The following is a 113,002-nucleotide window of genomic DNA, read 5'->3' as shown; positions in this document are numbered from 1 at the left end:
ACAGGTTGATGTTGACGCCCTGGGCCTTGTCGATCGCGGCCTGCGAGTCCGTCAGACCGGTGACGGTGACGATGACGCCGTAGACCACGAAGAGCCCGCCGATGATGCGGCGCAGGTCGAAGATGCGGGCCGCGGTCGCCGACTTGGTCTCCAGTTCGGAGACCTCCCGCGCGACATCGCCCTCGGTGTAGTGGTGTTCGGGGTTCTCGGACATGTTCCCTCGATCCTCCCGCGTCAGAACGAGAACGGGATGTAGCAGACGGCGGCCAGCACGACCGCGCCCCAGCCCAGCAGCGCCGGCCTGCGGTACCAGGCGTCGTCACCGGGCGCCGGCGGCTCGGACATGCCGGGGGAGCGCGTGCCGTAGACCAGGCCCTGGAGCTCCTGGGCCGGCTTCGGCTTGGTGAACAGCGACACCGCCACCATCACGACCGCGCCGGCGACGAACCCCGCGATCGCCGAGACGAAGTTGGCGCCCTGGTCGGTGGGGATGGAGATGATCCCCTTCTTGTAGAGGACGAAGTAGTTGACCATCGCGGTGACGGTGCCCGCGAGCAGGCCCCAGAAGCCGGACTTGACCGACGCCCGCTTCCAGAACATGCCGATGATGAAGACGACGAACATCGGCACGTTGAAGAACGAGAACAGCGTCTGGAGGTAGGACATGATGTTCGAGAACGACGACGCGAGGAACGCCGTGCCCACCGACGCGCAGACACCGATCACGGTGATCCACCGGCCGAACCGGACGTAGTAGGCGTCCTCCCGCCCGCGCACCACGTACCTGGCCCAGATGTCGGTGGTGAACACGGTGTTGAAGGACGACACGTTGGCCGCCATGCCGGCCATGAACGCGGCGAGCAGACCGGTGACCGCGATGCCGAGCACGCCGTTGGGCAGCAGCTCCTGCATCAGGTAGGGGATGGCGTCGTTGTACTGCAGGCCCGAGCCGCTGGTGCCGATCTTGGGCACGAGCGCGGCGGCGACCAGGCCCGGGATCATCACCAGGAAGACGATGAAGATCTTCGGGTAGGCGGCGATCAGCGGGGTGCGCCGTCCGGCGGACAGGTTCTTCGCGGACAGGGCGCGCTGCACCTCGGCGAAGTTGGTGGTCCAGTAGCCGAAGGACAGCACGAAGCCGAGGCCGAGGACGATGGTCAGCCAGTTGGCGCCGAGCGGGTTGCCGCTGCCGATCCCGGTGCCGCCCCACGCGGTGGTGAAGTTGTGGCCGTGGGTCGCGCTGAGCTTGTCGGTCAGTCCGCCCCAGCCGCCGACCTTGCGCAGGCCGAGGATGGTGATCGGGATGAGCGCGGCCAGGATCACGAAGAACTGGAGCACCTCGTTGTAGATCGCCGAGGAGAGACCGCCCAGGGTGATGTACGCGAGGACGAAGGCGCCGGCGACCACGATGGCCACCCACTGCGGCCAGCCCAGCAGCGCCTCGACCACGATCGCGAGGGCGTAGAGGTTGACGCCGGCGATCAGGATCGCGGCGAAGGCGAACAGGATCGAACTGAGCAGATGGGCTGCCTTGTCGAAGCGCAGCAGCAGGAACTCGGGAACCGAGCGGACCTTGCTGCCGTAGTAGAAGGGCATCATCACCAGGCCCAGGAAGACCATGGCGGGGATGGCGCCGATCCAGTACCAGTGCACCGTGTAGGCGCCGTACTGGGCGCTGTTGGCGGCCATGCCGAGGATCTCGGTGGCCGCCAGGTTCGCCGAGATGAAGGCGAGGCCGGTGATCCAGGCGGGCAGCGAGCGTCCGGAGAGGAAGAAGTCCAGGCTGGTCTTCACCGACCGGCGGGCGGCGAAGCCGATCCCGAGCACGACGACGAAGTAGATGGCCAGGATCGTGTAGTCAAGCCAGTTGGTGGGGAGCCGTAGCCCGGCCGCCGCCAGATACGTATGCGCGTATGTGGGGGTTTCCATAAGAACTCGCTTCGTTGCGCGAACTGATCAGAGCGGAACCTACGCCCCTGTGTTTATAAAATGAACACTTCTGGTGATGATCTTTGTTTGATTGTGATGAACTGATTCTGTGTCGGGTTGTGGTCTGTTATGTTTGATTGTGTTGAGGGATGAGTGGGCTGACCAAGGAGTCCAGCGTGAAGAAGACCCCGACCCGGCTGGCCGACGGTCGCGAGCTGATCTACTACGACCTTCGGGACGACCGCGTGCGCGACGCGGTCGACCGACGCCCCCTGGACCGCACGGCCACCACCTCGGAGATCCGCCGCGATCCGCTGCTCGGCGACCATGTCGCCGTCGCCTCCCACCGGCAGGGCCGCACCTACCACCCGCCGGCCGACCAGTGCCCGCTGTGCCCGAGCAGGGGCGAGCGGCTCAGCGAGGTCCCGGACTCCTCCTACGACGTGGTCGTCTTCGAGAACCGCTTCCCCTCCCTCGCCGGTGACTCCGGGCGCTGCGAGGTCGTCTGCTTCACCTCCGACCACGACGCGTCCTTCGCCGATCTGCCCCCCGAGCAGGCGCGCCTGGTGCTGGACGCGTGGACCGACCGCACCGCGGAACTGTCCGGGCTGCCCTCCGTGGAGCAGGTGTTCTGCTTCGAGAACCGGGGCGCCGAGATCGGCGTGACCCTCGGCCACCCGCACGGACAGATCTACGCCTACCCCTTCACCACCCCCCGCACCGCGCTGATGCTCCGCTCGCTCGCCGCCCACCGGGAGGCGACCGGCGGGGAGAACCTGTTCGACGCCGTGCTCGCGCGGGAACTCGCCGGCGAGCGGGTCGTCCTGGACGGCGAGCACTGGGCCGCCTTCGTGCCGTACGCGGCGCACTGGCCCTACGAGGTGCACCTCTACCCCAAGCGCCGGGTCCCCGACCTGCTCGCGCTGGACGAGGCGGCGCGCGCCGAGTTCCCGCACGTCTACCTGGAGCTGCTGCGGCGCTTCGACCGCATCTTCGGCGAGGGGGAGCCGCCGACGCCGTACATCTCCGCCTGGCACCAGGCTCCGTTCGGCAAGCTGCCCGGCTTCGACGGGGTGACGCGGGACGACTTCGCGCTGCACCTCGAGCTTTTCACCATCCGCCGCACTTCCGGCAAGCTGAAGTTCCTCGCGGGTTCCGAGTCCGGCATGAGCGTGTTCATCAACGATGTGCCGCCGGAACGTGCGGCCGAGCGACTGCGAGAGGTAGCGACTTCATGAAGTACCTGGTGACGGGTGGCGCGGGTTACGTCGGCAGCGTGGTGGCCCGGCATCTGCTGGACGCCGGGCACGAGGTCACCGTCCTCGACAACCTCTCCACCGGCTTCCGCGCCGGGGTCCCGGCCGGCGCCGCCTTCGTCGAGGGCGACATCCGCGACGCCGCCAAGTGGCTCGACGCCTCCTATGACGGCGTGCTGCACTTCGCCGCGTCCTCCCAGGTCGGCGAGTCCGTGGTGAAGCCGGAGAAGTACTGGGACAACAACGTCGCCGGCAGCATGGCCCTGCTCGGCGCGATGCGCGAGGCGGGGGTGCGCACCCTGGTCTTCTCCTCCACGGCCGCCACCTACGGCGAGCCCGACCAGGTCCCGATCACCGAGACCGCCCCGACCCGGCCCACCAACCCCTACGGGGCCTCCAAGCTCGCCGTCGACCACATGATCACCAGCGAGGCGAACGCCCACGGCCTGGCGGCGGTCTCCCTGCGCTACTTCAACGTGGCCGGGGCCTACGGCGCCCACGGCGAGCGGCACGACCCCGAGTCGCACCTGATCCCGCTGGTCCTCCAGGTCGCCCAGGGCCGCCGCGACGCCATCTCGGTGTACGGCGACGACTACCCCACCCCCGACGGCACCTGCGTCCGCGACTACATCCACGTCGCGGACCTGGCCGAGGCCCATCTGCTGGCGCTGACGGCGGCCCGGCCGGGCGAGCACCTGATCTGCAACCTGGGCAACGGCAACGGCTTCTCGGTCCGCCAGGTCATCGAGACCGTCCGCGAGGTCACCGGACACCCGATCCCCGAGGTGATCGCCCCGCGCCGGGGCGGCGACCCGGCGGTCCTGGTCGCATCCGCGGACACCGCCCGCGAGAAACTGGGCTGGAACCCGACCCGCGCGGATCTCGCGGGCATCGTCGCGGACGCCTGGGAGTTCGCGCAGCACCTCTCGAAGGAGGACTAGTGGGGGCACAGCAGGTCGCCGAGCGCTTCACCGAGCTGTACGGGACGCGCCCGGAAGGGGTGTGGGCGGCGCCGGGCAGGGTCAACCTGATCGGCGAGCACACCGACTACAACGACGGCTTCGTCATGCCGTTCGCACTGCCGCACCAGGCGGTCGCGGCGGTCTCCCGCCGGGACGACGGCCTGCTGCGCCTGCACTCGGCGGACATGGAGGGCGGCGTCGCCGAACTGCGCCTGGACGCGCTCGCCCCCGGCACCGACACCGCCTGGACGGCGTACCCGGCCGGCGTCGTCTGGGCGCTGCGCGAGGCCGGCCACGAGCTGACCGGCGCGGACGTCCATCTGTCCTCGACCGTCCCCGCGGGCGCGGGCCTGTCCTCCTCCGCCGCCCTGGAGGTGGTCACCGCCCTCGCGCTGAACGATCTGCACGGGCTCGACCTGCCGCGCTGGCGGCTGGCCCGGCTGTGCCAGCGCGCGGAGAACGTCTACGTCGGCGCGCCGACCGGCATCATGGACCAGACCGCGTCCGCGTGCTGCGAGCAGGGCCACGCCCTCTTCCTCGACACCCGGGACCTGTCCCAGCGCCAGATCCCCTTCGACCTCGCGGCCGAGGGTCTGCGCCTGCTGGTGGTCGACACCCAGGTCAAGCACGCCCACAGCGGCGGCGAGTACGGCCGGCGCCGGGCCGGCTGCGAGAAGGGCGCGGCCCTGCTGGGCGTCGACGCCCTGCGCGACATCCCCTACGACGGCCTGGAGGCGGCGCTGGGCCGGCTGGGTGACGAGGAGGAGGTCCGCCGGCTGGTCCGGCACGTGGTGACGGAGAACCACCGGGTGGAACGCACGATCGCCCTGCTCCGATCCGGTGACACCCGCGCCATCGGGCCGGTCCTCACCGAGGGCCACGCCTCGCTGCGCGACGACTTCCGCGTCTCCTGCCCGGAGCTGGACCTGGTCGTGGACACCGCCCTCGCGCACGGCGCCCTGGGCGCCCGGATGACCGGCGGCGGCTTCGGCGGCTCGGCCGTCGTCCTCACCGAGTCCGCGGAGGTCCCCTCCCTGACCAAGGCCCTGGAAGAGGCGTTCACCGCCGCGGAGTTCACCTCCCCGCGGGTGTTCGAGGCGGTGCCGTCGGCGGGAGCGCGCCGGCTGCTGTGATGCCCGCCGCGGGGCGCGGGCCCGGGGCGACCGGCCCTCAGGTCAGGCGTTTGACCAGCGTGTACTCGGTGACGCCCGGCGGGTAGTCGGGGATCGCGCAGACCACCTCGTAGCCGTGCCTGCGGTAGAAGCCGGGGGCCTGGAAGTCCCAGGTCTCCAGGCGGGCGGCCGTGCAGCCGCGGTCGGTGGCGAGGTGCTCGGCCTGGGTGAGGAGGTGGGTGCCCAGGCCCGTGCCGCGGTGCCGGGCGTCGACCCAGAGGAGGGCGACGTGCAGCCAGGTGGTCCAGGTGTGGCCCACCAGCCCGCCCGCCAGATCGCCGGAGGGGTCCAGCGCCCAGATGTGGAGCGGGTACTCGCGTTCGGCGGGGGTGTTGCGCAGGGCCGCGAGGACCGGGGACGCCGCCGTGTTGGTGTCCCGCAGTCGGGCATGGAGCAGATCGCGTCGCGCCTTGTCGACTTCCGCCTCAATACGAAACATGCGGCACACCATAAACGCGCCCGACGGCCAGTTCTGTAAATCTCCTTCCGCTGCGTGCCGGTATCCGTACGCTGAGATACAGCGCCGGTGGGGGCCGGTGCCGTTCAGGGGGTTCAGTGGTTCGTATCCGAGTCCTGGTCGTGGACGACCACCGCATCTTCGCCGAGTCGCTCGCCGCCGCCCTGGCCGCCGAGCCCGACGTCGAGGTCTTCGCCGCCGGCAGCGGCCCGGCCGCGCTGCGCTGCCTGGAGCGGGCGGCCGCCGAGGGCCGCCGCTACGACGTGCTGCTCGTCGACGCCGACCTGGGCGGCCGGCCCCCCGTCGGGCGCCCCGCGGTGCCCGTGCGGGCGGCGGACGAGGACGGCATGGTCGACGGGATCTCCCTGGTCGCCGGGGTGCGCACCGCCCACCCCGGCGTACGCACCGTCGTCCTCGCGGAGAAGGACGACCCGCGCCGCGCCGCCCTCGCCCTCGGGGCCGGCGCCTCCGGCTGGGTCGCCAAGGACTGCTCGCTGTCCCGGCTGCTCGCGGTGATCCGGGGCGTGCTGCGCGGCGAGACGCATCTGCCGCCCGCGCTGCTGACCGGCGTCCTCAAGGAGCTGACCGCCGCCCGCAAGCACCGCAGCGAGAGCGAACGCCTGGTGGAGTCCCTCACCCCCAGGGAGCGGGAGGTGCTGCGGTGCATGGTCGCGGGGCTGGGCCGCAAGGCCGTCGCCGAGCGGCTGTACCTGTCCCCGCACACCGTGCGCACCCATATGCAGAACGTCCTCGGCAAGCTGGGCGTGCACTCCACGCTGGCCGCCGTCGCCCTGGCCCGCCGGGCCGGGGTGGGACCGGTGGACCTAACCGGGGATGTTGTCGAACGGGGCGGTCAGCTGGCGTAGCAGACCGGCCAGTTCCGCCCGCTGCGCCCGCGACAGCTCACCGAGGATGGCCCGCTCCTGCTCCAGCAGCCCCGCGAGCGACTCGTCCGCGCGGTCGCGGCCGGTGTCCGTCAGCCGCACCAGCACGCCCCGCCGGTCGCTCGGGTCGGGCAGCCGCTCGACCAGGCCCTTCTTCGCCAGCCGGTCGATCCGGTTGGTCATGGTGCCGGAGGTGACGAGGGTCTGGGTCAGCAGCTGGCCGGGGGAGAGCTGGTACGGCGTGCCCGCGCGCCGCAGCGCGGTCAGCACGTCGAACTCCCAGGGCTCCAGCTCGTGCTCGGCGAACGCGAGCCGGCGTGCGCGGTCCAGGTGCCGGGCGAGCCTGCTCACCCGGCTGAGCACTTCCAGCGGCTCCACGTCGAGGTCCGGGCGCTCCCGGCGCCACGCTGCGACCAGCCGATCGACCTCGTCCTCCATGAGATCAGTGTAGTGGTTGTGTCGACGTGAAGTCTCTTGGCATCGAGTTTCTTCTCATCAAGTATCTTGACATCGAGTTAAATCGGACGGGAAGGTGGAGCACATGACGACACCGATCTGGGACCCCGCGCAGTACCTCCGTCACGCCGGGCACCGCGCCCGCCCCTTCGCCGACCTCCTCGCCCGCGTCCCCGCCCTGCCCGCCGACCGGCCCCGCATCGCCGACCTCGGCTGCGGCCCCGGCAACGTCACCGCGACGCTCGCCGACCGCTGGCCCACCGCGCACATCACCGGCTACGACAACTCGCCCGAGATGCTGGACCGCGCCCACACCGAGCACGAGGGCTCCACCGCCGGCGGCGGCCGCCTGGACTTCGCCCGCGCCGACGCGCGGATGTGGACGCCCGAGGAGCCGTACGACCTGATCGTCAGCAACGCCACCCTCCAGTGGGTGCCGGGCCACCTCGACCGCTTCGCCGACTGGACCGCCGCGCTGCGGCCCGGCGCGGTCTTCGCCTTCCAGGTGCCGGACAACATCGACGCCCCGCTGCACGCCCTCATGCGCGAACTGGCCGGCACCCCCCGCTGGCGGGACCGCCTCGGCGGCCTGCTGCGCCGCACCGACTCCGTGCACACCCCGGACGCCTACCTGGACCGGCTCGCCCGCCTCGGCCTCGCCCCCGACGTCTGGCAGACCACCTACCTGCACGTCCTGGAGGGCGAGGACCCCGTCCTCGACTGGGTCAAGGGCACCGGCCTGCGGCCCGCGCTGACCGCCCTCGGCGACGACCCCGAGGCACGGGAGGCGTTCCTGACCGAGTACCGGGACCTGCTGCGCGCGGCCTACCCGAGCGCCCCCTACGGCACGGTGCTGCCCTTCCGCCGCCTGTTCGCCGTCGCCGTCAAGGAAGAGTGACGATGCTCGTCGCACTCGACCACGTACAGCCGGCGGCACCGCCCGGCTCGGCGTCCCCGGCCTGACCGAGGTCCCCGAGCCGCCCGCCCTCGCGGCCCGCGGCAGCTGCTGGTTCGAGCCCGGCACCGTCCGGATCCACCTCGGCGCCGACCCCGACTTCCGCCCCGCGACAAGGCCCACCCGGGCCTGCGGGTCCACGGCATCGACGCCTGGGCGGCCCGGCTCGCCGCCCATGGCACGCCCGTGACCTGGGACCACGGCCTCCCCGGCCACCGTCGCTGCTACGCGCGCGACCCCGTCGGCAACCACCTGGAGTTCCTCCGGCCGCGATGACCGGCCACCGGACGCACCCGACGGCGATCGCCCACGCCGCCGGCGTACCCGTACCGCGTCGCGGCCTACGCCTTGCGGTGGCCTATCAGCCGCGGCCGCTGCTCCAGCCCGTCCAGGCCGTGCCACGCCAGGTTCACCAGGTGCGCGGCCACCTCCGCCTTCTTCGGGCGGCGCACGTCCAGCCACCACTGGCCGGTCAGGGCGACCATGCCCACCAGCGCCTGCGCGTACAGCGGGGCCAGCTTCGGGTCGAAGCCGCGGGACTTGAACTCGCGGCCCAGGATGTCCTCCACCTGGGTGGCGATGTCGGAGATCAGCGACGCGAACGACCCGGTCGACTGCGGGATCGGCGAGTCCCGGACCAGGATGCGGAAACCGTCCGTGTACTCCTCGATGTAGTCGAGCAGCGCGAACGCCGCCTGCTCGCACAGCTCCCGCGGATGGCCCGCCGTCAGCGAACCGGTCACCATCTCCAGCAGCCGCCGCATCTCGCGGTCGACCACCACCGCGTACAGCCCCTCCTTGCCGCCGAAGTGCTCGTACACCACCGGCTTGGACACCCCGGCCTTCGCCGCGATCTCCTCCACCGACGTGCCCTCGAAACCCTTCGCCGCGAAGAGCGTGCGACCGATCTCCAGCAACTGCTGGCGGCGCTCGGCACCGGTCATACGAGTCCGGCGGGCCCGCCGCTGCTTGTCATTTCCTGGATTGCTGCTGGAATCGGTCGCCACGGCGTCAATCATGCCGCCTCGGCGGCCTGCCTCCGGCGCCGGGAGCCGCCATCCGCGTCGTTGCGACGCGAATCGATACGCGAGCGTGACGGCCAGCGCACGTCGTACGCCCAGCCCAGCCGCTCGAAGATCCGGATGAACCGGGCCGAGGAGTCGATCTGCCCGCGCATCACCCCGTGCCGCGCCGACGTCGGGTCCGCGTGGTGCAGGTTGTGCCAGGACTCACCGCACGACAGCACCGCGAGCCACCACACGTTGCCCGAACGGTCGCGCGACTTGAACGGCCGCCGGCCCACCGCGTGGCAGATCGAGTTGATCGACCAGGTCACATGGTGCAACAGCGCCACCCGGACGAGTGAACCCCAGAAGAACGCGGTGGCGGCGCCCTGCCAGGACATGGTCACCAGCCCGCCGATCAGCGCGGGCGCCAGCAGCGACACCGCCGTCCACAGCACGAACTGGCGGGAGATCGCCCGCAGCGCCGGGTCCTTGATCAGATCCGGCGCGTACTTCTCCTGCGGGGTCTGCTCCTCGTCGAACATCCAGCCGATGTGCGCCCACCACAGGCCCTTCACCAGCGCCGGAACCGTCTCGCCGTACTTCCACGGCGAGTGCGGGTCACCCTGCGCGTCGGAGAACTTGTGGTGCTTGCGGTGATCGGCCACCCAGCGCACCAGCGGGCCCTCGACCGCCAGCGATCCCATGATCGCCAGCGCGATCCGCAGCGGCCGCTTCGCCTTGAACGAACCGTGGGTGAAATACCGGTGGAAACCGATCGTGATGCCGTGGCACCCCAGGAAGTAGAAGAACACCAGCAGGCCCAGATCGAGCCAGCTCACCCCCCAGCCCCAGGCCAGCGGCACCGCGGCCACCAGCGCCAGGAACGGCAGGGTGATGAAGAGCAGCAGCGTGATCTGCTCGATCGAACGCTTCTTCTCACCGCCCAGCGTGGCGGAGGGAATCGGGTTCTCGGGGGCCTTCCGGGCCTCGTCGATCACATCGGAGTGTGAGGTCATGCGCGTCCCCTGTGGGGTCGAGGGTCGGGGGTGGATGCCGGGCCGCCGGAACCGGGCGTGCGGCACCGGCACGTCCCTACGGTTCCGTAACCTACGGCGACGTAAGTATGGCAGCGTGTCGAGCGGCGGCAAGAGCCCGAGCGTCTGCGCGTCCCCATCGACACCTATCCTTGGAATCGGTCGGACAGCGCGGTCCGCTGAAGTTTCCTTCCCGGACGCTCCGGCCCGTATGCGGCACCAGGCCGCGCGGCAGACGGCCGGGTACCTCCCCGAGACGCTTCAACACTGCAAGGAGCCGCACCTGTGAGCAGTGCCGACGACCAGACCACCACGACCGGCAGCGAGCTGCGCGCCGACATCCGCCGCCTGGGTGATCTCCTCGGAGAGACCCTCGTCCGGCAGGAAGGCCCCGAACTCCTCGAACTGGTCGAGAAGGTCCGCCGCCTCACCCGCGAGGACGGCGAGGCCGCCGCCGAGCTGCTGCGCGGCACCGAACTGGAGACCGCCGCCAAGCTCGTACGCGCCTTCTCCACCTACTTCCATCTCGCCAACGTCACCGAACAGGTGCACCGCGGCCGCGAACTGCGCGCCCGACGCGCCGCCGAGGGCGGCCTCATCGCCCGAACGGCCGACCGCCTCAAGGACGCCGACCCCGAACACCTGCGGACCACCGTCCAGAACCTCAACGTCCGGCCCGTCTTCACCGCACACCCCACCGAGGCCGCACGCCGTTCCGTCCTCAACAAGCTGCGGCGCATCGCCGCGCTCCTGGACACCCCCGTCCTGGACTCCGACCGCCGCCGCACCGACGTCCGCCTCGCCGAGAACATCGACCTGGTCTGGCAGACGGACGAACTGCGCGTCGTCCGGCCCGAACCCGCCGACGAGGCCCGCAACGCCATCTACTACCTCGACGAGCTGCACGCCGGCGCCGTCGGCGACGTCCTGGAGGACCTCACCGCGGAACTCGAACGCGTCGGCGTCCGCCTCCCCGACGACACCCGCCCCCTCAGCTTCGGCACCTGGATCGGCGGCGACCGCGACGGCAACCCCAACGTCACCCCCCAGGTCACCTGGGACGTCCTCATCCTCCAGCACGAACACGGCATCAACGACGCCCTGGAGATGATCGACGAGCTGCGCGGCCTGCTCTCCAACTCCATCCGCTACACCGGCGCCACCGAGGAACTCCTCGACTCCCTGCGCACCGACCTCGACCGGCTGCCCGAGATCAGCCCCCGCTACAAGCGCCTCAACGCCGAGGAGCCCTACCGCCTCAAGGCCACCTGCATCCGGCAGAAGCTGGAGAACACCAAGCAGCGCCTCGCCAAGGGCACCCCCCACGAGGACGGCCGCGACTACCTCGGCACCGGCGAACTCCTCGCCGACCTGCGGATCATCCAGGCCTCCCTGCGCCGGCACCGCGGCGGCCTCTTCGCCGACGGCCGCCTCGGCCGCACCATCCGCACCCTCGCCGCCTTCGGCCTCCAGCTCGCCACCATGGACGTCCGCGAACACGCCGACGCCCACCACCACGCCCTCGGCCAGCTCTTCGACCGGCTCGGCGAGGAATCCTGGCGCTACGCCGACATGCCGCGCGAGTACCGCACCAAGCTCCTCGCCAAGGAACTGCGCAGCCGCCGCCCCCTCGCCCCCACCCCGGCCCCCGTGGACGCCGCCGGCGCCAAGACCCTCGGCGTCTTCGAAACCGTCAAGAAGGCCCTCGACGTCTTCGGCCCCGAAGTCGTCGAGTCCTACATCATCTCCATGTGCCAGGGCGCCGACGACGTCTTCGCCGCCGCCGTCCTCGCCCGCGAGGCCGGCCTCGTCGACCTGCACGCCGGCTGGGCCAAGATCGGCATCGTCCCCCTCCTGGAGACCACCGAGGAACTGCGCGCCGCCGACACCATCCTGGAGGACATGCTCTCCGACCCGTCCTACCGGCGCCTGGTCGCGCTGCGCGGCGACGTCCAGGAGGTCATGCTCGGCTACTCCGACTCCTCCAAGTTCGGCGGCATCACCACCAGCCAGTGGGAGATCCACCGCGCCCAGCGCCGACTGCGCGACGTCGCCCACCGCTACGGCGTACGCCTGCGCCTCTTCCACGGCCGCGGCGGCACCGTCGGCCGCGGCGGCGGCCCCTCCCACGACGCCATCCTCGCCCAGCCCTGGGGCACCCTCGAAGGCGAGATCAAGGTCACCGAACAGGGCGAGGTCATCTCCGACAAGTACCTGATCCCCTCCCTCGCCCGGGAGAACCTGGAACTCACCGTCGCCGCCACCCTCCAGGCCTCCGCCCTGCACACCGCCCCCCGCCAGTCCGACGAGGCCCTCGCCCGCTGGGACGCCGCCATGGACGTCGTCTCCGACGCCGCCCACGCCGCCTACCGCAGGTTCGTCGAGGACCCCGACCTGCCGGCGTACTTCCTCGCCTCCACGCCGGTCGACCAGCTCGCCGACCTGCACCTCGGCTCACGGCCCTCCCGCCGCCCCGGCTCCGGCGTCTCCCTCGACGGCCTGCGCGCCATCCCCTGGGTGTTCGGCTGGACCCAGTCCCGCCAGATCGTCCCCGGCTGGTTCGGCGTCGGCTCCGGCCTCAAGGCCCTGCGCGAAGCCGGCCTGGACACCGTCCTCGCCGAGATGCACGAGCAGTGGCACTTCTTCCGCAACTTCATCTCCAACGTGGAGATGACCCTCGCCAAGACCGACCTCAGAATCGCCCGGCACTACGTCGACACCCTCGTGCCCGACCACCTCAAGCACGTCTTCGACACCATCCGCGCCGAACACGAACTCACCGTCCGCGAAGTCCTGCGCATCACCGGCGAGGACGACCTCCTCGACGCCCAGCCCGTCCTGAAGCAGACCTTCGCCATCCGCGACGCCTACCTCGACCCCATCTCCTACCTCCAGGTCGCCCTCCTCAAGCGCCAGCGCGACGAGGCCGCGACCGGCGGCGAACCCGACCCGCTGCTCGCCCGCGCCCTGCTCCTCACCGTCAACGGCGTGGCCGCCGGCCTGCGCAACACCGGCTGAACCAGCCCCCGAAAAAGAGGGTGCCCCGAGGCCTACGACCCCGGGGCACCCTCTTCGCGCATTCCTCACCGCACCGCGACGAACGCCGCCGTCAGCAGCCCGAGCCCCGACAGACCCAGCACCCACGCCACCCGCGACAGCCGCATCCCGCCCGCGACCACCACCGAGGCCAGCAACAGCGCCCCGCCGAGCGGCACCCACGCGTACAGGATCCCCGCCGGACCGGAACGCAGCGCCTGCGCCGTACCCGGCTTCAGCACCACGTCGTACGTCCGCCCCCTGCGCACCGCCACCGACTCCGGGATCTCCACCCGCGCCCGGGCCCGCGCCCCCGCCGACGTCGGCGTGAACGGCCCGCTGCACACGCCGTCCGCACAGGCCGCCACCTTCACCGTGCCGTGCTCCCGCCCCTTGGGCAGCAGCACGTGCTGCGCGCTCCCCCAGGAGCCCCACAGCCCCCCGAACACGATCAGCGCGGCGAGCGCGCCCATCGCCGCGACCCGCCCGAACCGCAACGCGGACACGGACGCCTGGACAGCGGAACGGGTGGCGATGGCAGGCATGGCCGGGATCATTGGCCATACCCGCACGACCGGTCAACTCGCCCTACCGCCAAGGCCGGACAAGTCCGGAGTTGTACGACGCCCGGCCCCCGCCCGGGAGTTGTCCGACCCCGCCCCGGCTCGGCGGCAAAACCGCCCCGCCCCCGCTCAGGAGTTGTACGCGCTCTGCGCCCGCTCCAAGCCCTCCGTCACCAGACACTCCACCGCGTCCGCCGCCCGGTCCACGAAGTAGTCCAGTTCCTTGCGCTCGGCCGAGGAGAAGTCCTTCAGCACGAAGTCCGCCACCTGCATCCGACCCGGCGGCCGGCCGATCCCGAACCGCACCCGGTGGTAGTCCGCGCCCATCGCCTTCGTCATCGACTTCAGACCGTTGTGCCCGTTGTCCCCGCCGCCCAGCTTCAGCCGCAGCGTCCCGTAGTCGATGTCCAACTCGTCGTGCACCGCGACGATGTTCGCCACCGGCACCTTGTAGAAGTCCTTCAGCGCGTTCACCGGGCCACCGGACAGATTCATGAAGGACATCGGCTTCGCCAGGATCACCCGGCGGTTCGCCGGCCCCGCCGGGCCGATCCGCCCCTCCAGCACCTGCGCCTGCGCCTTGCCCGCCCGCTTGAACTTCCCCCCGATCCGCTCCGCGAGCAGATCCGCCACCATGAAGCCGACGTTGTGCCGGTTCATGGCGTACTCCGGCCCGGGATTGCCGAGCCCGACGATCAACCAGGGGCCACTGGTCGGAGTGGTCACGTCCATGTCTCCTCGAATGCGCGACAGCCGCTGCCTCCCGAGGAAGCAGCGGCTGTGTACCGCTGTGGACAGCCGTGCTGTTACGGCCGACGGCACCGGGCACCTACCGACGAGGGCCCGGCTCCGTCACGGCGCAACCGCCGGTCCGGCTCAGGCCTCCGCGGCCTCTTCGCCCTCGGCGGCCTCTTCACCCGCGGTCTCCTCGGCCTGCGCCTGCAGGACCTGGAGCACGACCGCGTCCTCCTCGACGGCCAGGGAGACACCGCTCGGCAGCGTGATGTCCTTGGCGTGGATGGAGGCACCGGCCTCCAGACCCTCGACGGAGACGGTGACCGACTCCGGGATGTGGGTGGCCTCGGCCTCGACCGGCAGCGCGGACAGGACGTGCTCCAGCAGGTTGCCACCCGGGGCCAGCTCGCCCTCGGTGTGCACCGGGATCTCGACCGTGACCTTCTCGCCGCGCTTGACCAGCAGCAGGTCCACGTGCTCCAGGAAGCCCTTCAGCGGGTCGCGCTGCACGGCCTTCGGGATGGCCAGCTCGTTGGTCTTGCCGTCGATGTCCAGCGAGATCAGGACGTTCGGCGTACGCAGCGCCAGCAGCAGCTCGTGGCCCGGCAGGGTCAGGTGCAGCGGCTCGGTGCCGTGGCCGTACAGAACACCCGGAACCTTGTTCTCACGGCGGATGCGGCGGGCCGCACCCTTGCCGAACTCGGCGCGGGACTCGGCGGCGATCTTCACCTCGGACATGTGGATCACTCCTCGTAGTAACTCGGAACGGACGTGGTCACCCGGCCACGAACGGCCTGCTACGAAGAGCGCGTCGATAACGGACCGCCGTACACAGAAGTACGGCCTCCCTCGCCGAGCAACTCGTGCAGTTTACTCGGACCGGGAGGCCGTACCCAAAAGGATCTTCGGCTAGCCGGGACGGCCGACCTGAAGAAACCTCACTGCTCGTCGAAGAGGCTGGTCACCGAACCATCCTCGAACACCTCACGCACCGCGCTCGCGATCGTCGGAGCGATCGACAGCACCGTGATCTTGTCCAGATCCCGGCCCAGCTCCGCCGGCGTCGGCAGCGTGTTCGTGAACACGAACTCACTCACCCGCGAGTTCTTCAACCGGTCCGCCGCCGGACCCGACAGCACACCGTGCGTCGCCGTCACGATCACGTCCTCCGCACCGTGCGCGAACAACGCGTCGGCCGCCGCACAGATCGTGCCACCCGTGTCGATCATGTCGTCCACCAGGACACACACCCGGCCCTCGACCTCACCCACGACCTCGTGGACGGTCACCTGGTTCGCCACGTCCTTGTCACGACGCTTGTGCACGATCGCCAGCGGCGCACCCAACCGGTCACACCACCGGTCCGCCACCCGCACCCGGCCCGCGTCCGGCGAGACCACCGTCAGCTTGTTCCGGTCCACCTGCTCGCCCACGTAGTCCGCCAGCAGCGGCAGCGCGAAGAGGTGATCCACCGGACCGTCGAAGAAGCCCTGGATCTGGTCCGTGTGCAGATCCACGGTCAGAATCCGGTCGGCACCCGCCGTCTTCATCAGATCCGCGATCAGACGCGCCGAAATCGGTTCACGACCCCGGTGCTTCTTGTCCTGCCGCGCGTAACCGTAGAACGGCACGATCACCGTGATCGAACGAGCCGACGCACGCTTCAGCGCGTCGATCATGATCAGCTGCTCCATGATCCACTTGTTGATCGGAGCCGTGTGGCTCTGGATCAGGAAGCAGTCCGCACCACGAGCCGACTCCTGGTAACGGACGTAGATCTCACCGTTGGCGAAATCGAAGGCCTTCGTCGGGACGACCCCGACACCCAGCTGCTGGGCGACCTCCTCGGCAAGCTCGGGGTGGGCGCGGCCGGAGAAGAACATCATCTTCTTCTCGCCGGTCGTCTTGATCCCGGTCACAGCACTGTCTCCTCAGAGGTTGTCTCAGCCAGCTGGCTGCTCGAACGACCTCCCGTCCGAGCGTGAGAGGCCGAATCAGCTGGTAGGGGTGTGGGTGCACCTGCGCGGATGTGCACTTATCACGGTACGCCGAGTTTGGCGCACTCGTTTCCGGTCAGTCCTCGTTCCCGCCCTGCCGGGACGCCTCCTCGGCCGCCTTCGCCGCCGCACTCCCCGGCCGCTTCCGAGCCACCCAACCCTCGATATTCCGCTGCTGACCACGGGCCACGGCCAGCGAACCGGGCGGCACATCCTTCGTGATCACGGAACCCGCGGCCGTGTAGGCACCGTCCCCGACCGTGACAGGCGCCACAAACATGTTGTCCGAACCGGTCCGGCAATGCGACCCGATCGTCGTGTGGTGCTTGTCCTGACCGTCGTAGTTCACGAACACGCTCGCCGCACCGATGTTGGTGTACTCACCGATCGTCGCGTCACCCACGTACGACAGGTGCGGCACCTTCGTGCCCTCACCGATCCGCGCGTTCTTCGTCTCGACGTACGTCCCGATCTTGCCCTTCGCACCCAGCCGCGTCCCCGGCCGCAGATACGCGTACGGCCCCACACTCGCCCCGGCACCCAGCACGGCCCCGTCCGACACGGTGTTGTCCACCCGCGCCCCGGCACCCACCTTCGTGTCCTTCAGACGGCTGTTGGGCCCGACCTCCGCACCCTCCGCCAGATGCGTGGCACCGGTCAGCTGCGTACCCGGATGCACCACCGCGTCCCGCTCGAAGGTCACGGTCACGTCCACCCACGTGGTGGCCGGGTCCACGACGGTCACCCCGTCCAGCATCGCCCGCGTCAACAACCGGTCGTTGAGGATCCGGCGCGCCTCGGCCAGCTGCACCCGGTTGTTGATCCCCGCGATCTCCCGGTGATCACCGGCCACCGAGGCACCGACCCGGTGCCCGGCCTCGCGCAGGATCCCCAGCACGTCCGTCAGGTACTCCTCGCCCTGGCTGTTGTTCTTGCGCACCTTCGTCAGCGCGTCCGCCAGCAGCCGGCCGTCGAACGCGAACACCCCGCTGTTGATCTCCCGGATCGCCCGCTGGGCCTCGCTCGCGTCCTTGTGCTCCACGATCGCCGTCACCGCGCCCGACGCCTCGTCCCGCACGATCCGGCCGTACCCGGTCGCGTCCGGGACCTCGGCGGTCAGCACGGTCACGGCGTTGCCGTCGGCGTGGTGCGTCTCGGTGAGCCGCCGCAGGGTCTCGGCGGTCAGCAGCGGGGTGTCCCCGCAGACGACGACCACGGTCCCGGCGACGGCGCCCCCGAGCTCCTCGAGACCCATCCGCACGGCGTGTCCGGTGCCGTTCTGCTGCTCCTGCACGGCGGTACGGACGGCGGGGTCGATCTCCGTCAGATGCCCGGTGACCTGCTCACGGGCGTGGCCGACGACGACGACCAGGTTCTCGGGCTTCAACTCGCGGGCGGCGGCGAGCACATGGCCCACGAGGGAGCGGCCGCAGATCTGGTGCAGCACCTTGGGTGTGGCCGACTTCATACGGGTGCCCTCACCCGCTGCGAGAACGACGACGGCTGCCGGGCGGATGGCACTCACAGGGTTGCCCTTCGGCTCTGAATGGGTGGGGAACAGCCGCAGGATACCGGGGCGGGTTTCGGGGGGTATGAGTGCGGGCCCCGCCGAGAGGGGTCGGGGCCCGAACCAGGGTCTTGTGTGCTGTGGCTCCCCCGCAAGGATTCGAACCTTGTCCTGCTGGTACCAAAAACCAGTGTGCTGCCAGTTACACCACGGGGGACAGCGCTTCAGACCTTACCCGAGACGTACCTCGGCCTGGGTCACGATTCCTTCCCACCAGCCCTCGATTCGTTTGTACAGATGGGCGCTTCGGGCCACACAGACGACCAGGCACCCGTGATAGCCCTCCCCGGTGTTCTTGCGGACCGTCCTGGGGTTGTGTTTCTTCAGGGTCGGCCGCGCGAAGACGGACACGTCCACGCCGGCGACCGCGGCCCAGTGGCGATGGGCGGCCTCGATGTCCGCGGACTCGTGGACGAGCACCCGGAAGGTCAGCCGCGCACGGTCCACCCCGAGCAGGTCGAGCCAGGCCAGATAGGTCTTGATCACCCCGGCGTCGCTGTTGACGAAGATCGCGCGTTCCCGGCGGTCGTACGGCTTGCTCTTCGCGCCCTCCGCCCAGTAGAGCGCGATTCCGGCCATGAAGAGCTCGCGGTCGGTCAGCTCCCCGATCTCCCGCAGCGCGGATGCCTTGCTCTCCTCGCGCTTCTGCCGCTCGGCGGCCCGGTGCCGGGCGAGGCCGTCCCGCATCAGCGCGCGCTGTTCCTCCGGCGTGTAGCGGGGCTCCGGCCTGGGCAGATCCCGCACCCACAGCGACACCGAACTCCTGGAACAGCCCAGCTCGACCTGGATCCGGTCGTAGGTCCACCCCTGGAGTCGTAGTTCGCGGGCGCGCTCGCGGAGGTCGTCCTTGGCGTTGGGGCGTTTGGTCCAGGCGGGTGGGGGTTCGCCCTTGACCAGGCGGTTGAGGACGTCGTTGTTGAAGATCTTCAGCTGGTCGCGGATCTGCCGGAGGCTGTGACCCGCGCGGCGCAGGGCGATCGCCCGGTTCCGGAGGTCGTCGAAGTCGGCGGGTGTGCCGTGGGGGTGTGTCATAGGCACACCGTCCGGGTGGAATGTGGGATTCCGGGATCGAACGGATGGAGTTCACTAGTTCGAGGGATAGGGGGAGGTTTCGAGCGAGCCGGGTCGTGGGGTGTGGTGTGTGCAGGTAGGTGAAAGTCACCGGAAAAGCCCCGCTCCGCGCCCTTAGGCTGGACGCATGACCATGACGGGGGAAGAGCACTCCAGGGCGCTGACCGGCCCTTGGTGGTGGCCGCGGCGGCGCAGCGCGGTGTTCGACGGGGCGCTCGCCGTGGCGTCGGCCGCGGAGTGCGGTGCGGAGGGGCTGGGTTTCGCGCGGGACGCGGGGATCCCGGTCTGGGCGGGGGTCCTGTTCGGTGTGGCGGCCGGTGCCGTGCTGCTGGTGCGGCGCAGGTGGCCGGTCGTGGTGGTGCTGGTGGCGATCGCGGTGACTCCGGCGCAGATGGGTTTCCTGCTGGGGATCGTGGGTCTGTACACGCTGGCGGCGGCCGAGGTGCCGCGGCGGATCATCGGGGTGCTGGCGGGTATGTCGCTGGCGGGTACGGCGGTGGTGACGTTCGTCCGGGTCCGGCAGGACATGGCGCGCGGTGATCTGACCCTGGGTGACTGGTTCGTGCCGTTCGCGGCGGTGGCGACCTCGCTGGGGCTGACGGCTCCGCCGGTGTTGCTGGGGTTGTACGTGGGGGCGCGGCGCCGGTTGATGGAGAGTCTGCGGGAGCGGGCGGACAGTCTGGAGCGGGAGCTTCAGTTGCTCGCGGAGCGGGCGGAGGAGCGGGCCGAGTGGGCGCGCAACGAGGAGCGGACGCGGATCGCGCGGGAGATGCACGACGTGGTCGCGCACCGGGTGAGTCTGATGGTGGTGCATGCGGCGGCGTTGCAGGCGGTGGCGCGGAAGGATCCGGAGAAGGCGGTGCGCAACGCGGCGCTGGTGGGGGACATGGGCCGGCAGGCGTTGACGGAGCTGCGGGAGATGCTCGGGGTGCTGCGGGCGGGGGAGGACGGGGTCCGGCGGTCGGCGGGGGTGCCGTTGGCGGCGGTGGGTGAGGCGGCCGCGGCGGCGGCTTCGCGGGTGGTCGAGGAGGCGGCGGAGGGGCCGTGTCTGTCGGAGCTGGAGGAGTTGCTGGGGCAGTCGGCGGCGGCGGGGATGGTCGTGGATCTGTCGGTGGAGGGTGAGGTGCGGTCGTATGCGGCGGAGGTGGAGCAGACGGCGTACCGGGTGGTGCAGGAGGCGTTGACGAACGTGCACAAGCATGCGGCGGGGGCGAAGACGCATGTGCGGTTGGCGCATCGGGTGTCGGAGATCGCGATGCAGGTGGAGAACGAGCCGCCGCCGGAGCCGGGGTCGGCGTCGGCGGCGGGGTTGCCGTCGGGTGGCAATGGTCTGGTGGGGATGCGGGAGCGGGTGCTGGCGCTGGGTGGGGTGTTCGTGTCGGGGCCGACGGATGCGGGTGGTTTCCGGGTGTCGGCGGTGATTCCGGCGGTGTAGCGGTTTGGTGCGGGGGTCAGCCGGCGGTGAGGCGTACGGGTGTGATGCCGGTGATGAGGGTGGTCAGGGCGTGGTCGATGTCGGGGCCGATGTACCAGTCGCCGGTGTGGTCGAGGGCGTAGACGCGGCCTTGGGTGTCGATGGCGAGGACGGCGGCGGTGTCGGTTTCGGTGCCGAGGGGGCACAGTTCGGTGCCGAGGGCGCGGCCGAGGTCGCCGAGGGTGCGGGCGTGGTGGAGGCCCTGGAGGGGGTCGAGGTGGAGGGTGGCGGGGGCGATTTGGCGGCCGGGGCCGCCGGGGGTGATGTGCAGGTCGCCGAATTCGGCCCAGGCTTCGACGGCGGCGGGGAAGACGGTGTGCCGGTGTCCGGCGGGTGAGGTGTGGTCGCGCAGGGTGTCGGCCCAGATCTCGGCCTGTTTTATGTCCCAGCGTCCGGGTTCCCAGCCGGCCTTGCGCAGGCTGGCGTCGACGGGGACGGGGAAGCGCGTGGTGGAGGTGCGGTCCGGGTGCATCTGCCGTTCGTTCGTCGTGCGGGTGGGGTGGTGCGTGGGCGTCAGTTGGCGGTGGGGTCGACGATGCGGACGCCGAAGTGTGCGGTGAGGGCGGTGCAGGCGCGGCAGGGGGTGGCGAAGCTGCCGTGGAGCGGGTCGCCGTCCTCGCGTATGCGGCGGGCGGTGAGTTTGGCGTGTTTGAGGGCTTTGCGGGCTTCGCCGTTGGTCATGGGTCTGCGGGAGGCGCGTTTGCTGCGGCCGGCGTCGGCGGCGGTGAGGTGCCGGGAGATGAGGATGGTTTCGGCGCAGCGGCCGGTGAAGCGGTCGCGTTGGGCGCTGGGGAGGGTGTCGAGGAAGTCCTGGACGAGGGGGTGCAGGGTGGGGGGTTCCTCGCCGCGGGCGGCGGTGCCGGTGAGGGTGGTGCCGTGGACGGAGAGGGCGGCGGCGACGGTGGGCAGGATGCCGTCGCGGCGGTGCCGGAGGGTGGGGGCGGGTGGTGTCTCGGTGCCGCTCCAGTCGATGCGCGGGTCGCCGGCGCGCACGTCGGTACCTCCGGTCTGCAAGGCATTCATGTTGGCGTTTCCCTCCCCGGGTGTCCCCCGAAGGACACAGGGTGCCAAATGCCGTGGGTCGCGTGGAAGCTGGGGCGGTGCGACACGCCCGTGGGGGGTGGGGTTCGTCACGGTGGGGTGACGGCTGGTCACGGAGGTGGTCGGGGTGTGGGGGTGTGGGGTCGTGGAGGGCCGGTGACCGGGGTTCGGGTAGCGCTTAGGCTGTCGGCATCCGTGATGGACACCGCCGTTCAGGCCTAAGAGAACGCCTCAGGGGGCAACCGCCATGACGACAGGTCGGCTCGGGCTGGGGGCACCTCCCGGCCGCCAGGCGCCGGGAGGGGCCGTGCCGCCGAACGCGGCGTATGCCGGGCAGGTGGTGCACTTCCCGGATCCGGTGCGGGCGGCGCGTCATCCGGGGGGTGTGCGGGTGGACGAGCGGGGTTTTCCGGATTTCTCGCCGTATGCGCGGGTGGCGGTGGAGATCGCGGAGCCGCCGGAGGGTTTCGGTGTCGACGAGTTGCGGCTGACGGACTATGTGTCGGCGAACGCGGCGTTGGCGGCGGCGGGGCACGAGTTGTGGGACACGGTGCCGGATGTGGCGACGCCGCACGGTTGGACGTGGCATCACGTGGCGGGTTCGCGGCGGCTGGAGTTGGTTCCGGTCGAGGTGAAGGCGTTGCTGCGGCATCACGGTGGGGTGGCGACGGCTCCGGTGGATCACGGGAAGCGGGGGACGCGGCCGTTGCAGGAGACGCGGCCGGCGCATTTCGGTCTGCCGAAGTCGGGTGTGGCGGTGTCCGAGGCGCAGGTGCAGGGGGTCGAGGAGGATCTGGGGTACCGGTTGCCGGGTGCCTATCGTGATTTCCTGAAGGCGGCGGGTGGTTGTGCTCCGGTGGGTACGGCGCTGGACGCCGAGTTGGGGTTGTTGCTGGACCAGCCGTTCTTCACGGTGCGGGACGAGGCCGCGGTCAATGATCTGGTCTATGTGAACAAGTGTCTGCGTGACCATCTGACGAAGGACTACCTCGGGGTGGCGTTCGTGCAGGGCGGGTTGCTCGCGGTGAAGGTGAGGGGCGAGCGGCCGGGTTCGGTGTGGTTCTGCGCGTACGACGATGTGCGTGACGTCGATCCGTCGTGGCCGCCGGCCGAGCGGGTGGAGCGTCTGCTGCTGCCGTGCGGTGCGGATTTCGATGCCTTTCTGTCTCGTCTGGCGGGTAGTCCGCCGGAGTTGGAGACGGTGGCGAACCTGATGGTGGACGGTGGTTTCGCGCGTGTCGTCCCGGTGTCTTCCGGTGCGGCGGGGGAGTGAGTTTTCGGCGATGGTGACGTACGCGCAGGCGCAGGAGCGCGCCGAGGAGTGGATCAACGGGGACGTGCCCGTGTACCAGCATCGTGAGGTGCGGGTGCGGGAGTTCGAGCTGGGTTTCGTGGTGTGGGGTGAGGACCGGGCGGAGGGGCCGCGTTCGGACGCGGGGTCGCAGCGGTTGGTGATCGCCCGGGACAGCGGGGAGGCGACGTTGTGGCCCGCGTTGCCGGTGGGTGAGGTGATCCGCCGGTACGAGGAGGAGTACGGCGGTCCCGACGGTCCGCGGGACGCGGTGCCGGCGCCGGCACCGGCGCGGGTGGATCTGAATCAGACGTCGTTCCTGCTGACGCCTCCGGAGTGGTTGCAGGAGGCGGCGGACAAGCTGGGGATCGGGGAGCGGCGGCCGGAAGGGGCGGCGGCTTCGGATTCCGGTGACCGCGCCGGTTCGGGTGACTCCGGTGGTGCTGCCGACTCCGTTGGTTCTCCTGGGGGTTCGGCTCCGGCCGGGGTGCCGGTGCCGGAGGGGGCGACGCCTTGGGCGGGTACGGACACGAACGGGGGCGCGGGGGAGGACGACGACCGTTCGGTGCCGTTGCCCGCGACGGTGTTCGCGCCGCCGCTGGGCGATGCCGACGACGGTGCGCCGCGGCCGCCGGCCGTGGCGCCGGACGCGAAGACGGCGTTGATGGCGGGGGGCAGTCAATTGCCGCGTACGGCGCTGGCTCCGGCGCTCGACACCTCGAACGCGCCGGACGTGCAGGGCGGTTCGGGCGTGCCGGGCGTGCCGCGGGGGAACACGCCGTCTGCGCCGGGCGGTGTCCCGATGCCGCCGCCCGCGCCGGGTGGTCCGCAGGGTGTCGCGCCGACTCCGCCTCCGGTGGCGGGTGTTCCGCAGGGGAGCACGCCACCTCCGCCGCCCGCGCCGGGTGGTGTTCCGATGCCGCCGCCGGTGCCGGGCGGTCCGCAGGGCAGTGTTCCGCCTGCGCCGCCGGTGCCGGGTGCTCCGGTGTACGGCTATCCGGCGCCGGTGGCGCCCGGTGCCCCCGCGCCGGGGGGTGTGCCCGCGCCGGGTGCTCCGGTGTACGGCTATCCGCAGGGTCCCGGCACCCCGCCCGCGCCGGTTCCCGGGGTGCCCGGGGTGCCGCCGGGCAGTGCTCCGCCGCCGGCCGCGCCGCCGTACGGCTATCCGCAGGCGCCGGGCGCCCCGGACGCGCCTCGGCCGCCGGCCGGAGCGGGGGCCGCCGAGCGCCCGCTCGCGCCGAACGCCGGGGACATCGCGGACGCCGCGACGAGCAAGGCCGCGCCGCCGCCGAAGAAGGGGCGCGGTGGGGTGGGTGCGCCGCCTCCGCCGCCGGGTGCCCCGGGTACGCCGGGCGCGTCGTCGGGTGGGTATGTGCCGACGCGTCTGGTGCCCGCGCTCGGGCCCGAGGGGCAGGACGGCGCGGACGGGGCGCAGGAGCCGGGCGTGTCGGACGCGCCGGGTGCCGTCCCACCGCCGGCGACGCCCCCTGGTGACGTGCACTACGCGGCCACGATGCTGGCCGACCCCGCCGCGATGGGCCCCGGTGCCCCGAAGCCACCGGTGGCGCCGGGGATGCCGGGCGCGCCAGGTGCCTCCGGCGTGCCCGCGCCGCCCGGCGTGCCCGCGGCTCCGGGGACGCCTCCGGTGCCGGGTGCGCCGCGGCCCCCGTCGGCTCCCGGCATGCCCCCGGCTCCCGGGGCGCCGCAGCCTCCCGGTGCCGTGCACCACGCGGAGACCATGCTGGCCGCGCCTCCTCCGGGCGGTCCCGGTATGCCTCCGCCGCCCCCCGGACCCGGTGTGCCGGGCGTGCCGCCGGGGCCGTCCGGCGCGCCCGGTGTCCCCGGTCCGCCGCCGCCCGTGCCCGCCGCGCCGATGCCCCCGGGTGCCGTGCCGCCTCCGGGTGGCCGGCATCCGGGGCAGCCGCCGGCGTACGGGTATCCGCAGCCGCCCGCCGGGCAGCCGACGGTGGGCCCGGGCTACCAGGCGGTCCTGCGCTACCGGGCGCAGGACGGTTCGGAGCAGCAGCTGATCCGGCGTTCCGCGCCCGGTACGCCGCATCCGGAGTGGCAGATCTTCCACGAGCTGCGCTCGATGAACGTGCCGCCGGACCAGGTGCTGGAGCTGCACACGGAGCTGGAGTCGTGCGAGCTGCCGGGTGCCTACTGCGCGCGGATGATCCGGGAGCAGTGGCCGCAGGCGCGGATCACGAGCATCGCGCCGTACGGCACGGACCATGCGAGCCGTCAGGAGGGCATGCAGCAACTGCTGGCGCACCAGGGTGAGTTGCACCAGGTGGCGGACGGTCCCGCGCGCCCCGCGCCGGTGCGTGCGCCGTTGCCGCCGGTGCAGATGGCGCCCCCGGTGCCGCCGGAGGGTGTGGCGCAGGAGCTGGCGGCGGCGTTCGGGCCGGGCGTCTTCCGGTTCGAGCAGCAGGCGGTGTCCCGGCAGGGGGTGCCGCCGGTCGTGGCGCACACCCTGGTGGTGGCCGGACTGCCGTTGGACATGGGCCCGTTCTTCTGGGCGCAGGCGCAGCCGGGCCGGCCGGTGCCGACGCTGGCGGAGCTGGCGGCCGAGCGCGGGGTGCGGCCGGCCCCGGACGCGGGGTCGTACCTGGTGATGGGCACGGACTTCGGCAAGGCGCTCTGTGTGCAGTACGGGACGGCGAACATCGTGGCCGTGCCGGTGGAGGCGGGGCCGGGCGGTGCGCCGGTGCCGCCGCAGTTCGTGAACACCGGGCTGCCGGAGTTCGTGCGCTGTCTGGCGCTGCTGGGCCGGATGTGGCGGTTGCGCTACGGGCTGAACCAGGAGCAGGCGGGCCGCTGGACCGTGGACTTCCAGGCGCAGCTGGCCGCGCTCGACCCGGCGGCGCTCGGTTCGCCGGAGAGCTGGTGGTCGGTGCTGCTGGAGCAGATGTGGGACGGCCTGCTGTAGTGCGGGACCGTACGAGGACGCCGGTGGGCGTCGCCGGGGAGGGTGTGCGGGAGAACCGGTAGCCGCCGGAGGAGAGCCCCTGGGCCGGGCCGGGCGATGTCGCGCCCGTGACGTGGCTGCGGAGTGTCGCGTTATGAACACTTCCGTCGTATCCGTCACGATGTGCGCGAAGTCGTCCTGTCGGTCGGTCCGCCGGAGAGGGGTTCCCAGGGTGAGCAGCGCATGGATGCCGCCGGGCGGCTTCGCGACCGTCCGGGGGCGTGGTTACCGCCCCGACCAGGTCGACGCGTACCTGGAGGCGCTGTCCGAGGGCCGGGACGCCGCGTGGGAACGCGCCGCGCGGCTGACCGTGCTGGCCAAGGACATGGCGGCGGACCTCGCGCGGCTGCGGGAGGTCGTCGCCCGCCTGGAGCCGCAGGAGTACGACACGCTCGCGGAGGGCGCGCGGAACCTGTACCGGCTCGCGCTGGAGGAGGCGGAGCAGCTGCGCGAGCGCGCGCGGTGCGAGGCGCGGGATCGGGTCGCGCGGGCCGAGGCGGACGCCGAGGAAGTGCGCCGGGCGGCAAGGGAGGCGGCGGACGCGCGGCGCGCGGAGGCCGACGAGCACGCCCGCGACCTCCTCGCCGCCGCGCGGGCCGAGGCCGACGGCATCCGCGTCGATGCCCGCCGGGCGGTGAAGGAAGGGCGCGGCGCGTCCCTGGCGGCGCTGCGCGAGGCGCGGCGGCACACCGCCGCGCTGCTGGCCGAGCAGACCCGGCAGCAGGCCGAACGCCTGGCCGGGGTCGAGCGCGAGGAGGCCGAACGGGTGGCCGCCCTGGACGCCCGGCACGCCGCACTCGAGGCCCGCGCCGAGGCCGAAGTCGCCGCCGCCGGCCGGGCGCTGGCCGAGGCCGAGGAGCACGCCCGCCGCTGCGAGGAGGAGGCCCGTGAGCGTGCGGCCGGCGTCGTCGCCGACGCCCGCACCAGGGCCGGCCGCATCGCCCAGGAGACGGAACGGATGCTGCGCGCGCACAGCGAGGCCTGGGACGACGTGCAGGCCCACATGGACCACGTCCGCAGCAAGCTGATGATGCTGACGGGCCGGGCGGCCCTGGACTAGCCGCCACCGGCCGGGACGCCGTGCTCGGCCCACATCCCGGGGTGGAGACGACCCCGACCTCGGCTCCGCCCGGCGGTGGAGTTCCCCTAGGGGGTCCTCCGGAGAACGGCTCGGGGCGGGTTCGTCCCGGCGGAGGACGAGACGGCGCCGGGGTGCTCCTTAACCTGGCTTTACGCCGCTGGGGGGCGGCTGGCACGACCGGGAGGGTGGGGTTTTCCCCCTCGTGAAGACGGGGCTCCGCACCAGCGCGTTCGACCCGCCGAACCGGAAGACTCGTCGACGTACCCGGAACACACACGCCTCGCAACCGGGGCGGCACACGCACTTGCCGACCGATATAGGAGACATACCGTGACATCGGCTGTGACAATTCCCAGGCACGGGGGCACTGGAGAGCGTACGGCCGTTGCCGCGCGGGCGCGGCAGGTCGTGAAGGCGTACGGGTCCGGCGAGACCCGTGTCGTCGCCCTGGACCACGTCGACGTGGACATCGCCAGAGGCCGCTTCACCGCGATCATGGGGCCCTCGGGCTCCGGCAAGTCCACGCTGATGCACTGCCTCGCGGGCCTGGACACGGTGACGGGCGGTCAGATCTTCCTGGACGAGACCGAGATCACCGGCCTGAAGGACAAGAAGCTCACCCAGCTGCGCCGGGACCGGATCGGCTTCATCTTCCAGGCGTTCAACCTGCTGCCGACGCTCAACGCCCTGGAGAACATCACGCTGCCCATGGACATAGCCGGCCGCAAGCCCGACCGGGCGTGGCTGGACCGGGTCGTGGGGACCGTCGGCCTCGCCGGCCGGCTCAAGCACCGGCCGAACCAGCTCTCCGGCGGTCAGCAGCAGCGCGTCGCCGTGGCCCGCGCGCTCGCCGCCCGCCCGGAGATCATCTTCGGTGACGAGCCGACCGGAAACCTCGACTCCCGCGCCGGCGCCGAGGTGCTGGGCTTCCTGCGCCGCTCGGTGGACGAGCTGGGCCAGACCATCGTGATGGTCACCCACGACCCCGTCGCCGCCTCCTACGCGGACCGTGTGCTGTACCTGGCCGACGGCCGCATCGTGGACGAGATGCACCAGCCCACGGCCGAGCAGGTCCTGGACCGCATGAAGGACTTCGACTCCCGGGGCCGTACGTCATGACCGTCCTGAAGACCTCCCTGCGCAACTTCTTCGCGCACAAGGGCCGCATGGCGCTCTCGGCGGTCGCGGTCCTGCTGTCGGTCGCCTTCGTGTGCGGCACCCTGGTGTTCACCGACACCATGAACACCACCTTCGACAAGCTGTTCCAGGCGACCTCCTCGGACGTCACGGTCAGCGCCGGCGGCGCCTCCGACACCGGGCAGACCACCTCCCGCACCGGCAAGCCGCCGGTCATGCCGGCCTCCGTCCTCGGCACCGTCCGCGACGTCAAGGGCGTGCGTTCGGCCGAGGGCACGGTGTTCTCCACCTCGGTGACCGTGATCGACGCCAAGAAGGACAGGCTGTCGCCGAGCAGCGGCGCGCCCACCATCGTCGGCAGCTGGAACGGCAACGACGCCCGCACCATGAAGATCACCACCGGTGCGGCGCCCAAGGGCCCGGACCAGGTGATGGTGGACGAGGACACCGCCGACAAGCACCACCTGAAGCTGGGCGACGACATCGGCATGATCTCGGTCGTCGGCACGCACCACGCCCGCGTCAGCGGCATCGCCGCCTTCCAGGTGACCAACCCCGGCGCGGCCGTCTTCTACCTGGACACGAAGACCGCCCAGCAGACCCTGATCGGCCGCACCGGCGTCTACACCGACGTCAACGTGACCGCCGCCAAGGGCGTACCGGACGACCTGCTGAAGAAGGACGTCGCGGCCGCGCTCGGCCACGGCTACAAGGTGCGCACCGCCAAGGAGGTCGCCGACGCCAACCAGAAGAGCGTCGAGAGCTTCCTGAACGTCATGAAGTACGCGATGCTCGGCTTCGCCGGGATCGCCTTCCTGGTCGGCATCTTCCTGATCATCAACACCTTCTCCATGCTGGTCGCCCAGCGCACCCGCGAGATCGGCCTGATGCGTGCCATCGGCTCCTCCCGCAAGCAGGTCAACCGCTCCGTGCTGATCGAGGCGCTGCTGCTCGGGCTGGTCGGCTCGGTGCTCGGCGTCGGCGCGGGCGTCGGCATCGCGATCGGCCTGATGAAGCTGATGAGCGGCATGGGCATGGAGCTGTCCACGGACGACCTGACCGTCGCCTGGACCACACCCGCGCTCGGCCTGCTGCTGGGTGTCGTGGTCACCGTGCTGGCGGCCTACCTGCCCGCCCGGCGGGCCGGCAAGGTCTCCCCGATGGCCGCGCTGCGCGACGCCGGCTCCCCGGCCGACGCCAAGGCCGGTGCCGTGCGCGCCGTCCTCGGCCTGCTGCTCACCGGCGCGGGCGTGACCGGCCTGTACGCCGCCGCCACCGCCGACCGGGCCACGACCGGCTCGGGCTGGCTGGGCCTGGGCGTGCTGTGCACCCTGGTCGGGTTCGTGGTCGTCGGTCCGATGCTCGCGGCCGGCCTGGTCCGGGTCCTCGGCGTGGTGCTGCTGCGGGTCTTCGGTCCGGTCGGGCGGATGGCCGAGCGCAACGCGCTGCGCAACCCGCGCCGCACCGGTGCCACCGGCGCCGCCCTGATGATCGGTCTCGCCCTGGTGGCCTGCCTCTCGGTGGTCGGCTCCTCCATGGTGGCCTCCGCCACCGACCAGCTGGACAAGACCGTCGGCACGGACTTCATCGTCCAGGGCGACCAGGAGTTCGCCTTCGTCAAGCCGCAGATGGTGCGGCAGATCAAGGCCACGCCCGGCCTGGAGCGGGTCACCGAGTACAAGGTCCTCGACGCGACCCTGACCACCCCGGACGGCAAGGTCGTCAAGAACGGGACGATCAACGCGGCCGACGCCACCTACGCCGAGGACGTGCGCACCAAGACGGTCGCCGGCAACCTCGCCGACGCCTACCGGCCGGACTCCATGTCGGTCTTCGAGGGCTTCGCCAAGGAACACGGCATCAAGGTCGGCTCCACGGTCACGGTCGCCTTCAAGGGCGGCAGGGCCGCCCGGCTCACGGTCCGCGCCATCACCAGCGACGAGGTCGTGATCGACAAGGGCGCGATGTACGCGGCCATCCCCACCGTCGCGAAGTACGTGCCGGCCGACCGGATGCCGCTGGACCAGCTCGTGTTCGCCACCGCCAAGGACGGGCGGCAGGCCACCGCCTACGCGTCGCTGAAGCGGACGGTGCACGCCGACCCGGCGTTGAACGTGCGCGACCAGACCGACTTCAAGAAGGCGCTGAAGGACCAGATCGGCCAGCTGCTCAACATGATCTACGGTCTGCTGGCCCTCGCGATTATCGTCGCGGTCCTCGGTGTGGTGAACACCCTGGCCCTGTCGGTGGTGGAGCGGACCCGGGAGATCGGCCTGATGCGGGCCATCGGTCTCTCCCGCCGCCAGCTGCGCCGCATGATCCGCCTGGAGTCCGTGGTGATCGCCGTCTTCGGCGCCCTGCTCGGCCTCGGCCTCGGCATGGGCTGGGGCGCGACCGCCCAGAAGCTCCTCGCCCTCCAGGGTCTGAAGGTCCTGGACATCCCCTGGCCGACGATCACCGCGGTCTTCGTCGGCTCCGCCTTTGTGGGTCTGTTCGCCGCCCTGATCCCCGCCTTCCGGGCGGGCCGGATGAACGTCCTGAACGCCATCGCCACGGATTAGCGCACCGGCCGCACTCCGGTCGCGAGGTCCGCCGCGTACGGGGGTCGCGGGGGAGCGCCCGGTGCGGGGAAGTCCCGAGAGGCTTCCCCGCACCGGGTTTCCGCCGTCCCGGGGCGTGCCGGGGGCGGTGGCCGCGGTCGTCCACAGGCTCCCGGTTGTCCACAGGCTCCGGTCGTCCTCGGGCTCCGGTTGTCCACAGGCTCCGACGGCCGCCCCGGCGGCGTCGTAGGCTGGACACTCGTTGCCCACCCCTGGACGGAAAGCCCCATGAGCCTGCACGGTCTGCTCGACGCCGTCGTCAAGGACCCCGCCCTCGCGGAAGCGATCACGGCGGCCGCGGACGGCAACCGCATGCACGTCGACCTCGTCGGTCCCCCGGCGGCCCGCCCCCTCTCGGTCGCCGCCCTGGCCCGCGAGACCGGCCGCACCGTGCTCGCGGTCACGGCGACCGGCCGCGAGGCGGAGGACCTGGCGGCGGCGCTGCGCTCGCTGCTGCCGCCCGAGGGCATCGTGGAGTACCCCTCCTGGGAGACGCTGCCGCACGAGCGCCTCAGCCCCCGCAGCGACACCGTCGGCCGGCGCCTCGCCGTGCTGCGCCGCCTCGCCCACCCCCGCGCCGACGACCCCGAGACCGGCCCGGTCTCCGTCGTCGTCGCACCCGTGCGATCCGTGCTCCAGCCGCAGGTCAAGGGCCTGGGCGACCTGGAGCCCGTGTCCCTGCGCACCGGTCAGAACGCCGATCTGAACGACGTGGTGGACGCCCTCGCGGCCGCCGCCTACGCGCGGGTCGAGCTGGTGGAGAAGCGCGGCGAGTTCGCCGTGCGCGGCGGCATCCTGGACGTGTTCCCGCCCACCGAGGAACACCCCCTGCGCATCGAGTTCTGGGGCGACGACGTCGAGGAGATCCGCTACTTCAAGGTCGCCGACCAGCGCTCCCTGGAGATCGCCGAGCACGGGCTGTGGGCGCCGCCCTGCCGCGAGCTGCTGCTCACCGACCAGGTGCGCGAACGGGCGCGGACCCTCGCCGAGGAACACCCCGAGCTGGGCGAACTCCTGAACAAGATCGCCGAGGGCATCGCGGTCGAGGGCATGGAGTCCCTCGCCCCGGTCCTGGTGGACGACATGGAGCTGCTGCTCGACGTGCTGCCCCAGGGCTCGATGGCCGTGGTCTGCGACCCCGAGCGGGTCCGCACCCGCGCCGCCGACCTGGTGGCCACCAGTCAGGAGTTCCTCCAGGCGTCGTGGGCCGCCACCGCCGGTGGTGGCGAGGCCCCGATCGACGTCGACGCGGCCTCCCTGTGGTCCATCGCCGACGTCCGCGACCGGGCGCGCGAGCTGGACATGATGTGGTGGTCCGTGTCGCCCTTCGCGGCCGGTGAAGAGCTCGACGCGGACACCCTGAAGCTGGGCATGCACGCGCCCGACACCTACCGCGGCGACACCGCCAGAGCCCTCGCCGACACCAAGGGCTGGCTCGCCGACGGCTGGCGCGCGGTGTTCGTCACCGAGGGCCACGGCCCGGCCGCCCGCACCGTCGAAGTGCTCGGCAACGAGGGCATCGCGGCCCGCATGGACGCCGACCTCGGCGAGCTGAGCCCGTCCGTCGTACACGTCTCCTGCGGCTCGATCGAGTACGGCTTCGTCGACCCGGGGCTCAAGCTCGCCGTGCTCACCGAGACCGACCTGTCCGGGCAGCGCACCGCGAGCCGTGACGGCGCCCGGATGCCCGCCCGCCGCCGCAAGACCATCGACCCGCTCACCCTGGAGGCGGGCGACTACATCGTCCACGAACAGCACGGCGTGGGCCGCTACATCGAGATGGTGCAGCGCACCGTGCAGGGCGCCACCCGCGAGTACCTGGTGGTGGAGTACGCCCCCGCCAAGCGCGGCCAGCCCGGCGACCGCCTCTACATCCCCACCGACCAGCTGGAGCAGATCACCAAGTACGTCGGCGGCGAGGCGCCCACCCTGCACCGCCTGGGCGGCGCGGACTGGACGAAGACCAAGGCGCGCGCCAAGAAGGCGGTCAAGGAGATCGCCGCCGACCTGATCAAGCTCTACAGCGCCCGCATGGCCGCCCCCGGCCACGCCTTCGGCGCCGACACGCCCTGGCAGCGCGAGCTGGAGGACGCCTTCCCCTACGCGGAGACCCCGGACCAGCTCACCACCATCGCCGAGGTCAAGGACGACATGGAGAAGTCGGTCCCGATGGACCGCCTGATCTGCGGCGACGTCGGCTACGGCAAGACCGAGATCGCGGTGCGCGCCGCCTTCAAGGCCGTACAGGACGGCAAGCAGGTCGCGGTCCTCGTGCCGACGACGCTGCTGGTGCAGCAGCACTTCGGGACGTTCTCCGAGCGGTACGCGCAGTTCCCGGTGAACGTGCGGGCGCTGTCCCGGTTCCAGACCGACACCGAGGCCAAGGCCGTCCTGGAGGGCCTGCGCGAGGGCTCGGTGGACGTCGTGATCGGCACCCACCGGCTGTTCTCCTCGGAGACCAAGTTCAAGGACCTCGGCCTGGTCATCGTCGACGAGGAGCAGCGCTTCGGCGTCGAGCACAAGGAGCAGCTGAAGAAGCTTCGCGCCAACGTCGACGTGCTCACCATGTCGGCCACGCCGATCCCGCGCACCCTGGAGATGGCGGTGACCGGCATCCGCGAGATGTCGACCATCACCACGCCGCCGGAGGAGCGCCACCCGGTGCTCACCTTCGTCGGGCCGTACGAGGAGAAGCAGATCGGCGCGGCCGTCCGTCGCGAGCTGCTGCGCGAGGGCCAGGTCTTCTACATCCACAACCGGGTCGAGTCCATCGACCGCGCGGCGGCCCGGCTGCGCGACATCGTCCCCGAGGCACGGATCGCCACCGCGCACGGCCAGATGTCGGAGGCGGCGCTGGAGCAGGTCGTGGTCGACTTCTGGGAGAAGAAGTTCGACGTGCTGGTCTCCACCACCATCGTGGAGTCCGGCATCGACATCTCCAACGCCAACACCCTGATCGTGGAGCGCGGCGACACCTTCGGCCTCTCCCAGCTGCACCAGCTGCGCGGGCGCGTGGGCCGCGGCCGGGAGCGCGGGTACGCCTACTTCCTCTACCCGCCGGAGAAGCCGCTCACCGAGACCGCCCACGAGCGCCTGGCGACCATCGCCCAGCACACCGAGATGGGCGCGGGCATGTACGTGGCCATGAAGGACCTGGAGATCCGCGGCGCGGGCAACCTGCTCGGCGGCGAGCAGTCCGGGCACATCGCGGGCGTCGGCTTCGACCTGTACGTCCGCATGGTCGGCGAGGCGGTGGCGGACTACCGGCGGCAGCTGGAGGCCGACGAGGCGGGGGTGGAGGAGGCCCCGCTGGAGGTCAAGATCGAGCTGCCGGTCGACGCGCACGTCCCGCACGACTACGCACCCGGCGAGCGGCTGCGCCTCCAGGCCTACCGCGCCATCGCCTCCGCCAACTCCGAGGAGGACATCAAGGCCGTCCGCGAGGAACTCACCGACCGCTACGGCAAGTTGCCCGAGCCGGTGGAGAACCTGCTGCTGGTGGCCGGGCTGCGGATGCTCGCGCGGGCCTGCGGGGTCGGCGAGATCGTCCTCCAGGGCACCAACATCCGCTTCGCGCCGGTGGAGTTGCGCGAGTCGCAGGAGCTGCGGCTCAAGCGGCTCTACCCCGGCACGGTCATCAAGCCGGCCGCGCACCAGGTGCTGGTGCCCCGCCCGAAGACCGCGAAGGTGGGCGGCAAGCCGCTGGTCGGCCGCGAACTGCTCGCCTGGGTGGGGGAGTTCCTCGCCTCGATCCTGGGCGCGTGATCCGCACGGCCCACGGCGGCCGCAGGGTGTGATCCGGCGCACGGTCCCCGGGGCCGTGCGCCGCCCCCTGAGCGCCAAGTGCCCCGCTGTACGCCGTACTTGCCCCTGAATTATCCTTTTGCGACCCATCTGGCGCCCCGGAACGGGAAGTTAACGTGGTGGCGGAACGATCCGCCCCGCTTCCGGGGGCGGATCAGGGCGAGCAAGGGGGGCGCAGCGTGACGCGTCTGAAGAGCGGGGCGGTCGGTGCGGTGGTCGTACTGGCCGCGGTGGCCGGCTGCAAGTCCGGGCAGAGCACGGGGGCCGCGGGGCCCGAGGAGAAGGGCGGCGGGGGCGCGGTGCTGACCGCGGCCGACGCGCTGCCGGTCAAGGGCCGTGCGCCGAAGACCGGTTACTCCCGCGAACGGTTCGGCAGCGCCTGGGCGGACACGGACTCCAACTCCTGCGACACGCGGGACGACATCCTCAAGCGGGACCTGAAGGACGTGAAGTTCACCGGCGGCACCTGCAAGGTCAGCTACGGCCTGCTGGACCCGGACCCCTACTCCGGCAAGGAGATCACCTACCGGCGTGGGCGCAGCCAGGTCGACATCGACCATGTCGTCGCCCTGTCGGACGCCTGGCAGAAGGGCGCCAAGTACTGGGACGCGGGCAAGCGCATCGCGCTGGCCAACGACCCGCTCAACCTCATCGCGGTCGACGCGAGCACCAACCGCGGCAAGGGCGACGGCGACGCGGCCACCTGGCTCCCGCCGGACACCGCCTACCGCTGCACCTATGTGGCCACGCAGGTGGCGGTGAAGAAGAAGTACGGCCTGTGGGTGACCTCCGCCGAGAAGGCCGCGATGAAGAAGGTCCTGGCCGGCTGCCCGAACCAGAAGCTGCCCTCCGGCGGCAACCCGACCGAGGCCCCCTCGCGCTTCACGGCCCGCTGAGCCCGCTGAGTCCGCAGGGCCCGCCGAGTCCGGCACGGACGCCGGGCCCGCCGGCCGGTGCCGGTCAGCGGCCGGCGGACTGCCCGCGGGGCGCGGGCGCGGGGCGGCCCGCCTTCTCCCAGGAGACGAAGGTGTTGGTGCGCGCGTGGACGAACGCCTTCACCGGGTCGCCGGAGTACGTCCACGGCACGGCGCCGACGTAGCCGCCGATCGCCCGGAACTGCTCCACCGCCTCCGCGTACCGCTTCTTCTGGAACAGCAGCTTCGCCAGCAGATGCCGGACCACCGGCAGTCGGTGGTGCCCGGCGGGCACCCGGTCCACGGCGTCCAGGGTGGCGTCGATGGCCGAGTCGACGAACGGCTGGGCGTAGACCGGCTCGGCGGGCTCGCGCACCGCGTGCTCGTACACCGCGTACAGGCGCAGCACGGGCAGCAGGCTGTCCGGCGGGGCGGCGGCCGCGGCCTGCTCGGCGAACGCGTACATCAGCTCGTGCGAACCGCGCCACTTGGCGCACCAGTACTGCAGGGCGGCGGTGTGGGCGCCGAAGTGGTGCGGGTCGCGTGCGGTGATCTCGGACCACAGGGCCCGGAAGTCCTCGTGGGACCAGCCGAGTCCGAGCGCGATGGTGATCTGCGCGATCCAGGGGCAGGGGTCCTCGGGCGCCATCAGCGCGGCCTGCCGGCAGGCGGGCAGTGCCTGCGCCAGCAGCCGGTGGAAGCCCTCGAACTGCTCCGCCGTGGTGTGCTTCGCCAGCTTGTCGCCGCGGACCTTGCCCGCCAGCGTGACCAGCGCGTCGGCGTGCACGAGCGCGGCGGACGGGTCGTCGGGGTGCTCGGTTCTCCAGGCCTTGAGCCAGGTGTCGTCCTCGGCGGCGGCGTGCACCAGGATGCCGGTCCGGTACCAGCGCAGGTCCCAGTCGCGGCCCGCGCCCGCGAGGTAGGCGGCGGCCCGCCGCCAGTCACCGGCGAGCGCGGCCGCCGCCACCGCGTCGGCCTCGGGGTCGGGGCCCGCGTAGCGGGCGTCGAGCCGGTCGGCGGGCACCAGCCCGTACGCGGCGGCGTCGATGGTGACCGGCTTCTTGGCCCGGGCGGCGCGTGCCTTGCGGGCGTTGCGCGGGATGGTGACGGCCGCATAGCCGAGGGCGGCGGTGCCGGCTATGCCGATCAGGGGGTTCATACCGGGTCCTTCCGGGTGGGGCCGGCCGGGGAGGGCGGCCGCAGAGGCTGTCCCCGGGCCGTCGGGCCCGGCGAGGGCAGCAGAGTACGCAGTGCTGTCATGGCCGGGACATCGGCGATCACCTGGGCCGCCGCCGGGCCGAGCCGCTGAGCGCCGGAGGGACGCCGGCTGCCGCACCGGCAGACCCCTCGTGGCCGGTGCGGCTCCCGCCGGCGGACCCCCGTGTCCGGCGCGGCGGGCGGGGCCGGACGGCACGGGGCGCGCGGAAGGCCGTCCCGGCGGACCCGCGCGCCGCGGCCCGACGGCCGCCGGGTGCTACTTCAGCCGGGAAAGGACCGTCGTCGTCAGCTTCTTGGCGCTCGCGGCACCGTTGTCGCTGCCGGCCGTGGACATCACGGTGACCACGGCGCTGCCGGAGCGGGCCGCGATGAGCGTGGTGCCGTTCTGCCAGGCGCCGCTCGTCAGGGTCAGCGTGTAGGCGTCGTCGCCGAGCCCGGCGGTGGACTTGCCGGCGGTCTTCACCGTGGCGTGCGTGTCGCTGTCCGTGAAGGCGGCGCAGGCGGTGGCGACGGAGGCGAACTCCTTCATCACGGCCGCCGCGGTGGTGCCCTGGAACTCGTCGATCTCCTGGGCCAGGTCCTGCGTCTGGTCCTTGACGGCGTAGTCGTTCTGCGCGAACGACACCCCGCCCTTGTAGCCGGTCACCTGGATCCAGGAGGTGCCCAGCAGCCGGGTGCAGTCGGTCTTCGCGGTGCTCTTGGCCTCCGGGTCGAGGAACTGCGAGCCGCTGTCCGCGGAGTTGTCGGCCTGGAGGGCGAACCCGGCCGGGAACTCCGACGCGGGCGCCAGCGCCTTCTTCAGCTGCGTCCCGGTGACGAGGCCGGCGTTGGGGTCCTTCGCCTTGGCCGACTTGGTGCTCGCGGACGAGCCGGTGTCCGAGGAGTCGGAGGAGCCGGAGGAGCAGGCGGTGAGGGCCAGGGGCAGGGCCGCCGCGACGGCGAGCAGGGAGGCGGCGCGGGACGAGAGACGCATGACAGTCCTTCAGGGCTGGTGGAACGGAGACGTGCGTACGGCGGGGAGCCGTACCGCGTCCCGGCGGGGAGCCGGAACGCGTGGGTGGGTGGGGCGGGTTCGGCGGGTTCAGGGCTTCTCGGAGGCCGTCGTGCGGCCGGCCGGCTGCTGTGTGCCGTGCGGCGTGAGCCCGGTGGCCGGTGACGGACCCGTGGCGCCGCCGTGACCCCCGTCGTGGGCGACGCGGCCGGCGTGCGCGGACATGGTGCCGATGACGGCCACCCCCACGACGGCGCTCAGCGTGAGCCTGGCCTTCATGCCCATGGCGCTATCCCTCCCCGGAGCGGCGGCCTCCCCCTCCGGTGACCGCTCGTTCGCTGGGTCAATAAGAGCAGAGCTTGTGAACCGAGTCAACATGGTTCCCTGTGACGGAAGATGGCCACGGCGTGAATAGGTGGATCTTGTGTACCTCGGTATGCTCGGCGCCGGACCAGACGAGGGGAGCGGCCGGTGCAGGACCAAGCGACAGAGGTGACCGCCGCCGGTATCGCGCGGCTCGCCGGGGTGGGCCGGGCCGCCGTCAGCAACTGGCGCCGCAGGCACGCCGACTTCCCCAAGCCGGTCGGCGGCACCGAGACCAGCCCCTCCTTCGCGCTCGCCGAGGTCGAGGCCTGGCTGCGCAAGCAGGGGAAACTCGCCGAAGTCCCGTTGCGCGAAAGGGTTTGGCAGCAACTCGCCGGCCACCCGGAGGGCCCGCTCACGGCCCTGGTGCACGCTGGCTGCGCACTGCTGCTGATCCACGAGCGCCCCACCGTCTGGCTCGCGGCGAGCGCCGGTTCGGACGAGCACCTGGCCCGGCTGCTGCCGGGTGCGCTGGAGCAGGTGCTGCCCCCGCGCCTCGTCGGCCCGGTCGGTCTGTCCCTGCCCGGCGGCGCGGCGGCGGGCCCGCCGTCCGCTGTGAACACGCCGGACGGCACCCGGGGAGCGGACGGCGCGCCGATGGCCCCGGCTGTGAACAAGGCGCCGGAGCCTCCGGCCGTGAACAGCGCGGCGACACCGGGCGGGTGCGCCCCGCTCGCGTTCCTGCCCTCGGTGCCCCTGCTGCGCGGCGTGGCCGAGCTGGCCGCCGAGGCCGGGGCGCGGCAGACCTTCGAGTTCCTGCTGGGCCGGCACCTGGACGCCAACCCCCGCCAGTACACGCTCACCCCCGCCGAACTCGCCGCCCTCATGGCCGACCTGGCCGGTCCGGCCCGCCGGGTCCTGGACCCGGCCTGCGGCACCGGCGCCCTGCTGCGCGCCGTCGACACCCGTCCCGACCAGGAGCTGTACGCCCAGGACAGCGCCCCCGACCTCGCCGCGCTCACCGCGCTGCGCCTCGCGCTGCACTCGCGCGCCGGCGTGCACGCCACCGCCGGGGACTCCCTGCGCGCCGACGCCTTCCCCGAACTGCGCGCCGACGCCGTGCTGTGCCACCCGCCGTTCAACGAGCGCAACTGGGGCCATGACGAACTCGCCTACGACCCCCGCTGGGAGTACGGCTTCCCGGCGCGCACCGAGTCCGAGCTGGCCTGGGTGCAGCACGCCCTGGCCCGGCTCGCCGACGGCGGCACGGCGGTGCTGCTGATGCCCCCGGCCGCCGCCTCCCGCCGCTCCGGGCGCCGGATCCGCGCCGACCTGCTGCGCCGGGGCGCGCTGCGGGCGGTGCTGGCACTGCCGGTCGGGGCGGCGCCGCCGTACAACATCGCGCTGCACGTGTGGGTGCTGCGCCGGCCCGAGCGGACCCCGGTGTCGCCCCAGGTGCTGCTCATGGACACCGGCGGGTTCGCCGGGGAGGGCCGCGGCGGCCCGGACTGGACGGCGGTGCGCGAGGCCGTGCTGGACGCCTGGCGGACCTTCGAACGCACGGGCCGGCCGGTGGAGCGGCCGGGACTCGCCCGGTCGGTGCCGGTCATCGAACTCCTCGACGACGACGTCGACCTGGCGCCCGCCCGTCATCTGCCGCCGCCCGCCGTGGCCGACGGCGCGGAACAGCTCGCGGTGGTGCGCGAACGCCTCGGCGAGACCCTGCGCCGGACCGTCGAGCTCACCCCGCCGCCCGCCGAGACGGCCCCGCCGGTGCGCAGACCGCTCACCACCGTCGGCGAACTCGCGCGCGGCGGCGCGCTGGTGATGCGCACCGGCGGCAACGGCGGCCACGCGCGGCTGCCGGTGCTCACCGACACGGACGTGCTCGCCGGAACGTCGCCCTCGGGGGCGCTGCCCGAGAGCGACGAGGAGGCCGTGCTGACCGAGCCGGGCGACGTCGTCGTACCCGTGCTCGGCGGCGGCTCGGTGGCCCGGGTGATCGAGGAGGAGGCGGCCGGTGCCGTCCTGGGACGCAACCTCGTGCTGCTGCGCCCCGACCGCACCGCGCTCGACCCCTGGTTCCTCGCCGGCTTCCTGCGCGGCACCGCCAACAACCGGCAGGCCAGCAGCTACGCCTCCACCGCGACCCGGCTCGACGTGCGCCGGCTCCAGCTGCCCCGGCTGCCGCTGGACGAACAGCGGCGCTACGGCGCCCGGTTCCGCGCCCTGGACGAGTTCGAACGGGCGCTGCGGCACACGACCCGGCTCGGGGAGCAGCTGATGCGCGGGATGTACGACGGGCTCACCGACGGCACCGTCGCCCCGGACTGACCCCTGACAACGGTTCGGTAGACCCCGGACACGTTGTCGGCGCCGGGCCATATGCTCGACCCCGCACGCCCACTTCAGGCAACAGGAGCAGTCATGCAAGGCCACGGCTACGGACCGCCGGCGCAGCGGCCGCCGCACCCCGCGGTGCTGATCTCGCTGCGCGTGCTGTTCGTCGCGGTCGGCATCCTCAGCCTGGGCTTCCTGGTCTGGGTGCTGCCGTTGCGGCTGGCCGCCGTCACCCGCAGGCCCCTGGACTGGGCCCTGTTCGTGGCGGCGCTGCTGCTCGACGGTCTCAGCCTGGCGCTGGTGGGCAGCGAGCCCGGCGACGACATCACCACCGCCCGCGGCTACACGGGCCTGTATCTGCTGCTGGGCACCCTGGTGGCGGCCACCGTGTACTACCTGGTCGCGGAGATACGCCACTACGCCCGGCGCAACCAGGCGTTCCGCGCCCAGCGGGGCATACCGGCCCAGCAGCCGCCCGCGCCGGGCGCCCCGGCCTACGGCTACCCGGGCCCCGCGGCCCCCTACGCCGCACCCGTGGCGCCCCCCGCCCCCGCCGCCCCGCCGCACACCCCGGTGCCCGGGCCCCCGCTCCCGCACCGCCCGGCGCCCGCCCGCATCGACCAGGTGCGGGCCGAGCTGGACGAGCTCAGCGACTACCTGCGCAAGCAGGACGGGCAGCACGAGGGCGGAAGGTGACCGTGGCGACCGGGCGTCTCGTCGCCGGCCGCTACGAACTCGCCACCCTCATCGGCCAGGGCGGCATGGGCCAGGTGTGGACGGCGTACGACCGGCGGCTCGACCGGCGCGTGGCGGTGAAGCTGCTGCGCCCCGACAAGGTGGCGGGCCAGGAGGCCGACGAACTGCGCCGCCGGTTCGAGCGCGAGTGCCGGGTGACCGCACAGGTCGACCACCCCGGCCTGGTCACCGTGCACGACGCGGGCAGCGAGGGCGAGGAACTGTTCCTCGTCATGCAGTACGTCGACGGCGCCGACCTCGCCGACCACCTCGCCGAGCACGACCCGTACCCCTGGCCGTGGGCGGTCGCGGTGGCCGCGCAACTGTGCGCCGTGCTCAGCGCCGTGCACGCCGTGCCGATCGTCCACCGCGACCTCAAGCCGCGCAATGTGATGGTCAAGCAGGACGGCCTGGTCACCGTGCTGGACCTGGGCGTGGCCTCCGTCATGGACACCGACACCACCCGCCTCACCCACACCGGGTCCCCGATCGGCTCGCCCGCCTACATGGCGCCCGAGCAGGCGATGGGCGGCGCGGTCGGCCCGTACACCGACCTGTACGCGCTCGGGGTGCTGCTGCACGAACTGCTCAGCGGCGACGTGCCGTTCCGCGGGTCCACCGCGCTCGGGGTGCTGCACCGGCACCTGTACGAGCCCCCGCTGCCCGTGCGCCGGATCCGCCCCGAGGTCCCGGAGGCGCTGGAGACCCTGGTGCTGGCGCTGCTCGCCAAGGACCCGCAGCACCGGCCGGCCTCCGCGCAGGAGGTCTACGAGCACCTGGCGCCGCTGCTGCCCACGCGCGGCACCCCCACCGGTGCGCCCCTGGATCCCACGCGCCCCTTCGTGCGTCCGCACGCCCCCTGGCCGGACCGTGCGCGCACGCCCGCGCCCCAGCCCGCCCCCGCCGCCCCGGCCTCCGCGGGGACCGGGAAACCGGACGTCGCCGCCGCCGTCGACGAGGTCAAACGGCTGCTCGGGGAGGGCCGTATCACCCAGGCCGTCGACATCCTGGGCGCGATCCTGCCCGTCGCGGCCGAACGGCACGGCGAGCACTCCCCGGTCGTGCGTACCCTGCGCAAGCAGTACGCGGCGACCCTCATGGACGACGGCCAGTACCGGCGCGCACTGCCCGAACTGCGCCGGCTCGCCGACGAACGCGCCGCCGAGGCGGGCCAGGCCGACCCCGCCTCGCTGCGTTTCCGCCATGACGCCGCCCAGTGCCTCGAACAACTGGGTGAACCCGCCGCGGCGCTCGCCGAGTACCGCGCCCTGCTGCCGTACTACGAGAACCAGTACGCCGTCGGCGACCCGCAGCAGGCCCACGAGGTCCGCCGGCGCATCGGCCACCTGCTGCTCGCGCTCGGCGACCGGGCCGCCGCCCACGACACCCTCGCCCGCCTGGTGCCGGACGTGGAACGCCTCGGCGGCCCCGGCCACCCGATGGCCGTCGAGATCCGACGCACCCTGCACTGGCTGGGCCAGGTGCGCGGCTGATTCATCCAGCTGTACAGACATCGAACGACACACCGAGAACCAACAAGGATGAGAACCATGGCCGGACACCGGCAGTCGAAGAAGCGCAGATACATCGCCTGGTCCGCGGCGGGCGTCGTCGTGGTGGCGGGCGCCGGCCTGGCCGCGCAGACCTCCATGGCGGCCACCACCTGGCCCGCGCAGCGGACGTTCACCGGGCGCGCGTTCGACACCTGCGCCGCGCCCTCGCTGTCCACCATGAAGGCCTGGCACACCGGCTTCTACGGCGCCGCTGCCGTCTACGTGGGCGGCAGGAACCGCGGCTGCGCCCAGCCCAACCTCACCGCCTCCTGGGTCAAGTCCGTCAGCTCCCTCGGCTGGAAGCTCATCCCCCTCTACGTCGGCGCCCAGCCGCCCTGCCAGTCCGGCGCCAACCCGGAGAAGATGACCAGCTCCAACGCCGCCACCCTCGGCACCCAGGACGCCAACGACGCCGTCGCGAAGGCCGCCGCCCTCGGCATGAAGGCCGGCAGCCCGGTCTACCTCGACATGGAGGCGTACGACGTCACGAACAAGGCGTGCAACACCGCCGTGCTGACCTATGTGCGCGCCTTCGACAAGCAGCTGCACGCCAAGACGTACCGGGCCGGCTACTACGGCTTCACCAGCTCCAGCGCCAAGGCGATCGCCACCGCGACCGACAAGACGGACCTGCCGGGCAACCTCTGGTACGCGCTGTGGGACAAGCAGAACACCACCACCGCGGACTGGCCGTGGGGCGCCACGCAGTTCACCGGGCACAGCCGCGCCCACCAGTACATGGTGAACAGCAAGGAGGCGCACGGCGGCGTCACGCTCACCGTGGACCGCGACGCGTGGGACGCGCCGGTGGCCATCACGGGCTGAGGCCGCGGCGGCGCGACGGTACCCGAAGTCGCGGTGAATCGTTGGTCGAATGGGTTGGCCGCGGCAGTGCCGCTGCCTACCATCGATCACCGCAAGACTTTGTGCGCCCGCCCGTCGCCCGGCCACCACCCCTGGCGGAGGCGCTGGCGCGCCGCACCTGTCGTGCAATCTCCCTTGGAGGTTTCCTTGCACCGCCGCCGTCGCACCGCGCTCGTCCTCACCGCCGCGATCGCCGCCGCGGCCCCCCTGCTGACCGCCTGCGGAAGCGACGCCCACCCGGGCGCGGCGGCCGTGGTGGGAGGGCAGCGGATCACCGTCGCGCAGTTGCAGAACCGGGTCGACGAGGTCCGCGCGGCCCAGCGGGCCGCGGTGTCCGACCCGGCCCAGTACCAGCAGGTGCTGGCCGAGACCAGCAGCCTCACCCGCGACACCCTGCACAACATGGTCCTCGACCGGGTGATCCACCGGGCCGCGCAGGACCAGGGCGTCACGGTCACCCGCAAGGACACCCAGCAGCTGCGCGCCAGCCTGGAGCAGCAGGCGGGCGGCGCCAAGGGCCTGCGGACCGCCTGGCTCCAGAAGTACGGCATCGCCCCCGCGTACCTGGACGACAACCTGCGCCTCCAGCTGGAGGCGCAGAAGGTCGCCGCCCGGCTCGGCACCGACACCTCCCAGCCCGCCTTCTGGAAGGCCCTCTCGCGGGCCTCCGAGGAGCTGCACATCGACATCAACCCGCGCTACGGCACCTGGGACGTGCAGAAGAGCGGCCGGACGGACGCGAAGACGCCCTGGGTGCGGGAGGTGACGGCGCCGTCGGGAGGCGCGCCGGTGACGGCGTAGGACGGACCGGCCCCCAGGCCGCGGGCAGACGATCGCATGATCCCTGCGGCCCTGTGGACAACCGAATCCGCTCGTCGCCGCCGTGGGTTACGTTCGGAGCGTGAACGCATCGAGTCCCGCCCCCGGCCGTATCGTCCTGCTCACCACCAGCCACCGTGTCGCCCCCGGCCTGCTGTCCTGGCCCGCCTGGCAGGCCCTGCGCACCGCCGACGCCGTGCTGTGCGCGGACGGCGCCCACCCGCAGCTGCCGTACCTGCGGGAGGCCGGCATAGCGGTGGCCGAGGCGGCGCCCACGGCGCAGGAGCTGGTCGACGCCTGCGCCGGCGGGCGGACCGTCGTGGTCGTGGCGACGGGGGAGGGCGAGCCCGCGCTCACCGACGGACTGGCCCGGCTGGCCGGCACCGGCCGGCTCCGCATGCCGGAGCTGGAGCTGCTGCCCGCCTCCTACGACCTGCCCGGCGCCCGCCTGCTGGACCTCGTCCAGGTCATGGACCGCATCCGGGCCGAGTGCCCCTGGTCCTCCCAACAGACCCACGAGGGCCTGGCCAAGTACGGCATCGAGGAGGCGTACGAACTGGTCGAGGCGATCGAGGCGGGCGACCGTGAGGAGCTGCGCGAGGAACTGGGCGACGTCCTCCTCCAGGTCGTCTTCCACGCCCGGATCGCCGAGGAGCACCCCGAGGCGCCGTTCTCGATCGACGACGTGGCGGGCGGCATCGTCGCCAAGCTGATCCACCGCCATCCGCACGTCTTCGGCGAGGCGACGGCCGAGACCCCGGAGGAGGTCAAGGCGCACTGGCTGCGCACCAAGGCGGAGGAGAAGCGGCGCAGCTCGGTCACCGAGGGCATCCCCCTCGGCCAGCCCGGCCTGGCCCTCGCCGCCAAGCTGGCCTCCCGCGTCCGCACCGCCGGGCTGGACGTCCCCCTGCCCCAGGGTGAGGGCATCGGCTACGAGCTGCTGGCCCTCGCCGCCCGCGCCGAGTCCGCCGGCACCGACCCGGAGACGGCCCTGCGCGCGGCGGCCCGCACCTACCGGGACGCGATCCGAAGGGCCGAGGGAGTGGACCCGCGGGAGGACGAGGACCCGTCGTGAGCGCCCCGGCGGCGCCGGACCGGCCGCTCCCGTCACGGCGCGGGCACCGGCGGAGGCGGGGCCCCGGGCCGGCGGTGGCACGCCGCCCGGGCGGGCCGGATACCGTCGAGGAGTGACCGACCAGCTTCGCCCCGACGACACCGTTCCCGCCGCCCCCGAGCTCTTCACCTGGGAGTTCGCCGCCGACCCCTACCCCGCGTACGCCTGGCTGCGCGAGCACGCGCCCGTGCGCCGGACGCGGCTGCCCAGCGGGGTCGAGGCCTGGCTGGTCACCCGGTACGCGGACGCCCGGCAGGCGCTGGCGGACCAGCGGCTGAGCAAGAACCCGGCCCATCACGACGAGCCCGAGCACGCCAAGGGCAAGACCGGCATCCCGGGCGAGCGCAAGGCCGAGCTGATGACGCATCTGCTCAACATCGACCCGCCGGACCACACCCGGCTGCGCCGGCTGGTCAGCAAGGCGTTCACGCCCCGCCGCGTCGCCGCGTTCGCGCCCCGGGTCCAGGAGCTGACCGACCGGCTCATCGACCGGTTCGCGCAGCGCGGCAGCGCCGACCTCATCCACGAGTTCGCCTTCCCGCTCCCCATCTACGCCATCTGCGACCTGCTCGGCGTCCCGCGCGAGGACCAGGACGACTTCCGGGACTGGGCGGGCATGATGATCCGGCACGGCGGCGGGCCGCGGGGCGGGGTGGCGCGGTCGGTGAAGAAGATGCGCGGCTACCTCGCCGAGCTGATCCACAAGAAGCGCGAGGCGCTGCCCGCCGAGCCCGCGCCCGGCGAGGATCTGATCTCCGCCCTCATCCGCGCCTCCGACCACGGTGAGCACCTCACCGAGAACGAGGTCGCGGCGATGGCCTTCATCCTGCTCTTCGCCGGCTTCGAGACCACCGTCAACCTCATCGGCAACGGCACCTACGCCCTGCTCACCCACCCCGGTCAGCGCGACCGCCTCCAGGACGCCCTCGCCCGCGGCGACGACGAGCTGCTGGCGACCGGGGTGGAGGAACTGCTGCGCTACGACGGCCCGGTGGAGCTGGCCACCTGGCGGTTCGCCACCGAACCGCTCACCATCGGCGGGCAGCGGATCGAGCCGGGCGACCCGGTGCTCGTCGTGCTGGCCGCCGCCGACCGGGACCCGGAGCGGTTCGCCGACCCGGACGTGCTGGACCTCGGCCGCCGGGACAACCAGCACCTCGGCTACGGGCACGGCATCCACTACTGCCTCGGCGCCCCGCTCGCCCGACTGGAGGGCCAGAGCGCGCTGGCCACCCTCTTCACCCGGCTGCCCGACCTGCGGCTGGCCGCCGACCCGGCCGAGCTGCGCTGGCGCGGCGGGCTCATCATGCGCGGTCTGCGCACCCTGCCCGTGGAGTTCACCCCGCCGGGCGACCGGTAGCCCGGACCATGAAACGGAGTGGCCCGTTCCGCGCTGGAGGAAGGATGTGTGACGGAGCGGAGGGCAAACCTTCCACGCTGTGATCTTCGCGTGATCCGCGCGGCATGAACTTGTGACAAGTGATCGAGTGCGGCTACGTTCACCCCTCAGCGTGGCGAACCGGCACCACCCGCCGCGCCGGCCCCCGCAGTCGCACGAAAGGCTTCCGCATGATCTCCGGGAACGGTCGTCACCGCCGCCCCCGTCAGGCTCCGGCCCTCCTCGTCGCGGCGGGCGTGACCGGCTCCGCCATCGCCATCCCGCTGCTCGGCGCCGCAAGCGCGCACGCGGCCGACGGCACCACCTGGGACAAGGTCGCCGGCTGCGAGAGCGGCGGCTCCTGGAGCGCCGACACCGGCAACGGCTACTACGGCGGCCTCCAGATATCCCAGGACGACTGGATCCACTACGGCGGCACCCGGTACGCCTCCAGCGCCGACCAGGCCAGCCGCTCGCAGCAGATCGCCGTGGCCGAGAAGATCCTCGCCGACAAGGGCACCCTGCCCTGGGCCACCTGCGCCCTGCTGTCCGGGCTGACCCCCAACTCCGGTTCAGTGGACGTCGATCCGGGCGTCGGCGGCAACGGCCAGGGCGACGGCACGACCGACCCCTCCGGCCCGCCCGACGCCTCGGCCCCCTCCGGTACCCCGAGCGGCGGCCAGGACACCACCCCGAGCGGATCCGGCACCGGCTCCGGCAGCGGCGCCCACGACGGCGGCTCCGGCTCCGGCGCCTCCTCCTCCGCCGACCCGTCCACCTCCCCGTCCACCTCCCCGTCCACCGGTTCCGACGCCGGCACCGGCACCGGCAAGCACACCGGCAAGCACGCGGCCCCGCACCCGGGCGCCTCCCACGGCTCCACCGGCGCTCCCGGGACCGGCGGCACCGCCCCGGACCCCACCGCCCCCTCGGCGCCCACCGGCACGGTCACACCCGCCCCGACCGCCGACGACCCGGACAATTCCCGGCAGGACGTCGGCTCTTGGAGCCTGGTCGACACCGGAGCCCTCGGCGGCGGACGGCACCGCGGCGGCACCGCGGACGAAAGCACGGCGACCGGACAGGACGGCTCCGACTCCGGGCGGCACGCCTCCCGCGAGCCGGGCACGTACACCGTCCGCGAGGGCGACTCGCTGAGCACCATCGCCGACTCCCTTGACGTGCACGGCGGATGGCATGAGCTCTACTCCGCGAACAAGAAGGTCGTGGGCGCCGACCCGAATCACATCACCGCCGGTCAGACCCTGAAAGTCGGTGACGAAACGGGCGCCCGCTAGGGCGAGTTGACGCCCCACTTGATCGTCAAATGTCCGCTTTGGCGAAAGTGTGGGATGAGTCTCAGAAGCCCTGATCGTCTTTGAAATTCCGCGGATCGCGTGGCTACGGTCATGACCGCTCGTCACCACGAGCCCCGGCGGCCGCAACGCCTAATCCTGCCAGCGGCTGCCCGGGAACAGTCGTCGCGTCAAGCGCCGCAGGCAGGAGCGGGGGACCCAAGGTAAGTGCCGGGCCCGGCAGTTGATGCCGGACCGGCTCGGGGTGAAGCCACGCCTCCCACGGGAGGGGTGGCCGGGCAACTCAACCGGCCCGAACCCGACAGCTCACCTCGCAGGCGTCGGTGAGGGGATCGTTCATGCTGTTTTCCGGCAAGGGCAAGCACCGTCGTCCGTCCAAGGCCGTCCGCGCCGTCACGCTCGCCGGTGTCACCGGTGCCGCCGTCGCCGCCCCGCTGATGGCGGCCGGCAACGCCTCCGCCGCCACCACCTCCCAGTGGGACACGGTCGCCCAGTGCGAGTCCGGCGGCAACTGGTCCATCAACACCGGCAACGGCTACTACGGCGGTCTGCAGTTCTCCGCCTCCACCTGGGCCGCGTACGGCGGCACCGCCTACGCCCCCACGGCCGACAAGGCCGGCAAGGCGCAGCAGATAGCCGTCGCCGAGAAGGTCCTGGCCGCACAGGGCAAGGGCGCCTGGCCGGTCTGCGGCACGGGCCTGTCGAGCACCCCGTACAACGGCTCCGCGCCCACTTCCGGCTCCTCCTCGTCGCACACGGGCACCTCCACCCGCTCCACCGACGAGCAGGCCGCCACCCGCTCCACCCAGCGCACGGCCCCGTCCACCACGGGCAAGTCCACGGGCGGCTCCACCGGCTCCTCGGCGAGCGGCGCGGGCAAGACCGTCACCACCCCGACCGGCAAGAAGGTCAAGAAGGGCGACGGCGAGTACAAGGTCGTCACCGGCGACACCCTCAGCTCCATCGCGGCGAAGCACCACGTGGCCGGCGGCTGGCACAAGCTGTTCGAGCTGAACAAGGACATCGTCGACAACGCCGACCTCATCTACCCGGGCCAGCAGCTGCACCTGAAGTGACCCCCGGCGGCTGACGGCCCCGCCCGGCGGGCCCGCCCCCAAGGGTCCGCCCCCGTCCCCACGGGCTCCCCGCCCCGGCGCGTTCTCCCCCGTACGCGCCGGGGCGGGGTCGTTCGTTTTCCCGCTCTTTCGCCGGGTCTCATCCGCGAACCCCTTTGTTCCGCGGGTGAACAATGGGTACCGTCTGCATGTCCCTCCCGTCCACGGGACGGTCGGTCGGTGGCCGACGACCCCTGGACGGTTAGGCTCTAGTCGCAAGGCACAGCCGTAAGGCAGACCGCCCCGCACTTCCAGCGTCACATCCAAGAAGGAGATGCTCGTGCCGTCCATCGACGTCGTCGTAGCCCGGGAAATCCTGGACTCCCGAGGCAACCCCACGGTCGAGGTCGAGGTCGGCCTCGACGACGGCAGCACCGGGCGTGCCGCCGTCCCGTCCGGCGCCTCCACCGGCGCCTTCGAGGCCATCGAGCTGCGCGACGGTGACCCCAACCGTTACCAGGGCAAGGGCGTCGAGAAGGCCGTCCTCGCCGTCATCGAGCAGATCGGCCCGGAGCTGGTCGGCTACGACGCCACCGAGCAGCGGCTGATCGACCAGGCCATGTTCGACCTGGACGCCACCGACAACAAGGGCTCGCTCGGCGCCAACGCCATCCTCGGCGTCTCCCTGGCCGTCGCGCACGCCGCCTCCGAGGCGTCCGACCTGCCGCTCTTCCGCTACCTGGGCGGCCCCAACGCGCACCTGCTGCCGGTGCCGATGATGAACATCCTGAACGGCGGCTCGCACGCCGACTCCAACGTGGACATCCAGGAGTTCATGATCGCCCCGATCGGCGCGGAGTCCTTCTCCGAGGCGCTGCGCTGGGGTGCCGAGGTCTACCACACCCTGAAGAAGGTCCTGAAGAGCAAGGGCCTGGCCACCGGCCTCGGCGACGAGGGCGGCTTCGCGCCGAACCTGGGCTCCAACCGCGAGGCCCTGGACCTCATCCTGGAGGCCATCAAGGAGGCCGGCTACGCCCCCGGCGAGCAGATCGCCCTCGCGCTCGACGTCGCCGCCTCCGAGTTCTACAAGGACGGCAAGTACCTCTTCGAGGGCAAGGAGCGCTCCGCCGCCGAGATGACGGAGTACTACGAGGAGCTGGTGGCGGCCTACCCGCTGGTCTCCATCGAGGACCCGCTGTTCGAGGACGACTGGGCCGGCTGGAAGGTCATCACCGACAAGCTCGGCGACAAGGTCCAGCTGGTCGGCGACGACCTGTTCGTCACCAACCCCGAGCGCCTCGCCCGCGGCATCGAGGAGGGCACCGCCAACGCCCTGCTGGTCAAGGTCAACCAGATCGGCTCGCTGACCGAGACCCTGGACGCCGTCGAGCTGGCCCAGCGCAACGGCTTCAAGTGCATGATGTCGCACCGTTCCGGCGAGACCGAGGACGTCACCATCGCCGACCTGGCCGTCGCCACCAACTGCGGCCAGATCAAGACCGGCGCCCCGGCCCGCTCCGAGCGCGTCGCCAAGTACAACCAGCTGCTGCGCATCGAGGAGATCCTGGACGACGCCGCGGTGTACGCCGGCCGCAGCGCCTTCCCGCGCTTCAAGGGCTGAGCCACCCGGCCGGTCCCGCCCCCCGTCGGGCCGGGACTTGGCCAGTCGTACGTACGTCCCCGTACCCGGTCCCGTACCGTGTCCGGGGACGTACGCACGTGTGAAAGGGGAGGCGGAGAACCGACATGGCCGTCAAGGACCGGGACCGTTTCTCCACCACGACCAGGCTGCGGCTGCTGGGCGAGCAGACGGCGGCCCGGGTCTACCGCTCGCAGACCAAACGGCAGGCCCGCCGCTCGCGGCTGACCGGCCGGGCGGCGCTGCTCGCGCTGGTGCTGTGCTCGCTGGTCGTCGCCCTCGCCTACCCGATGCGGCAGTACGTCTCCCAGCGCGCCCAGATCTCCGACCTCCAGCGGCAGGAGACCGAGGCCCGCCAACGCGTCGAACAGCTGCGCGACCTCAAGGCTCGCTGGCAGGACGACGCCTACGCCGAGCAGCAGATCCGCAAGCGGCTGCACTATGTGAAGCCCGGCGAGACCGGGTACGTGGTCGTCGATCCGGGCGCGGCCCGGCAGTCCCGCGTCGATCTGAGGGCCGCCCACCGGCCCTGGTACACCAACATCTGGGACGGGGTCGACAAGTCCGACGCCTCCGACCAGTGACCGGCCCCGTGCCGGTGACCCACAGAAAGCCAGTCTGAAAGCAGTCATGGAAACCCCTCCGCCGCCCACTCCGCGCACCGAGCCCACCGACGCGGACGTCGAGGCGTTCAAGCAGCAGCTGGGCCGTCCCCCGCGGGGCCTGCGGGCCATCGCACACCGCTGCCCGTGCGGTCAGCCGGATGTCGTGGAGACGGCGCCCCGTCTGCCCGACGGCACGCCCTTCCCGACGCTGTACTACCTGACGTGCCCCAAGGCCGCCTCGGCCATCGGCACGCTGGAGGCGAACGGCGTGATGAAGGAGATGACCGAGCGCCTCCAGAGCGACCCGGAGCTGGCCGCCGCCTACCGGGCCGCGCACGAGGACTACATCCGGCGCCGGGACGAGATCGAGGTGCTGCGGGACTTCCCGAGCGCCGGCGGCATGCCGGACCGGGTGAAGTGCCTGCACGTCCTGGTCGCCCACTCGCTGGCCGCGGGTCCGGGCGTCAACCCGCTCGGCGACGAGGCGCTCGCGATGCTGCCGCAGTGGTGGCGCAAGGGCGCGTGCGTGACGTTCGAGCAGGAGCCGAAGGGGGAAGCGCAGTGACCCGTGTCGCCGCCGTCGACTGCGGTACGAACTCCATCCGCCTGCTGGTCGCGGACGTGGACCCGGCGACGGGCGAACTGGTCGACCTGGACCGCCGGATGACCATCGTGCGGCTCGGCCAGGGCGTCGACCGCACCGGCCGGCTCGCCCCGGAGGCGCTGGAGCGCACCTTCGCCGCCTGCCGCGACTACGCGGAGATCATCAAGGAGCACGGCGCCGAGCGGCTGCGCTTCGTCGCCACCTCCGCCTCCCGCGACGCCGAGAACCGCGACGAGTTCGTGCGCGGGGTGCTGGACATCCTCGGCGTGGAGCCCGAGGTCATCACCGGCGACCAGGAGGCCGAGTTCTCCTTCACCGGCGCGACCAAGGAGCTGGCCGGCCGCGAGGACCTCGCCCGGCCCTATCTGGTGGTGGACATCGGCGGCGGCTCCACCGAGTTCGTCGTCGGCGACGACCATGTGCGGGTCGCGCGCTCGGTGGACGTGGGCTGTGTGCGGATGACGGAACGGCACCTGGTGCACGGCGGCGAGATCTCCGACCCGCCCACCGAGGAGCAGATCGCCGCGATAAGGGCCGACATCGAGGCCGCCCTGGACCTCGCGGAGCGGACGGTGCCGCTGCGCGAGGCGCGCACCCTGGTGGGCCTGGCCGGCTCGGTCACCACCGTCTCGGCGATCGCGCAGGACCTGCCCGAGTACGACTCGGCGCGCATCCACCACTCCCGCGTCTCCCTCGCCCGGGTGCGCGAGATCACCGACCGCCTCCTGCACTCCACCCACGCCGAACGCGCCACCATCCCGTCCATGCACCCGGGCCGCGTCGACGTCATCGGCGCGGGCTCCCTCGTCCTCCTGGCGATCATGGAACGGATCGGCGCCCAGGAGGTCGTCGTGTCGGAGCACGACATCCTCGACGGCATCGCCTATTACGCGGCCGAGTCGCCGTCGTAGGCCCACCCACGGGATCGCCCGGTCTTCGGCCCGACCGCCTACAGGTTGCGGCAGACGTCCCGCCGGTCGCCCACCTTGACAACGAGGATGACGAGTTCACCATCGTTGATCTGGTAGGCGACCCGGTAGCTGCCAACCCGGAGCCGGTAGAGCCCCGACGGGCCGGTGAGCTTCTTGACGTCGGCGTCCTCGCGGTACGGGTCGTCGCCGAGCGCGGTCAGTGCGGCCAGGATGCGCATGGCGTCGGGCCGGCTGATGGCCCGGAGCTGCCGCTGTGCCGCCGTGGTGAACCGGAAGGCGTACTTCACGTCGCCTCGCCGTCGTGCTCGGTGAACAGATCGGCCAGCAGTTCCGCCATCGTCACGGTGGGACCGCCCTCGGCCAGGGCCGCTTCGGCTTCGCGCGCCAACATCACGTCGGCCGCCTCCTCCAACGCCTCGAAGTCCGCGATCGGAACCACGGCCGCCACCGGAGCGCCGTTGCGCGTGATGACGGTCGGAACGCCTTCCTCGGCCCGGTTGATGTGGTCGGCGAGGTGCGCGCGGGCTTCCCGTACGGTCACGGTCTTCTCAGTCATGAGATGAGTGTACGCATTCGCGTGTACACGTGCTCGGACTCGGGGAGTCGCGTTCGTGAGCGATGCTCGACGGCATCGCGTGGACGGTGGCGCAGCGGTGGCGTAGCCCACTTTGTTACCGGTGGGTAGCGTCCGGCTGAGCAGGTCGGATAACGTTTGAGCGGCTTCGAGGGGTCCTTGTGGGCCCCTCGTCGGCATCCCGGCGGAAACCTTCGTGAAGTTCTTCACAAGGAAATGGGTCCCGACCGGTGCCCGAAGGGGGCCGGTAGGCCCTTCCGGGGGGTCAAAACCCGTTTGAACATGTTCAGATGACGCGCGCGAAGATGGCCGGAAGGGGGTGTTCCAGAGGCCGGTCGGGAGTCGCCGCGGTCACCTCGCCGACCCGGACGGGCAGCTCACACGGCCTTGACAACGGTACGAACCGCCGCGCGGTTCCCCCTGGTCCGCATGACCTGTGTCACGCGGGTCGCGGAGTTTAACACAGCCCCTCCACAAGCTTGTGAAGGGGCGCACGAGCCACCCCCCTGGAGCGGGTGGATACTCGATGCCATGAGCACCACGGAGCGTCCCAGGATCCTCGTAGTAGGCGGTGGGTACGTAGGCCTGTACGCAGCTCGGCGCATCCTCAAGAAGATGCGCTACGGCGAGGCGACCGTCACGGTCGTCGACCCCCGGTCGTACATGACCTACCAGCCCTTCCTCCCCGAAGCCGCCGCCGGCAGCATCTCCCCTCGCCACGTCGTCGTCCCGCTGCGACGCGTGCTTCCGAAGGCGGAGATCCTCACCGGTCGGGTCACCACCATCGACCAGGACCGCAAGGTCGCCACGATCGCCCCGCTGGTGGGCGAGGCGTACGAGCTGCCGTTCGACTACCTGGTCATCGCCATGGGCGCGGTCTCCCGCACCTTCCCGATCCCCGGCCTCGCCGAGCAGGGCATCGGCATGAAGGGCATCGAGGAGTCCATCGGCCTGCGCAACCACGTGCTGGAGCAGCTGGACAAGGCCGACTCCACGACCGACGAGGAGATCCGCCGCAAGGCGCTCACCTTCGTCTTCATCGGCGGTGGCTTCGCGGGTGCGGAGACCATCGGCGAGGTCGAGGACATGGCCCGGGACGCCGCCAAGTACTACCGCAACGTCTCCCGCGAGGACATGCGGTTCATCCTCGTCGACGCCGCCGACAAGATCCTTCCCGAGGTCGGCCCCAAGCTCGGCCAGTACGGCAAGGAGCACCTGGAGAGCCGTGGCGTGGAGATCTACCTCTCCACCTCCATGGAGTCCTGCGTCGACGGCCACGTGGTGCTGAAGAACGGCCTCGAGGTCGACTCGAACACCATCGTGTGGACGGCCGGCGTCAAGCCGAACCCGGCCCTCGCCCGCTTCGGTCTCCCGCTCGGCCCGCGCGGCCACGTGGACACCGCCGCCACCCTCCAGGTGCAGGGCACGGACTACATCTGGGCCGCCGGCGACAACGCCCAGGTCCCGGACCTCGTCGGCCGCAAGGCGGGCAACGAGAACGCCTGGTGCCCGCCGAACGCCCAGCACGCGCTGCGCCAGGCCAAGGTCCTCGGCGACAACGTGGTCTCCGGTATGCGGGGCTTCCCGCAGAAGGAGTACGAGCACGCCAACAAGGGTGCGGTCGCCGGTCTCGGCCTGCACAAGGGCGTGGCGATGATCGTCATGGGCAAGATGAAGATCAAGCTCAAGGGCCGTCTCGCCTGGTACATGCACCGCGGCTACCACGGTCTGGCCATGCCGACCTGGAACCGCAAGATCCGCATCTTCGCCGACTGGACGCTCGGCATGTTCCTCAAGCGCGAGGTCGTGTCCCTGGGTGCCATGGAGAACCCCCGCGAGGAGTTCTACGAGGCCGCCAAGCCCGCGCCGGTCGCCGCCGCGAAGACCGAGGCCAAGGCTTCCTGACCCGAGGCACTCGCCGGACCATCCGAAAGACCTCCCGCCATCCGTGGTGCGGGAGGTCTTTCGGCGTTCCCGGGGGCCATCTGGGTGGCCACTGCAACTTTTTGCCCTCTCGTAACTCCATTGCGGGACTGTGCGGGACGACCGACGGTGTTTACGTGGTAACCGGCATCCGGGATCGTCGTCTTGGAGGTGTGCGTCATGGCCGACGCCGCGTCGCGGCTGAACAGTCTTGCCGAGCAGATGCTGGGGGCTCCGCTCCCGGTTCGGCTGCGGGCCTGGGACGGATCACAGGCCGGGCCTCCCGGCGCTCCCACGCTCGTCGTGCGCAACCGGCGCGCCCTGCGCCGCATCCTGTTCAAGCCGGGCGAGCTGGGCCTGGCCCGCGCCTGGGTCGCCGGGGACCTGGACATCGAGGGCGACCTGTACACGGCGCTGGACAGCATGGCCGCGCTGATCTGGGAGCGCGGGGAGGACGGGCGCACCCTCCTCCAGGCCGTGCGTGACCCCGCCGTCCGCGCCGCCGCCCGCGAGCTGCTCAAGCTCGCCGGCCCGCCGATCCCGCCCGCGCCGCCGCGCGAGGAGGTCCGCAGACACCGCCATCTGCACACCCGCGGCAGCGACAAGCGCGCCATCAGCCACCACTACGACGTCGGCAACGACTTCTACGAGCTGGTCCTCGGTCCCTCGATGGTGTACTCCTGCGCCTACTGGGAGTCCTTCGGCAAGGACGCCACCCTGGAGGACGCCCAGCGGGACAAGCTCGAACTGGTCTGCCAGAAGCTCGGTCTGAAGGAGGGCCGGCGGCTGCTGGACGTCGGCTGCGGCTGGGGCTCCATGGCCCTGCACGCGGCCCGGGAGCACGGGGTGAGCGTCGTCGGGGTCACCCTCTCCCAGGAGCAGGCCGCGTACGCCCGCAAGCGCGTCGCCGACGAGGGACTGACCGACCGGGTGGAGATCAGGGTCCAGGACTACCGGGACGTCACCGACGGCCCCTTCGACGCGATCTCCTCCATCGGCATGGCCGAGCACGTCGGCGCCGAACGCTACCTGGAGTACGCCCACCGGCTGTACGACCTGCTCACGCCCGGCGGCCGGCTGCTCAACCACCAGATCGCCCGCCGCCCGCAGCGCGACGAATCCGCCTACAGCGTCGACGAGTTCATCGACGCCTACGTCTTCCCGGACGGTGAACTCGCCCCCATCGGCACCACGGTCACCCAGCTGGAGCGCGCCGGGTTCGAGGTGCGCGACGTACACGCCCTGCGCGAGCACTACGGCCGCACCCTGCGCCAGTGGGTGGCCAACCTGGAGGCCGACTGGGACCGCGCCGTGCGCCTGACCAGCCCCGGCCGGGCCCGGGTCTGGCGGCTGTACATGGCCGCCTCCGCGCTCGCCTTCGAGCACAACCGCATCGGCGTCAACCAGGTCCTCGCGGTCCGCACCCCGGAGTCGGGCGCCTCCGGGCTCCCGCCGCGCACCCGCACCTGGCAGGGCTGAACCGCCCGGCACGGCGAAGGGGCCCCGCGTCCGCGGGGCCCCTTTCCGGTGTCGTACGACCGTTCGGCTACTCGGCCTTGATGGCCGCCAGCACGTTCAGCCGGGCCGCGCGGCGGGCCGGCCACAGCGCGGCCAGCACGCCGACGACGCCCGCGAGCACCAGGAAGACCACCAGTCGGCCCCACGGCAGGACCAGTTCGTACGTCGGCATCCTGGTGCCCACCAGCCGGCCGGCCGCCCAGCCGAAGAACACGCCGAGGCCGAGGCCGAGCACGCCGCCGAAGAGGGAGATCACCAGGGACTCCAGGCGGACCATCCGCTTGATGCCCCTGCGGTCCAGGCCGATCGCGCGGAGCATGCCGATCTCCTGGGAGCGCTCGAACACCGACATCGCCAGGGTGTTGACGACACCGAGGACCGCGACGATCACCGCCATGCCGAGCAGGCCGTAGACCATGTTCAGCATCAGGGTGAAGACCTGCGCGATGTCGTTGGACAGGTCCTTCTTGTCCTGGATCTTGATCGCGGGGTTGGTGCCCAGGGCCTTCGCCAGCCGGTCCTTGGTCGCGGTCGACGCGCCGTCGGCCGTCTTGACCATGACCTGCATGTCGGCCGGGTGGCTCAGGTGCGGGGTGAGCACCGCGTCGTCGAGCATGATGCCGCGGATCATGTCGTTGCCGTCGTAGATCCCGGCGACGGTCAGGCGCTGCGCCTTGCCGTCCTCGAAGTGGGCGGTCAGCCGCGAACCGGGCGTCCAGCCGTACTCCTTGGCTCGCTCCTTGTCCACGACGATCCGCGTGCCGCTCACCGTGAAGCTGCCCTGGTCCACCTTCAGGTCCGTCAGCTTCGCGATGGACGCGCCGTCGACGCCGGTCAGGAACTCGGTCTTGCCGTCGATGCGGGACTCGGCGTTGCGCAGCGGGCTGCTGGCGGTGACCCCGTCGGTGGCGGCGAGCTTCTTCGCCACGTCGGGGGAGAGCGGGGAGCCGTTGGCCATCGAGACGACGTAGTCGGCGCGGATCGCCGAGGCGGCCATCTTGTCGATCGCGTGCTGGAGGCTGCCCGCCATCACCGTCATGCCGGTGATCAGGGTCAGGCCGATCATCAGTGCCGAGGCGGTGGCCGCCGTACGGCGCGGGTTGCGCACCGAGTTCTGGCGGGCCAGCTTGCCCGCGATGCCGAACGCGCGCATCAGCGGGGCGGCGGCCGCGATCAGCGGACGGGACAGCAGCGGGGTCAGCACGAACACGCCGATGATCAGCAGCACGGCGCCGAACCCCATCGGGGCCTGGCCGGAGTCGCCGTCCATCGTGGTGGCGGCGAGGATCACCGTCACACCGGCCGCCGTGAACAGCGCGCCGATCGTGTTGCGCAGCACCAGCGACTTGGTGGTCGCCTTGGCGTGCACGCTGTTCATCGCCGCCACCGGCGGGATCTTCGCGGCCCGGCGGGCGGGCAGCCAGGCGGCCAGCATGGTGATGACGACGCCGACCACGAGGGCGGCGGCCACCGTACCGGGGCTGATCACCAGCGGTCCGTCGGGCATGCTCCCGCCGAAGGAACCGACCAGGGCGCGCAGGCCCGCGCCGATGCCGATGCCGGCGAGCAGACCGGCCACGCCGGCGACCGCGCCGACCACGAACGCCTCGATCAGCACCGAGCGGGTGACCTGGCGGCGGGAGGCGCCGACCGCGCGCAGCAGGGCCAGCTCCTTGGTGCGCTGGGCGACCAGCATGGTGAAGGTGTTGGCGATGATGAAGGTACCGACGAACAGGGCGATGCCCGCGAACACCAGCAGGCCCGTCTTCATGCTGCTCATGCCGTCGGCGATCGTCTTCGCCTGGTCGTCGGCGAGCTTCTTGCCGGTGGTGGTCTTCACCTGGTGGGCGGGCAGCGCCCGGTCCAGCTGGGCCTTGAGCGCCGCCTGGCCGGTGCCGGGCTTCGCCTTGACGTCGATCTCGTCGTAGGTGCCGTTCTTGCCGAACAGCGCCTGCGCGGTGGGCGTGTCGAACAGCGCGAGGCTGCCGCCCGCGGTCACGTTGCCGTCGTCGGTGGTGAAGATGCCGGCGACGGTCGGGGTGAGCACGGGCCCGTCGACCGAGAGCCGCACGGTGTCGCCGACCTGGTAGCCGGCCCGCTCGGCGGACTTGGAGTCGAGCAGCACCTCGTTCCGGCCGTGCGGGGCGTGCCCGGCGATCAGCGGGTAGCGGGCGTCCTTGGCCCCCCAGTAGTTCCCGCCGCGGGACTGCCAGTCGCCGCCGACGAGCTTGCCGTGCTTGTCGGCGACGGCGGTGAAGCCGCCGACGACGCCGGTGGCGGAGGCGGCGCCGGGGACCTTGCCGGCCGTGTCGAGCATGGCCTGGGTGAGGTCCGGCGTCTTGCCGACCTTGTCGCCCTTGGAGTCCTGGTACTGGGGCTGTACGGCGACGTCGACCTGGTCGAAGCCCTTGGCGGAGCTGTTCTGGAAGGCGTCGGAGACGGTGTTGGTGAAGACGAGGGTCCCGGAGACGAAGGCCACGCCGAGCATGACGGCGAGCACCGTCATCAGCAGCCGGGCCTTGTGCGCGAGGACGTTGCGCAGGGCGGTGCGGAACATCAGCTGGTACGGCCCTTCGCGTCGAACTGCTTCATGGTGTCGAGCACGGACTCGGCGGTCGGACCGTACATCTCGTCCACGATCCGCCCGTCGGCCAGGAAGATCACGCGGTCCGCGTAGGCCGCGGCCACCGGGTCGTGGGTCACCATGACCACCGTCTGGCCCAGCTCGCGCACGGAGTTGCGCAGGAAGCCGAGGACCTCGGCGCCGGAGCGCGAGTCCAGGTTGCCGGTCGGCTCGTCACCGAAGATGATCTCCGGCTTGGAGGCGAGGGCGCGGGCCACGGCGACGCGCTGCTGCTGGCCGCCGGACAGCTGGGAGGGCCGGTGGCCGAGCCGCCCGGACAGTCCCACCATCTGGATGACCTGGTCCAGCCACGCCTTGTCGGGCTTGCGGCCCGCGATGTCCATCGGCAGCGTGATGTTCTCCAGCGCGGTCAGCGTCGGCAGCAGGTTGAAGGCCTGGAAGATGAAGCCGATCTTGTCCCGGCGCAACTTGGTGAGCTGCTTGTCCTTGAGCGAGCCCAGCTCGGTCTCGCCGATCCGCACGGAACCGGAGGAGAAGGTGTCGAGGCCGGCCACGCAGTGCATCAGCGTGGACTTGCCGGAGCCGGAGGGGCCCATGATCGCGGTGAACTCGGCCTGCCCGAAGTCGACGGAGACCTTGTCCAGGGCGACCACCCGGGTCTCACCCTGCCCGTAGATCTTCGACAGCTCCGTGGCGCGTGCGGCCACGGCGGTGGCCGGGCGTGCGGTGGGTGTGGTGGTCACGGGACGGTGCTCCTCGGGACGGCGTGTTCATGGGGACCGCTCCATCGTCCCGTCCCGTGGGGCCCGGGTAGTCAGCCGCTGTTCCGGTTCCCGGGGACGACTCGGGTCGGACCACGGGGGTGCCTTGTCATACCTGGGGAGGACCCCCGACCCTGAGCCGCCGGGGCCGCCGCCGTCCCGGCCGCCGTGACCGGGCGCTCTCAAGAACAGGTGGGGCGCCCTTCTTCGGGCGGTGAAATTCCGTCATTTCACGTACAGGTGCACGTGCGTCACGTCACGCTACTGGCAAGTGCGGACGACCGGTTCCGTGGTCTGATGCACCCTCAGACGTCAATAAAATAAGACAACATCGGTCCTCCACTCCGCTGTTCGGGGGATGCGTCCCGATAGGCTCGGACCTCGAAGCGGAGCCCATGGCCTGCCCGGATGGTGGAATGCAGACACGGCGAGCTTAAACCTCGCTGCCCCTTCGCGGGCGTGCCGGTTCAAGTCCGGCTCCGGGCACCACTCACTCTTCTCGCGCTCGGTCGGCGGCGAGTTCGTCACGGAAGGCGATCACCCATGGCCGGGGCGCCCTCCTCCGCGTAGCGTGTGGACCGACACGGCAGGGGAAAGATCCTCCTCAGGTAGCATGATCGATCCTTTGCCAATCCATTACGCTTGAGCCAAGGCTGCGCACGGCAGCCATGGAGGAGTGAGATGAGGAGCAGCAACCCGGTCTTCTCGCGACGGGGGTTCAGCCGCGACAACGGCTACGCCGGCTTCAACACCGCAGCGCAGGCCGGGTACGCAGGGGCCAACCCGTACGCGCAGAACCCCTACGCGCAGAACCCGTACGCGCAGGACCCGTACATGCCGGTCGGCCACGCGCCGTCCGACACCGAGTACGGCGCCCCGCCGCAGGCCCCGGCCGGCACCGGCCGGATGACGATGGACGACGTCGTCGTCCGCTCGGCCCTGACGCTCGGCACCGTCGTGGTGGGTGCCGTCCTCGCCTGGGCACTGCTGCCGGTCTCGCCCACGAGCTACGGCCTGGCCGTCGGCTCCGCGCTGATCGCGTTCGTCCTGGCGATGGTCCAGAACTTCAAGCGCACCCCGGCGCCCGCGCTGATCCTCGGCTACGCGGCCTTCGAGGGCATCTTCCTCGGCGTCATCAGCGAGATGTACAACAGCCGCTGGCAGGGCGCCCCCTTCCAGGCGGTGCTCGGCACCATGGCGGTCTCCGGCGCCACCCTGCTCGTCTACAAGGCGGGCTGGATCCGGGTCACGGCCCGTTACGCCCGCATCGGCCTCGCCATCGCGATGGCCTTCCTGGTCGTCATGGCGGTCAACCTGCTGCTGGTCGTGTTCGGCGTCGCCGAGGACGGCGGTCTGCGCAGCTTCGGCCCGATCGGCGCGGTCGTCGGCATCATCGCGATCCTGCTCGGCGCGTTCTTCCTGACGCTCGACTTCAAGCAGATCCAGGACGGCATCGCCTACGGCGCCCCGCGCGAGGAGTCCTGGCTCGCCGCGTTCGGTCTTTCCGTCACCCTGGTCTGGATCTACCTGGAGATGCTGCGGCTGGTGGCGATCTTCACCAACAACGACTAGCGCGCACCGCGCTGGTGAGAGGGCCCCGGGCTGCCGCCCGGGGCCCTTTGCCGTCGGTGGGTGCCTCAGCGCAGCTTGCGGGCCGCCCGGCGCAGGTCGTACTCGTGCACGATGGCCTTCGCGTGGCCGTAGGCCAGGTCGTACTCCTGGCGGAGCCAGCCGACCTTCTCCTCGAAGCGGACCAGGGCGGGGCCTTCCTCGACGGTGCGCAGCCAGTCGGAGACCTCGCGGCCGGTGCAGTGCGGGATGCGGGCGAGCAGGTTGCGGTGGGTCTCGTCGGAGAACGGTTGGGACATCGGCACCTCCGAAAGCAAAGGGGCTGTGAGCCGGTCCTTCACTGCACCGTGCCCGAGCGTTCGCCTCTTGGCAACAGTGCGGCGCGTTACGCTCGGCGCGTGGTTGATACGACGCCCCTGACCCAAGCAGTGGATCACTTCGCCGACCGGTTGCGCGCGGCACCGCAGAGCAGGCTCCAGCGCGGCGCCGCCGCGGAGGCGCTGGCGCTGGCCAGGGAACTGGCCCGGCGGGCGCAGGCGGTCGAGGAGCCGGGGAGCGAGCCCCGGCAGATGCCGGACGCGGGGATGTTCGCGGCGGCCGATCAGATCCTGGTCGCGGCGCACGACTTGGCGCTGGTGCTGAAGAGTGACGACGAGGTCGGCGAGGCGGTCCGGCTGGTGGAGGAGGCGCGGGGCCGGGCGGGGGTCTGAGCCGGGGCCCGGGGCCGTCCCGCGGATCCGCCGCGGCCTACAGGGACGCGATGACGCGGTCCGCCAGGATGTAGATCATCTCCGCGCCGCAGGCGAAGGTGAGGGTGTAGGCGCCGGAGATGCCCGAACCGCCGAGCAGGCAGGGGGCTTCGCCCGCCTCCACGGCCCGCGCCAGCCGCTCGGCCGTCTCGCGGTGACCCGGGGTCATGCACAGCGTGGTGCCGTCGGCGAAGACGTAGACGTCGAGGGTGCCCAGCGGTCCCGGGCGGACGTCGGACAGCTCGACCCGCTCGGCGGCCAGCTGCTCCAGCGTGGCGGCCGTGCGCTCGTGGTCGGCCGCCGCCGACCGCTCCGGGACGAAGTCCGGGTGCGAGGGGTGCCGGCGGCGGGCCGCGGCCAGCTCGGGGGACTCCCCGGCGAACTCGTCGGTGTCCGCGGTCGGCTCCGCCACCGGCTCCAGGCCGGCGAAGTCGGACTCCCGGGGCAGGAACGGCTCGTGGTCGGGCAGGCCGAGCGCGGAGGGCGCGTCGGAGGCGTCGCGGGCCTCCTGCGCGGCCCAGAAGGCACGCGCCTCGGCGAGTTCCCGCTCCCGTTCCTCGGCGAGCGCCTCGGCCACGGCCGCGCGTATCCGGTCGGTGTCGGCATGGGTGCGGGCGTGCGGCAGCAGCGCGTGCATGGCGGCTGACTGGTTCTCCGCGAGCTGGGCCTGCAACTGCGTGAGCTGCCGGCGCAGCTTCAGCACGGTGCGCAGGACGGCGACGCCCACGGCGCCCGTGGCGGCCGTGGTGAGCAGCAGGGCGATGGGCATGGCGCTCACTGACGTACTCCCAGGTTCAAAGTCGACCCCCGACTTCCTACATCAGCTTGAAGGGCGGACTATCCAGCTGTCAGTGCGTAACGTCACGAAACGGACAGTTCTTTGGGTTCGCGTGCGCGTCGGACGATGTGCCGGTCCGTGCTGACCTGCGCCGATGCCCGGGGCGGGGGAGATAGGTCACATCCTGGGGGAGATTGGATCACAGAAAGGCCCAGAACCCGGCGGTTTCCGGGGTTCTGGGCCGATCCCTGACGTAAAGTGCCCGAATCGCTACGGACGGTGGGTCGCGCGGGCGGCGCGGGTCAGCTGAGGCGCTCGATGACCATGGCCATGCCCTGGCCGCCGCCGACGCACATCGTCTCCAGGCCGAACTGCTTGTCGTGCCACTGGAGGGAGTTGATCAGCGTGCCGGTGATCCGGGCGCCGGTCATACCGAAGGGGTGGCCGACGGCGATGGCGCCGCCGTTGACGTTCAGCTTGTCGAGGTCGATGCCGAGCTCCCGGTAGGAGGGGATCACCTGGGCGGCGAACGCCTCGTTGATCTCGACCAGGTCGATGTCGTCGACGGTCAGTCCGGCCCGGCGCAGCGCCTGCTTGCTGGCCTCGACCGGGCCGAGGCCCATGATCTCGGGGGAGAGGGCGGAGACGCCGGTGGAGACGATCCGGGCGAGCGGGGTCAGGCCCAGCTCGCGGGCCTTGGTGTCGCTCATGATCACGAGGGCGGCGGCGCCGTCGTTGAGCGGGCAGCAGTTGCCGGCGGTGACCAGGCCGTCGGGGCGGAAGACCGGCTTCAGCCCGGCGACGCCCTCCATGGTGACGCCGGCGCGCGGGCCGTCGTCCTTGCTGACGACGGTGCCGTCGGGGAGCGTCACCGGGGTGATCTCGCGCTCCCAGAAGCCGTCCTTGATGGCCTGCTCGGCGAGGTTCTGCGAGCGGACGCCGAACTCGTCCATCTCCTGGCGGGTGATGCCCTTCCAGCGCGCCAGGTTCTCGGCGGTCTGGCCCATCGCGATGTAGGCGTCGGGGATCAGCCCGTCCTCGCGCGGGTCGTGCCAGGTGGTGCCCTCCTGCTGGGCGACCGCGGCGGTGCGGGCCTCGGCCTCGGCGAACAGCGGGTTGTGCGTGTCCGGCAGGCCGTCGGAGCTGCCCTTGGCGAAGCGGGAGACCGTCTCGACACCGGCCGAGATGAAGACGTCGCCCTCGCCGGCCTTGATGGCGTGCAGGGCCATCCGGGAGGTCTGGAGGGAGGAGGAGCAGTAGCGGGTGATGGTGCAGCCGGGCAGGTGGTCCATGCCCATCTGCACGGCGACGATGCGGCCGAGGTTGTGGCCCTGCTCGCCGCCGGGCAGACCGCAGCCGAGCATCAGGTCGTCGATGTCCCTCGGGTCCAGCTCGGGGATCTTCGCGAGGGCGGCCTGGATGATCGTGGCGGTGAGGTCGTCGGGGCGCAGGTCCTTGAGGGACCCCTTGCCGGCGCGGCCGATGGGGGAGCGGGCGGTCGAGACGATGACGGCTTCGGGCATCACGGCTCCAGTGAACGGGGTTTCGGGCAGGACCGGTTTGGAAGTTACCCGCACGTATGAACCAGGTCACCGGGGTTGCGGTGTGACACTGGCCGCAGTTTTCTAAGCGCTTGCTTGGTCGGGCCGGTCGCTCGGGTGTCCCCGGCCCTTCCAGTGCAGCACGGCCCCGCGGACTCCGGTACGCCGGTCAGGCCGACGGGGTCACCGGTTCGGCCTCCGGGACGCGGCGGCGGCGCCGGCGCTTGAGCAGCGCCCAGGGACCGCGCGGGCCCGTCGGTATCGCCGCCGTGACCTCCGTGCCCGCCTCGGACGCCGCCTCCGCCGCGGCCCGGGCCACCGGCAGGAAGCCCTCGCGGCGCGTCACGTCCGGCCGCTCCTCCTCCGGCCACAGGCCCAGCACCGCGCAGACCGTGGGCAGGACGGCCATCGCCGCCGTGGCGTAGCCCTCGGCCGAGGGGTGGTAGTTGTCCGGCCCGAACAGCTCCCGCGGGTTCGCCGCGAACTCGGGCCCCAGCAGATCGCCCAGGGACACGGTGCGTCCCCCCTGCTCCACCACGCCGATCGTCTGCGCCGCCGCCAGCTGCCGGGACGCCCGCCGGGCCAGCCAGCGCAGCGGCTGCTGCACCGGCTCGATGGTGCCGAGGTCGGGACAGGTGCCGACCACCACCTCCGCACCGGCCGTGCGCAGCCGCCGTACCGCCGCCGACAGGTACCGCACCGAACGCGTGAACGGCATCCGGTGGGTGACGTCGTTGGCGCCGATCATGATCACGCAGATGTCCGGCGCGGGCCCGGGCGACGACAGCACCAGCGCCACCTGCCGGTCCAGGTCGTCGGACTGGGCGCCCGGCAGCGCGACGTTCCACAGCTCCACCGGGTGTTCCGCCACCGCCGCGAGCCCCGAGGCCAGCAGCGCGCCCGGTGTCTGGCCCGCCCGGTGCACGCCCTGCCCGGCGGCCGTGGAGTCGCCGAGCATCACCAGCCGCAGCGGTGGATCACCGCCCACGTCGTAGGAGTGGCCGTACACCCCGTCCGCCACCGGTACCCGCCCGCTGCTGCCGTTGCCCACATGGCGCCGGGCCAGCCGTACCTCCGCGAGCACCAGTCCGACGGCCGCCGCCCCGACCAGTCCGGCCCCGCCCCCGCCGTAGGCCGCTCCGGCCGCGATCCGCCGGGCCACCCGCGCCCTCGACATGCTTGTCATGCGCCGCCGCCACCTCCTCCTAGCCCTCCACCCACTCCTTGCCCCGTACAGGGCGTGCGCCAATCTCCACGGGGAGTGAACGACCGCGCGAGCCGGGTGCCTGGCCTTAGGCTGGCGGCACCACTAGGACCACATTTTTTGCAGCGACCGGAGACAACGGTGCGATTCCACGACTCGATGATCAGCCTCGTCGGCGACACCCCGCTGGTGAAGCTCAACAACGTGACCAAGGGCATCCAGGCGACCGTCCTGGCCAAGGTGGAGTACTTCAACCCGGGCGGTTCCGTGAAGGACCGCATCGCCCTGCGCATGATCGAGGCCGCCGAGGAGAGCGGGGAGCTGAAGCCCGGCGGCACCATCGTGGAGCCCACCAGCGGCAACACCGGGGTCGGCCTGGCGATCGTGGCCCAGCAGAAGGGCTACAAGTGCATCTTCGTGTGCCCCGACAAGGTGAGCACCGACAAGATCAATGTGCTGCGTGCCTACGGCGCCGAGGTCGTCGTCTGCCCGACCGCGGTCGACCCCGAGCACCCGGACTCGTACTACAACGTCTCCGACCGGCTGGTGCGCGAGACCCCGGGCGCCTGGAAGCCCGACCAGTACTCCAACCCGAACAACCCGCTGTCGCACTACCACTCCACCGGTCCGGAGCTGTGGGACCAGACCGAGGGGAAGATCACCCACTTCGTGGCGGGCGTCGGCACCGGCGGCACCATCTCCGGCACCGGCCGCTACCTGAAGGACGCCAGCGACGGCAAGGTCAAGGTCATCGGCGCCGACCCCGAGGGCTCGGTGTACTCGGGCGGTTCCGGGCGCCCGTACCTGATCGAGGGCGTCGGTGAGGACTTCTGGCCGACCGCCTACGACCGCACCGTCGCCGACGAGATCGTGGCCGTCTCCGACAAGGACGCCTTCCAGATGACCCGCCGCCTGGCCAAGGAGGAGGGCCTGCTGGTGGGCGGCTCCTGCGGCATGGCCGTGGTCGCCGCGCTGCGGGTCGCCGAGCGGCTCGGCCCGGACGACGTGGTCGTGGTGCTGCTGCCGGACAGCGGCCGCGGCTACCTCTCGAAGATCTTCAACGACGAGTGGATGGCCGACTACGGCTTCCTGGAGGACGAGGGCCCGAGCGCCCGCGTCGCCGACGTGCTGAACGACAAGGCGGGCGCCACGATCCCGTCCCTCGTGCACATGCACCCGGAGGAGACCGTCGGCCAGGCCATCGAGGTGCTGCGCGAGTACGGCGTCTCCCAGATGCCCGTCGTCAAGCCGGGCGCGGGTCACCCGGACGTGATGGCCGCCGAGGTCGTCGGCTCGGTCGTGGAGCGCGAGCTGCTCGACGCCCTGTTCTCCAAGCGCGCCTCCCTGGAGGACCCGCTGGAGAAGCACATGTCGGCCCCGCTGCCCCAGGTCGGCTCCGGCGAGCCGGTCGGCGACCTGATGCAGGTGCTGGGCGCGGCGGACGCGGCGATCGTCCTCGTCGAGGGCAAGCCGACCGGCGTGATCAGCCGCCAGGACCTGCTGGCGTTCCTGGCCAAGGGCGGCGCCAAGTAGTCCGACCGACGCGGGCCCCCTTCCCGGACGGGAGGGGGCCCGCTTTTTCGTGCCGGGTGCGTTCAGACGCTCTGGTGAGAGGCGAACTGGACGAACGCGGACCAGGAGTTGGCGCTGAAGGTGAGGGTGCCGGCGTCGCGGTCCTTGGTGTCGCGGACGGGGACGGTGCCGGGGAGGTTGGTGGCGACCTCCACGCAGGCGCCGCCGTTGTTGCTGTAGGAGGACGTGAACCAGCGGGGGGAGTCGGTCGTCACGGGGTGCCCTTTCGTACCTCATGGATCATGGCCACCGATGCCGCCTGAGGCAGAGCTTCGGCCTGCAACTGATGGTAGGCCGACAACAGGGGGAGTACGGCTGTCGTTTCGCGATCCACGTGTCCTCGTAACTGGGACTCCGCGTATGCGACCACGGACAGGTCCGGCATCGTCAGCAGGTACATGGGGAGGCCGAACGTACGACGCTCCCCTATCTCGAACGGGGCGATCTGGAGCACGGTGTTCGGTAGTTCGGCGAACTGGGCCAGCCGGTCGAGCTGGGCGTTCATGACCTTGGGGCCGCCGACCAGCCTGCGAACGCAGCTCTCGTCCATCACCACCAGCATCATGGGCGGGCGGGGCCGCTCCAGCGCGGCTTGCCGCTCCGCCAGGAACGCGACGCGCTCATCCGCCTGTTCGGGGGTGATGGCGCCACGCCGTACCGCGCTGTTCGCCAGCACCCGTGCGTACTCCGGTGTCTGGAGCAGCCCAGGGACGATCCCGATCTCGTACAGCCGGATCTCCGCGGCCCGCCCCTCGTACTTGATGTACTCCGGGAAGCCCTCCAGCAGACTGCCGTGCTTGATCTCGCGGTACTCACGCTCGAACGACTCCGCTGTGTCCGCGAGGCCGAACGCCCGGTCGGCGCTACGCGAAAAGCGAAGGGTCGGAGGCTTCCGACCAGTTTCGATGGCCGAGATATGCACACTGGAATATTCCGTGCGAGCGGCAAGGTCCTCTTGAGTCCAGCCGCGAGCCTCGCGCTTGCTGCGCATACGCGCTCCGTAGGCAGCCTGCGGTGAGGCGTCCGGGTTCAACTCCTTGCGGTTCAAGGCGCGTTCGACGACCTTCCGTTCCATCCTGACCAGTTGAAGGGATCTCCACTCTAGGCAACTCTGAAGCCGCTCGGTAGCGATTCCGCTACACAGAGGAGTGGCGAGGTAGGGACATGACGCGTGAGCGGAACCCGGACGACATGCTGGCCAGGCTGAAGCTCGCCTTCCACGAGGCCGGATGGCTGGTCGACCTGGACGTCATCCAGACATCCTGGGGGCCGCGCCTCGCCTTCCGGCACGGCCTGGGGCTGGACCACGTGGACGAGCTGATCCTGACGATCGAGGCCGGGATCAAGGCGAGGGTGATCCGGCCTTGACGATGACTCTCGCGGTGTACCGGGTGGACCGCCGGGGGAACCGGCACCTCGTGCGGGCAGAGCACGAGGTCACTCCCCTCAAGCGGCCGGAATTCTCCAGCGCTTGGCCGCCGTGCGAGTGCCCGAGGCATCGCAAGCGCAGGCGCCCATGAGGCCCCGGCCGTTGGTGCGGGGCTTCTGTCTCCTCTGCCGCCACCACAAGTACGTCTTCTGGATCGGTCCGGTCGAACACGACAGGCAGCGGGCGCCGGCCTACGCCTGCGAGGACTGCTGCGCGTTCGTGCGGGCCTACGTCGACCAGTTCAACCGGCAGTGGGACCAGCGTCCCGCCATGCCATGAGATACCCACCGTTGCATCTCGCCTGGGAGTCCGCGATGTTCCGATGCAAGGCCACGACCGGCTTGGACGACGGTGTCCGAGCCCTCGCGGAGCAGATTCCGTCCCCGCGTGCGGACGTCGACTGGGCGTCGTCCCCGTCGTTCCGGTGCATGCTCGAAGACGTACCCCACGAACGCCACGTGGCGTTCCTCCGTACCGGCGCGAGCATGGCCCCGGACTCCGACGTCTTCGTGTGCTGGCGCGCCGGGGCACCCGGGCAGTGGCTCGAGGACATCGAGTGCTGCATGAACAAGCCGAACCCCCTGGCCACGGGCTGCACCCTCTTCAAGGGACACCCCGGACGGTGCGAATGGCAGTACACCGACCCCGAGGACATGGCCGTCCAGACGGCGGCCGACCGGCTGACCCTGTGACCCGGCGGCAGGGCGAGCCGGCCGTGACCACGGCGAACTCCGGGTGACCCCGGCCGCTCCAACCGCCGTGGAACTGGTACGAGGGCGTCATGTGCACGCAGCACCCGCTTAACACGGGTGCGGCACATTGGTGGGTGTCGGCAGGACGGAAGGACACCTCCCGGGCATCGCACCCCGGACGAGTCCACCCGTACCGGCCGGCACCCGAACGGCGTCAGGACCTCCGGAGCGGCTCCCGGACCTCCATGGACGCCCTGGACGCAGCCGGGCCTGACCCGGCCCGCGTCCCTCGCGGGGACCGCCGTCGTCCCGCCCCCCGGTAACGGGGGTGCGGCGGTCCCCGCGTAACTCCTTCTCGCGGCGCGCGGACCGGTCCGCTCAGTCGGGCGTGCCCGAGCGCCCGCGGCCCTGGACCAGTTCCGGGTGGAGCCGTATCGCCTGCGCCGCGTTGACGCCGACGATGCCTATCCAGGTGACGATCATCCCGGCGAGTCCCGCCATGGCGGCGCCGATCGCCGACAGCGGGATGGCCAGGACCAGGGTGAGCAGGGCGAAGCCGTAGCGTTCGCCCCAGGAGTCGGCGGCCGTTCGGGGCCGCCGGTCGCCGCGCGCGGCAGCCATCTGCTGCTCGGCCAGCTGCCGCCGCACCCGTCGGTCCACCGCGCCGTCCAGCCGCTGCTCGACCTTCTCAAGGAAGGACTCGACCAGGGCGGAGTCGTAGTCGTCGCCCAGGTCCCTGCGGGCCCGGACGGTGGCGTCGAGATCCTTCCGCAGCTCGGCGTCGCTCCTGAGATCGGCGTCCTGCGGGTCACGTGCGCTCATGGCCCCACCCTAGGGAGCCGCGCGGCCCCGCCGCACTGGGGAAAGCCCCCCTCTCGGGGTGGTGGACACCACCCCGAGAACCCCTAGGGCAGCAGGGACACCAGCCCCGACGCGGCATCGAGGCGGGCGGCCACCACATGGGCGGCGGCGAAGGCGGGATCGGCGCGGATCGCGTCCCGCACCCAGGCCGTGTGGGCGCGCAGGGCGTGCTCGGCCCAGTCGCCGGGCCGGTCCCGGGTGCGGCGGGCGGCCGGGGCGATCTCGTCCACCAGCAGCTCCAGATGGCCCGGCACCGGGGCCCCGGTGCGCAGCCGCTCCAGCGTGGCGGCCACGGCGGCGCAGCGTTCGTGCCCGAGTACCAGCACGAGCGGGGCGCCGAGCTCCTGCACGCCGTACTGGACGGCGCCGAGCACGGCCTCGTCCAGCACCTGTCCGGCGGTGCGGCTGCACAGCAGCTCCCCGAGCGGCTGGTCGAAGAGCAGCTCCGGGGGGACGGGGGCGTCCACGCAGCCGACGACCACCGCGGACGGGCCGCGCCCGGCAGGCAGCCCGCAGAGGTGACGACGGGGACGGCCGCGGGCGTAACGGGCGTTGCCGGCGAGGAGTTCGTCCAGCACGGCGGCGGCGGTGCGCGGCGGCTCGCCGGTGCCGGGCGGCACGGGGAGCGAGGGGCAGGGGGGACGGGGAGCGGGCGCGGCCGGCGTCCGTAAGGTCCGGTGGGGGGTGGCCATGACGCTTCCTCGGTGTCGTGCCAGTAGCGCTCACCGTAGGCGCACGGCCCATCACTGCGGGTGTCGGTTTAACGGCGCTTGGGCGTTTCGTCGTCGGATCATCGCCGCCCCGATACCGCCTCTTGAGCGGCCTCGCACGCGGGCTCGGGCACGCCGTCCGTCCCGCCGCGGCGGACCGCCGCGACGTACTCGGAGATGGCGTCCCGGCTGCGGACCAGGCAGTCGATGCGCCGGCTCATCCGGTCCAGTTCGCGCTCCAGCGTCGCCATCGTCTCGGGGGTGGCGTCCGTGACGTGGATGGCCCGGGGCTGCTTCAGGCAGGGCAGGATCTGCTTGATGACGCGGGTCGGCAGCCCGGAGTCGAGCAGCCCCCGGATCTGCAGCACCCGGTCCACGCTGCGCTCGGGGTAGTCCCGGTAGCCGTTGGCCGAGCGGTCCGGCACGAGCAGCCCCTGCTCCTCGTAGTAGCGCAGCATCCGGCGTGGTGTGCCGGTGCGTTCGGCCAGTTCCCCGATGCGCATGAGACGCCTCCCCGAGCCGACTTGACCTTCACATAAGTGTGAGGGTTCAACGCTACAGGCATGACGACCTCCCAGGCATCGCCACGCACCGGCGCGCCCACCACGCGCTCCGCCGCACTGCCCGTCTCCCCGCTCCTGGCCCTGTGCACGGCCGCTTTCCTGAGCATCCTCACCGAGGCCCTGCCGGCCGGCGTACTGCCGGAGATGGCCCGCGACCTGTCCGTCGGCGAGGCCGCGGCGGGCCAGACACTGACGGTCTACGCGATCGCCACGGGCCTGTCGGCGATCCCCGTCTCCCTGGCCACGGCGGGCTGGCGCCGCAAGCGGCTGATGCTGCTCGCGGTCCTGACGTTCGCCGTCGCCAACGCCGTCACCGCGCTGTCCGCGGACTACCTGCTGACCATGGCCGTCCGGCTGGCCGCCGGGGTCGCCGCGGCCGTGGTGTGGGCCGAACTCGTCGGCTACGCGCGCCGGCTGGCGCCGCCGCGGCTGGTGGGCCGGGCCATCGCCCTCACCATGGCCGGCGTCCCGCTGGCCCTCTCCCTGGGCATCCCGATCGGCACCTTCCTGGGCGGACTGCTGGGCTGGCGGCCCACCTTCGGCCTGGTGGCCCTGGTCTCGCTGCTGCTGCTCGGCTGGATCGCCCGCTCGGTGCCGGACTTCCCCGGCCGGCGCCCCGGCGAGCGGCCGCCGGTGCTCGGGGCGCTCAGGCTCCCCGGTGTGGTCCCGGTGCTGTTCGTGGTGGCCGCGTACGTGCTGGCGCACAACATCCTCTACACCTACATCGCCGCGTTCCTGGACCGGCACGGCATGGGCGGCTCCCGGGACCTCGTCCTCCTCGTCTTCGGTATCGCCTCGGTGGTGAGCATCCTCGTCACCGGCGCCCTGGTCGACCGCCGGCTGCGCGGCCTGACCATCGCCAGCGCCGCCCTGTTCCTGGTGGCGGCCGGTCTGCTGGCGGCACCGGCCACGAGCGCCGCCGCGGTCTACGGCGCCATGGTGCTGTGGGGCCTGGGCTGGGGCGGTCTGTCCGCCCTGCTCCAGACCGCGGTCACCGACGCGGGCGGCGACCGGGGCCAGGCCCTGCTGGTCACCACCTGGAACTCGGCCATGGCCGCGGGCGGCGCGGCCGGCGGCCTCCTGCTCCGGGCCTTCGGCGCCGGGTCCTTCCCGTGGACGGTGCTGATCCTGCTGACCCCCGTGCTGGCCGTGGTGCTCACCGCCCGCGCACACGGCTTCCCCGCGGAGCGGCCGGGGGTGAAATGAGGCTCCGGGGCGGAGCGCGGGCTCCGGTCGCGTTGTATAAAGGTATACAGCGGAACCTATTCTGAATATCAGCCCGTGTTCGGCACGGCCTCGGCGCTGTACTCTCCCGGGGCGTCGAGGACATCCGAGGGGGAGTACATGATGAGCGTGACCGACAGCCCGGCCAACCGGTTGCAGGCGCTCTTCGAGGGCCACCGGCTCACGCCGACCCAGCGCCGCATCGCGCACAGCATGGTGCGGCGCGCCGCCGACGTGCCCTTCCTGTCCAGCGTGGAGCTGGCCGAGCTGGCCGGGGTCAGCCAGCCGTCGGTGACGCGGTTCGCGGTGGCCCTCGGGTTCGACGGGTATCCCGCGCTGCGCAAGCACCTGCGCGAGGTGGTGCCCGCCGAGCCCGCCCCCGAGAACGGCGCGCACAACGAGTACCAGCTGGCCGTCGAGGCCGAGATCGAGAACCTGCGGCACCTCGCGGAACTGCTCGCCGACCCGCGCCCGGTGCGGCAGGCCGGCCGCATCCTCGCCGCCTCCCGCCCGCTGCCGGTGCTCGGGCTGCGCGCCGCCGCCTCCCAGGCGTACGGGTTCGCCTACTTCGCCGCCAAGGTCCACCCGGACGTCCGGCTGCTGGAGGAGGGCGGCACGATGATCCAGGACCGCATCGACGCCGCCGTCCGCGCGGGCGCCAGCGCGCTGCTGTGCTTCGCGCTGCCCCGGCACCCGCGCGAGGTGGTCGACACCCTCGCCTACGCCAAGGAGGTCGGCCTGACCGTCGTCACGGTCGCCGACTCCGCGTTCGCGCCCGTCGCCAAGTACTCCGACCTGCTGCTGCCCGCCGCCGTCGGCACCGGGCTGGCCTTCGACACCGCGTGCGCGCCGATGCTGCTGGGCCGGGTGCTGCTGGAGGCGGTCTGCGACGATCTGCCGGACGCGCAGGCCCGCCTGGAGGAGTTCGACGCCAAGGCCGCCGCGCGGGGACTCTTCGTGGAGTGAGCCGGTGAGCCCGGCGCGGGGCCCCGTCCTCTCAGCTTTGTCTCACGTTCGCCCGCTAATGTCCCGGCCATCTGTGGAGAGTGGAGACACGTGACACGGGAGGCCGACGTGGCGCGCGCGGGACGCGAAGGACGCGGTGGACAGGGACTGGCCCGGGTGGCCGTCGTCGTACGGGCGGGGGCCGCTCCGCTGTGGTGGCTCGGCGTGGCCGCCGCGGCGATCGGCGCCGCACCGCAGGGGCTGACGGGACGCCGGATCGGTGTGTTCGCCGGGGCCGCGCTGTTCGTCGTCGGCGCCGCGGTGGTGGCGCTGGCCCGCCGCGGGCGGTACGCCGCCCTGGTGCGCAGTGTGGCCCGCGCGGGCAAGTACGACGTCCTCCAGGACCGGGCGGTGACGGTGCGCGCCTGGCGCCGCGGGCACCGCTGGTGGCTGCTGCTGGCCTGGGCCGCCGCGCTCGGCTCCGCCTTCGCGGTGCCGGTGGCCGGCGGGCTGCTGCTGGCCGGGTGCGGCACCGGGCTGCGACTGAAGGCCGCCTGGCTCGGCCGGCGCGAACAGGCCCTGGACACCCTGCTGTGGGTGCGCGTCGACTGGCTCGACCGGCGCGGCGGCGGCCCGGCGGGCAAGACCGTCAAGGGCCTGCGCGGCACGGGTGTCGCGGCCGGCGACGCGGCCCCCGGCGGGGCCCGCCGCCGTACCGCGGCCCTCGTCTGAGCGGGGGTCAGACCTCCAGGTCCTCCTCGATCCGCCTCAACTGGTGGCGGGCCATCGCCAGGTTGGCGCGGGCGGAGTCCAGGACCAGGTAGAGGAACAGGCCGTTGCCGCCGCGCCCCTTGAGCAGGCGGATGAGGTGGTACTGGTCGCTGAGCGTGATGAGGATGTCCTCGATCTCGCTGCTGAGGCCCAGCATCTCCATCGTGCGCATCTTGGCGCGGATCACATCGGTGTTGCCGGCCGCGGCCACGTTCAGGTCGAAGGTCTTGCTGCCGCCCATCGTGCCCAGCGCCATCCCGCTGGTGTAGTCGACGAGCGCGACGCCGGTGGCGCCCTCGATCGAGGTCAGCGCCTCTTTGAGGGCGGTCTCGGTGTTGGCCATCTCGGGTCCTCTCAACTGTCGGTTGTGGTGCGTGCGGTGGTGGTGCGCGGCGTGCGCGTGGTCCGGGTGCGCGCGGGCGCGGGGGGCGCGGACGGGCGCGCGGGCGCGGCCTGGGCCGCGGCGGCCTCGGCGGCGTCCAGCAGTTCGCCGATGAGGGCGCCCGAGCGGCGGCCCTCCAGGTGCAGCCGGCCGACGTTGACCCGGTCCTGGGCGAGCAGGGTCAGTACGGCGCTGCGGCCGGCCGCGTAGGTGGCGACGTAGCCGCGCTCGCCGCGCACCAGCAGCTCCCGCAGGCCGCCGTTGCCGGTGGCGTCGGCGACCCGCACGGAGACCCCGAGCGCGGCCGCGGTGAGCGCCGCGAGGCCCTCCGGGTCGACACCGGGCGTGTCGTGGGCGACGACGAGGCCGTCGACGCCCGCCGCGAGCGCCCCGGTCAGCTGCGGCACCCGGGTGCGCAGCCGGTGCAGCTCCTCCAGGACGGTGCGCAGGTCGTCCTCGGACACCATCAGCTCTCTCCTCTCGGCGGGGCGTGGCCGTTCAAAGCGCCTCCAGCGCATCCCTGAGCCTCTTCAGCAGCGCGATGTCGGGGTCGGTGACCGGGGGTGTGAGCGGGGGCGGCGGCAGGTCCCGGGCCCGGCCGGGTGCCGCCCCGGGCGCCGCCGGTACGGGTGCGAGGTGCCCGGCCGCCGCCAGCCGGCGCACGTCGACCAGCGTGTGGAACGCCTGCCGGCCCAGCTCCCGGGCGATGTCGGTGGCCGTGCGGGTGCCGTCCACGCGGTCCAGGACGGCGCGTTGGCGGGGGGTGACGGGGGCGGGGCGGGAGGGTCCGGCCGCCCGGGGGCCGCCGGGGGCCGGGGTGCCGGTGGGGGCGGGGGCGGCCGTCCGGGGGCCGGGGTCCGCGCGGATCAGGGGCGCGGTGTCGGCGGCCGGGTCGGGCCACAGGCGGTGCAGTTGCAGCCGGCGCCGCAGGGTCTCGTGCTCCAGCGCGACCACCGGGACCGAGGGCAGCGGGCCGGTGCGGGGCGCGCCGTCGTAGCGGAACCTGCCCGGTGTGCTGCTCGGCGCCAGGGCGAAGTACCCGGCGTCGTACAGCGCGTCCAGATGGCACAGCTCCAGCGCGCCCGCGGGTAACAGCCCGGAGTCCAGCAGGAGTTCGGCCGCGTGCAGCGGACCCTCGGCCGCGGCGGCGGCCCGCTGCCAGGCGGTGGCCGCGAGGGTGCCGTGGGCCGTGAGGAGCACGTCGAGCCCCGGGGCGAGGGGACTCTCGGCGTACACCACCCGGCCCTCGGCGAGGTGCAGGGCGCCGTACTCGCGGACCAGGATCCCGGTGGCCCGTTCCTCGGCCAGCCGGGTCAGCATCGGGGACAGGGCGCGGGGGGCCGACTTGTCCCGCACCGGCAGCGGCGGTGTACGGACCATGGTCATCCCAGCACCAGGCGGGCGGCCATCTCGCCGAGCCGGATCCGGGCGAGCGCGAGATTGCCCTCCGCGCGCCCCAGCCACAGATGCAGGAACACGCTGCTGTCGAACGACGTGTCCACGAACCGCAGCAGGTGGTAGCTGTCGGCGTTGCTGACGATCACGTCCTCCACGGGCGGCCGGTCCTCACCGCGGGCGGTGAAGGTGCCGTGCTCGGCGGCCAGACGGGCCAGTTCGGCGGCCTCGGCGGCGGCCGCCTCGTGGTCCCCGCCGGGCGCCTCCCCGACGGTGCCGAGCGCGAGGCCGCTCGTCCAGTCCACCAGCGCGGCACCCCGGGCACCGGGCAATCGCATCGCTTCCAGCAGGCACTCGTCGATTCCGGGCACCGCGTGGCTCCCCTCCCGCCTGGGACTCCGGCTGAGTGACCCCGACACTACGCAACGTGTGGGGGAGGGGTGAGCCGTTTGGCATTTTCCAGTGGAACATGCGTCCGGCGTACTAGTGTTGGGCAACTGCCCCCTGGGTCACCGGAGTTGATCCATTTGTTCGAGATCCGGTGGGGGTGCGTCAACGGCGCTCGGGTGCTCGGAGGGCGGCGAGCGCGGAAGCGTGCGCCCCTCCGGACTCCGCGACCACCTCCGCGACCGTCTGCGGCTCCCGCACGGTGGCGAAGGCGATGCCGCCCGCGCCGTCCGGCACGAAGCCGTAGATCCCGGGCCGGGTCAGGGAGTTGTAGGCGTAGTGGTGCGCGAAGTAGTACGCGCCGGTGTCCAGCGCCGCCGCGTAGTCGCCCTGCTCCAGCGGGGGCAGCGCGCGCCCCTCGGCCAGCAGGTCGCCCGAGAAGCAGGCCGGTCCCGCCACGTCCTGCACCACCTCGGGCCCCGGCTTCGGCCGCCCCTGTGTGTCGTACGCGGCCAGCCGCAGCGGCCACGCCGCCGGCGCGTACACCGTCCGCGTCGCCACCTGCACGCCCGCGTGCGTCACCGCGATCCGCCGCCCGCCCGAGCGCTTGGCGTACTCCACCCGCGCCACCGTCGTGCCGTGCTTGGCCAGCAGCGACCGCCCGAACTCGGTCACCAGTCCGTACCGCCCCGCGCACAGCCCCGGCACCTGCTCGGCCAGCAGCCGCGCGTACCGCGCGTACGTCGGCGTCGTCGCCTCGCCCGCGAAGTTCACCGGCAGCCCGCCGCCGATGTCGAGCGTGTCGATCTGCCGCCGCCCCACCCGCGCGTTGATCTCCTCCGCCAGCGCGAAGGTCTCCGCCACGCCCCGCGCCAGCAGCGCCAGCGGAATCCCCTGGGAGCCGGTGTGCGCGTGCAGCCGGGTCAGCCACGGCCGCCGGGCGTACGCCTGTACGACCCACTCGCGCGCCCCCTCGTCGCGCAGCGCCACCCCGAACTTCGAGGTCTCGGTCGCCGTGGACGTCGCCCCGATGGTGCCGCCGCCGATCTGCGGATTGACCCGGATGCCCAGTGGGGAACGGGTGGGCGCGGAGCCCACCAGGGCGTCCAGCCGGGCCAGCTCCTGCGGGTTGTCGGCGTTCACGGCGACGCCCAGCGCCAGCGCCTCGCGCAGCTCGGCCGGGGTCTTGGCCGGCGAGTCCAGCACCGTGTGCGCCGCCGGCACGCCGGCCGCGCGGGCCAGGGCCAGCTCGCCGGGGCTCGCCACCTCGGCGCCGATGCCCGCCTCGTGCAGCAGCCGCAGCACCGGCACCAGCGGGGTCGCCTTCACCGCGAACGCGTGCAGCACCGGGGTGCCCGGCGCCAGCACCGCCTCGAACGCCGCCCGCAGCGCCGCCGCCGACTCCCGGATGCCGGTGACGTCGAGCAGCCCCACCACGGCCGCGTCCGGCCCCAGCAGGCCCTGCGCCACCGCGCCCCGCACCGCGTCGTCCCGCCGCGCGGCCCGTCGCTCCGCCTCGGCCTCGGCCGTCACCTCGTCCACGACCTCGTGTTCCACCGCGTCTCCCTCCTGTCGGCCGTCAGGTGGTTCCAGCCAAACACCCGGGACGCGCGGATGGGGACGCCCCGATGTATTGACTAGTTCTATTCAGACGGTCAGGATGTGAATAGACGTAGCAACAGCAGGAGGCAGAGATGTCGGGACCCCGCCCCGTACGAGCACCGCGCGGCACGGAACTCAGCGCCCTGGGCTGGCAGCAGGAGGCCGCCCTGCGCATGCTCCAGAACAACCTCGACCCCGAGGTGGCCGAGCACCCCGACAAGCTCGTCGTCTACGGCGGCACCGGCAAGGCCGCCCGTGACTGGCGCTCCTTCGACGCGATGGTGCGCACGCTGCGCACGCTCAAGCAGGACGAGACCATGCTGGTCCAGTCCGGCCGCCCGGTCGGCGTGATGCAGACCCACGAGTGGGCCCCGCGCGTCCTCATCGCCAACTCCAACCTGGTCGGCGACTGGGCCAACTGGGAGGAGTTCCGCCGCCTGGAGGCCCTCGGCCTGACCATGTACGGCCAGATGACCGCCGGCTCCTGGATCTACATCGGCACCCAGGGCATCCTCCAGGGCACCTACGAGACCTTCGCCGCCGTCGCCGCGAAGAAGTTCGGCGGCACCCTCGCCGGGACCATCACCCTCACCGCCGGCCTCGGCGGCATGGGCGGCGCCCAGCCGCTCGCCGTCACCATGAACGACGGCGTCGCGATCTGCATCGACTGCGACCCGCGCGCCATCGACCGGCGCATCGAACACCGCTACCTGGACGTGCGGGCCGACAGCCTCGACCACGCGCTCCAGCTCGCGACGGAGGCCCGCGACGCGCGCCGCCCGCTGTCCATCGGCGTCCTCGGCAACGCGGCCGAGCTGGTCCCGCAGCTGCTGGCGATGAACGCGCCCATCGACATCGTCACCGACCAGACCTCGGCCCACGACCCGCTGTCCTACCTGCCGGTCGGCGTCGCCTTCGAGGACATGGCCGACGCCGCGGCGAAGGACCCGGCCGGCTTCACCACCCGGGCCCGCGAGTCCATGGCCCGGCACGTCGAGGCGATGGTCGGCTTCCTGGACGCGGGCGCCGAGGTCTTCGACTACGGCAACTCGATCCGCGGCGAGGCCCAGCTCGCCGGGTACGACCGCGCCTTCGCCTTCCCCGGCTTCGTGCCCGCCTACATCCGACCGCTGTTCTGCGAGGGCAAGGGCCCCTTCCGCTGGGCCGCGCTGTCCGGCGACCCGGCGGACATCGCCAAGACCGACAAGGCGATCCTCGACCTCTTCCCGGAGAACGAGTCCCTCGCCCGCTGGATCAAGCTGGCCGGCGAGCGGGTGCACTTCCAGGGCCTGCCCGCCCGCATCTGCTGGCTCGGCTACGGCGAGCGGGACAAGGCCGGCGAGCGGTTCAACGACATGGTGGCCTCCGGTGAGCTGGCCGCGCCGCTCGCCATCGGCCGCGACCACCTCGACTGCGGCTCCGTCGCCTCGCCGTACCGCGAGACCGAGGCGATGCTCGACGGGTCCGACGCGATCGCCGACTGGCCGCTGCTGAACGCCATGGTCAACGTCGCGTCCGGCGCCTCCTGGGTGTCCATCCACCACGGCGGCGGCGTGGGCATGGGCCGGTCCATCCACGCCGGCCAGGTCACCGTCGCCGACGGCACCAAGCTCGGCGGCGAGAAGATCCGGCGCGTGCTCACCAACGACCCCGGCATGGGCGTCATCCGGCACGTGGACGCCGGGTACGACATCGCCGAGTCCGTCGCCCAGGAGCGGGGGGTCCGGGTGCCGATGCGCGAGGGTGGCGACGCGTGAGCCGCGCTCCGGGCGCCCACGGCGACGCGCCGGCGGCGGGGGCCGAGGCCCCCTCGCCGGGGGCGGGTGCGGCCGCCCCCGCCCGCCCGCGGCCGGCCCGCGGTGCCTCCTTCCACGAGATGTGGGCCGAACTGCTCCCCATCGGGCGCGACACCGGCTCCGGCGGATACCGGCGCCACGCCTGGACCGGGGCCGACGCCGACTGCCGGGCGTGGTTCAGGCAGCAGGCCGAGGACCGCGGCCTGGTCCACGAGGTGGACCGGAACGGCAACCAGTGGGCCTGGCTGGGGGACCCGGCCGCCGGGGACGCCGTGGTCACCGGGTCGCACCTGGACTCCGTGCCGGACGGAGGGGCCTTCGACGGGCCCCTCGGGGTCGTGTCCTCCTTCGCCGCCCTGGACGAACTGCTCGGCAGGGGAGCGCGGTTCACCCGGCCGCTCGCCATCGTCAACTTCGGTGACGAGGAGGGGGCCCGGTTCGGGCTGGCCTGCGTCGGATCGCGGCTGACCGCGGGCGCGCTGACGGTGGAGGACGCGCACCGGCTCACCGACGGGGACGGGATCACCCTGCCCCGGGCCATGGCGGCCGCCGGGTACGACCCCGAGGCCATCGGCCCGGACCCGGAACGCCTCGCCCGGATCGGCGCGTTCGTGGAACTGCACGTCGAACAGGGCCGCGCGCTCGACCTGTCCGGCGACCCGGTCGGCATCGCCAGCGCCATCTGGCCGCACGGCCGCTGGCGGTTCGACTTCCGGGGCGAGGCCAACCACGCGGGCACCACCCGGCTGGCCGACCGCCACGACCCGATGCTGTCGTACGCCGAGACCGTGCTCGCCGCCCGGCGCGAGGCGGAACTCGCCGGTGCCGTCGCCACCTTCGGCAAGATCGCGGTGGACCCCAACGGCGTCAACGCGATCCCCTCGCGGGTGCGCGGCTGGCTCGACTCCCGCGCCGCCGACCAGGAGACCCTGGACACGGTGGTCTCCGGCATCGAGAAGGCGGCCCGGGAGTACGCGGACGCGCACGGCGTGGACCTGGACGTCGTACGGGAGTCCTTCACGCCCGTCGTGGAGTTCGACCACGCGCTCCGTGACGAACTGGGCCGCATCCTGGGCCGGGACACCGGGCTGACCGTGCCCGTCCTCGGCACCGGCGCGGGACACGACGCCGGAATCCTCTCGGGGAGCATCCCCACCGCCATGCTGTTCGTGCGCAACCCCACCGGTGTCTCGCACTCCCCGGCCGAGTTCGCGGCCGAGGACGACTGCGTGGCCGGAGTGGGCGCGCTCGCCGACGTACTGGAAGGGCTGGCCTGCAGGTGACCAAGGCGACCTACTGGCTGGAACACGCCTGGCTCGGCGACCGTGTCGAGCCGGGGGTCCTGGTCGAGACCGACGGCGGGCGGATCGGTGCCGTGCGCACCGAGGTGCCCGCCCCGCCGCCCGGCGCCGAGGTGCTGCGCGGGCTCACCCTGCCGGGCCTGGCCAACGCGCACAGCCACGCCTTCCACCGGGCGCTGCGCGGCACCGTCCAGGTCGGCTCCGGCACCTTCTGGACCTGGCGCGAGGTGATGTACTCCGTCGCCGACCGGCTCACCCCGGAGCGCTACCACGCGCTCGCCCGCGCGGTGTACGCCGAGATGGCGCTGGCCGGCATCACCTGTGTCGGCGAGTTCCACTACGTGCACCACGCCCCCGGCGGCACCCCCTACGCCGACCCCAACGCCATGGGCGAGGCGCTGATCGCGGCCGCCGCCGAGGCCGGCATCCGGATCACCCTCCTCGACACCTGCTATCTCTCCGCGGGCTTCGGCGAGGCGCCCAACACGCACCAACTGCGGTTCTCCGACGGCACCGCGGAGGCCTGGGCGGAACGCTGTTCGGTTCTCAAGGAACGGGATCACGCTCGGATCGGGGCGGCGATCCACTCCGTGCGGGCCGTGCCCGCCGGCCAGCTGGCGACCGTGGCCCGCTGGGCGCAGGAGCGGCGGGCGCCGCTGCACGTGCACCTGTCGGAGCAGACCGCCGAGAACGACGCCTGCCTCGCCGCGCACGGCCGCACGCCCACCCGGCTGCTCGCCGACCACGGTGTCCTCGGGCCGCGCACCACCGGGGTGCACAACACGCACCTCACCGACGAGGACATCGCGCTGCTCGGCGGCTCGGCCACCGGCACCTGCATGTGCCCGACGACCGAGCGGGACCTGGCCGACGGCATCGGCCCGGCCGTCGCCCTGCAACGGGCCGGCTCCCCGCTCTCCCTCGGCTCCGACAGCCACGCCGTCATCGACCTGCTCGAAGAGGCGCGCGCGATGGAGCTGAACGAGCGGCTGCGCACCCGCACCCGAGGCCACTGGACGGCCGCCGCCCTGCTGCGGGCCGCCACCGCCGACGGCCACGCCGCCCTGGGCTGGGACGAGGCCGGCACCATCGCGCCGGGCGCGCTCGCCGACCTGACGACGATCGCCCTGGACTCGGTCAGAACAGCGGGCCCCGCGCCGCGGCTGGGCGCCGAGACGGCCGTATTCGCGGCGGGCGCGGCGGACGTACGGCATACGGTCGTGGGCGGCCGGCACGTCGTACGCGACGGGGCGCACACGCGCGTCCCGGATGTGCCGCAGGCCCTCGCGCGGGCGGTCGAGGCCCTCCGCTCCTGACACCCACCCACGAGGACACCATGAGCAGCAGCACCGTCATCACCAACATCGCCGCACTGGTCACCAACGACCCCTCCCTCGGTGACGACTCCCCTCTCGGTCTGATCCAGGACGCGGCCGTCGTCATCGACGGCGACCGCGTCGCGTGGACCGGTGAGTCAAGGAAAGCACCCGCCACCGACAACCGGGTCGACGCGGGCGGCAGGGCGGTGCTGCCCGGCTTCGTGGACTCCCACTCCCACCTCGTCTTCGCCGGGGACCGCACCCAGGAGTTCAACGCCCGGATGTCCGGCCGCTCCTACTCGGCGGGCGGCATCCGCACCACCGTCGCCGCCACCCGGGCCGCGAGCGACGCGGAGCTGGAGGCCAACCTCACCCACTACCTGGCCGAGGCGCTGCGCCAGGGCACCACCACCTTCGAGACCAAGTCCGGCTACGGCCTGACCGTCGAGGACGAGGCCCGCGCCCTGCGCCTCGCCGCGAGGCACACCGACGAGGTGACGTACCTCGGCGCGCACATCGTCTCCCCCGACTACGCCGACGACCCGGCGGCCTACGTCGCCCTGGTCACCGGCGAGATGCTGGACGCCTGCGCGCCGCACGCCCGCTGGATCGACGTCTTCTGCGAGAAGGGCGCCTTCGACGGCGACCAGGCCCGCGCGATCCTCACCGCGGGCAAGGCGAAGGGCCTGCACCCGCGCATCCACGCCAACCAGCTGTCCTACGGCCCCGGCGTCCAGCTGGCCGTCGAGCTGGACGCGGCCAGCGCCGACCACTGCACCCACCTCACCGACGCGGACGTCGACGCCCTGGCGAGCGGCGGCACGGTGGCCACGCTGCTGCCCGGCGCCGAGTTCTCCACCCGCGCCGCGTGGCCGGACGCCCGCCGGCTGCTGGACGCGGGGGTCACCGTCGCCCTGTCCACGGACTGCAACCCGGGCTCCTCCTTCACCTCCTCCGTGCCGTTCTGCATCGCCCTGGCGGTCCGTGACATGGGGATGACCCCGGACGAGGCGGTCTGGTCGGCCACGGCGGGCGGTGCCGCGGCCCTGCGCCGCACCGACGTCGGCCGCATCGCTCCCGGCGCCCGCGCCGATCTGACGCTCCTCGACGCGCCCAGCCACGTCCACCTCGCCTACCGGCCGGGCGTGCCGCTGGTCAGCGGGGTGTGGCGGGCCGGCGTCCGCGTGGTCTGAGCCCGCGGCCGGACCCCGGCCGCACCCGTGCACGCCGAAGCGGCCCGGTCGAGGAGACCGGGCCGCTTCGGCGTGTGTGCCGCTCGGGGAGCGAGGAGGGGGAGGTCACTCCTCCACCGTCAGCCCCTTGCGCAGCCGTACCAGCGTGCGGGACAGCAGCCGGGACACGTGCATCTGGGAGATGCCGAGCTCCTCGCCGATCTCCGACTGGGTCATGTTGGCCACGAAGCGCAGCGAGAGGATCTTGCGGTCGCGCGGGGGCAGCCCGGCGATCAGGGGCTTGAGGGACTCGATGTACTCGATGCCCTCGATCCCGTGGTCCTCGTAGCCGATGCGGTCCGCGAGCGCGCCCTCGGTCTCGTCCTCCTCGGGCTGGGCGTCCAGCGAGGAGGCGGTGTAGGCGTTCGAGGCCGCCATGCCCTCGACCACCTCCTCGTTGGAGATGCCGAGGCGCTCGGCCAGCTCCGCGACGGTCGGCGCGCGGTCCAGCTGCTGGGCCAGCTCGTCACCGGCCTTCGCGAGGTCCAGGCGCAGCTCCTGGAGCCTGCGCGGCACGCGCACGGACCACGAGGTGTCGCGGAAGAAGCGCTTGATCTCGCCGATGATGGTTGGCATCGCGAAGGTGGGGAACTCCACGCCGCGGGCGAGTTCGAAGCGGTCGATCGCCTTGATCAGGCCGATGGTGCCGACCTGGATGATGTCCTCCATCGGCTCGCTGCGGGAGCGGAACCGGGAGGCGGCGAACTTGACCAGTGCGAGGTTCAGTTCGACGAGCGTGTTGCGGACGTACGCGTACTCGTACGTCCCTTCCTCCAGCGTCTCCAGACGCTCGAAGAGGGTCTTGGACAGGGCCCGCGCGTCGACGGGGCCGACCTCGTCGTAAGGGGGGATCTCCGGGAGCCCCTCGAAGGGGTCGTGGAGATCGATGGGATGATCCAGTTGTTCCGGTGGGGGTGTCGACGTCGCGGTCGGGGTAGGCGAGGCGTCGAGCCGGGGTGACATGGGTGTCCTCCATCGTTCTCGGCATCAGGCTGCCGAAGCCGTTGCGTGCACTGCGGAGTGCGGCGCCTCCAAAGCCGGCGTGTAGGGGTAGGTGTCCTTACTAGCCCTATCGGCTTTACCGAAGCGATCGCAAGTGCGTTCTGTTTGTGTATGTCCGTTTATGTGAGGTTGTTCGGGTGTCGGAGTGCCCTGGGAAGGCGTAATGTTCGAGGGCATCAGCAGCCACGACCTCGGGAGAGAGACGGCATGGACCACGGGACGGTCGGCAGCGCACAGTCGGGCCGGCTTCTGGTGGAGGTGCGGGAAGAGGGCGCCAGCGCCGTTGTCACACCGGCGGGTGAGCTCGACCACCACACCGCCGATCTGCTGCGGGAGCCCCTCGACGACCTCCTCGGCAAGGGATTCTCACGGCTCGTTGTGGACTGCTCGCGCCTCGACTTCTGCGACTCCACGGGACTGAACGTCCTGCTCGGGGCCCGGCTCAAGGCGGAGGCCGCCGGCGGCGGGGTCCATCTGGCCGGGATGCAGCCCGTCGTCGCCCGCGTGTTCGAGATCACCGGGGCCGAGGCGGTCTTCACCGTCCACGACTCCGTGGCCGACGCGCTGGCGGGGGAGGACGGCGGCACCGACTGAGCCCGCGACCCCCGCGTGGCCCGGTGCGCCGTACGGCTGGTGACCATCCACTTCTCATGAGCCCCAGAGATCTCGCCGATCCCCCACAAGACGGTGGTGTTCCGGCGCCCGGGTCGGGCAGGAGAAATGCTGACGACCACCGGCCGCCGGGCCGCCGTCACCACACCGCGGGTGTGACGCACCCGTGGGTGTGCGACGGCCCCGATCGGGCAGGAACCTGCCCGGACGACCGCGAACCGACGGTCGTCCGGCGCGTGCGGGCGACGGCCCGTACGGCGGACGGACGGCGATCGGCGGATCGTCGGCCTGTCGCGGCCACCGCCGGGCACACGGGCGCGGAAGGTGGACCACGGGCGGACGGGACTGATGGGCGGATGACGGGACGTACGACCGGGCGCTGGTGCCGACGGCGGACGGACCGACCGGTACCGGGCGGTGCCGGAGACTTTTCAATCGTGAACTGGTGATTCGGTGAGGTGAAGCGCTGATGAGCACCACCCGGCCCTACTCGCCGGGCGACCGCGGCCCGGAGCCGAGCGGCGCTTCCGGGGCGTCCGAGGGGGACACGCCGGCCGGCGCGCCCTCCGTCATGGGCGCGACCGTGTCGTCCGTGCCGCCGTCCGGGGCCGACGCCGGCATCGCCGAGGCGTCGTCCGGACGGCAGATCCGCAGGCTGGAACTGCGGGGGGAGAGCGGTGTCGTGCCGCTCGCCCGCGACTTCACCCGGCAGGCGCTGTACGCCTGGGGCTGGCTGCCCGCCGCGGCCGCCGACCGGCGTGCCGCGGCCGAGGACGTCCTGCTCGTGGTCTCCGAACTCGTCACCAACGCCTGTCTGCACGCCGAGGGCCCCGACGAACTGGTCCTCACCTGCGACAACAAGGTGATCCGGCTGGAGGTCAGCGACGGCGGCACCGGCCAGCCGGCCCCGCGCAACCCGCACCGCGCCGGACGTCCCGGCGGCCACGGCATGTTCATCGTCCAGCGCCTGTGCCTGGACTGGGGCGTCCTGCGCACCCCCGGCAGGCCCGGCAAGACGGTGTGGGCGGAACTGGGCGCCCCGGCCTGAGCCGGGCCCGCCACGTCACCGACTCCTGACCCCACCCCACTCCTCCCTGTGACGCGTCGTCCTTCCGCGTGACTCCGGGCGCACCTCGCTCCGGGCCAGGGCACGACGAGCCCGAGCGCCGCCGTCGAACGGGCGGCGCCGAAGCGGCACGCTCCCGGTCTGCGGACCGCCCGCCGCCGTCCCGCCGACACCCGCGGCGCCCGCCCTGTGGCCGACCCCGGCGCGGCCGCGCCGGAGGACCCGCGGAAAGCGGAGAGGGCCGCCACACCCACCCGGGATGCGACGGCCCTCTCGGCCGAGGACATGGGAACCAGCGCGGACTAGCGCACGTCGCCCATCATCTTCTTCACCTTGCTGCGGTACATCCACACCGCCACACCGGCGACGACGGCCAGCACCGCCTCCAGGGCCACGAAGCCCTTCTTGTCGAGGTTGACCCCGCCGACCGCCGGGTTGGACAGCAGCGCGGTGACGGAGTCGCCCGCGGTGACCGCGAGGAACCAGACGCCCATCATCTGGGAGGCGTACTTCTTCGGCGCCATCTTCGTCGTCACGGACAGACCCACCGGCGACAGCGTCAGCTCACCGACGGTCTGCAGGAAGTAGATGCCGACCAGCCACAGCGCGGCGGCCTTGTGGCCGTCCTGCGCGATGGACAGCGGGGCGAGGAAGACGAAGAAGGACGCGCCGACCAGGACCAGGCCGGAGGAGAACTTCACGATCGTGCTCGGCTCCTTGCCGCGCCGGTTCAGCGCGAGCCAGAGCCAGGCGAAGACCGGCGCCAGGGCCATGATCATGACCGGGTTGACCGACTGGTACCAGGAGACCGGGAAGTTCCAGCCGAGGATCGTGTTCTTGGCCGAGTCGGACGCGAACAGCGACAGGGTCGAACCACCCTGGTCGTAGATCATCCAGAAGACCGCGGCGGCCACGAAGAACCAGATGTACGCCCGGACCTTCGTCCGCTCCTCGCCGTCGAGGTCCTTGTCCCGCAGGATCCGCGCGATGACCAGGATCGGCACGATCAGACCGATGAGGGTCAGCGGGATCAGCGCCCAGTTGAGGGTGAAGTGACCGGTGAAGCCGACGATGCCGTAGAAGACCGCGGCGATGACGAGCCAGATCAGGCCCTTGCGCAGGGTGGCGGACTTCTCCTGGGCCGTCATCGGCGTCGGGACGACCTTGCTCTGCTCGCTCAGGTGACGGCCGCCGAGCAGGTACTGGACCAGGCCCAGCGCCATGCCGAGCGCGGCCAGCGCGAAGCCGAGGTGCCAGTTGACGTTCTCACCGATGGTGCCGATGACCAGCGGTGCGACGAAGGCGCCCAGGTTGATGCCGATGTAGAAGAGGGTGAAACCACCGTCGCGGCGCCCGTCGTTCGGGCCGTCGTACAGGTGGCCGACCATGGTGGAGATGTTGGCCTTGAGCAGACCGGAACCGATGGCGACCAGCACCAGGCCGACGTAGAAGCTCGCGGCGGCCGGCACGGCCAGGCACAGATGGCCCAGCATGATGATCAGACCGGCGACCGCGACCGTCTTGCGGGGGCCGAGGAGCCGGTCGGCGACCCAGCCGCCGGGCAGCGCGAGCAGGTACACGAGCGACAGGTAGACGGCGTAGATCGCCGTCGCCGTGCCCGCACTCAGGTGCAGGCCACCCGGAGCCACCAGGTACAGCGGGAGCAGGGCCCTCATGCCGTAGTAGGAGAAGCGCTCCCACATCTCGGTCATGAAGAGGGTGGCCAGGCCGCGGGGGTGGCCGAAGAAGGTCTTCTCGGTGCCGGGGGTGCCCGGGTGGACCGAGTCCTTCGTCAGGCTGGACGCCATGGTCGTTCCTTGCTGGTCGGGACGCGCGGTGGAGCGTTGCGCGCCCGGTGGGGGGTGTCGGCCGGCACCGGCAGGGTCGGCCGCCCGCCCCCAACGCCCGAGGGGAGTCCACACCGGATCACGGAGTGGTGGACGGCGACCACCGGGATCCACGCTCCGTGACGCGACGGTGCGTTCGGAGCCCGGCCAGAGGTCATTCCTTTCAAGGCCGGTCGGTGTCCGACCGGCCCGCACACAACAAAGACCTTCAGCGACAAGCCCGCCGAAGGTCTCCGGATGTACTACAGGCGTTCACGTCACTCTACGTCAGGACACTGCCGGATATGGAAGGACTTGAGACGCGGATCACAGGTGTCGGTGGAACCACGCGACCGATTTCGAAGGTCCCTTCTACGATCGCATCCCACAGGTGATGGTCCGTACCACCGGACACCCCAGGTAAGAATCCCTGGAACCGATCACACCCCAGCACCGTACGCGGGCGGTCTACCATCACCTCATGACCCGTGTACTGCTCGCCGAGGACGACGCGTCCATCTCGGAGCCGCTGGCCCGCGCCCTGCGCCGGGAAGGTTACGAGGTCGAGGTGCGCGAGGACGGACCCACCGCGCTCGACGCCGGAATGCAGGGCGGTGTCGACCTGGTCGTACTGGACCTGGGCCTGCCCGGCATGGACGGCCTGGAGGTCGCCCGCCGGCTGCGCTCCGACGGCCACACCGTGCCGATCCTCATCCTGACCGCGCGGGCCGACGAGGTGGACACCGTCGTCGGCCTGGACGCGGGCGCCGACGACTACGTCACCAAGCCCTTCCGGCTCGCCGAACTGCTCGCCCGCGTACGGGCGCTGCTGCGGCGCGGTGCCGCCGAGCCGCAGCAGCCGCCGGCCACGCACGGCGTGCGCATCGACGTCGAGTCCCACCGCGCGTGGATGGGCGACGAGGAACTCCAGCTCACCGCCAAGGAGTTCGACCTGCTGCGGGTCCTGGTGCGGGACGCCGGCCGGGTGGTCACGCGCGACCAGCTGATGCGCGAGGTCTGGGACACCACCTGGTGGTCGTCCACCAAGACCCTCGACATGCACATCTCCTGGCTGCGCAAGAAGCTCGGCGACGACGCGGCCAACCCCCGCTACATCGCCACCGTCCGAGGCGTGGGCTTCCGCTTCGAGAAGAGCTGAGCCCCGCACCGGGGCCGGCGGTCACTCCAGGTAACGGAACATGCGTCGACGTCTCATCCAGTCCACCCTCGCCGTCGTCCTCGTGGTGATCGCCGTCTTCGGCGTCTCCCTGGTGATCGTCGAGAGCCGCACGATCAGCAACAGCGCCCAGGAGCGGGTGGAGTCCGAGGCGGTGCGGCTGGCCAGCATCGTGGACAGCCGGATACTGGCCGAGGAGCACGTCGACACCGACGCGCTGCGCAACCCGGTCAGCAAGGACCAGTACGCGGTGATCCGCGTGCCCGGCCGGCCGCCGATCGAGATCGGCACCCGGCCGGTGGGCGACGTCATCCACGCCACGCAGCGCGGCGAGGAGGGCGAGACGGTCACCGTGCAGGAGCCGCGCTCCGCGGTGACCCGCGAGGTCGGCCGCACCCTGCTGATCATCGGCCTGGTGGCGCTGCTCGCGGTGGTCGCCGCCGTCCTGCTCGCGGTACGGCAGGCCAACCGGCTCGCCTCCCCGCTGACCGACCTCGCCGAGACCGCCGAGCGGCTGGGCTCGGGCGACCCGCGCCCGCGGCACAAGCGGTACGGCGTGCCCGAGCTGGACCGGGTCGCCGATGTGCTGGACTCCTCCGCCGAGCGGATCGCCCGCATGCTGACCGCCGAGCGGCGGCTGGCCGCCGACGCCTCCCACCAGCTGCGCACCCCGCTCACCGCGCTGTCGATGCGGCTGGAGGAGATCACCCTCACCGACGACCCGGACATCGTGAAGGAGGAGGCGAACGTCGCGCTCACGCAGGTCGAGCGGCTGACCGACGTGGTCGAGCGGCTGCTGACGAACTCCCGCGACCCGCGCACCGGCTCCGCCGTCACCTTCGACCTGGACGAGGTCATCCAGCAGCAGCTCGCCGAGTGGCGGCCCGCCTACCGCGGCGGGGGCCGGGCCATCGTCTCCTCCGGCAAGCGGCACCTCCAGGCCGTGGGCACCCCGGGCGCGGTCGCCCAGGTGCTGGCCGCGCTGATCGAGAACTCGCTGATGCACGGTGGCGGCACCGTCGCCCTGCGGACCCGGGTCACCGGCAACCAGGCCGTGGTCGAGGTGACGGACGAGGGGCCCGGGGTGCCGGCCGACCTGGGGGCGCGGATCTTCGAGCGGACCATCAGCGGCCGCAACTCCACGGGCATCGGCCTCGCCGTCGCCCGCGACCTCGCCGAGGCCGACGGCGGCCGGCTGGAGCTGCTCCAGTCCCAGCCCCCGGTCTTCGGCCTGTTCCTGTCCCGCACGCCCCCGGCGCACCGGCCGGACGACGAGGACTACCCGACCGTCCGCTGAGCCGCGCGAGCGGCTACGGGACCCGCTGGGTCTTCGGCTCGGGCCCGGCGGGCGTCCGGCGGGACTCGGCCGCCAGGATCGACTCCGCCTCCTTGGCGGGCAGCGCGCGGAACACCCAGGTGCGGTACGACCAGAACCGGAACAGGGTGGCGATGCCGATGCCGAGGAACTTGAAGACGTTGCTCTCCAGCGGGGTGTCCCAGTGGAGGCCGTAGGTGGCCAGGAAGAGCACGCCGTTCTCGATCACCAGACCGATCGCGCTGAAGAACAGGAAGAGCGTGAGCTCCTTGGTCCGGCCGCTGCGGTCACGGTCCCGGTACGTCCAGTAGCGGAAGCCGACGTAGTTGAACGCGATGGCGACCACGGTCGCGATGATGCTGGCGCGCACCACCGGAAGGTCGGACACATGCCGGACCAGGTTGAAAACACCCAGATTGACCAGGACTCCGGCGCCGCCGACGGCGCCGAACTTGGCCACCTCGCCCACGAGCCGTTGCAGCCCCGAGGAACGCTGTTCCATGGCGTTGCAGCTCCCGTCGGTAGGTTTCGTCAACCCCGCCATGCTAACGGGGCAAACGGCCCAACGCCTGAGGACGAGGCCAGCGCGGGGAAACAGGTCGGAAAGAGACCGGAAAGCGGTGGGTAAGAGCCCGGAACGGACCGGGGACGGACCGCTAAGGGGCCGGGAACGGAGCGAGTGCGGAGGGACGGGATCCGGCCGCCTTGCCGTGGCCGATACCCTGTAGGTGTGACGTTCCCGGTAGTCGGCATGGTCGGCGGGGGGCAGCTCGCGCGTATGACGCACGAAGCGGGCATCCCGTTGGGCATCAGGTTCAAGCTCCTCAGTGACACTCCCCAGGATTCCGCGGCGCAGGTCGTGAGCGATGTCGTCATAGGCGACTACCGCGATCTCGACACGCTGCGCGAGTTCGCGCGCGGATGCGACGTGATCACCTTCGATCACGAACACGTACCCACCGAGCACCTCAGGGCCCTGGAGGCGGACGGCATCCCCGTGCGCCCGGGGCCCGACGCGCTGGTGCACGCCCAGGACAAGGGCGTGATGCGGGCGCGGCTCGACGCGATCGGCATCCCGTGCCCACGGCACCGGATCGTCGCCGATCCCGAGGACGTGGTGCGGTTCGCGGGCGAGGGCGACGGCTTCCCCGTCGTCCTGAAGACCGTCCGCGGCGGCTACGACGGCAAGGGCGTCTGGGTGGTGGAGACGCCCGAGGAGGCCGCGGAGCCGTTCCGGGCGGGCGTCCCGGTCCTCGCCGAGGAGAAGGTCGACTACGTGCGCGAGCTCGCCGCCAACGTCGTCCGCTCCCCGCACGGCCAGGCCGTCGCCTACCCGGTGGTGGAGTCCCGGCAGGTGAACGGGGTGTGCGACACCGTGATCGCCCCGGCCCCCGACCTGGACGAGGAGCTCGCCCTCAAGGCCGAGCAGATGGCCCTCACCATCGCCAAGGAACTGGGCGTCGTCGGACACCTCGCCGTCGAGCTGTTCCAGACCCGCGACGGCCGCATCCTCGTCAACGAACTGGCGATGCGCCCGCACAACTCCGGCCACTGGACTCAGGACGGCGCGATCACCTCGCAGTTCGCCAACCACGTCCGCGCCGTCCTCGACCTGCCGCTCGGCGACCCGCGCCCGCGCACCCCGTGGACGGTCATGGTCAACGTGCTGGGCGGCGACTTCCCGGACATGTACTCGGCGTACTTGCACTGCATGGCCCGCGACCCCAAGCTCAAGATCCACATGTACGGCAAGGACGTGAAGCCCGGCCGCAAGGTCGGACACGTCAACACCTACGGCGACGACCTGGACGACGTGCTGGAGCGCGCCCGTCACGCAGCCGGCTACCTGAGAGGCACCATCACCGAATGAGCCCTGCCCTCCCGTCATCCCCTCTGGTCGGCATCGTCATGGGGTCGGACTCCGACTGGCCCGTCATGGAGGCCGCCGCCAAGGCCCTGGACGAGTTCGAGATCGCGTACGAGGTCGACGTCGTCTCGGCGCACCGGATGCCCCGCGAGATGATCGCGTACGGCGAGCAGGCAGCCGACCGCGGGCTCAAGGCGATCATCGCCGGGGCCGGGGGCGCCGCCCATCTGCCGGGCATGCTGGCCTCGGTCACCCCGCTGCCGGTCATCGGCGTGCCGGTGCCGCTGAAGTACCTCGACGGCATGGACTCCCTGCTGTCGATCGTGCAGATGCCGGCCGGCGTCCCGGTCGCCACGGTCTCCGTGGCCGGTGCCCGCAACGCCGGGCTGCTCGCGGCCCGGATGCTCGCCGCGCACGACGAGGATCTGCTGCACCGCATGCGCGACTTCCAGCACGACCTCAACGAGCAGGCCACCGAGAAGGGCAAGCGGCTGCGCGCCAAGGTCGAGGGCGCCGGCGGCTTCGGGTTCGGGAAGTGAGCGGCGTGACGAACCTGGACGAGGCCCGTGCCCTGCTGCGCGAGTTCCCGGTGGTCGACGGGCACAACGACCTGCCGTGGGCGCTGCGCGAGAAGTCGGGGTACGACCTGGACCGGCTCGACATCGCCGGGCACCAGCACGAGCACCTGCACACCGACATCCCCCGGCTGCGCGCGGGCGGTGTCGGTGCCCAGTACTGGTCGGTCTACGTCCCGGCCGAGCACCCGGACCCGGTCGCCGCGACGCTGGAACAGATCGACTGCGTACGGCAGTTGCTGGACCGCTACCAGGCGGACCTGGCGCCCGCGCTGACCGCCGCCGACATGGAGGCGGCGCGCGCCGAGGGCCGTATCGCCTCCCTGATGGGCGCCGAGGGCGGCCACTCCATCGCCAACTCCCTGGGCACGCTGCGCGGTCTGCACGCGCTCGGCGTGCGCTACATGACCCTCACCCACAACTCCAATGTGGACTGGGCGGATTCGGCGACCGACACGCCGAAGGCGGACGGCCTGACCGCGTTCGGCCGCGAGGTCGTGCGCGAGATGAACCGGATCGGCATGCTCGTCGACCTCTCGCACGTGGCGGCCTCGACCATGCGCGACGCGCTGGACACGACCTCCGCGCCGGTGATCTTCTCGCACTCCTCCGCCCGCGCGGTCTGCGACCACCCCCGCAACATCCCGGACGACGTGCTGGAGCGGCTGCCCGCCAACGGCGGCATGGCGATGGTGACGTTCGTGCCGAAGTTCGTGCTCCAGGCGGCCGTGGACTGGACGGCCGCGGCCGACGAGAACATGCGCGCCCACGGCCTGCACCACCTGGACACCACCGCCGAGGCGATGAGGATCCACCGCGCCTTCGAGGAGCGCACCCCGCGCCCCGTCGCCACGGTGTCGGTGGTCGCCGACCACCTGGACCACATGCGCGAGGTCGCCGGCATCGACCACCTCGGCATCGGCGGCGACTACGACGGCACCGCCTTCACCCCGGACGGCCTCGACGACGTCTCCGGCTACCCGAACCTCCTCGCGGAGCTGCTGGAGCGCGGCTGGTCCAGGGCGGACCTGGCCAAGCTCACCTGGCAGAACGCGGTGCGGGTGCTGGGCGCGGCGGAGGACGTGGCCCGCGACCTCCAGTCGCGGCGCGGCCCGTCCCACGCCACCATCGAGTCGCTCGACGGCTGACGCGCGACGAGAAGGCGGGACGGCCGGTGTACGGCCGCCCCGCCTTCCTCTGCGTCTTCTCCCGGGCGTTCACCCGCGCGCGGCGGCTACCCGTGCTCGATCCGGCACAGGCAGAACGGATGCCCGGCCGGGTCGGCGTACACCTGGAAGTCCTTCTTCTCCCGGTCCTCCAGGTCCAGCGGCCGGGCGTCGAGCGCGAGCACCTTCTCGTGGGCGGCGTCGATCTCCGCCCAGGTGCTGCCGGCGTCGAAGTCCAGGTGCAACTGCTGGCCGTTGTGGTCGGCGCGGGGCCACTGCGGCGGCGTGTGGTCCGGGGCGAGCTGGAAGCCCAGCCGGGGGCCGTCCGGGATCTGCAGGACCACCCAGTCGTCGGACTCCGCCTGCGGGGTGCCCCCGGCCACCGCCGCGTAGAAGGCGGCCAGGGCACGCGGATCGCGGCAGTCGAGCACGATGTTGCGGAAACGGGCGACGGACGCCATGTTCTCCTCCTGGGGAGCGGTTCAGCAGGCGCAGAGACAGAACGGATGCCCCGCCGGATCGGCGTACACCCGGAAGGAGCGGGAGCGGTCGTCGGTGTCCAGGGGCTTGGCCCCCAGCTTGAGGACCCCCTCCTCCGCCGCGTCCAGGTCCGGCACGTCCAGGTCCAGGTGGAACTGCTGCGACCGCTCCTCGGAGGGCCACTGCGGCGGGGTGTGCCCGGCGGCCCGCTGGAAGGCCAGCGTCTGCCCCTCGGGCACCGACAGTTCCACCCAGTCGTCGTCCTCGCGCCCCACCGTGCCGCCGAGCACCTCGGCGTAGAAGCGGGCCAGCGCGCCGGGATCGGGACAGTCCAGGACCACCACACCGAGCTTGGCGAGAGCCATGACGACCTCCTTCTGTTACCTGTAGAGGCGGGTAACCGGTAACGGTTACCCCATGCTCCCGGACTGGCGGTAACGTCGCAACCATGAATGACAGATCGGCGGCTCCCGGCGGCCTTGCCCTGGTCGAGTCCCTGGTCAACACCGTGGACCTGGAGAGCGGCGTCGACACGCTGGACACCCGGGAGGGGCGCGGGCGCTTCGGCATCACCGAGGGCGGCCTCGCCGAGGCGCGTGAGCTGCGGGAGTCGCTGCGGGCCGCGCTGCTCGCCCACGCCGGTCATCCGCCGCACCGGGCGGTCACCCCGCTCGGCGAACTGCTGGCCCGCGCGCCGCTCTACGTCGCCGTGGACGGTCGGGACGGCTCGGCGGCCCTCGCCCCGGCCGCGGACGCCCCGCTGCCGTCCCGGATCGCCGCGGCCGTCGCCGGGGCGCTGGTGGCCGGCACCTGGATGCGGCTGAAGGCGTGCGAGGCCGAGACCTGCCACTGGGCGTACTACGACCGCAGCCCCGCCGGGCGCGGCCGCTGGTGCTCGATGCGGGTCTGCGGGGCGCGCGCGAAGATGCGGCGCTACCGGGCCAAGGGAACCTGACCCACAGGGAGCTGGGGCAAAATGCGGGGCGGCGCCGGTTCGGCCGACTGAGCCTCGGCCGAACCGGCGCCGCCCTGTGCGCCGTCTTCGCCGGTCAGGCGGTCGGGCGGCCCATCGCCCGGTACGTCCAGCCCGCCCGGCGCCACAGCTCCGGGTCGAGGGTGTTGCGCCCGTCCAGGAGCACCCGGGCCGACGCCACCTCGCCCAGCGCGGCCGGGTCCAGCTCACGGAACTCCCGCCACTCGGTCAGGTGCAGCACGACGTCGGCGCCGCGCACGGCCTCCAGCGCCGAGCCGGCGTAGCCCAGGGTGGGGAAGACCTTGCGGGCGTTGTCCATGCCCTTCGGGTCGTACACGGTCACCTGGCCGCCCTGGAGGTGTATCTGGCCCGCCACGTTCAGCGCGGGCGAGTCGCGGACGTCGTCCGAGTCGGGCTTGAAGGTGGCGCCGAGCACCGCCACCCGCTTGCCGAGGAAGGAGCCGCCGCCCAGCGCCTCGCGGGCCATCTCCACCATCTGGCCGCGCCGGCGCATGTTGATGGAGTCGATCTCCCGCAGGAAGGTCAGCGCCTGGTCCGCGCCCAGCTCGCCGGCGCGGGCCATGAACGCCCGGATGTCCTTGGGCAGACAGCCGCCGCCGAAGCCGATCCCGGCGCGCAGGAACTTGCGCCCGATCCGGTCGTCGTGGCCGATGGCCTCCGCCAGCTTCGCCACGTCGCCGCCGGCCGCCTCGCAGACCTCCGCCATCGCGTTGATGAAGGAGATCTTGGTGGCGAGGAAGGAGTTCGCGGCGGTCTTCACCAGTTCGGCGGTGGGGAAGTCGGTGACGACGAAGGGGGTGCCCTCCTCCACCGGCGTCGAGTAGACCTCGCGCAGCAGCTTCTCCGCGCGCTCGCTGCGCACGCCCACCACGATCCGGTCCGGGTGCAGGGTGTCCTCGACGGCGAAGCCCTCGCGCAGGAACTCCGGGTTCCAGGCCAGCTCGGCGTCGCCGCCCGCCGGGGCGTGCTCGGCCAGATAGGCGGCGAGCCGGTCGGCCGAGCCCACCGGCACCGTGGACTTGCCGACCACCAGGGCCGGGCCGCGCAGATGCGGGGCGAGGGAGGCGACGGCGGAGTCGACGTACGACATGTCGCAGGCGTACTCGCCGTGTTTCTGCGGGGTGTTCACGCAGATGAAGTGCACATCGCCGAAGGCACCGGCCTCGGCCCAGTCGGTGGTGAACCGCAGCCGCCCGGTGGACCCCTCGAAACCGGCCACGTGCCGGCGCAGCAGTTCCTCGAGACCCGGCTCGTACATCGGGGTCTCGCCGCGCTCCAGCATGGCGATCTTCTCGGGCACGACATCCAGGCCCAGTACCTCGAACCCCAGCTCGGCCATGGCCGCGGCGTGTGTGGCGCCGAGATAGCCGGTGCCGATCACTGTGATCTTCAGGCTCATGGATGCACTCCAGCTCGGGGATTGTCTTGTGCGGGCCCGAGCATAGCGGGGCGACTCGGCGGGCAGCTTTCCCGCTGTCGCCAAGCTCACGTAGGCGACCTGGGGCAGGGGCCCTAAAATTCGAGTTACTTAACGGTAATTAGCGTCTGTAATGTGCCACCATCACTGCGTCTTTGGAGCGTGAGAGACCTTGGCCGGATCGGCTGACTTCGACCTGTACCGCCCGTCCGAGGAGCACGACATGCTCCGCGACGCCGTCCGCTCCCTGGTCGAGGCGAAGATCGCGCCGTACGCCGCGGCGGTGGACGAGGAGGCCCGCTTCCCGCAGGAGGCCCTCGACGCCCTGGTGGCCAACGACCTGCACGCCGTGCACGTCCCCGAGGAGTACGGCGGCTCCGGCGCCGACGCCCTCGCCACGGTCATCGTGATCGAGGAAGTCGCCCGCGCCTGCGTCTCCTCCTCCCTGATCCCCGCGGTGAACAAGCTCGGCTCGCTCCCCGTGATCCTCTCCGGCTCCGAGGAGCTGAAGAAGAAGTACCTGGGCCCGCTGGCCAAGGGCGACGCGATGTTCTCGTACTGCCTCTCCGAGCCGGAGGCGGGCTCGGACGCGGCCGGCATGAAGACCAAGGCGGTCCGCGACGGCGACCACTGGATCCTCAACGGCGTCAAGCGCTGGATCACCAACGCGGGCGTCTCCGAGTACTACACCGTCATGGCGGTGACCGACCCGACCAAGCGCTCCAAGGGCATCTCCGCCTTCGTGGTCGAGAAGTCCGACGAGGGCGTCTCCTTCGGCGCCCCCGAGAAGAAGCTCGGCATCAAGGGCTCGCCGACCCGTGAGGTCTACTTCGACAACGTCCGCATCCCCGCCGACCGCATGATCGGCGAGGAGGGCACCGGCTTCGCCACGGCGATGAAGACCCTGGACCACACCCGGATCACCATTGCCGCCCAGGCGCTCGGCGTCGCCCAGGGCGCCCTCGACTACGCCAAGGGCTACGTCCAGGAGCGCAAGCAGTTCGGCAAGGCGATCGCCGACTTCCAGGGCATCCAGTTCATGCTCGCGGACATGTCCATGAAGATCTCTGCGGCCCGCGCCCTGACCTACCAGGCCGCCGCCGCCTCCGAGCGCGGCGACTCCGACCTCACCTACCTGGGCGCCGCGGCCAAGTGCTTCGCCTCCGACGTCGCCATGGAGGTCACCACCGACGCCGTCCAGCTCCTCGGCGGCTACGGCTACACCCGCGACTACCCGGTGGAACGCATGATGCGCGACGCCAAGATCACCCAGATCTACGAGGGCACCAACCAGGTCCAGCGCATCGTGATGGCGCGGAACCTGCCGTAACGGTCCTCCGGCTCGTCACCGAGGCCCCCGGCTGCCGCCGGGGGCCTCTTCGCGTCCCGGCCTTACGACCGGTCGGTCACATGCGGGGCGGCGCCGGGCGACGTAGGACGGAAGCACACGGGACCCGAACCCGGGTCCCCCCGCTCCCGAGGAGGAGCCATGGCCCAGCCCGGAACCACCATGCCCGCCATGACCAAGCAGATGCAGGACTGCATCGAGGCCTGCATGAACTGCCACAGCATCTGCGAGGAGACCATGAGCTCCTGCATGCAGCAGGGCGGGCAGGCGCAGATGCAGATCATGCGGGCGCTCATGGACTGCTCGGAGACGACCAGGATGTGCGCCGACATGATGATGCGCCGCTCGCCGATGTCGGGCGAGATGTGCGCGATGTGCGCCAAGGCGTGCGACATGTGCGCCGAGGCGTGTATGGCCATGCCCGACGACGCGCAGCTGATGCGCTGCGCGGAGGCGTGTCGCCGCTGTGCCGAGATGTGCCGCGCGATGGCGGGCGCCCGGATGTGAGCTGACCGCGAGGCGGCGTCCGAGGGCGGCCCCGCCGGGTGCCCTCGGACGCCGTACCCCGCGTCTAGTTGCCGGTGACGGTGATCTTCTGGTCGTTGTTCAGCTCGTCCACCAGGGTCTTCACCTTCGCCTTGTCCCAGACGAGGTTGCCGCCCACGGAGCCCGATATCGGCATGTTCAGCGAGGTGCCGTCGCCGCCGTTGACGCCCTTCATCGCCCAGAACATCGAGGCCAGGTCCCACAGGGACATGTCCTTGTCCACGATCAGCGAGTCCAGGCCCGCGCCCATGGTCGGGTAGAACGTGAACGGGTTCAGCACGGTCGAGGGCGTCGCCACCTCATGGGCCAGGGCCGCCAGGAACTTCTGCTGGTTCTTGGTCCGCTGGAGGTCGGAGGCGGCGAACGCGTGCCGGGTGCGGACGAAGGCGAGCGCCTGCTGGCCGTTCAGGGTCTGCTCGCCGGCCTTGAAGTCGGCGCCGGACCACTTGTCCTTGAAGCCCTTGTCGATATTGATCTGGACCCCGCCGACCGCGTCCACGATGTTGGCGAAGCCCTGGAAGCCGATCTCGACGTAGTGGTCGATGTGCAGCCCGGTGTTGTACTCGATCGTGCGCACCAGCAGCGTCGGCCCGTCCTCGGCGTAGGCCGCGTTCAGCTTCTCCTGGCGGCCGGTGGCCGGATAGACCTTCCCGGACGTCGAGCCCTTGTACGAGGGGATCTCCACGTTCGAGTCGCGCGGCAGCGAGATCAGCGTGTCGCCGTTGTCGCCGACGTGCAGGATCATCATCGAGTCCGTGCGCTTGCCCTCGGCGGCACCGGTGTGCAGCTTCTTCTCGTCCGCCTTGGTCATGCCCTCGCGGCTGTCCGAGCCGACGATCAGGTAGTTGGTGCCCGACCCCGACTGCGGCCGGTCGATCACCGTGGACAGGTCGACCTCGCGGCGCAGCTTGGAGTCGGCCCAGAAGTAGGTCCCGACCGACGTGACGACGATCACGGTGGCCAGCGTGATCGCCGTCCACTTGATCCGCCGGCGCCAGTTCGGCGCGCGGCGCGGGCCGGGACCCGGCGCGCCGCCCGGCCCGCGGCCGCCGGGGCCGCCGTAGACCTGGCCGGTGTTGTAACCGCTGTCATACCCGCCGTCGTACCCGCCGCCGTCCACGTACGACGGCTGCTGCGGAACGCCGGCCCCCTGCGGCGGCGCCGCAGGGCCGCGCCGCACCTGACGCATCACGCGGGCACCCTCCGGCTGTGCGCCGGAGCTGCCGCGTCCGTAACGGGGGCCGCGATCGTCGTCGGACCATCCCTCGGGCCAGTCATTCATGCCGACCAGTGTGCAGGGCGCCGCCGTACGGCTTACAAGGGCTGTCGGAAAATAAGGGCGCCGCTGTTGCGAAGCTGACACAAATTCCGCGAATGTCACTTCGGCATAAGGTAGAGCGCATGACAGACCAGGCCACGGACTCGGAAGCAGTGGAACCGGACATCCCGGGCAAGCCCACGTCCGCCTCGCGCACCACGCTGAGCCACATCATGACGCACAGCGACACCAACCTGCTGGGCACGGTGCACGGCGGGGTGATCATGAAGCTGGTGGACGACGCGGCGGGCGCGGTCGCCGGACGGCACTCCGGCGGTCCCGCCGTCACCGCGTCCATGGACGAGATGGCGTTCCTCGAACCGGTCCGCGTCGGTGACCTGGTCCATGTGAAGGCGCAGGTCAACTGGACCGGCCGGACCTCCATGGAGGTCGGCGTACGGGTCCTCGCCGAGCGCTGGAACGAGTCCGCCCCGGCCACCCAGGTCGGCTCCGCCTACCTGGTCTTCGCGGCCGTGGACGCCGACGGCAAGCCGCGCCCGGTGCCCCCGGTGATACCCGAGACCGACCGCGACCGCCGCCGCTACCAGGAGGCGCAGATCCGCCGCACCCACCGGCTGGCCCGCCGCCGCGCCATCCGGGAGCTGCGCGAGCAGCGGGCCGCGGAGGGCCTTCAGGACTGAGCGCCCGGCGGTGTGCTCAGGCGTCGCCCGAGCACACCACCTCGTTGCCCCGCACCACGCTCTGGTCCGGACGCCCCGGGTCCTCGAAGCGCACCGCCCGCACGCCCCGGAAGCCGGCCCCGGCCGTCACCGTCAGCACCGGCCCCTGCCCCGGCGCCGCGCGCAGCTCGCTGCCCGGCAGGGCCGCGGCCAGGGCGTGGGCGGAGCGGTCCCAGCGGGGGTCGTACGTGATGAGCGTGGCCGCCGACCGGGCGGGCGCCGTCACCGGCCGGCGGGTGGTGGCGAAGCCGGTCGCCGCCAGCTCGGTGTCGATCCGCTTGGCCAGCCCCGAGGTCGTGGTGCCGTTCGCCACCTGGACCCGGATCTGCCGGGGGTCCACCTCGACGGGCGCAGCGGCGGGGCCGGCGGCGCGGTGCGCCGAGGTGAGCGGCTTGTCGTCGCGCAGCGCCGCGAACAGCCGGGCGGACCGGGCCGGGTCCCACTTCAGGGTCTCGCCGACGCCCTTGACCTGGTAGTGCATCTGTCCGATGGGAACGGTGGTGAACTCCGAGGACGAGGGCGAGAAGTTCCGCATCGCGCGGCCGAGGTCGAGCAGCTCGTCGGTGCCGAAGCCCTTGTCGGCGCGGACCGAGCCCAGCACCGCCCGGGTCACGTCCCGGAACCGCATCGGGTTCAGCAGCACCCCGGACGAGGTGGCCTTCTCGATCAGCGCCGCCAGGAACCGCTGCTGGCGCTTCATCCGGCCCAGGTCGCTCGCGCCGTCCAGATGCCGTGAGCGCACGTACTGGAGCGCCTGGCCGCCCAGCAGGGTGTGCGTGCCGGGCGCGAGGTCGAGTCCGCTGTAGGTGTCCTTCAGCGGCGTCGCCGTGCAGATCCGGACCCCGCCGAGGACGTCCACGGTCCGCATGAAGCTGGTGAAGTCGACCTCCAGGTAGTGGTCGATCTTCACCCGGGTCATGTCCTCGACCGTGCGCACGGTCAGCTGGGGGCCGCCCTCGGCATAGGCCGCGTTCAGCCTCAGCGGGTGCGGGCCGAGCTGCCGGCCGGTGGTCTGGTCGAGGCGGGCGGGCGCCTGGGCGTAGGAGTCGCGCGGCAGGCTCACCACCGTGGCCCGCTCCCGGTCCGCCGAGATGTGCACGATCATCATCGTGTCGGTGCAGTGGCAGGGCTGTCCGCCCAGGTGGAACGCGCGCCGCTGCGGCTCGGTGATCTTGTCCCGGCCGTCGGTGCCGACCAGCAGGATGTTCATGCCGTGGCCCGGCTGCGGCCGGTTCTTCATGTCCTTGAAGGCGTCCACCCGGGCGATGCCCGCGTCCAGGCTGGTGACCACCGCGTGCCCGATGCCGGCGGAGGCGAGCACCACCACCGACAGGGTGGTCATCGCCCGTACGGCCCAGCGCGGGCGCCGCCGGCGCACGGGCCGCACCAGTCGCTCGGGCGGGGGCGGTACCCGGCGGGGCGGCTGCGGGCGGCGCTGGGGACGCGCCGGGGACCGGGGCGGGCTGGCCAAGGGACACCTCCGGACGAGGCCGTACGTGGGATCCGTGAGCACAGTAGGCCGATACGATCTCCATCCCGCGTCACGGCCCCGACGGCGCGCACCGCTGTCCCCCGTTCGCGGTAACGTGAGCGTCCTATGAACGCCAAGCCCGACGTGCGGTTCCCCGCCGTATCCGTGATCATGCCCGTCCTCAACGAGGAACGGCATCTGCGTGGGGCCGTCCAAGCGATCCTCGCGCAGGAGTACGCCGGCGAGATGGAGGTCGTGATCGCCCTCGGTCCGTCCACGGACCGAACGGACGAGATCGCCGCCGAGCTGGTCGCCGAAGACCCACGCGTGCACACCGTCCCGAACCCGACCGGCCGCACCCCCGCGGCGCTGAACGCGGCGATCAAGGCCTCCCGGCACCCGATCGTGGTCCGTGTCGACGGCCACGGCATGCTCTCGCCGAACTACATCGCCACCGCCGTGCGGCTCCTGGAGGAGACCGGCGCGCAGAACGTCGGCGGCATCATGCACGCCGAGGGCGAGAACGACTGGGAGCACGCGGTCGCCGCCGCGATGACCTCGAAGATCGGCGTCGGCAACGCGGCGTTCCACACCGGCGGCCAGGCCGGCCCCGCCGAGACGGTCTACCTCGGCGTCTTCCGGCGCGAGGCACTGGAGCAACAGGGCGGCTACAACGAGGAGTTCATCCGCGCCCAGGACTGGGAGCTGAACTTCCGCATCCGCGAGGCGGGCGGCCTGATCTGGTTCTCACCGGAGCTGAAGGTCTCCTACCGCCCCCGCCCCTCGGTGCGCGCCCTCGCCAAGCAGTACAAGGACTACGGCCGCTGGCGCCATGTCGTCGCCCGCTACCACTCCGGCTCCATCAACCTGCGCTACCTCGCCCCGCCGACCGCGGTGTGCGCCATCGCCGCGGGCCTGGTGGTCGGCGTGGCCGTCACCCCCTGGGCGCTGGTGATCCCCGGCGGCTACCTGGCCGCGATCGCCGCGGGTTCCGTCCCGGCGGGCAAGGGCCTGCCGGCCAAGGCCCGGCTCCAGATCCCCCTTGCCCTCGCCACCATGCACATGTCCTGGGGCTGGGGCTTTCTGACCAGCCCCAAGTCGCTGGCGAAGCGGGTCATCGCCTCGCGCCGGCCCGCGGTGCGCGGCTGACGAACCGCCGGGGTGCCTTTCCGCGAAGGCACCCCGGCCGCCTCACCACTGGTACGGCCTGTACACGTCCATGCAGTCGGTGTCCGCGCCGTTGATGGCGTCGGCGTTGGACGGGATGTCGCCGGCCTTCGGCTTGGACTGCTTGGGGAAGACGGTGCCGCTGCGCCAGTCGGCGCCCACCACGACCGTGACCCCGGAGACCCCGGTGGACTTGCGCACCGCGCTCGCCGGGACGCCCAGCGCCTTGGCCACGCCCTGGGCGTCGCCCTCCAGGTCCGCGCTCGGGTACTCGACGACCGTCTTGTCCTCGGACAGCGACCCCGAGGTGTCGGCCGCCGCCCTGCCGAAGCCCTGTGCCACGAGCGCCTGCGCGACGGTCCTGGCCCGCCCCGGCGCCGCGGCCTGCGAGGAGGAGCCGGTGCCGTTCTGCACCAGCACCCCGAGCCGGGACGGGTCGGTGGAGGGCGTCTTCGCCGGCGCCGGCTTGTCCGCGACCGGCTTCGAGGACCCCTTGCCGCCGTTCTTGTCGAGCGGGACGTCGTCGCGCAGCATCTCGAACAGCCGGTTCGCGTCCGCCTGGTTGGGCACGACGTGGTTGTCGGGGTCCTGCGGGTCCGGGAGGTTGGGCATCGTCACGCTCGTGATGCGGTTCGTCGGCACCGACTTCATCTCCATGGCGAGGTCGTACAGCTTCTTGACCGTGCCGATCTCCTCGGAGACCTTGAGGGAGTTGACGGCCGAGTCGGCCAGGTCCATCAGGCGCCCGCTGTCGGTGAAGACGTTCTGCGACTTGAGCGTGCGGATCATGGAGTTCAGGTACATGTGCTGGGCGCGCGCCCGCATCAGGTCGCTGCCCCAGGCATGCCGGGTGCGCAGCCACTGGAGCGCCTGAACGCCCTTGACCTTGTGCGTCCCGGCCGTCAGCTTCAGTCCGGAGCCGCCGCGCTGGGCCGCGGTCGGGCGGTCCCAGACGTTCTGCTTCACACAGACGTCGACACCGCCGATGGCGTCCGCCATCTTCACCACGCCCGCGAAGTCGATCGTCATCCAGTGGTCGATGTAGACCCCGGTGAGGTTCTCCCAGGTGGCCAGCGTGCAGCCGGCGCCGCCCCGGCCCAGGGTGGTGTTGATGATGTCGTTCCTCGGGGGGTAGACCTTGCCGGTGTCGGGGTCCGTGCACTTGGGGATGGCGACCCGGGTGTCCCGGGGGATGCTCACCATGGCCGCGCTCTTGCGGTCGGCGGATATGTGGATGAGCATCTGCACGTCCGCGAGCGGAGGATCGCCGACGCTGCTCCGGCTGCCGCCCAGCTTCAGGTTCTCGGCGGAGTTGCGGCTGTCCGAACCGAGCAACAGGATGTTCACCGGGGTCTGACCGGCCGCGTTCGGGGCGGTCTTGCGCGCCTTGGCGTCACCGCTGCTGCGCTCGCCCTTGCGTATGCTGCCGTTCAGGTGCTGGTAGTAGAGGTAACCCGCGCCCGCCGTCCCGAGTATGACCACCGCCAGCACCGTCGCCGACCAGCGCAGCGCGCGCCGTCCCCGGCGTGGCCGGTCCTTCCCGGGTCCCCCCGTGCGCCGCCCGCCCCCGTGCCGTCCGGCACTGTCCGACGGGCTCGCCGTCCGCGGTGTGAGCGCCATCGTGTCGTCCACTTCGGCAGCGTCACCCCGCACTTCGCTCTGCGCCAATCTCCCTGCCCTCCCCGCCCCTTGCACCATGCGACGGGCCCGTCCCGCGTCGAGTGGTTAGACGCACGACGGGCCCGCAGGGTTACCTATGAGGCGCACTTAACCTCGTCGGCCGTGGACTTGTCGACCTTCGGCGCCTTCTGCGGGGCGGTCAGCGGGACGCCCGCGCCCTTGAAGTCCTTGCTCAGAGTCAGGGTCATGGCCGGCAGTCCCTGGGAGTTGACGACGCTCTTGCCCGGCTTGAGCGCCGAGCCCGGCAGCCCCATCAGCGCCGCCAACTCGCGTGCCTGGTCGGCCTGTTCCGGCGCGTACTCCAGGGTGGTCTTCGTCAGCGGCGCCGGGGCGTCGCCCGCGTTCTCCGACTTCGGCACGCCCTCGGTGTTCTGGAGCCAGGTGAGGACCGCCTGGGCGCTGCCCGTCGTGGCACCGCCGTTGAGGATGCGCACCCGCACGTCCCCGGGCGCGGACCTGCTGCCCTTGAGCCGGGCGTTCTGCGCGTCCTTGGCGGCCTTCTGCTTGCGCTTCACGTCGGTGAACGAGACGTCGTTCTGTATCGCCTGGAAGACCGGGGGGGCCGCCGTCTGGTTGAGGACGACGGTCACGGGGACCTTCTCGGCGGGGTTGTCCACCACCGGCACCGTGGTGAAGGTGACGTTCTTCGGCGGCACCTTCTTCAGCTCCAGCGCCATGTCCTTCAGCGTGCTGATGTTGTCTATGCCGGTGTCGACGGTGAGCGCCTTGGTGGCCGCCTCCGCGAGGTCCAGCAGCTTCGAGGGGTTGGTGAGCGTGTCGCTGGAGGACATCTTGCGCATCAGCGAGCCCAGGAACTGCTGCTGGACCTTGATGCGGTCCAGGTCGCCGTGGTTGCCGAAGCTGTGCCGGGTGCGCACGAAGGCGAGGGCCTGCTCGCCCTTCACCACCGACTTGCCCGCCGGCAGCTTGAGATGGGAGTCCTTGTCGTCCACGGGGTGGGCGACACAGACGTCGACGCCGCCCACCGCGCTCGACAGGGTCTTCACCGCGTTGAAGTCGGCCATCATGAAGTGGTCCACGTGTATGCCGGTGACCTCTTCGACCGTGCGCATGGTGCAGCCCGGGTCGCGGCCGTCCTGGCCGAGGCTGGTGTTGAAGCGTACGTTCTCCGTGCCGGGGATCACCTTGGTCGAGCCGTCGGGCTGCTTCGTCGGGCAGTCCGGGACGTTCACGATCAGGTCGCGCGGGATGCTCAGCGCGGTCGCGTTGCTGCGGTCCTTCGAGACGTGCAGCAGGATGTTGGTGTCCGCGTGCCCGACGCTGCCCTTGTCGCCGTAGCCCTCGTTGCCCTTGCCGGTCCGCCGGTCGGTGCCGATGATCAGCAGGTTGAAGGCCTCGTCCTTGCTGAAGCCCTTGGAGCCCGCGTCGCCGACGTCGGTCGAGCTGATGTTCCCCTCGAGGTGCTTGAGGTACATGTACCCGGCGGCGCCCGCGGCGACCAGCACGAACGCGGTGCCGCCCGCGGTCCACGCGAGGACCTTCTTGGCCTTCGACTTCTTCTTCGCCGGCCGCCGGCCGCGGCGCCCCGGCGCCGGCTCGGGCTCGGCGCCCTTGCGGCGGGAGGAGCGCGGCGGGGGGACGTCCCCGGCGCGCGCCTTGTCACCGGCGCGGCCCCGCTCGGCGACGCGCCCCTTCTCCGAGGCGCGTGTCCCGCCCCGGGCGCGGGTCGCGGCCCCGGCGCGCGCGCCGTCCTCGGCACGAGCGCCGTCCTCCGCCCCCACCTGGCTCATCTCACGGGTCTCGCCCGGCGCCATGTCGTTGCGCCGCCGCCGCCCGCCGCCGTTCTCGGTGGACGGCCGGCGCGGACCGGGTACCGATTGCGTTCCGGAAGGGGGCAGTCGCAGTTCGTATTCGCCGGTGTTCGGATTGAGCACCCACTGGTCTGCGGGATCGATGTTGTCCGCCCGCCCACGGCCTTGCGCGTCCACGGTTGTCCGAATCCTCCGTCGGGGCCACGCGGCGCCTTCCCCCTCAAAGGCGCTCGGGTCTCGGTGAAACAGTGCACGACCCCAGGTAGGACCTCGCGGCCAGGTGCACCGGATCGCTCACACTATCCGCCCAGTTCAGCGTCAAGCGACGTCGGTGACAAATTCGTCGTCCCTACAACTGGGCAATCCGCCTCATTTTCTGAACGGAAGTCCGTTCCCTTGGCGAATGCCTTACGCGCAGCCGTGCTCCGCGGCGGTGTTCCCGGTGAAGACGGGCGCCGGAGACGGGTCGCCCTTTGCGCCTTCTCGCGCCCCCCGCCGAGGCTTCGGCGCACCGTCGGCGACCGCCACCGGCTGGTCCGTGCGCAGCCGGGCGAACAGCTTCTCGGCGGCGGGCTCCACGAGTTGGTCACGATCGGCGTCGTGGACGTACGGCTCCCTCGGCACCGTCAGGAACCGCACGTGTCCGGTGGGGATGCCGCGCAGCACGCGCACCAACCGGTACAGACCGACCGGGCTCGCCAGACCGGGGTCGGTGGTGAGGGACGAGGTGGCCGCGTCCAACACGGCGTACAGACGCAGCGGGTCGAGCAGTACGTCGGTGCCGCGCATCCTGGTGACGAGGGCGCCGAGGAAGCGCTGCTGGCGCCGCATCCGCTCGGTGTCGCTGCCGTCGCCCACCGACTCCCGGGCCCGTACGTAGCCGAGGGCCTGCTCCCCGTCGAGGGTGACCCGGCCCGCGGGCAGCCGCAGTCGGGCCGCCTTGTCGTCGATGGGCTCCTTCAGGCAGACCCGCACCCCGTCGACGGCGTCCACCAGGTCCTTGAACCCGCTGAAGTCCACGATCACGTGGTGGTCCACGCGGATGCCCGTCAGCTGCTCCACGGTACGGATCGTGCAGGCCGAACCGCCCAGCTCGAAGGCCTGGTTGAGCATCGTGAACATCGGCTCACCGCGGCTGCCGTCGGCCCGCGGGCAGCCGGGAACGCGCACCATCAGGTCCCGGGGCAGCGACACGGCGGTGGCGCTGCGCCGGTCGGCGGCCAGGTGCAGCAGGATCATGGTGTCCGACCGCCGGCTGCCCAGGTCCCGCCCGTAGCGGGCGTTGCCGCTCCCGGCCCGGGTGTCGGAGCCGATCAGCAGGATGTCCTGGGCGCCCGGCACCAGATCCGGGGGCCGCTCGCGCGCGTGCCGGGCGAGTTCGGCGGCAGCCGCGTCGTCGGCCCGGATGTTGTCACCGAGCTTGTCGTAGGCCGCCCACCCGGCCCCGGCGGCCGCCACGGCCAGCGCCATGACGCCGCACGCCGCCGCTGCGCCCCACCGCCGGCGCCGCCGCCGGGCGAGCCCCCGCCCGCTCGCGGACGAGCCGGCCCCGGGGCCGGGCGGCGTACGGGCGGAGTCGGTCACGGCGCGGGATCCCCGAAGCGGTAGGAGCGGCGGTACTCCTACGACGATGAGGCGGGCGGGCCGGTCGGGCGCCCTGGACTACGCCGAGCGGGGGAGCCCGCGGACCGCCGTCACCTTCTCGCTCTCGATCCGCCTGGCCAGCGCCTCCTCGTCCAGCCGGTCCAGATGGCGGCAGAGCACCACGGACCCACCGCCGGCCAGCGGCGCGTACAGGCCCGCGCTCAGCCCCTCCCAGGTGTCGTACGGCAGCCCCGACAGCAGCCGCGAACCGGGACCCGTCAGATCCAGCGCGGGGGCGTCGGCGACGGCCTTCTCCACGACCTCGGCCCCGCTGTACTCCGCACCGGCCACGATCAGCGCCGACTCCCCGGCGTAGGGCGAGGAGAACCGGTCGCCCTGGCCCGGCACCTCCACGGCGTAGTCGAGGAACCCCTGCGGCGGCTCGGGGAACCGCCCGCCGAGCGGCCGCAGGGCCAGCGCGACCCGCTCGCCCCGGCACGCCCGCGCCGCCTCCAGCGTGTCGGGCCCGCTGACCACCACGTCGGCCGCCGCCGGATTCCCGGCCATGTCCGCCACCGCGCCCACCGACGCGCACGCCAGCAGCCACACCGCCGTCTGCCAGTGCGCGGGCAGCAGCAGCGCGACCCGGTCGCCGGGTTCCACGGAGAGGTCGCCCTGGAGAAGGTTGGCGGTCTTGGCCACCCAGTTGGCGAAGGTGGCGACGGACAGTTCGACGCGTTCGCCCGTGGCATCGTCGTAGAAGGTCACCAGCGGGCGGCCGGGGTCCGCGGCGAGCGCGGCGGCCAGCAGGTCGGCGGGGGTGCGATCGGTGGCGTTCACCCGGCACAGCGTACGCGTGGGAGGGTGGGGGCGACCCGGCCCGCCACGGGCCGGGCGACCGGTTCGACCGGCGGTGCGGGGATCGGCCCGGTGACCGGTTCCGGTGCGGGTTCCGGGGGCAGGTTCCGGTGCGGGGCGCGCCGATCTCTCACCGATCTCACACCGATCTCTCGGCAAACGGCGTGGTCGTCACGGCCTCCATCGCTACGGTCTGCGTACACTGACCGGCCGATACGAGTAGAACGAGGCAGTTCGGCCGGTCCCGGCAGGAAGCAGAGACGACAGGTGACAGAAGCGATCCTCCTGGTCGGCGGCAAAGGCACCCGACTGCGTCCGCTGACGGTGCACACCCCCAAGCCCATGGTGCGGGCCGCGGGCGTGCCGTTCCTCACCCACCAGCTGGCGCGGGCGAGAGCGGCGGGCGTCGAGCACATCGTCCTCGCCACCAGCTACTTGGCGGAGGTCTTCGAGCCGTACTTCGGCGACGGCTCGGCGCTGGGCCTCCACCTGGAGTACGTCACCGAGGAGGAGCCCCTGGGCACGGGCGGCGCGATCCGCAACGTGGCCTCGCGGCTGCACTCCGGCCCCGACGAGCCGGTGCTGATCTTCAACGGCGACATCCTGACCGGCCTGGACATCCGGGCCCTCGTCGACACCCACCAAGCGACGGGCGCGGACGTCTCGCTGCACCTGACGAAGGTGACCGACCCGCGCGCCTACGGCCTCGTGCCCACGGACGAGACCGGCCGGGTGCTGGCCTTCCTGGAGAAGCCGCAGACGCCGGAGGAGATCGTCACCGACCAGATCAACGCGGGGGCGTACGTCTTCCGCCGCTCGGTCATCGACACGATCCCGGCGGGCCGGCCGGTGTCGGTGGAGCGCGAGACCTTCCCGCAGCTGCTCGCGGCAGGCGCGCATCTGCAGGGCATGGTCGACTCGACGTACTGGCTGGACCTCGGCACCCCGGCGGCGTTCGTGCGCGGCTCGGCCGATCTGGTGCTCGGCAAGGCGCCGTCCCCCGCGGTGCCCGGGCGGTGCGGGGACCGGCTGATCCTGCCGACGGCCCGGATCGCGCCGGACGCGAAGGTGACCGGCGGCACGGTGGTCGGCGAGGGCGCGTTCGTCGCGGAAGGCGCGCGGGTCTTCGGCTCCACGATCCTGCCGGGCGCCGTCATCGAGCCCGGCGCGGTCGTCACCGACTCCCTCATCGGCACCCGCGCCCGCGTCGGCGAACGCTCCGTCCTCACCGGCACGGTGGTCGGCGACGGCGCGGTCGTCGGCCCGGACAACGAACTGCGCGACGGCGCGCGGGTGTGGTGCGACGCGCTGATCCCGGCGGGCGCGGTCCGTTTCTCCTCGGACCAGTAGGGCCGCCGCCCGCCGCGGCCGGCCCTGCCGCCGGGGGAGGCGGGCACGGGCCCGGTTCACAGCAGGCCGATGTCCACCCGTGGCATCTTCGGGACCCGCCGTGCCGGTGCGACACCGCTCAACAGGATCAGCCGGGCCGCCCGGTGCCGCTGCCCGGCATAGGGCTCCAGCAGCCGCAGCATCACGGAGTCGTCCGCGTCCCGGTCGCCCGCGAGGGCGAACCCGACGATGCGCGGCAGGTGCAGGTCCCCGACCGTCACGGCGTCCGCCGCCCCATGGCTGCGCTGCACCACCTCGGCGGACGTCCACGGGCCCACCCCGGGCACGACCTCCAGTCGCGCCCGCGCCTCGGCCGCCGGCATCCCCACCGACTGTTCGAGCCGCGCGGCGACCCGTACGGCGCGCAGCACGGTGGACGCCCGTTTGTCATCGACCCCGGCCCGGTGCCACTCCCAGGAGGGAATCAGCGCCCAGGTCCGCGGCGCGGGCATCACCCACATCGGCCGCTCGCCGTGCCCCGCGGGCCCCGGCGCCGGCTCCCCGAACCGCCGCACGAGCAGCCGCCACGCCCGGTACGCCTCGTCCGTCGTGACCTTCTGCTCCAGCACCGACGGGATCAGCGACTCCAGCACCAGCCCGGTCCGCGTCAGGCGCAGCCCCGGCCGCCGGTGCCGCGCCAGTGCCACCACCCGGTGCCGGGGCACGAACGCGTCGGGGTCGTCGGCCGCGCCGAGCAGCTCGGGCAGCCCGTCGAGCAGCCACTCGGCGCCGGGCCCCCAGGCCTCGCCGAGCACCTCGCCGCCGTACGCCCGCACCCGCAGCGTGCCGGGGCCCACCGGGGTGCGGGTGGCGCGCCACACGGACCCGTCCGCGGTGGCCCGGAACGTCGGGTCGGCGGGCCCGCGCCGCAGCGGCCCGAGCACCAGACCGAGGTCGAGCGGCCCCTCGGGCGTCCAGCGCCGCACCCGCGCGGGGGCCGTGGCCTGCCGCGGTATCCCGGCCGCGGGCAGGCCCGGGCCGCCGCCGCGCACGCTCGTGCGCGCGGCTCGGGGAGCGAAGCGTCCTGCCACGGATCAGATCCTCGGGAGTACCGGTGTGCCGTCCTTAGAGACTAGGGCCTTTCTTCCGGACCGGGCCGAACCGGCGGGACCGGGCCGAACCGGCGGGACCGGGCCGAACCGGCGGGACCGGGCCGGCCTGGTGAGACCGGGAGCGGTCCCGGCCCAGCCGTCGTTCAGCGCACCTCGATGAACGCCCCCGCGTCCCGCTCGCCGCGCGGTGCCGGCGGCTGGGCCGGGCGCCCGATGGCCACCGCGCCCATCGGCTCCCACTCCGGGGGCAGCCCCAGCGCCTCGCGGACCACGTCCCGGCAGAACATCGTGGACGACACCCAGGCCGAGCCCAGGCGCTCCCCGGCCAGCGCCACCAGGAAGTTCTGCACGCCCGCGCCCATGGCGACGACGAACATCTCCCGCTCGGCGCCGTCCCG

General features: G+C 72.1%; 104 protein-coding genes, 2 tRNA genes, 1 pseudogene and 1 riboswitch (2 of these 108 cut by a window edge). Of the genes and pseudogenes, 57 read left to right on the top strand and 50 right to left on the bottom strand.

All coding sequences use genetic code 11. The features are described 5' to 3' along the window. On the bottom strand, window positions 1-214 hold the 5' portion of the coding sequence (locus tag ACSP97_RS15510) for a hypothetical protein (protein WP_355147774.1). The gene continues 92 nt to the left of window position 1, outside the view; only the first 214 of its 306 coding nucleotides appear in the window; it begins with the start codon at window positions 212-214; the stop codon falls past the left edge of the window. A gap of 20 nt (window positions 215-234) precedes the next feature. Next, the gene (locus ACSP97_RS15505; RefSeq protein WP_355147772.1) at window positions 235-1,929 is read right to left on the bottom strand and encodes a sodium:solute symporter family protein; all 1,695 of its coding nucleotides are present in this window, start codon (window positions 1,927-1,929) and stop codon (window positions 235-237) included. Window positions 1,930-2,105: 176 nt separating this feature from the next. Between ACSP97_RS15505 and galT the strand changes: the two genes are divergently transcribed. Genes galT through galK form a run of 3 tightly spaced genes read left to right on the top strand, consistent with a single transcriptional unit; the run spans window position 2,106 to window position 5,280 of the window. Continuing rightward, entirely contained in the window at window positions 2,106-3,167 is a 1,062-nt protein-coding gene (galT, locus tag ACSP97_RS15500; protein WP_355523540.1) for a galactose-1-phosphate uridylyltransferase, read from the top strand. Next, window positions 3,164-4,126 carry a UDP-glucose 4-epimerase GalE gene (gene galE, locus ACSP97_RS15495; RefSeq protein WP_355147768.1) on the top strand — a complete coding sequence of 321 codons (963 nt, stop codon included), beginning with the start codon at window positions 3,164-3,166 and terminating at the stop codon, window positions 4,124-4,126. Before galT ends, galE begins: the two co-directional genes overlap by 4 nt. Further along, window positions 4,126-5,280 (top strand): galactokinase, encoded by a 1,155-nt coding sequence (galK, locus tag ACSP97_RS15490; protein ID WP_355523537.1) that lies wholly within the window; start codon window positions 4,126-4,128, stop codon window positions 5,278-5,280. Before galE ends, galK begins: the two co-directional genes overlap by 1 nt. A gap of 37 nt (window positions 5,281-5,317) precedes the next feature. Here the strand turns inward: galK and ACSP97_RS15485 are convergent, their stop codons facing one another. Continuing rightward, window positions 5,318-5,758: a GNAT family N-acetyltransferase gene (locus tag ACSP97_RS15485; RefSeq protein ID WP_355147764.1), complete on the bottom strand. Its 441-nt coding sequence runs from the start codon at window positions 5,756-5,758 to the stop codon at window positions 5,318-5,320. Between the two features lie 116 nt (window positions 5,759-5,874). Here ACSP97_RS15485 and ACSP97_RS15480 point away from each other — a divergent pair, with 116 nt between their 5' ends. Continuing rightward, complete coding sequence (locus tag ACSP97_RS15480) at window positions 5,875-6,642, top strand: LuxR C-terminal-related transcriptional regulator (RefSeq protein WP_382013988.1); 768 nt, start codon at window positions 5,875-5,877, stop codon at window positions 6,640-6,642. Here ACSP97_RS15480 and tamR read toward each other — a convergent pair. Then, entirely contained in the window at window positions 6,601-7,098 is a 498-nt protein-coding gene (gene tamR / locus ACSP97_RS15475) for a MarR family transcriptional regulator TamR (protein ID WP_355147760.1), read from the bottom strand. The genes ACSP97_RS15480 and tamR overlap by 42 nt on opposite strands. A 103-nt stretch (window positions 7,099-7,201) precedes the next feature. On the opposite strand from tamR, the gene ACSP97_RS15470 reads away from it, so the two are divergent. Next, window positions 7,202-8,014 (top strand): trans-aconitate 2-methyltransferase, encoded by an 813-nt coding sequence (locus tag ACSP97_RS15470; RefSeq protein ID WP_388314984.1) that lies wholly within the window; start codon window positions 7,202-7,204, stop codon window positions 8,012-8,014. Window positions 8,015-8,016: 2 nt separating this feature from the next. After that, window positions 8,017-8,347 (top strand): annotated as a pseudogene (locus ACSP97_RS15465) (glyoxalase). Window positions 8,348-8,412: 65 nt separating this feature from the next. Here the strand turns inward: ACSP97_RS15465 and ACSP97_RS15460 are convergent. Next, the gene (locus tag ACSP97_RS15460; RefSeq protein ID WP_355147756.1) at window positions 8,413-9,090 is read right to left on the bottom strand and encodes a TetR/AcrR family transcriptional regulator; all 678 of its coding nucleotides are present in this window, start codon (window positions 9,088-9,090) and stop codon (window positions 8,413-8,415) included. Then, entirely contained in the window at window positions 9,087-10,094 is a 1,008-nt protein-coding gene (locus ACSP97_RS15455) for an acyl-CoA desaturase (protein ID WP_355147754.1), read from the bottom strand. The genes ACSP97_RS15460 and ACSP97_RS15455 overlap by 4 nt, the downstream gene beginning before the upstream one ends. A gap of 303 nt (window positions 10,095-10,397) precedes the next feature. Between ACSP97_RS15455 and ppc the strand changes: the two genes are divergently transcribed. Then, window positions 10,398-13,130, top strand: a complete 2,733-nt coding sequence (gene ppc / locus ACSP97_RS15450; protein ID WP_355147752.1) for a phosphoenolpyruvate carboxylase — start codon at window positions 10,398-10,400, stop codon at window positions 13,128-13,130. Window positions 13,131-13,195: 65 nt separating this feature from the next. Here ppc and ACSP97_RS15445 read toward each other — a convergent pair whose 3' ends face one another. From ACSP97_RS15445 to ACSP97_RS15415, 7 genes are all read right to left on the bottom strand, one after another. Beyond that, window positions 13,196-13,705, bottom strand: coding sequence for a hypothetical protein (locus tag ACSP97_RS15445; protein ID WP_355523529.1), 510 nt, complete (start codon window positions 13,703-13,705; stop codon window positions 13,196-13,198). Between the two features lie 135 nt (window positions 13,706-13,840). After that, the gene (gene pth, locus ACSP97_RS15440) at window positions 13,841-14,443 is read right to left on the bottom strand and encodes an aminoacyl-tRNA hydrolase (protein ID WP_355147748.1); all 603 of its coding nucleotides are present in this window, start codon (window positions 14,441-14,443) and stop codon (window positions 13,841-13,843) included. Between the two features lie 144 nt (window positions 14,444-14,587). Continuing rightward, the gene (locus ACSP97_RS15435; protein ID WP_355321982.1) at window positions 14,588-15,184 is read right to left on the bottom strand and encodes a 50S ribosomal protein L25/general stress protein Ctc; all 597 of its coding nucleotides are present in this window, start codon (window positions 15,182-15,184) and stop codon (window positions 14,588-14,590) included. A 200-nt stretch (window positions 15,185-15,384) separates the two neighbouring features. After that, window positions 15,385-16,365, bottom strand: coding sequence for a ribose-phosphate diphosphokinase (locus ACSP97_RS15430; protein WP_180330705.1), 981 nt, complete (start codon window positions 16,363-16,365; stop codon window positions 15,385-15,387). Window positions 16,366-16,519: 154 nt separating this feature from the next. Beyond that, on the bottom strand, window positions 16,520-17,968 hold the full coding sequence (gene glmU / locus ACSP97_RS15425; protein ID WP_355321984.1) for a bifunctional UDP-N-acetylglucosamine diphosphorylase/glucosamine-1-phosphate N-acetyltransferase GlmU: 1,449 nt from the start codon (window positions 17,966-17,968) through the stop codon (window positions 16,520-16,522). Window positions 17,969-18,091: 123 nt separating this feature from the next. Beyond that, a tRNA-Gln gene (locus tag ACSP97_RS15420) sits at window positions 18,092-18,167 on the bottom strand. Between the two features lie 14 nt (window positions 18,168-18,181). Further along, a complete protein-coding gene (locus ACSP97_RS15415) occupies window positions 18,182-19,042 on the bottom strand; it encodes a hypothetical protein (RefSeq protein ID WP_355523526.1) in 861 nt (286 codons plus the stop codon). Between the two features lie 166 nt (window positions 19,043-19,208). Here ACSP97_RS15415 and ACSP97_RS15410 point away from each other — a divergent pair, with 166 nt between their 5' ends. Further along, window positions 19,209-20,516, top strand: coding sequence for a sensor histidine kinase (locus tag ACSP97_RS15410; protein WP_355147740.1), 1,308 nt, complete (start codon window positions 19,209-19,211; stop codon window positions 20,514-20,516). Window positions 20,517-20,532: 16 nt separating this feature from the next. On the opposite strand, the gene ACSP97_RS15405 is transcribed toward ACSP97_RS15410, so the two are convergent. Then, a complete protein-coding gene (locus tag ACSP97_RS15405) occupies window positions 20,533-21,027 on the bottom strand; it encodes an SUKH-3 domain-containing protein (protein WP_355147738.1) in 495 nt (164 codons plus the stop codon). A 41-nt stretch (window positions 21,028-21,068) separates the two neighbouring features. After that, window positions 21,069-21,578 carry a YwqJ-related putative deaminase gene (locus ACSP97_RS15400; RefSeq protein ID WP_440557951.1) on the bottom strand — a complete coding sequence of 170 codons (510 nt, stop codon included), beginning with the start codon at window positions 21,576-21,578 and terminating at the stop codon, window positions 21,069-21,071. A 265-nt stretch (window positions 21,579-21,843) separates the two neighbouring features. Here ACSP97_RS15400 and ACSP97_RS15395 point away from each other — a divergent pair, with 265 nt between their 5' ends. The 7 genes from ACSP97_RS15395 (at window position 21,844) to ACSP97_RS15365 (ending at window position 35,376) form a co-directional block, all read left to right on the top strand. After that, window positions 21,844-22,869 carry an SMI1/KNR4 family protein gene (locus tag ACSP97_RS15395; RefSeq protein ID WP_358275277.1) on the top strand — a complete coding sequence of 342 codons (1,026 nt, stop codon included), beginning with the start codon at window positions 21,844-21,846 and terminating at the stop codon, window positions 22,867-22,869. 10 nt (window positions 22,870-22,879) lie between these two features. Beyond that, on the top strand, window positions 22,880-25,819 hold the full coding sequence (locus ACSP97_RS15390; protein ID WP_440557949.1) for an SUKH-4 family immunity protein: 2,940 nt from the start codon (window positions 22,880-22,882) through the stop codon (window positions 25,817-25,819). Window positions 25,820-26,045: 226 nt separating this feature from the next. Further along, window positions 26,046-26,918 carry a DivIVA domain-containing protein gene (locus tag ACSP97_RS15385; protein WP_355523895.1) on the top strand — a complete coding sequence of 291 codons (873 nt, stop codon included), beginning with the start codon at window positions 26,046-26,048 and terminating at the stop codon, window positions 26,916-26,918. A 351-nt stretch (window positions 26,919-27,269) separates the two neighbouring features. Then, entirely contained in the window at window positions 27,270-28,058 is a 789-nt protein-coding gene (locus tag ACSP97_RS15380) for an ABC transporter ATP-binding protein (RefSeq protein ID WP_355147730.1), read from the top strand. Continuing rightward, window positions 28,055-30,637, top strand: coding sequence for an ABC transporter permease (locus ACSP97_RS15375; protein WP_440557946.1), 2,583 nt, complete (start codon window positions 28,055-28,057; stop codon window positions 30,635-30,637). Before ACSP97_RS15380 ends, ACSP97_RS15375 begins: the two co-directional genes overlap by 4 nt. A gap of 267 nt (window positions 30,638-30,904) precedes the next feature. Then, window positions 30,905-34,441, top strand: coding sequence for a transcription-repair coupling factor (mfd, locus tag ACSP97_RS15370; protein WP_440557944.1), 3,537 nt, complete (start codon window positions 30,905-30,907; stop codon window positions 34,439-34,441). Between the two features lie 227 nt (window positions 34,442-34,668). Further along, window positions 34,669-35,376, top strand: a complete 708-nt coding sequence (locus tag ACSP97_RS15365) for an HNH endonuclease family protein (protein WP_382009501.1) — start codon at window positions 34,669-34,671, stop codon at window positions 35,374-35,376. A gap of 64 nt (window positions 35,377-35,440) precedes the next feature. Here the strand turns inward: ACSP97_RS15365 and ACSP97_RS15360 are convergent, their stop codons facing one another. From ACSP97_RS15360 to ACSP97_RS15350, 3 genes are all read right to left on the bottom strand, one after another. Further along, window positions 35,441-36,553 (bottom strand): hypothetical protein, encoded by a 1,113-nt coding sequence (locus ACSP97_RS15360; protein ID WP_355147720.1) that lies wholly within the window; start codon window positions 36,551-36,553, stop codon window positions 35,441-35,443. 315 nt (window positions 36,554-36,868) lie between these two features. Beyond that, on the bottom strand, window positions 36,869-37,585 hold the full coding sequence (locus ACSP97_RS15355; protein ID WP_355147718.1) for a hypothetical protein: 717 nt from the start codon (window positions 37,583-37,585) through the stop codon (window positions 36,869-36,871). A gap of 108 nt (window positions 37,586-37,693) precedes the next feature. After that, a complete protein-coding gene (locus tag ACSP97_RS15350) occupies window positions 37,694-37,888 on the bottom strand; it encodes a hypothetical protein (RefSeq protein ID WP_355147716.1) in 195 nt (64 codons plus the stop codon). A 186-nt stretch (window positions 37,889-38,074) separates the two neighbouring features. On the opposite strand from ACSP97_RS15350, the gene ACSP97_RS15345 reads away from it, so the two are divergent. From ACSP97_RS15345 to ACSP97_RS15285, 13 genes are all read left to right on the top strand, one after another. After that, a complete protein-coding gene (locus ACSP97_RS15345) occupies window positions 38,075-40,240 on the top strand; it encodes an N-6 DNA methylase (protein WP_440557941.1) in 2,166 nt (721 codons plus the stop codon). Between the two features lie 93 nt (window positions 40,241-40,333). Next, window positions 40,334-40,942, top strand: coding sequence for a hypothetical protein (locus ACSP97_RS15340; protein ID WP_440557939.1), 609 nt, complete (start codon window positions 40,334-40,336; stop codon window positions 40,940-40,942). Window positions 40,943-41,007: 65 nt separating this feature from the next. Continuing rightward, window positions 41,008-42,474 (top strand): protein kinase domain-containing protein, encoded by a 1,467-nt coding sequence (locus ACSP97_RS15335; protein WP_440558440.1) that lies wholly within the window; start codon window positions 41,008-41,010, stop codon window positions 42,472-42,474. Between the two features lie 57 nt (window positions 42,475-42,531). Further along, window positions 42,532-43,359 carry a glycoside hydrolase domain-containing protein gene (locus ACSP97_RS15330; protein WP_355147708.1) on the top strand — a complete coding sequence of 276 codons (828 nt, stop codon included), beginning with the start codon at window positions 42,532-42,534 and terminating at the stop codon, window positions 43,357-43,359. A 186-nt stretch (window positions 43,360-43,545) separates the two neighbouring features. After that, window positions 43,546-44,199, top strand: coding sequence for a SurA N-terminal domain-containing protein (locus tag ACSP97_RS15325; protein ID WP_358275262.1), 654 nt, complete (start codon window positions 43,546-43,548; stop codon window positions 44,197-44,199). A gap of 100 nt (window positions 44,200-44,299) precedes the next feature. After that, window positions 44,300-45,292 (top strand): nucleoside triphosphate pyrophosphohydrolase, encoded by a 993-nt coding sequence (locus tag ACSP97_RS15320; protein WP_355523496.1) that lies wholly within the window; start codon window positions 44,300-44,302, stop codon window positions 45,290-45,292. 112 nt (window positions 45,293-45,404) lie between these two features. Next, the gene (locus ACSP97_RS15315; protein WP_355147703.1) at window positions 45,405-46,691 is read left to right on the top strand and encodes a cytochrome P450 family protein; all 1,287 of its coding nucleotides are present in this window, start codon (window positions 45,405-45,407) and stop codon (window positions 46,689-46,691) included. Between the two features lie 209 nt (window positions 46,692-46,900). Then, the gene (locus ACSP97_RS15310; protein WP_440557936.1) at window positions 46,901-48,007 is read left to right on the top strand and encodes a transglycosylase family protein; all 1,107 of its coding nucleotides are present in this window, start codon (window positions 46,901-46,903) and stop codon (window positions 48,005-48,007) included. A gap of 183 nt (window positions 48,008-48,190) precedes the next feature. Next, a riboswitch (cyclic di-AMP (ydaO/yuaA leader) is annotated at window positions 48,191-48,360 on the top strand. Between the two features lie 3 nt (window positions 48,361-48,363). Continuing rightward, window positions 48,364-49,101: a transglycosylase family protein gene (locus ACSP97_RS15305; protein WP_440557934.1), complete on the top strand. Its 738-nt coding sequence runs from the start codon at window positions 48,364-48,366 to the stop codon at window positions 49,099-49,101. A gap of 313 nt (window positions 49,102-49,414) precedes the next feature. Continuing rightward, window positions 49,415-50,701, top strand: a complete 1,287-nt coding sequence (gene eno / locus ACSP97_RS15300; protein WP_355147698.1) for a phosphopyruvate hydratase — start codon at window positions 49,415-49,417, stop codon at window positions 50,699-50,701. Window positions 50,702-50,826: 125 nt separating this feature from the next. Continuing rightward, window positions 50,827-51,303 (top strand): FtsB family cell division protein, encoded by a 477-nt coding sequence (locus ACSP97_RS15295; protein WP_355147696.1) that lies wholly within the window; start codon window positions 50,827-50,829, stop codon window positions 51,301-51,303. A gap of 46 nt (window positions 51,304-51,349) precedes the next feature. Next, the gene (locus ACSP97_RS15290; RefSeq protein WP_355147694.1) at window positions 51,350-51,889 is read left to right on the top strand and encodes a DUF501 domain-containing protein; all 540 of its coding nucleotides are present in this window, start codon (window positions 51,350-51,352) and stop codon (window positions 51,887-51,889) included. Further along, a complete protein-coding gene (locus tag ACSP97_RS15285) occupies window positions 51,886-52,839 on the top strand; it encodes a Ppx/GppA phosphatase family protein (protein WP_440557932.1) in 954 nt (317 codons plus the stop codon). The genes ACSP97_RS15290 and ACSP97_RS15285 overlap by 4 nt, the downstream gene beginning before the upstream one ends. A 38-nt stretch (window positions 52,840-52,877) precedes the next feature. Here ACSP97_RS15285 and ACSP97_RS15280 read toward each other — a convergent pair whose 3' ends face one another. Together ACSP97_RS15280 and ACSP97_RS15275 are read right to left on the bottom strand one after the other, a co-directional pair. Then, a complete protein-coding gene (locus ACSP97_RS15280; RefSeq protein ID WP_358679830.1) occupies window positions 52,878-53,147 on the bottom strand; it encodes a type II toxin-antitoxin system RelE family toxin in 270 nt (89 codons plus the stop codon). Then, on the bottom strand, window positions 53,144-53,416 hold the full coding sequence (locus ACSP97_RS15275; protein WP_358679827.1) for a type II toxin-antitoxin system Phd/YefM family antitoxin: 273 nt from the start codon (window positions 53,414-53,416) through the stop codon (window positions 53,144-53,146). Before ACSP97_RS15275 ends, ACSP97_RS15280 begins: the two co-directional genes overlap by 4 nt. A gap of 549 nt (window positions 53,417-53,965) precedes the next feature. Between ACSP97_RS15275 and ACSP97_RS15270 the strand changes: the two genes are divergently transcribed. Continuing rightward, entirely contained in the window at window positions 53,966-55,339 is a 1,374-nt protein-coding gene (locus ACSP97_RS15270; protein ID WP_355147686.1) for an NAD(P)/FAD-dependent oxidoreductase, read from the top strand. 198 nt (window positions 55,340-55,537) lie between these two features. Then, on the top strand, window positions 55,538-56,836 hold the full coding sequence (locus tag ACSP97_RS15265; protein WP_355147684.1) for a cyclopropane-fatty-acyl-phospholipid synthase family protein: 1,299 nt from the start codon (window positions 55,538-55,540) through the stop codon (window positions 56,834-56,836). A gap of 67 nt (window positions 56,837-56,903) precedes the next feature. On the opposite strand, the gene ACSP97_RS15260 is transcribed toward ACSP97_RS15265, so the two are convergent. Both ACSP97_RS15260 and ACSP97_RS15255 read right to left on the bottom strand, forming a co-directional pair. Next, complete coding sequence (locus tag ACSP97_RS15260; protein WP_358275254.1) at window positions 56,904-59,432, bottom strand: ABC transporter permease; 2,529 nt, start codon at window positions 59,430-59,432, stop codon at window positions 56,904-56,906. Next, entirely contained in the window at window positions 59,432-60,202 is a 771-nt protein-coding gene (locus tag ACSP97_RS15255; RefSeq protein WP_355147680.1) for an ABC transporter ATP-binding protein, read from the bottom strand. Before ACSP97_RS15255 ends, ACSP97_RS15260 begins: the two co-directional genes overlap by 1 nt. 420 nt (window positions 60,203-60,622) lie before the next feature. Between ACSP97_RS15255 and ACSP97_RS15250 the strand changes: the two genes are divergently transcribed. After that, window positions 60,623-60,709: transfer RNA gene (locus tag ACSP97_RS15250), tRNA-Leu, on the top strand. Window positions 60,710-60,901: 192 nt separating this feature from the next. Then, complete coding sequence (locus ACSP97_RS15245; RefSeq protein WP_440557921.1) at window positions 60,902-61,792, top strand: Bax inhibitor-1/YccA family protein; 891 nt, start codon at window positions 60,902-60,904, stop codon at window positions 61,790-61,792. Between the two features lie 65 nt (window positions 61,793-61,857). Here the strand turns inward: ACSP97_RS15245 and ACSP97_RS15240 are convergent, their stop codons facing one another. Next, complete coding sequence (locus ACSP97_RS15240) at window positions 61,858-62,088, bottom strand: DUF4287 domain-containing protein (RefSeq protein WP_070023660.1); 231 nt, start codon at window positions 62,086-62,088, stop codon at window positions 61,858-61,860. Window positions 62,089-62,187: 99 nt separating this feature from the next. Here ACSP97_RS15240 and ACSP97_RS15235 point away from each other — a divergent pair, with 99 nt between their 5' ends. Next, window positions 62,188-62,499, top strand: coding sequence for a hypothetical protein (locus ACSP97_RS15235; RefSeq protein ID WP_355147676.1), 312 nt, complete (start codon window positions 62,188-62,190; stop codon window positions 62,497-62,499). 37 nt (window positions 62,500-62,536) lie between these two features. Here the strand turns inward: ACSP97_RS15235 and ACSP97_RS15230 are convergent, their stop codons facing one another. From ACSP97_RS15230 to ACSP97_RS15220, 3 genes are all read right to left on the bottom strand, one after another. Beyond that, complete coding sequence (locus tag ACSP97_RS15230) at window positions 62,537-63,316, bottom strand: hypothetical protein (RefSeq protein WP_355147674.1); 780 nt, start codon at window positions 63,314-63,316, stop codon at window positions 62,537-62,539. Window positions 63,317-63,618: 302 nt separating this feature from the next. After that, window positions 63,619-64,839, bottom strand: a complete 1,221-nt coding sequence (locus ACSP97_RS15225; RefSeq protein WP_070023654.1) for an acetyl-CoA C-acetyltransferase — start codon at window positions 64,837-64,839, stop codon at window positions 63,619-63,621. A gap of 187 nt (window positions 64,840-65,026) precedes the next feature. Beyond that, window positions 65,027-66,043, bottom strand: coding sequence for an SGNH/GDSL hydrolase family protein (locus ACSP97_RS15220; protein WP_440557919.1), 1,017 nt, complete (start codon window positions 66,041-66,043; stop codon window positions 65,027-65,029). A 159-nt stretch (window positions 66,044-66,202) separates the two neighbouring features. Here ACSP97_RS15220 and ACSP97_RS15215 point away from each other — a divergent pair, with 159 nt between their 5' ends. Next, window positions 66,203-67,594: a cystathionine beta-synthase gene (locus tag ACSP97_RS15215; protein WP_355523481.1), complete on the top strand. Its 1,392-nt coding sequence runs from the start codon at window positions 66,203-66,205 to the stop codon at window positions 67,592-67,594. Between the two features lie 62 nt (window positions 67,595-67,656). Here ACSP97_RS15215 and ACSP97_RS15210 read toward each other — a convergent pair whose 3' ends face one another. Then, window positions 67,657-67,848 (bottom strand): DUF397 domain-containing protein, encoded by a 192-nt coding sequence (locus tag ACSP97_RS15210; RefSeq protein WP_355322329.1) that lies wholly within the window; start codon window positions 67,846-67,848, stop codon window positions 67,657-67,659. Next, entirely contained in the window at window positions 67,845-68,708 is an 864-nt protein-coding gene (locus ACSP97_RS15205; protein WP_440557918.1) for a helix-turn-helix domain-containing protein, read from the bottom strand. The genes ACSP97_RS15210 and ACSP97_RS15205 overlap by 4 nt, the downstream gene beginning before the upstream one ends. 89 nt (window positions 68,709-68,797) lie before the next feature. Between ACSP97_RS15205 and ACSP97_RS15200 the strand changes: the two genes are divergently transcribed. From ACSP97_RS15200 to ACSP97_RS15190, 3 genes are all read left to right on the top strand, one after another. Beyond that, window positions 68,798-69,001: a hypothetical protein gene (locus ACSP97_RS15200; protein ID WP_440557916.1), complete on the top strand. Its 204-nt coding sequence runs from the start codon at window positions 68,798-68,800 to the stop codon at window positions 68,999-69,001. Between the two features lie 148 nt (window positions 69,002-69,149). Then, the gene (locus ACSP97_RS15195) at window positions 69,150-69,341 is read left to right on the top strand and encodes a hypothetical protein (RefSeq protein WP_355147664.1); all 192 of its coding nucleotides are present in this window, start codon (window positions 69,150-69,152) and stop codon (window positions 69,339-69,341) included. A gap of 35 nt (window positions 69,342-69,376) precedes the next feature. Further along, window positions 69,377-69,754, top strand: a complete 378-nt coding sequence (locus ACSP97_RS15190) for a hypothetical protein (RefSeq protein WP_355147662.1) — start codon at window positions 69,377-69,379, stop codon at window positions 69,752-69,754. 378 nt (window positions 69,755-70,132) lie between these two features. Here the strand turns inward: ACSP97_RS15190 and ACSP97_RS15185 are convergent, their stop codons facing one another. The 3 genes from ACSP97_RS15185 to ACSP97_RS15175 form a co-directional block, all read right to left on the bottom strand. Then, on the bottom strand, window positions 70,133-70,576 hold the full coding sequence (locus ACSP97_RS15185; protein WP_355147660.1) for a hypothetical protein: 444 nt from the start codon (window positions 70,574-70,576) through the stop codon (window positions 70,133-70,135). Between the two features lie 83 nt (window positions 70,577-70,659). Beyond that, entirely contained in the window at window positions 70,660-71,235 is a 576-nt protein-coding gene (locus ACSP97_RS15180) for a carbonic anhydrase (protein ID WP_388294284.1), read from the bottom strand. Window positions 71,236-71,405: 170 nt separating this feature from the next. After that, window positions 71,406-71,828 carry a MerR family transcriptional regulator gene (locus ACSP97_RS15175; protein ID WP_355147656.1) on the bottom strand — a complete coding sequence of 141 codons (423 nt, stop codon included), beginning with the start codon at window positions 71,826-71,828 and terminating at the stop codon, window positions 71,406-71,408. 60 nt (window positions 71,829-71,888) lie between these two features. On the opposite strand from ACSP97_RS15175, the gene ACSP97_RS15170 reads away from it, so the two are divergent. The 3 genes from ACSP97_RS15170 to ACSP97_RS15160 all read left to right on the top strand — a co-directional run bounded on the left by ACSP97_RS15170 (window position 71,889) and on the right by ACSP97_RS15160 (window position 74,789). Continuing rightward, window positions 71,889-73,094 (top strand): MFS transporter, encoded by a 1,206-nt coding sequence (locus ACSP97_RS15170; RefSeq protein WP_440557914.1) that lies wholly within the window; start codon window positions 71,889-71,891, stop codon window positions 73,092-73,094. Between the two features lie 138 nt (window positions 73,095-73,232). Continuing rightward, on the top strand, window positions 73,233-74,078 hold the full coding sequence (locus tag ACSP97_RS15165) for a MurR/RpiR family transcriptional regulator (RefSeq protein WP_355147645.1): 846 nt from the start codon (window positions 73,233-73,235) through the stop codon (window positions 74,076-74,078). A gap of 156 nt (window positions 74,079-74,234) precedes the next feature. Continuing rightward, window positions 74,235-74,789, top strand: a complete 555-nt coding sequence (locus ACSP97_RS15160; protein ID WP_440558439.1) for a hypothetical protein — start codon at window positions 74,235-74,237, stop codon at window positions 74,787-74,789. A 7-nt stretch (window positions 74,790-74,796) separates the two neighbouring features. Here the strand turns inward: ACSP97_RS15160 and ACSP97_RS15155 are convergent, their stop codons facing one another. The 5 genes from ACSP97_RS15155 to ACSP97_RS15135 all read right to left on the bottom strand — a co-directional run bounded on the left by ACSP97_RS15155 (window position 74,797) and on the right by ACSP97_RS15135 (window position 78,549). After that, window positions 74,797-75,171, bottom strand: coding sequence for a hypothetical protein (locus tag ACSP97_RS15155; protein WP_355147643.1), 375 nt, complete (start codon window positions 75,169-75,171; stop codon window positions 74,797-74,799). Between the two features lie 11 nt (window positions 75,172-75,182). Next, window positions 75,183-75,677, bottom strand: a complete 495-nt coding sequence (locus tag ACSP97_RS15150; RefSeq protein WP_355147641.1) for a roadblock/LC7 domain-containing protein — start codon at window positions 75,675-75,677, stop codon at window positions 75,183-75,185. Between the two features lie 31 nt (window positions 75,678-75,708). Continuing rightward, window positions 75,709-76,596: a transcriptional regulator gene (locus tag ACSP97_RS15145; protein ID WP_364723155.1), complete on the bottom strand. Its 888-nt coding sequence runs from the start codon at window positions 76,594-76,596 to the stop codon at window positions 75,709-75,711. Continuing rightward, window positions 76,593-76,976, bottom strand: coding sequence for a hypothetical protein (locus tag ACSP97_RS15140; protein WP_355147637.1), 384 nt, complete (start codon window positions 76,974-76,976; stop codon window positions 76,593-76,595). The genes ACSP97_RS15145 and ACSP97_RS15140 overlap by 4 nt, the downstream gene beginning before the upstream one ends. 181 nt (window positions 76,977-77,157) lie before the next feature. Then, window positions 77,158-78,549, bottom strand: coding sequence for a diaminopimelate decarboxylase (locus ACSP97_RS15135; protein WP_440557911.1), 1,392 nt, complete (start codon window positions 78,547-78,549; stop codon window positions 77,158-77,160). Between the two features lie 137 nt (window positions 78,550-78,686). Here ACSP97_RS15135 and hutU point away from each other — a divergent pair, with 137 nt between their 5' ends. From hutU to hutI, 4 genes are all read left to right on the top strand, one after another. After that, window positions 78,687-80,351, top strand: coding sequence for a urocanate hydratase (gene hutU, locus ACSP97_RS15130; RefSeq protein ID WP_355147633.1), 1,665 nt, complete (start codon window positions 78,687-78,689; stop codon window positions 80,349-80,351). Window positions 80,352-80,470: 119 nt separating this feature from the next. Continuing rightward, the gene (locus ACSP97_RS15125) at window positions 80,471-81,673 is read left to right on the top strand and encodes an allantoate amidohydrolase (protein WP_440558438.1); all 1,203 of its coding nucleotides are present in this window, start codon (window positions 80,471-80,473) and stop codon (window positions 81,671-81,673) included. Further along, the gene (locus tag ACSP97_RS15120; protein ID WP_355147631.1) at window positions 81,670-83,007 is read left to right on the top strand and encodes a formimidoylglutamate deiminase; all 1,338 of its coding nucleotides are present in this window, start codon (window positions 81,670-81,672) and stop codon (window positions 83,005-83,007) included. Before ACSP97_RS15125 ends, ACSP97_RS15120 begins: the two co-directional genes overlap by 4 nt. A 20-nt stretch (window positions 83,008-83,027) precedes the next feature. After that, window positions 83,028-84,203 (top strand): imidazolonepropionase, encoded by a 1,176-nt coding sequence (gene hutI, locus ACSP97_RS15115; RefSeq protein WP_355322347.1) that lies wholly within the window; start codon window positions 83,028-83,030, stop codon window positions 84,201-84,203. Between the two features lie 105 nt (window positions 84,204-84,308). On the opposite strand, the gene ACSP97_RS15110 is transcribed toward hutI, so the two are convergent. Then, a complete protein-coding gene (locus ACSP97_RS15110; RefSeq protein WP_355147627.1) occupies window positions 84,309-85,205 on the bottom strand; it encodes an RNA polymerase sigma factor SigF in 897 nt (298 codons plus the stop codon). 246 nt (window positions 85,206-85,451) lie between these two features. Here ACSP97_RS15110 and ACSP97_RS15105 point away from each other — a divergent pair, with 246 nt between their 5' ends. Both ACSP97_RS15105 and ACSP97_RS15100 read left to right on the top strand, forming a co-directional pair. Next, entirely contained in the window at window positions 85,452-85,838 is a 387-nt protein-coding gene (locus tag ACSP97_RS15105; RefSeq protein ID WP_355147625.1) for an STAS domain-containing protein, read from the top strand. Between the two features lie 487 nt (window positions 85,839-86,325). Further along, on the top strand, window positions 86,326-86,904 hold the full coding sequence (locus ACSP97_RS15100) for an ATP-binding protein (RefSeq protein WP_355147623.1): 579 nt from the start codon (window positions 86,326-86,328) through the stop codon (window positions 86,902-86,904). A gap of 320 nt (window positions 86,905-87,224) precedes the next feature. Here the strand turns inward: ACSP97_RS15100 and ACSP97_RS15095 are convergent, their stop codons facing one another. After that, complete coding sequence (locus ACSP97_RS15095; protein WP_355147621.1) at window positions 87,225-88,730, bottom strand: peptide MFS transporter; 1,506 nt, start codon at window positions 88,728-88,730, stop codon at window positions 87,225-87,227. A 499-nt stretch (window positions 88,731-89,229) separates the two neighbouring features. Between ACSP97_RS15095 and ACSP97_RS15090 the strand changes: the two genes are divergently transcribed. Together ACSP97_RS15090 and ACSP97_RS15085 are read left to right on the top strand one after the other, a co-directional pair. Continuing rightward, window positions 89,230-89,907, top strand: a complete 678-nt coding sequence (locus ACSP97_RS15090) for a response regulator transcription factor (RefSeq protein ID WP_070023613.1) — start codon at window positions 89,230-89,232, stop codon at window positions 89,905-89,907. 40 nt (window positions 89,908-89,947) lie between these two features. Further along, on the top strand, window positions 89,948-91,222 hold the full coding sequence (locus ACSP97_RS15085; protein ID WP_440557908.1) for an ATP-binding protein: 1,275 nt from the start codon (window positions 89,948-89,950) through the stop codon (window positions 91,220-91,222). 13 nt (window positions 91,223-91,235) lie between these two features. Here the strand turns inward: ACSP97_RS15085 and ACSP97_RS15080 are convergent, their stop codons facing one another. Next, window positions 91,236-91,742, bottom strand: a complete 507-nt coding sequence (locus ACSP97_RS15080; protein WP_355148173.1) for a GtrA family protein — start codon at window positions 91,740-91,742, stop codon at window positions 91,236-91,238. A 228-nt stretch (window positions 91,743-91,970) separates the two neighbouring features. On the opposite strand from ACSP97_RS15080, the gene ACSP97_RS15075 reads away from it, so the two are divergent. The 3 genes from ACSP97_RS15075 to ACSP97_RS15065 are packed head-to-tail and all read left to right on the top strand — an operon-like array spanning window position 91,971 to window position 94,830. Then, window positions 91,971-93,110: a 5-(carboxyamino)imidazole ribonucleotide synthase gene (locus ACSP97_RS15075; protein WP_355147617.1), complete on the top strand. Its 1,140-nt coding sequence runs from the start codon at window positions 91,971-91,973 to the stop codon at window positions 93,108-93,110. Beyond that, window positions 93,107-93,646: a 5-(carboxyamino)imidazole ribonucleotide mutase gene (purE, locus tag ACSP97_RS15070; RefSeq protein WP_355147615.1), complete on the top strand. Its 540-nt coding sequence runs from the start codon at window positions 93,107-93,109 to the stop codon at window positions 93,644-93,646. The genes ACSP97_RS15075 and purE overlap by 4 nt, the downstream gene beginning before the upstream one ends. Window positions 93,647-93,651: 5 nt before the next feature. Next, window positions 93,652-94,830: a dipeptidase gene (locus ACSP97_RS15065; protein WP_355523889.1), complete on the top strand. Its 1,179-nt coding sequence runs from the start codon at window positions 93,652-93,654 to the stop codon at window positions 94,828-94,830. Window positions 94,831-94,916: 86 nt separating this feature from the next. On the opposite strand, the gene ACSP97_RS15060 is transcribed toward ACSP97_RS15065, so the two are convergent. Both ACSP97_RS15060 and ACSP97_RS15055 read right to left on the bottom strand, forming a co-directional pair. Then, window positions 94,917-95,309, bottom strand: a complete 393-nt coding sequence (locus ACSP97_RS15060; protein WP_440557905.1) for a VOC family protein — start codon at window positions 95,307-95,309, stop codon at window positions 94,917-94,919. 21 nt (window positions 95,310-95,330) lie between these two features. Beyond that, window positions 95,331-95,693 carry a VOC family protein gene (locus tag ACSP97_RS15055; RefSeq protein ID WP_358275228.1) on the bottom strand — a complete coding sequence of 121 codons (363 nt, stop codon included), beginning with the start codon at window positions 95,691-95,693 and terminating at the stop codon, window positions 95,331-95,333. Between the two features lie 83 nt (window positions 95,694-95,776). On the opposite strand from ACSP97_RS15055, the gene ACSP97_RS15050 reads away from it, so the two are divergent. Further along, window positions 95,777-96,283, top strand: a complete 507-nt coding sequence (locus tag ACSP97_RS15050) for a CGNR zinc finger domain-containing protein (protein WP_355322351.1) — start codon at window positions 95,777-95,779, stop codon at window positions 96,281-96,283. 94 nt (window positions 96,284-96,377) lie between these two features. On the opposite strand, the gene ACSP97_RS15045 is transcribed toward ACSP97_RS15050, so the two are convergent. After that, a complete protein-coding gene (locus tag ACSP97_RS15045) occupies window positions 96,378-97,721 on the bottom strand; it encodes a UDP-glucose dehydrogenase family protein (protein ID WP_355147608.1) in 1,344 nt (447 codons plus the stop codon). 241 nt (window positions 97,722-97,962) lie between these two features. Between ACSP97_RS15045 and ACSP97_RS15040 the strand changes: the two genes are divergently transcribed. Both ACSP97_RS15040 and ACSP97_RS15035 read left to right on the top strand, forming a co-directional pair. Beyond that, complete coding sequence (locus tag ACSP97_RS15040; RefSeq protein WP_440558436.1) at window positions 97,963-99,069, top strand: acyl-CoA dehydrogenase family protein; 1,107 nt, start codon at window positions 97,963-97,965, stop codon at window positions 99,067-99,069. 159 nt (window positions 99,070-99,228) lie between these two features. After that, window positions 99,229-99,594: a four-helix bundle copper-binding protein gene (locus ACSP97_RS15035; RefSeq protein WP_355523439.1), complete on the top strand. Its 366-nt coding sequence runs from the start codon at window positions 99,229-99,231 to the stop codon at window positions 99,592-99,594. A 64-nt stretch (window positions 99,595-99,658) separates the two neighbouring features. Here ACSP97_RS15035 and ACSP97_RS15030 read toward each other — a convergent pair whose 3' ends face one another. Next, the gene (locus ACSP97_RS15030; protein WP_355147590.1) at window positions 99,659-100,915 is read right to left on the bottom strand and encodes an LCP family protein; all 1,257 of its coding nucleotides are present in this window, start codon (window positions 100,913-100,915) and stop codon (window positions 99,659-99,661) included. A gap of 119 nt (window positions 100,916-101,034) precedes the next feature. Between ACSP97_RS15030 and ACSP97_RS15025 the strand changes: the two genes are divergently transcribed. Beyond that, the gene (locus ACSP97_RS15025) at window positions 101,035-101,592 is read left to right on the top strand and encodes an acyl-CoA thioesterase (RefSeq protein ID WP_257585637.1); all 558 of its coding nucleotides are present in this window, start codon (window positions 101,035-101,037) and stop codon (window positions 101,590-101,592) included. Window positions 101,593-101,608: 16 nt separating this feature from the next. Here ACSP97_RS15025 and ACSP97_RS15020 read toward each other — a convergent pair whose 3' ends face one another. Continuing rightward, window positions 101,609-103,102: an LCP family protein gene (locus ACSP97_RS15020; protein ID WP_440557901.1), complete on the bottom strand. Its 1,494-nt coding sequence runs from the start codon at window positions 103,100-103,102 to the stop codon at window positions 101,609-101,611. Between the two features lie 126 nt (window positions 103,103-103,228). On the opposite strand from ACSP97_RS15020, the gene ACSP97_RS15015 reads away from it, so the two are divergent. After that, on the top strand, window positions 103,229-104,251 hold the full coding sequence (locus tag ACSP97_RS15015) for a glycosyltransferase family 2 protein (RefSeq protein ID WP_355147586.1): 1,023 nt from the start codon (window positions 103,229-103,231) through the stop codon (window positions 104,249-104,251). Window positions 104,252-104,293: 42 nt separating this feature from the next. Here the strand turns inward: ACSP97_RS15015 and ACSP97_RS15010 are convergent, their stop codons facing one another. The 4 genes from ACSP97_RS15010 to ACSP97_RS14995 form a co-directional block, all read right to left on the bottom strand. Continuing rightward, window positions 104,294-105,889 (bottom strand): LCP family protein, encoded by a 1,596-nt coding sequence (locus tag ACSP97_RS15010; protein ID WP_355148169.1) that lies wholly within the window; start codon window positions 105,887-105,889, stop codon window positions 104,294-104,296. Between the two features lie 134 nt (window positions 105,890-106,023). Beyond that, window positions 106,024-107,898: an LCP family protein gene (locus tag ACSP97_RS15005; RefSeq protein ID WP_382077118.1), complete on the bottom strand. Its 1,875-nt coding sequence runs from the start codon at window positions 107,896-107,898 to the stop codon at window positions 106,024-106,026. Between the two features lie 231 nt (window positions 107,899-108,129). Beyond that, on the bottom strand, window positions 108,130-109,305 hold the full coding sequence (locus ACSP97_RS15000) for an LCP family protein (protein WP_440557899.1): 1,176 nt from the start codon (window positions 109,303-109,305) through the stop codon (window positions 108,130-108,132). A gap of 78 nt (window positions 109,306-109,383) precedes the next feature. Then, entirely contained in the window at window positions 109,384-110,145 is a 762-nt protein-coding gene (locus ACSP97_RS14995; RefSeq protein ID WP_355147580.1) for a TIGR03089 family protein, read from the bottom strand. 285 nt (window positions 110,146-110,430) lie between these two features. Between ACSP97_RS14995 and ACSP97_RS14990 the strand changes: the two genes are divergently transcribed. Beyond that, a complete protein-coding gene (locus ACSP97_RS14990) occupies window positions 110,431-111,513 on the top strand; it encodes an NDP-sugar synthase (RefSeq protein WP_355147578.1) in 1,083 nt (360 codons plus the stop codon). Window positions 111,514-111,569: 56 nt separating this feature from the next. Here ACSP97_RS14990 and ACSP97_RS14985 read toward each other — a convergent pair whose 3' ends face one another. Together ACSP97_RS14985 and ACSP97_RS14980 are read right to left on the bottom strand one after the other, a co-directional pair. Further along, on the bottom strand, window positions 111,570-112,583 hold the full coding sequence (locus ACSP97_RS14985) for a DNA-3-methyladenine glycosylase family protein (RefSeq protein ID WP_355322357.1): 1,014 nt from the start codon (window positions 112,581-112,583) through the stop codon (window positions 111,570-111,572). 164 nt (window positions 112,584-112,747) lie between these two features. Continuing rightward, window positions 112,748-113,002, bottom strand: partial view of a coenzyme F420-0:L-glutamate ligase gene (locus tag ACSP97_RS14980; protein WP_355147574.1) — the end only. The gene runs 1,062 nt beyond the window's last position; 255 of the gene's 1,317 nt are visible here — the last part of the coding sequence; its start codon lies beyond the right edge, outside the window; it ends in the stop codon at window positions 112,748-112,750.

Origin of the sequence: Streptomyces sp. SCPE 10, from assembly GCF_051980735.1 — a bacterium.
Lineage (GTDB): Bacteria > Actinomycetota > Actinomycetes > Streptomycetales > Streptomycetaceae > Streptomyces > Streptomyces misionensis.
Note: the sequence above shows the minus strand (reverse complement) of the source record. Positions and strands in the feature narration are given on the sequence as shown.

Excerpts from the sequence above, each read along its gene's own strand:
- ACSP97_RS15505 (WP_355147772.1), bottom strand. The coding sequence starts at position 1,929 with ATGGAAACCCCCACATACGCGCATACGTATCTGGCGGCGGCCGGGCTA.
- galE (WP_355147768.1), top strand. The coding sequence starts at position 3,164 with ATGAAGTACCTGGTGACGGGTGGCGCGGGTTACGTCGGCAGCGTGGTG.
- ACSP97_RS15485 (WP_355147764.1), bottom strand. The coding sequence starts at position 5,758 with ATGTTTCGTATTGAGGCGGAAGTCGACAAGGCGCGACGCGATCTGCTC.
- tamR (WP_355147760.1), bottom strand. The coding sequence starts at position 7,098 with ATGGAGGACGAGGTCGATCGGCTGGTCGCAGCGTGGCGCCGGGAGCGC.
- ACSP97_RS15470 (WP_388314984.1), top strand. The coding sequence starts at position 7,202 with ATGACGACACCGATCTGGGACCCCGCGCAGTACCTCCGTCACGCCGGG.
- ACSP97_RS15460 (WP_355147756.1), bottom strand. The coding sequence starts at position 9,090 with ATGATTGACGCCGTGGCGACCGATTCCAGCAGCAATCCAGGAAATGAC.
- ACSP97_RS15455 (WP_355147754.1), bottom strand. The coding sequence starts at position 10,094 with ATGACCTCACACTCCGATGTGATCGACGAGGCCCGGAAGGCCCCCGAG.
- ACSP97_RS15445 (WP_355523529.1), bottom strand. The coding sequence starts at position 13,705 with ATGATCCCGGCCATGCCTGCCATCGCCACCCGTTCCGCTGTCCAGGCG.
- pth (WP_355147748.1), bottom strand. The coding sequence starts at position 14,443 with ATGGACGTGACCACTCCGACCAGTGGCCCCTGGTTGATCGTCGGGCTC.
- ACSP97_RS15435 (WP_355321982.1), bottom strand. The coding sequence starts at position 15,184 with ATGTCCGAGGTGAAGATCGCCGCCGAGTCCCGCGCCGAGTTCGGCAAG.
- ACSP97_RS15415 (WP_355523526.1), bottom strand. The coding sequence starts at position 19,042 with ATGACACACCCCCACGGCACACCCGCCGACTTCGACGACCTCCGGAAC.
- ACSP97_RS15410 (WP_355147740.1), top strand. The coding sequence starts at position 19,209 with ATGACCATGACGGGGGAAGAGCACTCCAGGGCGCTGACCGGCCCTTGG.
- ACSP97_RS15405 (WP_355147738.1), bottom strand. The coding sequence starts at position 21,027 with ATGCACCCGGACCGCACCTCCACCACGCGCTTCCCCGTCCCCGTCGAC.
- ACSP97_RS15400 (WP_440557951.1), bottom strand. The coding sequence starts at position 21,578 with ATGAATGCCTTGCAGACCGGAGGTACCGACGTGCGCGCCGGCGACCCG.
- ACSP97_RS15395 (WP_358275277.1), top strand. The coding sequence starts at position 21,844 with ATGACGACAGGTCGGCTCGGGCTGGGGGCACCTCCCGGCCGCCAGGCG.
- ACSP97_RS15390 (WP_440557949.1), top strand. The coding sequence starts at position 22,880 with ATGGTGACGTACGCGCAGGCGCAGGAGCGCGCCGAGGAGTGGATCAAC.
- ACSP97_RS15385 (WP_355523895.1), top strand. The coding sequence starts at position 26,046 with ATGCCGCCGGGCGGCTTCGCGACCGTCCGGGGGCGTGGTTACCGCCCC.
- ACSP97_RS15375 (WP_440557946.1), top strand. The coding sequence starts at position 28,055 with ATGACCGTCCTGAAGACCTCCCTGCGCAACTTCTTCGCGCACAAGGGC.
- mfd (WP_440557944.1), top strand. The coding sequence starts at position 30,905 with ATGAGCCTGCACGGTCTGCTCGACGCCGTCGTCAAGGACCCCGCCCTC.
- ACSP97_RS15360 (WP_355147720.1), bottom strand. The coding sequence starts at position 36,553 with ATGAACCCCCTGATCGGCATAGCCGGCACCGCCGCCCTCGGCTATGCG.
- ACSP97_RS15355 (WP_355147718.1), bottom strand. The coding sequence starts at position 37,585 with ATGCGTCTCTCGTCCCGCGCCGCCTCCCTGCTCGCCGTCGCGGCGGCC.
- ACSP97_RS15350 (WP_355147716.1), bottom strand. The coding sequence starts at position 37,888 with ATGGGCATGAAGGCCAGGCTCACGCTGAGCGCCGTCGTGGGGGTGGCC.
- ACSP97_RS15340 (WP_440557939.1), top strand. The coding sequence starts at position 40,334 with ATGCAAGGCCACGGCTACGGACCGCCGGCGCAGCGGCCGCCGCACCCC.
- ACSP97_RS15335 (WP_440558440.1), top strand. The coding sequence starts at position 41,008 with ATGGGCCAGGTGTGGACGGCGTACGACCGGCGGCTCGACCGGCGCGTG.
- ACSP97_RS15330 (WP_355147708.1), top strand. The coding sequence starts at position 42,532 with ATGGCCGGACACCGGCAGTCGAAGAAGCGCAGATACATCGCCTGGTCC.
- ACSP97_RS15310 (WP_440557936.1), top strand. The coding sequence starts at position 46,901 with ATGATCTCCGGGAACGGTCGTCACCGCCGCCCCCGTCAGGCTCCGGCC.
- ACSP97_RS15305 (WP_440557934.1), top strand. The coding sequence starts at position 48,364 with ATGCTGTTTTCCGGCAAGGGCAAGCACCGTCGTCCGTCCAAGGCCGTC.
- eno (WP_355147698.1), top strand. The coding sequence starts at position 49,415 with ATGCTCGTGCCGTCCATCGACGTCGTCGTAGCCCGGGAAATCCTGGAC.
- ACSP97_RS15295 (WP_355147696.1), top strand. The coding sequence starts at position 50,827 with ATGGCCGTCAAGGACCGGGACCGTTTCTCCACCACGACCAGGCTGCGG.
- ACSP97_RS15290 (WP_355147694.1), top strand. The coding sequence starts at position 51,350 with ATGGAAACCCCTCCGCCGCCCACTCCGCGCACCGAGCCCACCGACGCG.
- ACSP97_RS15275 (WP_358679827.1), bottom strand. The coding sequence starts at position 53,416 with ATGACTGAGAAGACCGTGACCGTACGGGAAGCCCGCGCGCACCTCGCC.
- ACSP97_RS15270 (WP_355147686.1), top strand. The coding sequence starts at position 53,966 with ATGAGCACCACGGAGCGTCCCAGGATCCTCGTAGTAGGCGGTGGGTAC.
- ACSP97_RS15265 (WP_355147684.1), top strand. The coding sequence starts at position 55,538 with ATGGCCGACGCCGCGTCGCGGCTGAACAGTCTTGCCGAGCAGATGCTG.
- ACSP97_RS15260 (WP_358275254.1), bottom strand. The coding sequence starts at position 59,432 with ATGTTCCGCACCGCCCTGCGCAACGTCCTCGCGCACAAGGCCCGGCTG.
- ACSP97_RS15245 (WP_440557921.1), top strand. The coding sequence starts at position 60,902 with ATGAGGAGCAGCAACCCGGTCTTCTCGCGACGGGGGTTCAGCCGCGAC.
- ACSP97_RS15240 (WP_070023660.1), bottom strand. The coding sequence starts at position 62,088 with ATGTCCCAACCGTTCTCCGACGAGACCCACCGCAACCTGCTCGCCCGC.
- ACSP97_RS15225 (WP_070023654.1), bottom strand. The coding sequence starts at position 64,839 with ATGCCCGAAGCCGTCATCGTCTCGACCGCCCGCTCCCCCATCGGCCGC.
- ACSP97_RS15220 (WP_440557919.1), bottom strand. The coding sequence starts at position 66,043 with ATGACAAGCATGTCGAGGGCGCGGGTGGCCCGGCGGATCGCGGCCGGA.
- ACSP97_RS15205 (WP_440557918.1), bottom strand. The coding sequence starts at position 68,708 with ATGGAACGGAAGGTCGTCGAACGCGCCTTGAACCGCAAGGAGTTGAAC.
- ACSP97_RS15200 (WP_440557916.1), top strand. The coding sequence starts at position 68,798 with ATGACGCGTGAGCGGAACCCGGACGACATGCTGGCCAGGCTGAAGCTC.
- ACSP97_RS15195 (WP_355147664.1), top strand. The coding sequence starts at position 69,150 with ATGAGGCCCCGGCCGTTGGTGCGGGGCTTCTGTCTCCTCTGCCGCCAC.
- ACSP97_RS15190 (WP_355147662.1), top strand. The coding sequence starts at position 69,377 with ATGTTCCGATGCAAGGCCACGACCGGCTTGGACGACGGTGTCCGAGCC.
- ACSP97_RS15185 (WP_355147660.1), bottom strand. The coding sequence starts at position 70,576 with ATGAGCGCACGTGACCCGCAGGACGCCGATCTCAGGAGCGACGCCGAG.
- ACSP97_RS15175 (WP_355147656.1), bottom strand. The coding sequence starts at position 71,828 with ATGCGCATCGGGGAACTGGCCGAACGCACCGGCACACCACGCCGGATG.
- ACSP97_RS15170 (WP_440557914.1), top strand. The coding sequence starts at position 71,889 with ATGACGACCTCCCAGGCATCGCCACGCACCGGCGCGCCCACCACGCGC.
- ACSP97_RS15165 (WP_355147645.1), top strand. The coding sequence starts at position 73,233 with ATGATGAGCGTGACCGACAGCCCGGCCAACCGGTTGCAGGCGCTCTTC.
- ACSP97_RS15155 (WP_355147643.1), bottom strand. The coding sequence starts at position 75,171 with ATGGCCAACACCGAGACCGCCCTCAAAGAGGCGCTGACCTCGATCGAG.
- ACSP97_RS15150 (WP_355147641.1), bottom strand. The coding sequence starts at position 75,677 with ATGGTGTCCGAGGACGACCTGCGCACCGTCCTGGAGGAGCTGCACCGG.
- ACSP97_RS15145 (WP_364723155.1), bottom strand. The coding sequence starts at position 76,596 with ATGACCATGGTCCGTACACCGCCGCTGCCGGTGCGGGACAAGTCGGCC.
- hutU (WP_355147633.1), top strand. The coding sequence starts at position 78,687 with ATGTCGGGACCCCGCCCCGTACGAGCACCGCGCGGCACGGAACTCAGC.
- ACSP97_RS15125 (WP_440558438.1), top strand. The coding sequence starts at position 80,471 with ATGTGGGCCGAACTGCTCCCCATCGGGCGCGACACCGGCTCCGGCGGA.
- hutI (WP_355322347.1), top strand. The coding sequence starts at position 83,028 with ATGAGCAGCAGCACCGTCATCACCAACATCGCCGCACTGGTCACCAAC.
- ACSP97_RS15110 (WP_355147627.1), bottom strand. The coding sequence starts at position 85,205 with ATGTCACCCCGGCTCGACGCCTCGCCTACCCCGACCGCGACGTCGACA.
- ACSP97_RS15105 (WP_355147625.1), top strand. The coding sequence starts at position 85,452 with ATGGACCACGGGACGGTCGGCAGCGCACAGTCGGGCCGGCTTCTGGTG.
- ACSP97_RS15100 (WP_355147623.1), top strand. The coding sequence starts at position 86,326 with ATGAGCACCACCCGGCCCTACTCGCCGGGCGACCGCGGCCCGGAGCCG.
- ACSP97_RS15095 (WP_355147621.1), bottom strand. The coding sequence starts at position 88,730 with ATGGCGTCCAGCCTGACGAAGGACTCGGTCCACCCGGGCACCCCCGGC.
- ACSP97_RS15090 (WP_070023613.1), top strand. The coding sequence starts at position 89,230 with ATGACCCGTGTACTGCTCGCCGAGGACGACGCGTCCATCTCGGAGCCG.
- ACSP97_RS15085 (WP_440557908.1), top strand. The coding sequence starts at position 89,948 with ATGCGTCGACGTCTCATCCAGTCCACCCTCGCCGTCGTCCTCGTGGTG.
- ACSP97_RS15080 (WP_355148173.1), bottom strand. The coding sequence starts at position 91,742 with ATGGAACAGCGTTCCTCGGGGCTGCAACGGCTCGTGGGCGAGGTGGCC.
- purE (WP_355147615.1), top strand. The coding sequence starts at position 93,107 with ATGAGCCCTGCCCTCCCGTCATCCCCTCTGGTCGGCATCGTCATGGGG.
- ACSP97_RS15060 (WP_440557905.1), bottom strand. The coding sequence starts at position 95,309 with ATGGCGTCCGTCGCCCGTTTCCGCAACATCGTGCTCGACTGCCGCGAT.
- ACSP97_RS15055 (WP_358275228.1), bottom strand. The coding sequence starts at position 95,693 with ATGGCTCTCGCCAAGCTCGGTGTGGTGGTCCTGGACTGTCCCGATCCC.
- ACSP97_RS15050 (WP_355322351.1), top strand. The coding sequence starts at position 95,777 with ATGAATGACAGATCGGCGGCTCCCGGCGGCCTTGCCCTGGTCGAGTCC.
- ACSP97_RS15045 (WP_355147608.1), bottom strand. The coding sequence starts at position 97,721 with ATGAGCCTGAAGATCACAGTGATCGGCACCGGCTATCTCGGCGCCACA.
- ACSP97_RS15040 (WP_440558436.1), top strand. The coding sequence starts at position 97,963 with ATGCTCCGCGACGCCGTCCGCTCCCTGGTCGAGGCGAAGATCGCGCCG.
- ACSP97_RS15035 (WP_355523439.1), top strand. The coding sequence starts at position 99,229 with ATGGCCCAGCCCGGAACCACCATGCCCGCCATGACCAAGCAGATGCAG.
- ACSP97_RS15030 (WP_355147590.1), bottom strand. The coding sequence starts at position 100,915 with ATGAATGACTGGCCCGAGGGATGGTCCGACGACGATCGCGGCCCCCGT.
- ACSP97_RS15025 (WP_257585637.1), top strand. The coding sequence starts at position 101,035 with ATGACAGACCAGGCCACGGACTCGGAAGCAGTGGAACCGGACATCCCG.
- ACSP97_RS15015 (WP_355147586.1), top strand. The coding sequence starts at position 103,229 with ATGAACGCCAAGCCCGACGTGCGGTTCCCCGCCGTATCCGTGATCATG.
- ACSP97_RS15010 (WP_355148169.1), bottom strand. The coding sequence starts at position 105,889 with ATGGCGCTCACACCGCGGACGGCGAGCCCGTCGGACAGTGCCGGACGG.